The sequence below is a fragment of the Caballeronia udeis genome (genome assembly GCF_001544555.2).
GTDB classification, from domain to species: Bacteria; Pseudomonadota; Gammaproteobacteria; order Burkholderiales; family Burkholderiaceae; genus Caballeronia; species Caballeronia udeis.
On sequence record NZ_FCOK02000011.1, the window covers coordinates 1 to 111,854 of the forward strand.

The following is a 111,854-nucleotide window of genomic DNA, read 5'->3' on the forward strand; positions in this document are numbered from 1 at the left end:
TCGCGCTCGGCTTCGCTCAGATTCATCTTGTCCATGCACCGTTAGATCAGTGCAATTTCAATGGTTCAACTGACTAGTGGCGCCCGGCTCTCGCGGGACTCGTCGTTGCGAAGGGTTATCGAAGCGGTATGCGCATGTCTCCTCGAAGCGGAACCGGTCCTGACCGGGATGGATCAGCGCGTGGGCGATGGTGATCTAGGCATCAGCATGTCGCGCGCGGCGCGCAGCATTCTCAACGAGATAGATACCTATCCCTCGGAGAAAACGCCGGGGCCCGTGCTGCGGACCATGTCCGCCACCATAAGAAGAGTGGTTGGGGGCACATCGGGACCGCTCTACGCAGTCATGCTGTTGCGCGCGGCCGTAGTTATCGAACAGTCTGGCGAGTCCACCGCGAAGGATTGGTCGGCAGCGTTCACTGCGGCTGTTGATGGCGTGATGGCGCTGGGTGGCGCGCATCCCGGCGACCGGACCATGGTCGATGCGCTGCATCCAGCTGCCGTCGCACTGCAAGCCGCGCTCGCGAAATCAGGCGGTATCGATACGGACCAGGCGTTAAAAGCAGCCGTCGATGCAGCGACATCAGGCGCCACGCAAACGGCGTCGATGACCCCTCGGCTCGGGCGTTCCAGTTACGTGGGTGATCGTGCGTTAGGCTTTGCCGATCCCGGTGCGCATGCGGTCGGACTGTGGCTTGCCGCGATCCGCAACGCGCTGAACACTCAAGCTTGAGCAACTAAAAAGGAGACGAAAAAAATGGATCTGAATCTGCGCGGTAAGGTTGTCGTATTGACGGGCGCGAGCGTGGGCATCGGGCTCGCGGTAGCAGAAGCGTTCGCTGCGGAAGGCGCGAACCTGCTGCTCGCGGCGCGACAGGAAGAGCGGCTGACGGAAGCTGCTTCGCGTATCGCGCGGGAGTTCGGCGTGTCAGCGGTACCGGTTGCCTGCGACGTTGCCACCGTCGCGGGCGTCGACAAGATCGTCGCCGCTGCAAGCACGAATTTCGGCGGTGCCGACATCCTCTTCAACAACGCCGGCACGGGCAGCAACGAAACCATCATGGACGCGCCCGACGAGAAGTGGCAGTCCTATTGGGACCTTCATGTCATGGCCGCCGTGCGCCTCGCGCGTGGTCTCGTACCGTTGATGAAAGCGCGCGGCGGCGGCGCGATCCTGAACAACGCGTCGATCTGTGCGACGCAGCCGCTCGGCTACGAGCCCATCTATAACGTGACGAAAGCCGCGTTGATGATGCTGTCGAAGAATCTGGCGAACGAGCTAATCAAGGACAACATCCGCGTCAACACGATCAATCCGGGGCTTGTGCTGACACCCGACTGGATCAAGACGGCCAAGGAACTGACACGCGATTCGGGCGGCGACTGGGAAGCGCATCTGCAACATGTCGCCGACGAACACGCGCCCATCCGCCGCTTCGCCACGCCCGCCGAGTTGGCAAGCTTTATTGTCTTCCTGTGCTCGGAGCGGGCGAGCTATAGCGTGGGATCAACCTATTTCGTCGATGGCGGGATGCTGAAGACCGTGTGACGCGTGCTCATGCGCTCAATTGTTTTTACGGCTTACCGGCAAGTCGTTTGACCGCCGGATCTCGCGAATGAGCGGATGTTTGCACGCAAAGCTTTGGATAACTCCTGCATAACCCAGTGAAGCCCTGTGGGCGAAACCTTGATAACTCGGGTGCTGTGCATAAAGCGCCAGAAGTTATCCTTCGGCCAGCTGCCGGCTCCACACTTGGTACGCAAGTTACCTGTTCGCTAGAGCGTTGATCCAAAGCAGGATTGACCGCTTATCCACAGAAACGGTCGATGCTTGTTAACTATTACTATGTATACATATCAATCCATTAAAAACCATAAGGCATGGATGCCCACAGCGGATTGATGCTGCCTTCTTTATAAGCGCTGGGTCCGAATGCGATGACCGGCAGCCGGCGCGTCATCTCCTGACAACACGCTGAACCTCAGTAGTTAACATATGTTGTAATTTATTATGTTATGGCAACATATGGTTATCGGTGCTGCGAAGCGCTAACGATAACCAACGGAAAGACTGAGGAATGTCATGAACCGGACCACATTGTTCGCAGCCGCCGTGATGGCTGCTGTGTCCACGGGCGTCTTCGCACAGGAGGCTCAAACGACCTTGGCCAAGATCCAGGCATCCAATACGATTGCAATCGGGCATCGGGAGACGTCGGTCCCCTTTTCCTATATCGATGCAAACAATGAGGTCATCGGTTTCTCGCAAGATATCTGCAACAAGGTGATTGATGCGGTGAAGGCGAAGATCAGGAAACCTGATCTCAAGGTGCGGTTTATCCCGGTCACGTCGCAGAATCGGATTGCGTTGGTGCAAAACGGCACAGTCGATCTGGAATGCGGAGTCACGACGAACCTCAAAGCTCGTCAGGCTCAGGTCACGTTTTCCGACACGTTCTTTGTGGCGACGACTCGCCTGCTGACCCGAAAGGATTCGGGCATCAAGGACTTCCCCGACCTCGCCGGCAAGACCGTCGTCACGAATCAGGGCACCACGTCCGAGCGAATTCTCCGCAAGATGAACGAGGAGAAGAAGATGAACATGCAGATCATCAGCGCGAAGGACTATGGCGAAGGTCGTCTGACGCTGGAAACGGGCCGCGCAGTTGCATACATGATGGACGACGTGCTTCTGGCTGGAACGCGCTCGCTGACCGCCAATCCCTCCGACTATGTGCTCGTCGGCACGCCACAGTCTTCGGAAGCCTATGGCTTCATGCTGAGAAAAGACGATCCGGAGTTCAAGAAGCTGGTGGACGACACCATGAGTGAAATCATGAAGGGACCGGAGATCAAGACCACGTACGCCAAATGGTTCATGAAGCCGGTGCCGCCGAAGAACATCAGCTTTGATTTCCCGATGAGCGATTCCCTTCAAAAGCTGTACGCCAATCCGAACGACACCGCTTTCGAGTGAATACTCGCACCGCGTTAAAGAGCCACCTTCTTTCAGGAAGGTGGCTTTTTATCTGGAGCGCGTTATTCGGGGAACGGGAGTGTGGTCTGCCCTTCGGCGCGCATGCCGAACGTGTTCAGGGTCATGGCGACCAACGCGTAGTAACCGAGCAATCCGACCAGGTTGATGACAACCACGTGCCCGAAGCTTTTGACCGCTGCGTCGAACGTCTGGTCGGAGACTCGCCTGGTTTCGTATAGCTCGGTGGCGAATTCATAGATGAGCGCGTCGTCCGCGCTGTCGAATGCAGGACGCTCGCCTCGTTGAACGGCGTCGGCAACCGCCCTCGGAACGCCTGCATCCAACGCGATGGGATAGTGGATGAACCACTCCCCTTGCGATTGCCAACGCGCGGCCGTAACGAGAATAGCCAGTTCCGACAAGCGCAGTGACAAACCCGTCTTGTATCGACAAAACGCGCCCAGCCGTTGAGCATGGTCGGCCAGTTCCGGGCTATGAATCCATCCCAGGAACGGGCCGTTCAGGTTGCCGCGCGGGCCGCTCAAGATACTTTGAAGAACGGCCTTCTGCTCATCGGTAGCGTTGGCAATATCGAAATTCGGAAGGCGATGGGTCATGGGTTCTCCAGGGTTTGATTGTTGCTTAGCGAGCGCCTGCCGCACCGATTGCGGTCAATGCCCCGTCTATGGCGTCGGTCAGGCGCGCGCCGATTGTGTCGATCTGTCCGGCCGTGGCAATGAACGGGGGCGCCAGCAGCACATGGTCACCCGCGACGCCGTCTACCGTACCGCCCATCGGATAGACCATCAGGCCGCGCTTCATTGCTTCACTCTTGATCACCGCGTGTAACTTCTTGCTTGCGTCGAATGGTCTCTTCGATACCCGGTCCTGCACCAGTTCGACGCCGATAAACAAGCCCCGGCCACGCACGTCGCCGATAAACGGATGACTCGCATAATGCGCGCGAAGCAATCCGCGAAGCTGCTCGCCTCTTGCCTGCACGTTGTCCAGCAGCTTCTCGTCCGCGATAACCCGCTGGACTTCCAGCGCTGCAGCACAAGCCGTCGCGTGGCCGATGTAGGTGTGCCCATGCTGGAAGAAACCCGAGCCGTTGACAATGGTGTTGTAGATCTCGTCACTGACGAGCGTCGCTCCAATCGCCTGGTAACCGGCCCCCAGACCCTTCGCGATGGTCAGAAGGTCTGGAGCCACACCGTCCTCTGCGCAGGCGTACAGGTGGCCGGTACGCCCCATCCCGGACATGATTTCGTCCAGGATCAGCAATACGCCGTACTTGTTGCACACCGCGCGAATTTTCTTGAAATATTCGCGCACCGGCGGCACTGCGCCTGCAGTTGCCCCTACGACCGTTTCGGCGACGAAAGCCGCGACCGTGTCGCCGCCGAGCGCCAGGATTTTCGACTCGAGTTCGTCGGCCAGGCGTTGGGCGAAAGCTTCCTCGGTTTCATCGGCGCGCTGTTCGCGATACGCGTAGCACGGGCTCACATGATGGGCTTCAATGAGGATGGGAAGAAACGGCTCACGGCGCCACGCGTTTCCGCCAATGGCGAGCGCGCCGAGTGTATTGCCGTGATAACTCTGGCGGCGGGCGATGAAATGACGCCGCTGCCCCTGCCCCTTTTCGACGAAGTACTGCCGGGCAAGTTTGAGGGCAGCTTCTATGGCTTCGGAGCCGCCGGAGGTGAAGTACACGTGGTCCAGGCCGGCGGGAGCGTCCGCGACCAGACGGTCGGACAACTCCTCCGCGACGGCCGTCGTGAAAAACGATGTGTGAGCGTAGGGAAGCTGCTGGGCCTGCCGCTTGATGGCATCGATAACGCGTTGATTGCTGTGGCCCAGGCACGAAACCGCGGCACCGCCCGACGCGTCGATGTAGCGCTTACCTTCCGAGTCGACGATTTCGATTCCATCGCCGGCAACTGCAACAGGAAGTTTGGCTCGCGGGGCGCGATGAAAAACGGTTGTCATTCTGACCTCGACGTTGCTGACGATGCCCGGGCGCTCGTCACTTGGAGAATAAAGGTTCTGAGCACGCGTTCGCCTTGATTGACGACACCCTCCTCCGGCATGGAGGTCAGCTGGCGACAACTCAAGCGCTCAGTAACATGCGATGCTTCATTCTGCATCGTTACAACATATGTTGTCAACGCGGATATTGCCCGGCTTTGAAACGAGGCTTACGACGAGTAAGCGCCCTTCGCGTGGAGCGCGGATTCGGCTTCTTCCAGCAATTCGACGGCCGATCGCCCTTCGAGCGCAAGCAGATGGGCAACCAGCGACTCTGCTATTGCAGACGCGGCGACAAGCGACGGAAAGAAGGATGGGCTTTCGTGCGAAAAGATCAGGACATGGTCGGCGTTGAGGGCGAGGGGGGACACGGCGCTGTCGGTGATGGCGACGAGCTTGCAGCCCTGCTCCTTCGCTGCTTGCGCGACGCGCACGGCTTCGGCTGAATACGGGGCGAAGCTTGTTACCACGGCTGCGTGTCCTTTGGCCATGCCGCGTAGCTGCATTTCCAGCGTGCCGGCCTCGCCGTTGACCAGGCTCGCGGACGACCGGAATAGCCGATAACCATAGACCAGGGCGAACGCGACCGGATAACACGAGCGGAATCCCGCCACGTGGACATGCGGCGCCTTTCGCAGCATCTTCGCGACCTCGACAATCTTGGTGCCGTTCTGCGCGAACGTGACTTCGAGGTTGTGGCTTTGCGCGATAGCGAGTTCCTGGACTAATGATTCGCCTGAGCCGCCTTTGACTAGAGCGCGGGCTTTGGACGTTAGCGCTTCCGGTCGGGTACGGACGCGCGCGACGAATATCTCCCGCAGCTCGTTCCAGCCAGGGAAGCCCAGTTGCTGCGATAGCCGGACGAGGGCTGCGGGTTGGACGTTGGCTCGCTCAGCGACTTTCCGCATTGAAAGAACCGCGACCTCGTCGGGGAAATTCAGCAGGAAACCCGCGCCCGCCTGGAATTGCGGGCTGAGTTCGGGAAACTTCGCACGTATCGATGAAACCAGGTCTTCGAAATTGGACGACACGAAACAAGCCTCGTTAGGTTGACAACATTTGTAGTTTAACGAGGTTGTTGCGTCGACGGACTGTTGTCGTTGGCTGGAGGTCAGCAAATGCTGATAACTCTCGTTTCTCGGGAGGTGTCTCGTCGTGATCAGAAAATTCGAACACCCCTTCCTAAATCAGAGGGCATGTTCTGTGTGCCTCCAAACGTTCCCCATCAAATAATCATGGCAAATTGCGACAGGCGGTCAAGCGGGTTAGGGATAAATTGAAACAATAGTAGAAGTGATCTCCCTCCGTCAGGTTTGCAGGACATCTGCCTGTATGTGGGACCGGCCGACGCTTCCTGGGTTTGTTTTAAGAAATATAAAAAATAGAGAGCCGAGAGAATATGAAGATCAAGAGCAAATGGGGTAATGACGTTCGCGCAGGAAAAATCGTTTCAGTCGTGGATGGCAAGAGGATTTTCATCCATCTACGGTCTGCGTTTGAGACGCACTCCTTGAGCGATATTGCAGGCCGCCGAGGCCAAAGATTGCATACTGTTTCGATCGATAACGTTCAAAAAGCAGCAGATCAAATGAGTGAGCCATTTTTCCACGTGAAACCAGACGACGTTGTAGTCCTGCTTTGTGCAAGCGACGAGACTCGTACGGCAGCCTTGGCCGTGCTCGGTTTGGGTGAGGGCTGAGCAGACGAAGAGGTGCGAAAGCAAATTTCACTCTTTTTCAGGCCGTATCGGCTTCTGCTTCCGGCCATAGACGCGGGAACAGATATCGGAACGACTTGATTGACAACGCCAGTTCGATGGGACCTTTTGGCGTTCTCGAACGAACGATGCCCAGCTTGAAAAGATCCGCCAGCACACGATCCGCGGTTCGGCTTGCAAGCCCCATCATGGCTTTGAACCGGGCTCTGTCTATCGACTTGATTGTTGCCAGATAGGCGAGCGGTTGCGCCGCTTCAGTTCTCAGGAAGCGGGTGTCGCTCCTGGTCGCTTCGGCCGCCAGCATTTGGGCTAACCTCGCCTCGAATGCGGGTATTTGGAGCATACCTTCCATAAAGCCGATCTGATCGAGACAGAGGTTCATGCAGAAAGCGATAAATTCCACCAAACCGCTTTCACTCAAGACACCTCGCCCGTCGTAGTCGCCTTTGCGGCGTCGATCGGCAGCTATCAAATGCTCATAGTAAGCATCGTGGTCCCGAGCGAAACCGCGCATTGGCGACCATAGTCCTTGCGTCAGCCCTAACGCCGAAAGTCCGGTATGCGTATGCAGTCGCGCGGTACGTCCATTCCCGTCGAGAAACGGGTGAATCCACGCGAGCCGGTGGTGGGCTGCCATCAACGCGATAACTGCGGTTTCACCAGCCCGTGCATAGCGATAGCCGCGATGCCACTCCTCCATAAAGTCCGATAACGTCGCCGGGTCAGGAGGGATATGGGAGCCGACCTTGACACCTCTATTCCGCCATAAGCCCGGAGTGATTCTCTCCTCTTTGCCGTCATCGTCAATCTGAAGAAGATCTTCCGGCGACAACTGGTCATGCAGATGCCGATGAATGGCTTGAGGTACGGAAGCTTCGAAAAACACATTGGAGTCGAACGTGGGGAAGGTCTCTTCGCCCCAACGCTCGGTGACAATATGGGCGACCGCTATGCGTTGCTTGCGCGCTTCCGCGGGCTTGTTGGAAAAATCCTCTTGTAACGCACGCTCGATCAGCAGCGGTTCGGTATGTTGACCCTCTATCTTGTTCGTATAGTAGGAGTTCATTGGCCGTAGCGCCTCGCGGAGCAGATCACGCAGATGCGGCATGCCGTGAGCCGCAAGATCCTTGGCCCGCCCAATCACATCGGCGGCCAGCGGACGCAGGCTGTCCAGCTTCGGCTCTGAAGGCAGCAGCGGATGCATCTGGTGAACCGTGTGATACGGATATTTGGACTTGGCGGTGGTCATGGCGGCTAATTTGGCGGATCTTCGTTACGCGGATAATCTCATAAAATCCTTTATTTTACATATAGATATGAAAGGCATGGCGAGTCTTTTGGCGAATCATCTGGCGTGTATATCCGGGTGACGGACAGCGGAAGCATTCGTCACCTGGCACGGTGGGTGGCAAGCATGGGTTTCCCCCACATCCACCCGTCGTCTCCATCATTAATGCAGCAAGCCGAACACCGCAACGCCGTTCGTCGCCCCTACGTAGACCTTTCCCTCAGCGATCATCGGCGTGATGAATTTGTTGCCCGCGCCGAACTGGTCTCGCGTGCCAGCCTGATTGCTGTTGTACAACTCGTGCGCGAGATTGGCGGCGTCGTATGCATGAAGCGCGCCGACCGTGCCGTTTTCTGCCGCCCACACAATGCCGTTACTCGCGCCGTTCGCCGAGATGGCCGGTGTGGCGCCGGGGTAAGGAAATACCAGCGCGCTCTGCGAAGACGGTGTGGTGGCGAGTAGTGCATTGGTGATAGGCAGCGCCTTGAGCGTATCGGTCTGCCCTCCGTAATAGACGACGTGGTTGAAGTACGCCGGCGAACCCCAGATACCGCCGGCCAGAACACCGATCAGTTCTTGCCAGATGTTGTTGGACGTAGGACTGAACTTGCCCATATTGTCGCGATCGACGACGTAGATATTGGTGTCCTTGCCCGCTCCGAGAGCCAGGTGCTTGACCGTGCCGTTCGCCGTGGTCTGATCGGGCAGCAGCATCGCACCGCCCGAGCCGAAATCGCCATCCACATCGGATTCGGCCACCGTGTTGTACATGGCGAAGTAGTCGGTTACGACCGGCGTCGGGATGGCGGAGAGCTTGACGAACGTGTCGCCGAAATCGCCCGCGGCTGGAAATCCCTGCGCGTTGAGCGTCGTGTCGAAGGTGCCGTTGCCGTCGACGAAATAGATCGATGTCCCGTCCGACGCCATGCCCGAACCCGCCATCCAGATCGATCCCTTGCTGCCGTTCGGAGTAACGGGAAGCGCGCCGGTTTGCTTCAACGTATCCGCGCTATAAGACATCATCCAGCCGATGTAGTTGCCCGACATGCAGTGGGCGGTCCAGCCCATGTAAATGGAGCCGTTGACCAGCGTCAACGCGGAGCGCACGGTGTGCAGGGCGGGCGTGAAGGTAAGGATGCCGTTCGAACCTTCCGCACCGCTGCCCGGATAGTTCGCTGCGATTTCGGTCGGGCCGCCGAACAATTCGGCTCCTGTCGCAAGATCGATCGCGTGCAGGCGGTGATGAACGTTTCCGCTGGCGTCCGAGGTCATGGCGACGGCATACAGCGCGCCATTCGGGCCGCGCGAGCGGTCGATCACCGGCGTCGACGTGATACCAATTTCGGGCGTAATGTCCGTGCAACCGGGGTCCGGACTCGGTGTTTCGCCGGTAGGCGCCAGCGATATTTGCCACAACGCGGCACCGCTGCCGGCGTCGTAGGCGTAGATGCTGTCGTGCTCCGTCACAACATAGACGACGTTATGTACGGCTCCGCCCATTGTGAGATTCGTCACGAATAACGGCTGCCCGTCAACCTTGCCATCGGCCGGCAGAAAGCGCAGCAGCCCGAACGTCGACGAATTGACATTGGCCAGCGTAAGAGTCGTTTCCGCCAGCATCTGGCCGGTTCGAGCGAGGTCGTTGTGGTGCATCAGCACGTCTGTTGCGTAGCTTGGCACAGCGGTTGGCGTCGAGCCGCCAGTCGTTCCGGCAGGCGTGGTCGTGCCCGGCGTGGGGGGCGTAGCGGTCGGTGTGGTCGTGGACGGAGTAGGCGTCGTAGCAGGGGCAGTGGGGGCTGGCGTGGGCGTTGTGCTGGCAGGCGTGGTCGTGGACGGGGCCGACGCTGCAGACGGGCTTTCGGTCGTACCACTGGCTCCGCCCGCACTGGCGGTGGTGGTCGGGCTGTTGCTCGAACCGCCGCACGACCCGAGGCACACAGCCATCAGTAATCCTGTGCAAATTTTGAACAGATTACACCAGGAGGCCAGGCGAAAAGCGAATTTGAATTGCAGAGATTTCATGGCGGTTCTCCCGCGGCCGACAAGCGGCCCACCACAGGTCTACCCGGAACGTGCAAGCGCGGAACGTGCAAGCGCGAATCGCTCGCTGCAGCCCAGGGTAACAATCCGGCTTACAGCGTCCTGCATCAGCAAGAAGAGCGCCTGAGGAAGGGAACGTTTTCCTCACGCTCTTGCATCAAGGAGTTTTGGACTGAGTCGCTGACGCAGTGGTGATCACGGGGCGTGATGTCAGATGAATACCGAGCCCGAACAGGCCTGAACTTGCGAGGTCAAATATATGAACAATAGGGTCGAACAGGAACGTCGACCGATTCCCACCGATCGGGGCGTTTGCGACTGACTCACGAACGAATAACGGAAACTGGCGCGGCAATTTATCGGTAACTTTTGAATATTGTCACTTCCGCGCGCTCAACTCGCCCCCTCACTCCACCGTCACGCTCTTCGCCAAATTCCTGGGCTTATCCACATCCGTCCCTCTGGCACAAGCCGTGTGATAAGCCAGCAACTGCAGCGGCACGACGTGAAGAATGGGCGATAGCAATCCATAATGCTCAGGCATCCGAATCACATGAATACCGTCCTCGCTGACAATCCGGGTATCGGAATCAGCGAAGACATAAAGCTCGCCCCCTCGCGCCCTGACCTCTTGCATATTCGACTTCAGCTTCTCCAGCAGCGTGTCATTAGGCGCCACCGTCACGACCGGCATAGCCTCGGTCACCAACGCCAGCGGCCCATGCTTCAACTCCCCGGCCGGATAAGCTTCCGCATGAATATACGAGATCTCCTTAAGCTTCAACGCGCCTTCAAGCGCGATCGGATAATGCAGTCCACGCCCGAGAAACAGTGCATTCTCCTTGCGTGAAAACTCTTCCGACCAGGCGATAATCTGCGGCTCCAGCGCCAGCACGCTATTCAGCGCCGCAGGCAAATGCCGCAACCGCGTCAGATAATCGACCTCCTGCTTTTCGCTAACATGCCCGCGCAACGTCCCGAGCGTGACGGCCAGCACAAACATCCCGACCAGCTGCGTCGTAAATGCCTTGGTCGAAGCCACGCCAATCTCGGTCCCCGCATGCGTCAGAAACGCGAGCTTTGTCAGCCGGACCATCGCGCTGGAAGCTACATTGCAAACCGCCAGCGTGTGTTTATGCCCCAGCGCCTGCGCATGCTTCAACGCGGCCAATGTATCCGCCGTCTCGCCCGATTGCGAAATCACCACCACCAAAGCCCGTGGATTCGGCACCGATTCGCGATACCTATACTCACTCGCAATCTCAACTTGCGTGGGAATCTTCGCAACCGATTCAAGCCAGTACTTCGCCGTCATGCCCGCATACGAACTCGTACCGCACGCCAGGATAAGCACGCTGTCGATATCGGCGAAAACTTCTGCCGCGTCCGCCCCGAACAACTCGGCGGAGAATCGATCGGTTTGAGGAATCGTGTCGGTGATCGCGCGCGGCTGCTCGAAGATTTCCTTCTGCATGAAATGCCGATACGGCCCAAGCTCAACCGCCCCGCCATACGCCGCGACCACACGCACTTCGCGCTCCACGGGCATTCCTTCGCGATCGACAATCTTCACGCCGTCCAGCGTGATCTCGACCACATCGCCTTCATCGAGGAACGCAAAACGATCTGTGCTGCCGGCAAGCGCGAGCGCATCGGAGGCGAGGAAGTTCTCGCCATTGCCCACGCCCACCACCAGCGGCGAACCCTGCCGCGCGCCGACAACCGTATGCGGCTGATCCTTGTGGATCACGGCAATGGCGTACGCGCCATGCAATTCCTTCACGGCGTCGCGCACGGTCTGGAACAGATCGCCGCGATACTTGCTGTGGATCAAATGCGCGATGATTTCGGTATCGGTCTGCGAGACAAACTCGTAGCCCTGGCCCTTCAGCATGGTCCGCAAGGTCTCGTAGTTCTCGATGATCCCGTTATGCACCAGCGCCAGTTCGTTACGCGAGAAGATAGGATGCGCGTTGTCGGTGACGGGCGCGCCGTGGGTCGCCCAGCGCGTGTGCGCGATGCCGGTTGCGCCTTCCAGATGCGTATCGCGGACCTGATCGGCGAGATCGGCCACGCGCGCCACGCTGCGCGCGCGCTTCGGTTCGCCATCGACAATCACGGCTACGCCGCAGGAGTCATAGCCGCGATATTCCAGCCGTCGCAGACCTTCGACCAGCACCGATACGATGTTACGTTGCGCAACCGCGCCGACAATTCCGCACATGGCGTCGTCCTTTACAGATTGTTTTTGAATCGCTCGAAAACGCCGGGCGCTCGCCGCCAGGGCGCGCGCTCAAGCACAAGAGCCATGTCTATTATTCAAGCTTTCTTTTTGGTCGGACGTACGTAACCGCTCTTACTGACCTGAGTTTTTTCGTTCAGCACGAGCTGGTCTGCCGCGACGTCCTTCCAGACGGTCGTGCCGGCCGCGATGGAAGCACCACGCCCCACGCGCACCGGCGCAACCAGTTGCGTGTCCGAGCCGACGAACACGTCGTCCTCGATCACCGTGCGGAATTTGTTCGCACCGTCGTAATTACACGTAATCGTACCCGCCCCGATATTCACTCGCGCCCCAATATCCGAGTCGCCGATATAGCTCAAGTGGTTCGCCTTCGACCCACGCCCGAACACCGCGTTTTTCACTTCGACGAAATTGCCCACGTGTGCTTCGTCACCGAGCACAGCGCCCGGACGCAAGCGCGCATACGGTCCCAGCACGACATTCGCGCCGGTCGTGCCGCCCTCGATGTGCGTGAACGCATCAATCCGGGTGCCCGCACCAATAGTGGCATTGCGAATCACGCAATTCGGGCCGACGCTCACGTTATCGGCCAGCGTGACATCGCCTTCGAAGACGCAATTCACGTCGATAGACACATCGCGTCCACACGTCAGCGAGCCGCGCACATCAATACGCGCGGGGTCCAGCAGCGTGACACCGGCAACCAGCAATGCCTCGGCGACATTGCCCTGATGAATCCGCTCGAGCTCGGCGAGTTGCTGCTTACTGTTCACACCAAGCGTTTCCCACTCTTCTTCAGGCTGCGACGTGACGACTTCAATGCCGGCTTCGAGCGCACATTCGACGACATCGGTGAGATAAAACTCGCCCTGCACATTGTCGTTTTTAAGCGATGCGAGCCATTCACCAAGCTGCGCCGTCGGCGTAATGATGATGCCGGTATTGATCTCGGCGATCTTGAGTTGATCAGCGTTGGCGTCCTTCTGTTCGACAATGCGCTGCACCGCGCCCATTGGGTCACGGACGATGCGGCCATACCCGGTCGGATCGTCAAGCATGACCGTCAGGACGCCGTAGCGGCCGCCGGAAGCTGCATCGGCCAGGCTTTGCAGCGTGCTGACACGGGTAAGCGGCACGTCGCCGTAAAGAATGAGCGTAGGCACGGAAATGTCGAGCAGCGGCAGCGCTTGCTGAACCGCATGGCCGGTGCCCAGTTGCTGCTCCTGCACGGCAAACTGGACATCGGAGGCGCCGACTGCTTTCTGAACCAGTTCCGCTCCATGTCCGACCACGACGACAAGCCGTGTGGGCTTGAGCGCACGCGCAACGTCGAGCACATGGGAGAGTAGCGGCCGGCCAGCCAGGGGATGAAGGACTTTCGGCAAGGCGGAACGCATGCGCTTGCCCGTGCCTGCCGCCAAAATAACAATGTTCATGGCGTCAGCTTCGTTGAAGTGTTAGGAGCCGCCAATATAGCATGGGCGGATGGGCGGAAAAACCGGGTGCGGCCTTGCTGAGCAACGGTCCTGCGGGGTTCTTGCCCACCGTCAAAGATTGTCGCGAAATGTCAAATATCGTCGAACTGAACAATCGAAATGGTCTGCGACGGCGCTTCGGTCGAGCACGGGTCTTCATCGAACGCAATATCCCCGGCCGGATCCGCCACGCCCGTCGCGCGCAATCCGGCAAACGGAAACAGCCCGTGATCCATCAAATGCGACGGCACCACGTGCCCCAGCGCATTGAACATGTTCTCCACGCGGCCCGGGAAACGCTTCTCCCAATCGCGAATCATCGCCTTCATTTCCGCGCGCTTCAGGTTCGGCTGGCTGCCGCACAGGTTGCACGGAATGATCGGGAACTCGCGCAACTCCGCGAATTTCTCCAGATCCCGTTCCTTCACATACGCCAACGGCCGGATCACGATGTTCTTGCCATCATCGGATTGCAGTTTCGGGGGCATGCCCTTCAGCTTGCCGCCATAGAACATATTCAGCAGCAACGTCTGCAGGATGTCGTCGCGGTGATGCCCAAGCGCAATTTTCGTCGCCCCAAGTTCACCGGCCACACGATACAAAATCCCGCGCCGCAATCTCGAACACAGCGAACACGTGGTCTTGCCTTCGGGCACCAGCCGCTTGACGATGCTGTACGTATCCTGGTTTTCGATATGAAACGGGATATCCAGCTTGCTCAAATACTCAGGCAGCACATGCTCCGGAAACCCCGGCTGTTTCTGGTCGAGATTCACCGCCACGATGTCGAAGTTGATCGGTGCGCGCTCGCGCAGCCGCATCAGCAGTTCGAGCATGGCGTACGAATCCTTGCCGCCGGACAAGCAGACCATGACCTTGTCGCCGTCCTCGATCATGCTGTAATCCGTGACGGCCTCGCCCACTTGACGCGCCAGCCGCTTGAACAACTTGTTGTTCTCGTAGGCCTGCTTCTGCTCGCGGCGCGTCAGCGGTTCGCGCATTGCCGGGACGGATATCGTCTCCTGAACCACCGGCGCTTCCGTTTCCGTTAGCGAACTCATGCTGTCACCTCTTTGATGCGAAAGACTTCGACGCCCACGGCATCGCAGTCGGGATAAACGTCCGGCTTTTCCGTCGATACCGCCACCGCGCGCACATTCGGATGTTCCAGCAGCGCGGCAGCGACGTCGTCGCAGAGGGTTTCCTGCAAGTGGATATGCCCTCTCCCCACGCGCTTGGCGATGGTCGAGCGCATGAAATCGTAGTCGACGACTTCGCGCAGCTTGTCTTCAGTCGGCGTCGATAACGCCAGCGGCACGAACAATTCCACGTTGATCACCACGCGCTGCTCGCCCTGCTTTTCGAAATCGTGCACGCCAATATTGATGCGCACTTCGTAATTGCGCAGAAAAAGCCGCCGGCAATCGGCCAACCGGGGATGCGAAAGTGCGGCGAGCATGGTGGTGTCCTGATGATTCAGATTAACTTACTAAAATTGACGTACTAAACGCCGCCGCCTGGAGCGCGGCCTGTGGTCAAGAACATGATGTCGCGCGGCGACGGCACGAGATGCTGCCCGCCATCGACTACCAGCGTCGTACCCGTCACGCCCGCCGCGTCGGCCAGATAACAAGCGGCGGCAACCACATCGTCCACCCGCGAAGCCCGGCCCAGCGGCGTTACCTTGTGCGCTGCCTCGAATTCGCTGGCCGTCTGACCCGCGGATTGCAGCGTGAGCCCCGGCGCCAGCCCGACCACGCGCAACTTCGGCGCAAGCGCCTGGGCCAGCGCGACGGTGGCGTTTTCCAACGCCGCCTTGGTCAGCGTGTACGACAAATAATCCGGATTCATGTTGTACAGCTTCTGGTCCAGCACGTTGATGACGCAACCGCGCAGGGTTTCGTCGCCGGCGGCGGCATCGGGCGTGGCCTCGTACAGCGCACGCGCCAATGCCAGCGGCGCGCCGACGTTGATCGCCATCATCTCGAGCAGGCGCGGATAGCTGAAGTCGCGCGCCGTGTCCTCGACAAAACTCGACGCGTTGTTCACCACGCAATGCAGGCCACCCAATGCGTCGATACACGCCGGCACCAGCCGCGCCACGTCGCTTTCCACGCCAAGATCCGCGCGCAGTGCCACAGCGCGGCGGCCCAAGGCGCGTATTGACTGGACGACTTCCTGCGCTTGACCCTCGGAACCGCCGAAATGCACGGCGACATCCCAGCCGCGCGCGGCAAAACCAAGCGCCAGCCCGCGGCCGATGCGTTTCGCCGCGCCGGTAATCAGCACCACGCGGGCTTTCGGCGCGGAAGAATCTGGAGAAGTGGACGAAGAAACGCTCATTTACAATGCCGGAATGAATCCAAAAGCTCACGAATCCGACAGTTTACCTGCTCCCGGCCCCGACGCGCTCGCGCAGTCCGAGTTGCTGACAGAACGCATTCGCGCGGAAATCGCGTCGGCGGGCGGCTGGCTGCCGTTCAGCCGGTATATGGAACTTGCGCTTTACGCGCCCGGCCTCGGCTATTACAGCGGCGGCGCGATGAAATTCGGCAAACGCGGCGACGACGGCAGCGACTTTGTCACCGCCCCGGAAATGTCGCCGCTGTTCTCGGCCACGCTCGCGCGGCCCGTCGCTCAAGCCTTACGTGACAGCGGTACGCGCAATCTGATGGAATTCGGCGCGGGGACGGGCAAGCTCGCCGCCGGACTGCTGAGCGCGCTTCAAGCGCTGGACGTTCCCTTCGACAGCTACGCGATCGTGGATTTGTCGGGGGAATTGCAGGAACGCCAGCGGGCGACGATCGAAGCGGATGCCCCCGAGCTGGCATCGAAGGTGAAATGGCTTAGCGCTTTGCCCGTCCATTTCAAAGGCGTGGTGATCGGCAACGAAGTGCTAGATGCCATGCCCGTGCGCCTGGTCGTGCGCAAGCTGGGCGTGTGGCACGAACGCGGCGTGTCGTGGACGGACAACCGTTTCACGTTCGACGACAAACCCTTGCTGGCCGCGCTGGACGACCCGCTGCTGGCCGAAATTGATGCGACCATCGATGAAGTCAACGACGAGCCGTTCGTCGAATACCTGAGCGAAACGCACGAAGCGGCGCTAGCTTTCACGCGCACCATTTGCACGATGCTCACGCGCGGCGCGGCGTTTTTCATCGATTACGGCTTTCCGCGGCGCGAGTTTTATCACGCCCAGCGCGCGCAAGGCACGCTCATGTGCCATTACCGGCACAGGGCGCACGGCGATCCGTTCTTGTATCCCGGGCTGCAGGACATCACGGCGCACGTGGAGTTTTCGGGAATCGCGGAAGCGGGGACGGAGGCGGGCGCCGACCTGCTCGGCTTTACGTCGCAGGCGCGTTTCCTGATGAACGCCGGCATTACCGACGCGCTTTCCGACCTTGATCCGAGTGATGTCCGGCGCTTTCTGCCCGCGGCCAATGCGGTTCAGAAGCTGTTGTCGGAGGCGGAAATGGGTGAGTTGTTCAAGGTGATCGCATTTTCGCGGGGTATCGACGACACGCTGGCCGCGTTCTCGTCCGGCGACCGCTCACACACCTTATGAAATCATGATCCGCTGGGTACTCACCACGTTTATTGCGTTGTCGATTCTCTCGGCCTGTTTGCCGTGGATGAAAAAACTCGGCATTGGCAAGTTACCCGGCGATTTCACGCTGCGCCTGTTCGGACGGGAATATCCGTTCCCGTTCATGTCGACCATCTTGCTGTCGGTCGTGCTGTCGCTGCTGGCGCGGATGCTTTGATTTAAACCTGAAGCACCGCTTCCACCGCCGCCACGCGCGCTGCATGAACCGCGTCCTTGATCTTCCCCGGTTCGTTCGCGTACTGCTGCGCGACGGCGCCGGCATCGACTGAACGCGCCGCCACCAGCGCGTCGCGCAAGCGCTCAGCCTGCGGGTACGGTTGCTGGCTCAAACCGAGCCGGCCGCGGGCATCGGAGACACAGGCTTGCAGAGCTTCCGCAAACCGCGCGGGCTTACGCAGCGCGTCGCAACGCTCGAACAAACGCACCAGCGCCGCGGCCCCAAACTCCATCACCCGATGAATATTGCCGTGCTCACGCGCCACCAGCAGCGCGAGATCACGACATTCGTTCGGCACGCGCAAGCGCTCGCACAACGGCTTCAGCAGATCGACGCTGCGCATTTCATGGCCGATGTGACGCGGCAGGATATCGTCAGGCGTGGTCGCCTTGCCAAGATCGTGGGTCAACGCGGCAAAGCGGACAGGCAACGCAAACCCGCGCGCCGCTGCGTAATCCAGGACCATCATTACATGCACGCCGGTATCGACTTCCGGATGATAGTCGGCGCGTTGCGGCACGCCCCACAGCGAATCCACCTCCGGCAAAATCCGCACGAGCGCGCCGCATTCGCGCAGCACTTCGAACATCCGCGACGGCGTCTTCTCCATCAAGCCACGCGAGACTTCCTGCCACACGCGCTCGGGCACGAGCGCATCGACTTCGCCGTCGGCGACCATGCGTTTCATCAGCGCGAGCGTCTCCTCAGCGATAGTGAAATCAGCGAAACGCGCAGCAAACCGCGCGATGCGCAGAATCCGCACCGGATCTTCGATAAACGCTTCACCCACATGCCGGAACACACGCGCTTCCAGATCAGCGCGGCCATTGAACGGATCGATCACCGGCCCGGTCAACTCGCCGTCCGGCCGCACTTCGCGCGCCATGGCGTTCACGGTCAGATCGCGGCGCGCGAGATCTTCTTCCAGCGTGACGTCGGGCGCGTAGAAAAACTGAAAACCGTGATATCCCGCCGATGTCTTCCGCTCGGTCCGCGCGAGCGCATATTCCTCGTGCGTTTGCGGATGCAAAAACACCGGGAAATCCTTGCCCACCGGCTTGAAACCTTGCGCGGTCATCTGCTCGGGCGTGGCGCCGACCACGACGTAATCGCGGTCCTGAACCGGCAGGCCGAGCATGTCATCGCGGATCGCACCGCCCACGGCGTAGATGTTCATCGCTCGTTCCGTGCGCCTTCAATCCATTCCGCCACGATAGGCAGCGCCGTAATGCGGGCGGCGTAATCGAGCGCCGTTTCGCTCAGTTTCGGCGCGTAGGAATTGAAGCGCATGACGACAGGCGCGAACATCGCGTCGGCAATGCCGAATTCCTTGCCGAACAGGAACGGGCCACCGTGCGCGTCCAGGCAATTGCGCCAGATCAGGTCGATCCGTTTCACGTTCGCCAACGCGCCCGCTGTGAGTTCCAGACCGAACGCCTCGCGCTGGATATTCATCGACATCTGTTCGCGCAGATCCGCAAAACCCGCGTGCATTTCCGCGCTGATGCTGCGGGCGTGGGCACGCGCGGCGGCGTCGCGCGGCCACATGGCGTGCTGCGGGAACAACTCGGCCAGCGTCTCCATGATCGCAACCGATTCCCACACGGCGTCGCCGGCATCGGTCACGAGGCAAGGCACCTTTCCCGACGGTGAATGCGCGAGAATATTCGCCGACGAATCCGGGCGCGCGAGGCGGATCATGACCTCCTCGAACGGAATGCCAAAGTGCTTGAGCACGAGCCACGGCCGCATGGACCACGACGATACATTCTTGTCACCAATAATGAGCTTCATCGCAAATATCTAAGGTTAAGGCACTGCTTAAGGAACACCGCGTTCAACGTCCGGCAGACGCGCGAAACGTATTGAAGCGCGAACGCGACGACGAACCCGTGAGATACATCGGCGCAATGGCTTCAATGCTCGCTGGTTCAATACCCAGCTCCGGCGCCATCGGGCCGCTTGCCACCGCGGGCGTTTTCAGGGAATCGAGATTATCGCGCGACATCATGGGTTCACCGGGCGCAAGTTCAAGCGACATTGCCTGGAGGCGGCCAAGCATATCGGGCAAACGGATGATCCTCGCGTGCTTGCCGATCGCCGCACCGCTGAAGCGGACCAGCTCCTCCAGCGTGTACACCTTCGGTCCGGCAAGCTCATACACGCGGCCGGCGGCGGCATCCAGGTCGAGCACGGTGGCAATTGCCTTGGCTACATCGCCCACAAAAATCGGCTGGATCAATGCCTGCGAAGACGCCAGCGGAATCACCGGGAAGATCCGTTCGAGAAACGCGAACTGGTTCAGGAAGTTGTCTTCGGGACCGAACACCACGGATGGGCGAAAGATCGTGGTGGCGAGATTCGATTCGCGCACGGCTTTTTCGCCGTCGCCTTTAGAGCGCAGATACATGCTCGGCCCCTTCGGATCCGCGCCGAGCGCGCTCACATGGATCAAGCGCCGCACGCCCTTCGCCTGACATGCGGCCACGATCTTGTTAGGCAACTCGACGTGAGCCTTGGCGAACTGCGGGCCGTAAGGATCTCCGCGCTTGCCTTGCAGGATGCCGACCAGATTGATGACTGCGTCGGCTTGGGAGACGAAGGCCGCAAGCTGGACGGAATCGTAGGCATTGGTTTCGATCACATCCACGGGCAGCAGCGTCAGGTGCGCTGCGTTCTCGCGACGCCGCGTGGCGATGCGCACATTCTTGCCAAGCTCGACAAGCGCGTTCACCAGATGACTGCCGATAAACCCCGATCCGCCGATCAACGCAATGGTTTGATGTCGCATGTTCGCCTCTGTAAGTGGCGGTCCGCGAAAGCGTCAGGGCGGCGGCGCCGCGCGTGGCTTTCGACTGACTGTATCAACCGGAAAGCGAAACGCGCGGCGAGTCTTGTTGCAGGCCGCTTACGGCGCGATATAACCGAGCCGCGCTTTCAGCGATTGCGGACGGTCTTCGAACAGGGCCGCGTAATACACGGTGTTCGAGAGCACGTTCTTGACGTAATCGCGGGTTTCGTTGAACGGAATAGTTTCAGCAAAAATCGCGCCCTCTACCGGCGCGCTCAGCGTGGAGCGCCATTGCGTCGGGCGTCCCGGGCCGGCGTTGTAGCCGGCGGTGGCGAGGACGGCGGAGTCGTCGAACTGGTTATAGACCATGGCCAGATAATTCGTGCCGAGCAGGATGTTCGTGTCGAGGTCGTTCATCTGTGCACGCGATATGGGTCCTAGGCCGATCTTTTTCGCCACGAGTTGCGCGGTGCCGGGCATCAACTGCATCAGGCCGCCCGCGCCCACTTCCGACTGCGCGTTGATGATGAAACGCGATTCCTGGCGAATCAGGCCATACGCCCATTCGACGTCGAGTCCGGTGTTCTTCGACTCACGCTCGACCACATCACGATACGGCGAGAGATACCGCAACGAGAAATCGTGTTCGGTCCTGGTTTTGTCCGCGGTGTTCACCGCGCGGTCGAATAATTCGATCCGCTTTGCGTACTGCGCAGCCGCGATCAATTGCCGATCCGTCATGGTACGCAGCGGCCAGTTCCATTCGCGGTTGCCTTCGAGCCGGAGGTTCATTGCGTAGAACTTCTGCGACAGTGCGAAACCCGGCACCGTCGCAGCCTCGGCAATTTCCGCGTTGGTGACTTCCGTGCGCGGCGGCACCGTGATTTTCTGGCCGAGTTCTTCGGACGCCAACTGGCCGTAGAAGTTGAACTGATCCGCGATGCTCGTGAATTCCTGATTGGCGGTGGCGGTGTCGCCTGCTTGCTTCAGTGAGCGTGCGTGCCAGTAGATCCATGCAGGCTGGTTGCGCAGCGTGGGCGGCATTTGTTCGATCGACCAGCGCACCATGATCCAGTCGCCGGCGAGCAGCGCGCTGCGCGTGCGCCATTCATAGGCGGGATTCGACAACGGCGCATTCACCGAAAGCCGATACCAGTCCACCGCGCTCGGCATGCGCTTCGCGGCAGCCTGATACCCGATCGTGCCCCAGCCCACAGCGCGTTCCGTGGGCGTCAACGAAGGCGCGACCGCACTGAACGTTGCCGCTGCCATGGCCGGATCGTTGCGCGCCATGCGCGTGATGGCGACGAGCGCCAGCTGATGCGACGACGTGTCGCGACCTACGCCGCGTGCGAGATACAGCGGCGGGGTGCTGGCGGCGCTGTCGAAGACGCTTTGATCCGGGCGCTGCTGGCCGAGCGCGTCCGCGATCTTGCTGGCGGTATTCGTATAGTTCTGCTCGTAGGCGATGCGGATCTGCTGCCACACGTCGTCCGACGTGAATTGCTGCGAGACGGCCAACGCGTTGATCAGGTCGACGCAACCGTCGCCATACCATTTTGGCTCGACGAGCAGAGCGCGCGCGGCATCCGCGACATTTTCTCCGCGCGCTGCCCGCGCTTCGAGCGCGTAGCATTTCACCTGCGTGTCGTCGTTCAACACGAAGCGCGAGTATTGATCGAGGAAATTGCGCCAGTCGTGGCGTGCGCCGAGCACAGTCAGATAGTCGTTGCGCATGCGGTCGGCGATAGCCTGGCCGTCGTAGCGCTGCAGGAACGCGAGAACCGGTTCATCGGGTGCGTCTACGCGCGCGTGGCCTTGCGAGTCGAAGAGTTGTGGCTTGATGGTGAAGTAATCGACATAACCCGGTGCCGGATAGTTCGGAATTTGCGCCGCGAGTTGCACGGCGCGGCCGGCGTCATTCGTGCGCGCGGCTTCGCGTAACTGGATGAAGATGCGGTCGTCGGGCGAGAGCGAATAGTCAGCCGTCGGGCGCACGGCGGAAGCGGTGCTGCATCCGATCAGCGTGATCGCAGCGAGCGCGATTGAGGCTGCGAGATATACTCTTTTGAGACGTTTTGACATTGTTATTTCTGGAGCGCGAAGTGATGCAAAGCATAGCACGCAACCCTCTGCTGGAAACCAAAAGCGCGCTGCGTGCGAACCTCCTTGAAAGCCGCGAGGCGCAAGGCGTTCGGGCCGATCAGGGAGCGCGTGGCGAAGCGTTGGCGCGACGTTTGATGGAAGCGATCGCACACTTTTCCGAGGCATCGTGCATTGGCTTTTATTGGCCGGTGGCCGGGGAGTTCGATGCGCGTGATGCGCTGACTGTTTGGCTGGCGCTGGATGCATCGCGAAAGGCGGCGTTACCGGTGGTGGTCGCGCCGAGAGCGCCACTGGTTTTTCATGCGTGGTGGCCAGGCGTGGCGATGAAGAAGGGGCGATATGGCATTCCCGTGCCGGCGGAGGAGCGGGTGGTCGTGCCGGACTTGCTTGTCATCCCTTGCGTGGGTTTTGATGCTGACCGGTATCGGCTGGGATATGGCGGCGGCTATTACGATCGGACGCTGGCGAATTGGCCAGGGGGCGTGGCGCCGGCGACAATTGGAGTGGCTTTTGAATCCGCCAAGTGTGATGCCTTGCCGAGGGGGGAGTTTGATTTGCCTCTCGGGGCGATCGTGACGGAGTCCGCGGTTTATTGAACGTTCGCACCCGTGCAAACGCAAAACCTATAGCGAAGCGGCGGCCCTCGCCGCCGTATCGTAGAGACCGGAGGCATTTCGCAGCAATTGCGCTGCCTCGCCTATCTGCTCATTGGTCAGCCCGCTCTCCTTCAACGTGCTGATCAAACAACTCTCCCGCACCTCCCGATACTTCCCGCACAACTCGCGCCCCGCCGGCGTTGCGGAAAAGAACACCTCCTTGCCGACTTTTTCGCTCTTCACATATCCCCGCGCCATCAGCTTCTTAATGGCATAGCTGGCAACGTGCGTGTCCTCTATATTGAGAACAAAGCAGATATCGGCAATCTTTTTCTTCCGGTCACGATGGCTTACATGATGCAGCAGCGATACTTCCACCGCGGTCATGTCCTTCGCGCCCGCCGCCGACATGCATCGAACCATCCAGCGATTGAACGCATTGCTGGCCATGATCAGGCCGTACTCGAACTCGGACAGCTCGGCGCTCGTTTCAGAGACGAGATGCTCGGACGAAACGATCTTGGTCGGATGACGGGGCATGGATATCTAGACGGAACAATATGTCGGCGAGTGTAGCGTATCGAATGAAATTCACTGTTGCGCCGAAATTCTTATTGATAATTTGTTGATAAATTATTGACAATGTACATTCCCGAGCTAGCGTCGAGACGGCTTGCTTTTGCCTTTCGTTCAAGCGCGTGCTCGATTACCGGCAAAACCCAGCATGACACCACCCAAAATTCACCCACTTGGCGACACCGCGCTTGTCTGTGTTGCGCCGCCGCCCGCCACGCTCGAATGCCAGCGCCGAATGTGGGCGCTTGCCGACGTGGCGCGCCTGTGGCCGCATGTCGTGGAAGTCGTGCCTGGCATGAACAACCTCACGCTTGTCTTCGATCCCCTCCAGGCCGACTCCGCCGACCTCGCGCAACAAATGAAAACCGCGTGGGAAGAAGCGGCTGAAGTCGACGCGGGCAGCGCCGAAATCGAAATTCCGGTGCGCTACGGCGGCGCTGACGGCCCCGATCTCGTGTCGCTGGCGAAGCAGTTGGAGCTAAGCATCGATGAACTCGTGAAGCGCCACACTCAAGCCGATTACATCGTGTTTTTCCTCGGTTTTCAGCCGGGCTTTGCTTACCTCGGCGGCCTCGATCCCACGCTGCATGCGCCCCGCCATCCCGCACCGCGGCTGGAAGTGCCGGCCGGGTCGGTGGGTATCGGCGGGGAGCAGACGGGTATTTATCCGGCGGCGTCGCCGGGCGGCTGGCAACTGCTGGGACGCACGGATCTCAAGCTCTTCGATCCCGCCCGCAACCCGCCCACGCTCATGCAGCCCGGCGATCACGTGCGTTTTACCGCGCTGGAGGTGCTCGCATGATCGATGTTATTCGCGCCGGCATGCTCTCCTCCGTGCAGGATCTCGGCCGCACGGGGTACCGGCACCTGGGCGTCAGTTCAGGCGGCGCACTCGACGCGCTGTCGCTGGAAATCGGCAACCGGATCGTCGGGAACAAGCCGGACGCGGCCGGCATCGAACTGACGCTTGGACCTACCACGCTGCGCTTCACTCGCGCCACGCGCGTGGCGATCACGGGCACGGATTTCGCTGCAACGCTGGACGACAAACCCGTCTACTCGTGGTGGAGCCTGCCGGTCCAGGCGGGCCAGGAATTGACGCTGCGCGGCGCCCGGCACGGCATGCGCGGTTACGTCTGCGTGGCGGGCGGTATCGACGTCCTGCCCATGCTCGGTTCCCGCAGCACCGACTTCGGCGCATCGTTCGGCGGTCTCGGCGGCCGGGCGTTGCGCGACGGCGACCGTTTGGCTACAGGTGTGCCGCAGCCGAACAAGAGCGCGGTGTTTTCATCGGCGGGAACGGCCTTTGGCGTGAAAGCGCCCGCGTGGTGCAAGTTCGTGTATGTGGAAGAACCGGTGCGGCGCGGCAAGCACACGCCGGGTAATGCGTGGTCACTGCCCATCCGCGTACTGCGCGGTCCCGAATACGAGACCTTCACGCAGACGGCCCAGCGCGACTTCTGGAACGAAGAATGGACGATCACGCCGAACAGCAACCGCATGGGTTTCCGGCTGGCCGGCACCGTGCTGGAACGTGGCGATAAGGCCGATCTTTTGTCCCACGCCGTGTTGCCCGGCACGATTCAGGTTCCGCCGAACGGTCAGCCGATCGTGCTGATGGGCGATGCCCAGACGACGGGCGGATATCCAAAAATAGGCTCGGTGATCCGGGCCGACCTGTGGAAGCTCGCGCAAGCGCGGCTGAACAGTGGTGTGCGCTTTATCGAAACAACGGTGGAAGCCGCGCGTCATGCGCTGGCGGAAGAGCGCATGTATGTGAAACAGGTCGAATCGGCTATCGCGATGCACGCGGAACGCCTCGACCGGTAAGTGAACAAGGAACGAAGATGGAAATCGATCTGAACGCCGATCTTGGCGAGGGCTGCGGCTCTGACGAAGCACTGCTCGATCTGGTGAGCTCCGCAAATATTGCCTGCGGCTGGCATGCCGGCGGGGCGAGCGCCATGCGCGATTGCGTGCGCTGGGCTGTCGCGAAGGGTGTTGCCATAGGCGCGCATCCGAGCTTCAACGATCCCGAGAATTTCGGCCGCAAGGAAATGGATATTCCTGCGTCCGAGATTTACGCGGGCGTGTTGTATCAGCTTGGTGCGCTGGCCGCGATCGTGAAGGCCGAGGGCGGCCGCATGTCGCACGTGAAGCCGCACGGCGCGCTGTATAACCAGGCCGCGAAGAATCCGGAAATTGCAGAGGCGATCGTCGCCGCGATTCGCGACTTCGATCCGTCGTTGCTCGTGTTCGGGCTGGCGAACAGCAATCTCGTCGATGCCGCGCGCAAGGCGAACCTGGTGGCTATCGAAGAGGTGTTCGCGGACCGCGGATATCGGGCGGACGGGTCGCTGGTCCCGCGCAGGGACCCCGGCGCGTTGCTCGATGACGAGGAAGCCGTGCTCACCCGCACGCTGGCGATGGCAACCGAACACCGCGTCCAGGCGGTCAGCGGGGAATGGGTGCCGATCAATGCGCAGACCGTTTGTCTTCACGGCGACGGCGCGCATGCGCTCGCTTTCGCCAGGCGTATTCGCCGCGCGCTCGAAACGGCGGGCATTGAAGTTCGCGCTGCGCATGCGGCCGAGGTTTGATGACGGGTTGTCAGCGTTTTTAGCGTTGGCCGAATGGCCGGTGCATTCCCTGACTCGTTGCTTGCCCTATGTCACGCAGGGCACGTAGCTCATGTAACGAGTCAATCTGAAGCCTCAAGGAACCTGAATGCCTCGCTTAATAGCGGGGCGTTTTCGTAAGCGGCCATAGAGCCGTTTTATCAAGCCAACGGAACGGCCCGCTCGAAGAGAAGCGGTTCGTCCAGCGGCGGAAGAAGCCCTGACCGGGGCATTACCCGATCACCTGGAGATCTTATGGGAACCGCTGTCAACCTATGGCCACTGATAGGTGTGGCCGTCATCATCGTGGGATTCATCCTGCGCTTCAATCCGATGCTGATCGTGGCCGCCGCCGCCATCATCACCGGCCTGGCGGCGCACTTCCCTGTCGATCGCATCCTCACCGCGATCGGTACGGGCTTTCTCAAGACGCGCAACATCCCGCTCATCATCTTCCTGCCACTGGCGGTGGTCGGTTTGCTGGAACGGCACGGTCTGCGTGAACGCGCGCAAATCTGGATTTCGGGCATCAAGGCGGCGACGGTGGGACGTCTGCTGATCGTCTATTTGCTGATTCGCGAGTTGACGGCGGCAGTCGGGCTGACCGGCCTCGGCGGGCATCCGCAGATGGTCCGGCCGCTGCTCGCGCCCATGGCCGAAGGTGCGGCTGAAGCACGCTTTGGCAAGCTCTCCGATGAAACCCGCTTCAAGCTGCGCGCCTATTCCGCCGCGACCGATAACGTCGGCCTGTTCTTCGGCGAAGACATCTTTGTCGCGTTCGGTGCGATTGTGTTGATGACGACCTTCCTGAAGGAAGCGGGGATTGTGGTCGAACCGCTGCACGTTGCCGTCTGGGGTATTCCCACCGCGATCTGCGCGTTCCTGATTCACGGCTTCCGCTTGTGGCTGCTCGATCGACGGCTGAATCGCGAACTCGGCGCGCTGACTAAAAACGTTCGCGGAGAAACCGCATGACCGTCACGCTCAACTATCTGTTCTATTTGCTGGGCGTTGTGCTGGTGGTTGTCGCCGGCATGATCTACGTCGACAAGACGCATCCGCGCCGCCTCACCGCCGGGACGTTCTGGCTCGTGTATGCGTTGATTTTCTTGATCGGGGACTGGCTGCCGGCCAATGTGGTCGGCGTGCTGGTTGTCGTCATGGCGCTGATAGCGGGCTTTGGCGGCGTCACGGCAGGCAAGCCGAAAATGCTCTCCGACGAAGCTCGCCGCCAAAGCGCCATGCGTCTTGGCAACAAGCTGTTCGTGCCGGCGCTGACCATTCCCGTGGTGACGGTTGTCCTCACGCTGGGAGCCAGTTACCTGGTGTTCGGCGGCAAGCCGCTGCTTGATCCGAAGAACATCACGCTGATGGGTTTTGGCATTGGCTGTATCGTCGCGCTGGGCGTGGCTTGCGTGATGACACGCGATACCGTCGGGCAATCGATGAAAGAAACGCGCCGCCTGGTCGACGCGCTTTCATGGGCCGCCGTGCTTCCGCAAATGCTGGGCATGCTGGGTCTGGTGTTCTCGGACGCGGGCGTGGGCAAGGCAGTTGCACATATAACTACGGCCTACGTGAACCTGGATTACCGTTTGGTCGCGGTCGCCGTGTATTGCGTCGGCATGGCGCTCTTCACGATGGTCATGGGCAACGGCTTCGCGGCCTTCCCGGTAATGACGGGCGGCGTAGGCGTGCCGATCCTGGTCGGCGTGTTCCACGGCAACCCCGCCACGATGGTTGCGATCGGCATGTTCTGCGGTTACTGCGGCACGCTCATGACGCCAATGGCCGCGAACTTCAACATCGTGCCCGCCGCGCTGCTGGAATTACCGGATAAAAACGCGGTGATCAAAGTCCAGATTCCGACGGCGCTGTCGTTGCTGGTGGTGAATATCTTCTTGCTGAACTGGATGATGTTCCTGTGATGCGAGGGCGTGGGTTCAAGCCGGATCCACCACGAATCCACGCTTTCTAAGCAGCGCCAGCACCCCCCTGCTCCCGCCAAGATGCAATGCGCCGATAGCCATGAACACCGGCTTGTTCGGCGCGGCCATCGCCACCGCTCGCGCCGCGAACCGATAGTTACGGTCGACCACCAGGCGGTTGTCGACCTGCCTGGCAAGCTGCTTCGATCGCGCCAGTTTCTCCGTCTTGGCGTCGTCCCAGGCCTTGAGCGCATCGGCGTCGCCAATCCGCCATAAGCGGTGCAACTCCTTCACATCGGCGACATTCTCCGCCGGCGTCTGCACCAGATCCTGCCCGAGCATTTCCCGTTGCTGCGCCTGCGTGAGCCGCGTGAACGCTGAGATCTGCTCATTGAGCGTCTCCAGTCCGACCACCCGCCCGCGCGGCCGTAAATACACGTTCTGCAATTGCGTTTCCGTACCGAACTCGGTCTGGAATCCGGCCTTCAATGTATCGACGGTTTCGACCAGCATCGACGCCAGCCATGGCCGCGACCGGCTGATGTCGTCGAGCATGGCGGGGTTGCCGCGCATGCGTGTTTCCAGCTTTTTCCACAGCGCATCGGGCAGATACCGCGGCAGGCACGCCGTCCGGCATGCGCCGTTTTTGCTGACTTCATCGGCTGAAACCAGCAGGTCGTCGGGGGAGATTTCCAGCGCGAGAGTGGGCGATGCATCGAGTGCGCCGAGAATCGGCCTGCGGAACGGCTGGCTGGCGGGATAGTCGTCGGCATAACCCACGTGCAGCGTGCCAAGCACATAGATGGTGACTTGGCCTTTGGTCGCGACGTAGAACGGCATATGCGCCGGCTGCGCCTGCACCGGACCACTGGCGGTGGTCCCGTCGGAACGGTCTACATCGGGGGGGGTCGGACGCGCAGGCGGCACGCGCAAACCCGGCAATGAGCCCGGCAACGAAGCAGAGGATGTAGGCGGCGTCGCGGCGCCCGGCGGCGAGCGCGCGCCGGTCACAGCGAAAGCCAGACGCGGCGCGAGGCAAAAAACAGCCAGGATTGCCGCTGCTACAAGAGCCAAACCCGCAGCAAAACGGCGCGCAACCTGCCGCGCCGTCTGCGTTTCAGGCATCGATCTCCCCGACTTCCTCAGCGCGGTGACATGACACGTGCCGCCCATCGACGAAACGCAGCGCCGGTTCTTCCACGCGGCATTTATCGATTGCATACGGGCAGCGCTGATGAAATGTGCAACCTGATGGAGGGTTCAGCGGCGAAGGCATTTCACCCTGCAGCCGGATCTTGATGCGCCGGTCTTCTTCGAACAAGGCAGGCGTCGCCGACATCAGCGCGCGCGTGTACGGATGGCGCGGCCGTGCGTAGATCGTTGCCTTGTCGCCAAGTTCGGCCACACCGCCAAAATACATCACCATGACGTCATCGGCGATATGTTCCACCACAGACAAGTTGTGCGAGATGAACACATAGCTCGTCCCGAACTGCTGCTGCAGATCCATGAACAGGTTCAGGATCTGCGCCTGGATGGAAACATCCAGCGCGGACACGGGTTCATCGGCCACCAGGATCTGCGGATCCAGGATCATCGCACGCGCGATAGCAACCCGCTGGCGCTGCCCGCCCGAGAACATATGCGGATACCGAGCCGCGTGTTCAGGCCGAAGCCCGACCGTGCGCATCATGTGCGCGATACGCTCGGCGCGCTCGCCGGGCGACAGCTTCGTGTTGATCGCGAGCGGTTCGCCCAGCGTCTGCTCGACGGTCTTGCGCGGATTGAGCGACGCGAACGGGTTCTGGAACACCATCTGCACGCGCTGCCGCAAGTCGGCCACCTTCGCCCGGCTCGCGTTCGCCACGTCTTCACCGTCGATCAGCAAACGCCCGGACGTGGGGGCTTCGATCATGGTCAACTGACGCGCCAGCGTCGATTTGCCGCAGCCGGATTCACCCACCACGGCAAGCGTCTTGCCGCGTTCAAGCGAGAACGACACGCCGTTCAACGCCTTCACGGTGCCTTGCTGGAACATGCTGCGCTTGACGCTGTAGTACCTGGCCAGTTTATCGGCGACCAGGACGGTGTCTTTAGCGAAAGTCTCAGGAACGGCATTCATCGCGCGCCTCCGTGTTCTGCCACGAGTTCCATGTTCAGCGGCTTGATACAGCGTGCGCGCACTGCCGGGTCGTTCGGGGCGAGTTGAAAGAGCGCCGGCCGCGCCTTGCGGCAATCGTCGACGGCGTAGCTGCAGCGGGGGGCGAACAGACATCCGGCCGGACGGTCGTCGCGGCCCGGCACCATGCCCGGCAACGCCGCGAGACGCTCGGCGCCGCGGCTATGTTCGGGAATAGCCGCGAGCAACGCTTCCGTGTACGGATGATGCGGCTCGCTGAAGACAGTCGGCACGTGATTCGTTTCGATAATCTCGCCCGCGTACATCACGGCCACGCGCTGCGCGACTTCGGACACGACCGCGAGATCGTGCGAAATCAGCACGAGCGCCATGCCGCGTTCCTTCTGCAGCTTGACCAGCAGCTCCATGATCTGCGCCTGGATGGTGACGTCGAGCGCGGTGGTGGGTTCGTCGGCAATCAGCAGCTTCGGATTGCACGCCACCGCCATCGCGATCATCACGCGCTGGTTCATGCCGCCGGACATCTGGTGCGGGAAGGCGTCGATACGGCTCTTCGCGTCGGGAATCCCGACTTGATCGAGCAATTCCAGCGCCCGTTGCTGCAGCTTCGCGCCTCGCAGCCCTTCGTGAAGCTTGAGGACTTCCTTGATCTGATAGCCGACGGTGTAGCTCGGGTTCAGGCTGGACAACGCGTCCTGGAAGACCATGGCAATGTCCTTGCCGATAATCTTCCTGCGTTGCCGCGCCGACGCCTTCAGCAAGTCGACGCCGTTGAACGTGACCTGGTCGGCGGTGACAATGCCGGGTGCATCGATCAGGCCCATGAGCGCCATCATCGTGACGCTTTTGCCGGAACCCGATTCGCCGACAACGCCGACCACTTCGCCGGGTCTGACGGACATATCGATTCGATCAACCGCCGGGAGCCCGTTGAAGCTCACGGCGAGATTGCGGATGGTCAGAAGGTCGCTCATGTTCAGGCCATCCGTTTGAGTTTGGGATCGAGTGCATCACGCAGCCCGTCGCCGAGCAGGTTGATCACCAGGACCGAAATCAGAATGGAAAGCCCGGGCATGGTCACGATCCACCACGCACTTTCGATGTAATCACGCGCCGACGCGAGCATGGCGCCCCACTCCGCCGCAGGCGGTTGCACGCCGAGGCCGAGAAAACCGAGCGCGGCGGCATCCAGAATGGCCGATGAAAAGCCAAGCGTAGCCTGCACGATCAGCGGTGCGGCGCAGTTCGGCAGCACTTGCGAGAACATCAGGCGCACGGTGCCGGCTCCGGCCACGCGCGACGCCGTCACGTATTCGCGCTGCAGTTCACCGAGCGCCGCGGCGCGGGTCAGACGCACATAACCCGGCAACGCGACAATCGCGATGGCGAGCATGGTGTTCATCAGCCCCGGGCCGATGATCGCGACCACCGCGACCGCCAGCAGCAGCGAAGGCAGCGCGAGCAGCACGTCCATGATGCGCATGATCGGCGTGTCGAGCCATTTCTGGAAAAACGCCGCGATCAACCCGAGCACGATGCCCGGAATCAACGCCAGCACCACCGACACAAAGCCGATCCAGAACGACAGCCGCGCGCCGTACATCAGGCGGGAGAGGATGTCGCGGCCGGCTTCGTCGGTACCTAGAACGAAGCGCCAGTTGCCGCCGTCGAGCCACGCGGGCGGGATCTTGACGTTGTCGCGATATTGCTCGATCGGGCTATGCGGAGCGATCAACGGCGCAAAGATGGCGATAAACACCAGGATCAGCACGATCGCGCCGGCCACCACCGCGCCGCGATTGCGCGAGAAATTAGCCCAGAACTCGCGCGCGGCGAGGAATCGGCCACTCGGGACACGGGTCAATGTCTGGGGAATATTTGGGATATCGGCCATTGGCTTACCTCGTGTGGCGAATGCGCGGATTCAGCACGCCGTACAACAAGTCGACGACCAGATTCACAAGAATGACGAGCGTCGCGATCATCAAAATACCGCCCTGCACGACGGGATAATCGCGCCGGCTGATGGCGTCGATGAGCCATTTGCCCACGCCCGGCCACGAGAACAACGTCTCGGTGAGCACGGCGCCGGCGAGCAGCGTACCGACCTGCAAACCGATCACGGTCACCACCGGAATCAGCGCGTTACGCAGCGCATGCACGACCACCACGCGTCCCGGCGCAAGCCCTTTGGCGCGCGCGGTGCGGATGTAATCCTCGCGCAGCACTTCGAGCATGGACGAACGCGTCATCCGCGCGATCACGGCGAGCGGAATGGTGCCCAGCACAATGGTCGGCAAAATCAGGTGGCTGACGGCGGACTTGAACGCGCCTTCATCGTCGGAAAAGAGTGCGTCCCACAGCATGAAGCCGGTGCGGTGCGGAATGTCGTATTCCACCGCTATACGTCCGGAAACCGGCGTCCACCCCAGCTTCGCCGAGAAGAACATGATGAGGATCAAGCCCCACCAGAAGATCGGCATGGAGTAACCAGTGAGCGCGGTGCCCATCACGCCGTGATCGACTACCGTGCCGCGCTTCAACGCGGCGGCCACGCCGGCCGGCAATCCGATCACCAGCGCGAAGATCATCGCGCAGGTCGCGAGTTCGAGTGTGGCTGGAAAGCGCGCCATGAATTCGCCCATCACGCTGGTATTGGTGATGATCGACATGCCGAGATCGCCTTTCAGCGCGTGCCCGACATAGTGGAGATATTGAACGGGGAGCGGCAGGTCAAGCCCGAGCCGCTTCATTGCTTCGGCATGCATTGCCGGGTCCACGCCGCGCTCGCCCATCATGACTTCGATAGGATCGCCCGGGATCAGGTGGATTAACGCGAACGCCAGGATCGTGATGCCGATGAACGTCGGGATCACCATGCCTATGCGCCGCAGAACGAATCGGAACATGGTTCGTCTCTTTGGGGAGGAAAAATGCGACCGGCGACGCGGGCTTGTGACCCTTGTCGCCGGACCTTTTCGACTAATTTTAGTTTTAGTGCATGAAGCGTACTGCTACCAGCTTACTGCACGCCAACGCCGTCGAAACGCAGGTAACCCAGCGGCTCGATCTTCATGCCGATCACCTTCTTGCTCGTCGGCTGATACACCGTGGAGTGAGCGATCGGCGAGAACGGCAGTTGATCAGCGAAGATTTGCTGCGCTTGCATATAAGCCTGCGTGCGCTGCGCCTGGTCGGACGTATTGCGGCCCTTGATCACCAGGTCGTTGAACGGCTTGTAGCACCAGTGCGAGAAGTTGCTGCCGTTGACCGCTTCGCAACCCAGCAGCGTGCCGAGCCAGTTATCCGGATCGCCGTTGTCGCCCGTCCAGCCAATCAGCATGGCGTCGTGTTCGCCTGCGTGGCCGCGCTTGATGTACTCGCCCCACTCATACGACACGATATTCGCCTTCACGCCGATCTTCGCCCAGTCGGCCTGGATCATTTCGGCCATCAGACGTGCGTTCGGGTTGTACGGACGTTGTACCGGCATGGCCCACAGGTTCATTTCGAAACCGTTCGGGAAACCTGCCTTCGCGAGCAGCGCCTTGGCCGCGGCGGTGTCGTACGGCTGAATCTTCAGGTTCTTGTCGTAGGACCATTCGGTCGGCGGCATTGGGGCAATCGCGGCCTGACCTGCGCCTTGATACACCGACTCAATGATCGCCTTCTTGTTGATCGCCATGTCCAGCGCGCGGCGTACATCGACGTTTTCCACGTTCTTCTTCGTCGTGTTGTACGCCACGTAACCTTCGTTGAAGCCCGCTTGCGACGGCGTGTCGAGGTTCGTGTCGGCCTTCAGCGGTGCAATGTCAGCCGGGCGCGGATACGCCATCACCTGGCATTCGTTGTTCTTGAGCTTCTGCACGCGTACGGCGGCATCCGGGGTGATCGAGAAGATCAGCTTCGAGATCTTGACTGCGTTCGGCTTCCAGTAATCAGGATTGCCGTCGAAACGGATGGTCGCGTCTTTCGTGTAGCTGCGGAAAATAAACGGACCCGTGCCGACCGGCTGCTGGTTGATGTCCGACGCCTTGCCCGCTTTCAACAGTTGCTGGGCGTATTCATCCGACTGGATGGATGCATATTCCATCGCCATGTTCTGGATAAACGGTGCGTTGACTTCCTTCAGCGTGAACTTCACCGTGTACGGGTCGACTGCTTCGACCTTCGTGATCAGCTTGTCCAGGCCCATGTCCGTGAAGTACGGAAACGACGCCGGGTAAGCCTTGCGGAACGGCTGGTTCGGGTCGAGCATGCGGTTGAACGTGAAGAGCACGTCGTCGGCGTTGAAATCGCGCGTCGGCTTGAAGAACGACGTGGTCTGGAACTTCACGCCATGGCGCAGGTGGAACGTGTAGGTCAGGCCATCCGGCGATACATCCCACTTTTCCGCGAGACCGGGTTCTACTTTCGTGCTGCCGCGCTCGAATTCCACAAGGCGGTTGTAGACCGTGAAGGTGTTTGCAGTGAAATCGGTGCCCGTCGTGTATTGAGCGGGATCGAAACCGGCCGGGCTGCCTTCCGAGCAGTAAACGAGCGTTTTGTTGGGAATGGGTGCTGCATGAGCGACGCTCGCGGTTACGAGCGATGCCGCGATGGCGGCGCTTAATGCCATCGATAGACGAGCGGCTCGTAACAGGCCAATTTTCTTCATGTTTCCTCCAGGATCGGTGCCGGCTAAAACCAGCGTAGCGCGATATTACTGAGCTTTGCCGGGGGGAACAAGGCGACGAAATTCCCTATGGGAAATAGCGCCTGCACGTGTGTCCGGCAAGCCAGGCCACAAAGTTGAAAAGGTCGTGTTTTCGCTTAACTTCTTCGAGTTATCGGGGTTTTTGATCGATTCAGCGCGTTTTTCATCGATTCACGCTTTGTCGGAAAACCCACGCACCACGGCGAATTCGGGCGCTACCGTAGCACGAAAGAAATGTAAATATAAGTTAATGGCTCGGATTGTTGCGCGCCGAAAACACGAGTCCATCATGTTTCGTTATGCACAATGTTTCAAGGTGATTAAACACTGAGAGGGGAAACACGAAAAACGGGAGGAGAACCGCGCGGCGAATGCCGCGCGGGGAATACATAAACATCAGGCTTTAGGCAAAACCAAGCGCTCGCAAATCGTCTTGCTCGCGGCCGCGCCGTTCAGCGTATAAAAATGCAGCCCCGGCGCGCCTTCCTTCACCAGCCGTTCGCACAAACCGGTCACCACATCCAGTCCGAACGCGCGAATAGCTTCTTTGTCGTCGCCATAGCTTTCCAGGCGGCGGGCAATCCACTTCGGCACTTCCGCACCGCACATCTCGGAGAAACGCATCAGCTGCGAGAAGTTCGTGATGGGCATGATGCCCGGCACGATCGGAACGTCGACACCGAGCTTGCGGGCGTCATCGACGAAACGGAAATACGCGTCCGCGTTGAAGAAGTACTGCGTGATCGCCGAGTTCGCGCCGGCCTGCACCTTGCGCACGAAGTTTTCCAGATCGGACTTGGGCGAACGCGCCTGCGGGTGATATTCGGGATACGCCGCGACCTCAATGTTGAACCAGTCGCCGTGCTCGGCCCGGATGAAGCCAACCAGTTCCGACGCGTACCGCAACTCGCCGACTTCGCCCATGCCCGAAGGCAAGTCGCCACGCAACGCGACAATGTGACGAATGCCATGCTCGCGATACGCGCCGAGAATGGCCCGCAGACTCTCCTTCGACGACCCGATGCACGACAAATGCGGCGCCGCTTCGAGTCCCTGCTTCATCATCTCGACGACGGTATCGAGCGTGCCTTGCTGCGTGGAACCGCCCGCGCCGAACGTCACGGAGACGAACTTCGGGTTGAGCATCTTGAGCTGCGCGCCGGTTGCGCGCAATTTCTCGATTCCTTCCTGCGTTTTCGGCGGGAAAAACTCGAATGAGAGTTCGATCGGTTTCATGGGAAGAGTGGAACGCGCGCGCAAGGCACTCGCGTTCTTAGAAGTTGCGCTGACCGAGAATCAGCGCCGACAGCAGCCAGGACACGATGCTGTACAGAATCGAGCCGAAGAAAGCCGACCAGAAACCCGATACCTCGAAGCCTTTCAGCAACGAAGCGCACAGCCAGAAACACAGCGCATTCACCACGAGGATGAACAACCCGAGCGTGAGAATGGTCACCGGCAGCGTAAGCAGCACCAGCAACGGACGCAGGAACGTATTGATCAGCCCGAGCACGATCGCGACGATCAGCGCGGTGCCGAAACTGCGAATGTGAATCGACGGCACGAGGTAAGTGATGATCAGCAGCGCAAGCGCGTTGATCAGCCAGGTCAGCAGCACGGACATCGATAGTCTCCTGGTACTTGGGGAAAGGTCGCGTGCGCGGGTTTGATCAAACCCACGCACGCCTTGAGACTAAACCGCGATCAATAACGGTAGTGGTTCGGCTTGAACGGACCCATCTTGTCCACGCTGATATAGCTGGCCTGATAGTCGGACAGCACGGTCAGTTCAGCACCAATACGCCCCAGATGCAGACGCGCGACCTTTTCATCAAGGTGCTTGGGCAACACGTACACCTTGTTTTCGTACTTGTCGCCGTGCACGAACAGTTCGATCTGCGCGATCGTCTGGTTGGTGAACGAAGCCGACATCACAAACGACGGGTGGCCCGTCGCGCAACCCAGGTTCACCAGGCGGCCTTCAGCCAGCAGGATGATGCGCTTGCCGTCGGGGAAAATGATGTGATCGACTTGCGGCTTGATGTTTTCCCACGTGTACTGGCGCGTGGAGGCAACGTCGATTTCCGAGTCGAAGTGACCGATATTGCAGACGATAGCGTTGTTGCGCATCGCCTTCATATGGTCATGGCCGATCACGTGGAAATTGCCCGTCGCGGTCACGAAAATGTCGGCCTTGTCGGCGGCATATTCCATGGTGACCACCCGGTAACCTTCCATTGCTGCCTGCAGCGCGCAGATCGGGTCGATTTCCGTGACCCACACCGTTGCGCCCAGACCGCGCAGCGATTGCGCGCAGCCCTTGCCCACATCGCCATAACCGGCCACGACCGCGATCTTGCCCGCGATCATGACGTCGGTGGCGCGCTTGATGCCGTCCACCAGCGATTCACGGCAGCCGTACAGGTTGTCGAACTTCGACTTCGTGACCGAGTCGTTCACGTTGATGGCCGGGAACGGCAGGCGCCCTTCCTTTTCCATCTGATACAGACGATGCACGCCGGTGGTGGTCTCTTCCGTCACGCCCTGGATGTGCGCGAGGCGCTTGGAGTACCACGCCGGGTCGATGTCGAGGTGAGCGGCGATCGACTTGTACAGCGCGATTTCTTCTTCGTTTTCCGGCTTTGCAATGACCGAGCGGTCCTTTTCAGCCTTCGAGCCGAGGATCAGCAGCAACGTGGCGTCGCCGCCGTCGTCGAGGATCATGTTGGCGAATTCGCCGTTCGGCCATTCGAAAATGCGGTGGGAGAATTCCCAGTATTCGTCGAGCGATTCGCCCTTGAATGCGAACACCGGCACGCCGCCCTGTGCAATAGCCGAAGCAGCGTGATCCTGCGTCGAGAAGATGTTGCACGATGCCCAGCGGACGTCCGCGCCAAGTGCGGTCAGCGTTTCAATCAGCACGCCGGTCTGGATGGTCATGTGCAGCGAACCCGCGATACGCGCGCCCTTCAGCGGCTGCGATACCTTGTATTCCTCACGCGTTTGCATGAGGCCGGGCATTTCCGTTTCAGCAATATTCAGTTCCTTGCGGCCCCAGGCAGCAAGAGACATATCGGCGACAACGAAATCTTTGTTGGTGTTTGAATCGAGAACTGCGGCGTTCATCACGCCCTCCTTTCTAATGGAAATATAGAAATTTGACGTGAGCGCCGTTCGATGCGGTGGTTCAACAAGCGCTTACTGGTCTGAAAGCGCCGGTCACTCCGTCCGATTGAATGCTTCGAGCCTGGCGGCCTTCGTAGATGAAAGCCGTCGCAACGCTCCTCGAAGCGAGTTGGGATTGTAGCAAATTGGGATGAAGGGAGCGCGTTTGAGTGCGGGCTTTGTTTTACCCGCGCCCGCAGCAAAATCCCCAGGCGCCGACGAAATTCCGCACGCCTTAGAATGGCAAAAATGCCAATGCCGGCGCCAGTAACACCATGACCACGCCGGCAATCATCATCGTCAGGCTGGCGACTACACCTTCCTCACTGCCGAGTTCGCGCGCTTTCGCCGTGCCCACGCCATGCGCCGCCGCGCCAAACAACGCACCGCGGGCGAGGCGGGATCTCAAGGGCACGAACGCCAGCACGATTTCACCAAACAGCATGCCGACCACGCCCGTCGCGATCACGAACAACGCGGTGAGATCCTTCGGCGCATGAAGCTTGTCGGAGACGGCGAGCGCAAAGGGTGTCGATACCGATCGGGTGGCAAGGCTCCGCTGCAATTCCGGCGACAAATGCAGCAATTTCGCCAGTACCAGCGAACCGCCGACAGCCACCAGAATCCCGACCGTCACACCCACCGATAGCGACAACCAATGCTTTCTCAGCAATTGCCGGTATTCAAAAATCGGCACGGCGAACGCAACCGTAGCGGGCCCGAGCAGCCACATGAGCCAGCGGGTATCGGCGAAATAAACGGGGTACGGAATGCGCGCGCACAGCACCATCGCGACCAGCGCGACCGGAACGGTCAGCAGCGGCGTGAGCCACGGGAGCGGGAAACGCGCGTAAAGGCGCTTCGACGCGAAATACAACACCACCGTCAGCACGAAACAACTCGCCGCGATCGGACGCGCGGCGGCATCGGCGAATAGGAAGTCGTAGAGAGGGGTCATCGCTATAGCGGCAAAAGTCAGGCGCGGGCGGCGTGGCGCGCAGCCGTTATGCGGCGCAATTCCAGCCGGCGTTCGAGCCTCGAAGCCTGTTCCACGGCAAACGCCACGGCCACCATCACCATCAGCGTGCCGAACACCACGACCAGCGCCAGCCTCCAGCCGTCTTCCCGGAACAAACCACCGTATTGGACGGCCGCAACCGCGGCGGGGATAAAGAACAGCAGCATGTCGGAGAGCAGCCAGTCCGCGCCCGCCTTGACCCAGCGCGGCGCAACGCCACCGCAGAACAGCAGCGCGAGCAAGATCAGCAATCCGACTACACCGCCCGGCACAGGCAGGTGGAAAGCGCGCACAGCGAAATCAGCAAGCAGCCAGATCGCAGCAAGCCCGGCGCTCTGCAGCGCAATACGCACAAACCGCCCGAACGCGCCACTTGATGCACTTGACGCAGCGGCGGCGCAAGCCTCGGCCGGAAGTGCCGATAAGCGCAAAACCTTGGCGGGAAGGGACATGGCACACCTTTCTGCTAATTAATAAGGGTTAACCTGCAGGCGAATATAGCGCGCGACTCAGCATAATAAAAATGACTTAAACTTATCAAATGCATTCCAATCTGGAATTCAAGGGGTATGTATGGAATTACGATCGCTGCGGTATTTCGTCGAGGTCGTGAAGCAGAAAAGCTTCACCGCTGCGGCAGAGAAAATGTTCGTCACGCAGCCGACCATCAGCAAGATGGTGAAGTCGCTCGAGGACGAAATCGGTTCGCCGCTGCTGCTGCGCGAAAGCCGCCAGATGGTGCTCACCGACGCCGGCCAGATCGTCTATCAGCGCGGGCTGGAAGTACTCGCGGCGCACGCGCAACTCGAAGCCGAACTCAACGATCTCGGCAAACTCGGGCGCGGCACGCTGACTATCGGTATTCCGCCAATGGGCGGATCGCTGTTCACGCCGGCCATTGCCACATTCAAGAAGCGCTATCCGAAAGTGGAGCTGAAGCTGTTCGAGCGCGGCTCGAAGGCGATCGAGGCGGCGCTGATCGACGGCGAACTGGAACTCGGCGGCGTGCTGCAACCAGTCGATCTCGCCACGTTCGACGTGCTGCCGATCAGCCGCCAGTTGCTCTGGCTCGTCGCGCCAAAAGGCTCGCGCTGGGACGCCGCGGCTGACGTGCGGCTCGCCGATCTGGCACCGGAGCCGTTCGTGTTCTACGGCGAAAGCCTGGCGTTGTCCGATCTCGTGCTGACCGCCTGCCGCGAAGCGGGGTTCACACCGACTATTGTCGGGCGCAGCGGCCACTGGGATTTCATGGCGGCGCTGGTGCAGGCGGGCGTCGGTATTGCATTGCTGCCCGCGCCGTATTGCCGGCGGCTCGATGTCAACGCGTTCACCTGCCGACCGGTCGTCGCGCCGGAAATTCATTGGGATATGGCCGTGGGCTGGCGGCGTAACGGTTACCTGTCCAATGCGGCGCGCGCGTGGCTCGAGGTCGTTCGACAAACCTTGCCGGCCAATCTCGGCGATGACTTCCTGCAAGGCCCGGCCGAGCGATTTCCGGCACGCGTGCGCAACGCCGCGCCGAGATAGCAACGCAGTAATAGTAAGCGCCACGCCATGAACTAAAACCCCCTGTCCCGCTCGCGCGGGACAGGGGGTTTTAGTTTTTAGTTACTACGCCGATGTCGACCCTCGGCGGCGTCCGGTCAGCCGATCATTCCTGCACGGCAAAGTCGATCCGGCGGTTCGCGAAACGTCCGCTGGCCGTCGAGTTGTCCGCGATCGGGTGCTCATCGCCGAAACCTTGCGCCGTCAGCGAATCAGCCGATACGCCATGCTTCACGAGGAATGCGCGCACTGCTTCAGCCCGCTTCTTCGACAACGCCAGATTCGTGCTCGCCTGGCCGACATTGTCGGAGTAACCACCCACGTTCAGCTTGACTGGCTTGCCGTTCGTCTCGCACGCCTTCAGCACTTGTGCCGATTTCGCCAATGCCAGTTGCGCGTCTTGCGGCGGCACGTCGGAACCCGTGCGGAAATTGATGACTTGCAGGTTCAGCACCTTGGCGACATCGGCTGCGGAACAATCGTCGCTCAGCGACGAGAACGCGCTCATGAACGATTCCTTCGCGCTTTCAACCGCTTGCTTGACGTCGAAGGTGCCGATGGTAAAACCAGCGCCGAACAAGGACTTCAGCTTGTCCATCCAGCCGTTGCGCACGTCTGCAGCCGACCCGCTCAACTCGATCTTCTCGCCCGACAACCTGGCTTCCGCGCCCGGCAGTTGCATCAGCGGCAACAGGCCGTCGAGCTTGTCGAGCCAGCTGGCCGGCTTGGTGTCGGGATCGACGGCGATGGTCGCATTCAGATGATCCGCGCCGAACTTCGCCGTCAGTGCGGCGAGCAGCGTGGCCTTCTCTTCTTCGCTGCCGACCGTTGCGCGAATAGCGGGTGCGCCGAGCTTGTCGACGGTGAATGTCAGCAGTGCGTCCTTGGTCGGTGCGGGTGCGGCAGCGGGTGCCGAAGCCGGAGCAGGTTCCGAAGCCGCTTCAGCAGCAACCACCGGAGTCGATGTCACCACCGGCGCTGCGGCGGAGGCTGCAGCAGGAGCCGCAGCGGGTGCCGGTGCGAGCGGCGTCTGGTTGCCGCAGCTACGGCCGAACAGCAACGCCAGCAAAGCAAGTGCGGCAGCTACAGCCAGCCACCACCATTTCTTCGATCCAGCCTTCTGTTCCATCACGATCCGGTCGAGCGAAGAGTTGACGGCAGCCGATGCGCCGACCGTCGACGGGTGTTCAAGATGCGACGACACCGCTTTCATCTGCGCGGCAACGCCGGACAGGAAACTGGTCGCGCCGCCCAGGCCCAGCGCGCCGGCGATGTCTTCCGTCATGCTTGCCTTCACCATCGGCAACTGATGGCCGAGCAGCGTGGGCAACTGGCCAACGTTGCCGTCGGACTTCGAGAAATAATGCTTTAGCATGCCGAACAGTGCCGTTGTGACGATGCCACCCAACGCATGCGTGGCGCCAACCGATACACCAGTCTTCGCTGCCACCGCGTTGCTCAGCGCGTTCACACGCTCTTCGGACGCCACGCCGCTCGCGAGCCGCATACCCGACGCGAGCAACGATTGCAGGCCGTCGCCGTGGACGAGTTGCGGCAGCATCTCGACAATATTGGCGTTCGAATCCGGCGACATGATGGAAGTGAACAAACTGCGCGCGCCTTCAGGCGATGCGGCTTTGTTCATCAACGACCCGACCAGCGCGGGGGCGATCATGCCGACCACACGCTTCGCTGCTTCGGGGGCGACGCCCAGTTTTGTAGCGAGTTGTTGCAACACGCTTTCGGTCAAAGCGCCCTGTACCAGCTGAATAACATTGATGCTCATTGAATTGCCTTTTCCTTACTTGCGTGATTGCGCGTTCCGCCCTCATAGGGCGGCGCCGATTATAGGTTCGGCATCGAGTAAATAAGGACTTCGGACTAAAAATCGGAAATACCTCAAAGGGCGCGGCGATTTTGCCCGTGGGAAGGTTTTTTGCTCGTCATTGGAGACAGGCCCGGGTTTTATCGGCACGAGTGAAAACCACCCTGACGCGTCGCATAATCGAGGAGCAAACTTCGGGAAAACAACGCCGTTCATCACTAACCGATACTCTTTTCGGGATTAACCTCGGGCATAGAAATAATCCGGAGCATTGAAGCGGACGGGAAAACGAATGTGAAGCGGCAAGCCATCAAGGAGGCAACCGATGAACTCACCCACCTACGGCCAGACACACGAAGTCACCAACCAGGCCCCGCCGCTCGAGCGTTACAACGCGCTCTCGAGCGACCCGGCGCTGGTCGGCGCCATCCAGCGCGAAGGCGCGGCGTGGCACCTCGACACTCTCACCCGCGACGGTCTGGCGCTCACCCATCCCGATATTGTTGCGCTCGCCGACCTGGCCAACCGGCATACGCCGGAGCATCACCCGTTCAGCGCGCGCGGTGAGCGTATCGATGCAATCGAATTTCATCCCGCGTGGCACACGCTGCTTTCCATGCTGCGCGAGCAAGGCCTTCACTCACTGCCGTTCGAAACTGCCGCGCCGAAACCCGGCTCCATGGCCGCGCGTGCCGCCGGGTATTTTCTCCACGCACAACTGGAAAGCGGTTCGTTGTGCCCGCTGACCATGACCTTCGCCAGCATTCCCGTGCTGCAGCAGGAGCCCGCGTTGTACGCGACCCTGCAGGCGCAATTGCTCTCCCGTCAGCATGATCCGCGCGATATCCCGCTCGGCGCCGGCAAGCAGTCGATGATGGTCGGCATGGGCATGACCGAGAAACAGGGTGGCTCGGACGTGCGCAGCAACAGGACCCGCGCGGTTGCGACAAGCGCAGGCGGACGGGGCGGTGAATATCGGCTGATCGGCCATAAGTGGTTCTTTTCCGCACCCCAATGCGACGCCCATCTCGTTCTGGCGCGCACGGACGGCACGGACGATAACGCCCAGGAAAACGGCCCGGTTTCCTGCTTCTACGTGCCGCGTTTCGCACCGGACGGATCGAAGAATGCCGTGCAGGTCCAGCAGCTCAAGGACAAGCTCGGCAACCGTTCGAACGTCAGCAGCGAAGTCGAATTCCTCGATGCCTACGGTGTCATGATCGGTGACGAAGGACGCGGCGTACCGACGATCATCGAAATGGCGAACTTCACGCGTCTCGATTGCGTGATCGGCAGCGCCGCGTTGATGCGTGCCGCGCTGATCCACGCGATTCATCACGCGCGGCATCGGCGCGTGTTCGGCGCAAAACTCATCGACCAGCCGCTGATGCGCAATGTCCTCGCCGACCTCGCGCTGGAATCCGAGGCGGCCACCGTGCTGTTCATGCGGCTCGCGGGCGCATTCGAGAATTCAGGCAGGCCGGAAGAACGCGCGTGGCGCCGCATCGTAACGCCGGCGGCCAAGTTCTGGGTCTGCAAGCGCGCGCTGGAATTCACGGGCGAAGCCATGGAAGTCTGGGGAGGAAACGGTTATGTCGAAACGGGGCCGATGGCGCGGTTTTATCGCGAGGCACCGGTGAATTCGATCTGGGAAGGATCGGGGAATGTGATGTGCCTCGACGTGCTCAGGGCGTTCGAGCGCGAACCCGATGCCGCCCGCGCGCTGCTCGATTCATGGCAGGCGGTGGCGGGCGAACATCGCGTGCTTGGCGCGGCGCTCAACACGCTGCTCGCGATGCTGCGCGGCGACCCGGCTACGCGCGAAGCGTCGGCGCGGGGAATTGCTCAGCAACTGGTGCTCACCGCGCAAGGGGTCCTGCTCGCGCAGCACGCGCCGGCCGGCGTAGCGGCGGCGTTCATGGAAACCCGTCTCGGCGATGCCCGCGCAACGGCGAATCGCGTGTACGGAACGCTGCCGGCAACGTTCGATTTCAACGCGGTGATCGAGCGTGCATTCGCGGGGTAGGTTCGGGGTCATCCCGGGGATTGTTTCCGGATAGCACGGCAATACAACGCTTGATGAATCAAGCCGCGCGTCTACGCCCCTTGCGCACTGGAATTGCCGGGTCCACTTCGGGCGGCGGCCCCGCCTCCACCCCGTTCTCCAGCCTATACAACCACGCGAGCAACTCCGCCACCGCCTGATAAAGCGCAGGCGGAATGCGTGAGTCCAGGTCCACCTGCATCAGCAGCGAGACCATCTCCGGCGATTCATGCACATACAGCCCCGCATCCTTTGCGCGCTGCACGATCATTTCCGCGACCAGCCCATAGCCCTTCGCGACCACGCGCGGCGCGGCGTCGGCGTTCTTCGTGTCGTAGGTGAGCGCGGTGGCCTGCTTGCGCGAATCGTTGCGCATGCTCACGTGTCGCTCCCGGCCGATGGCGATGGCGATGGCGATGGTGATGGCACAGCGCTCGCGGTATCGGCGAAATGGGGGGGCGCCGGATCAGCGGCCAGCGCCGCCAGCGCGTCTCGTGCGTGCACCGTCAACCCGGCAAGCTGAAGACCCGCGGCGTCGAGTTGCTGCCGGAAATGATCGCCATCGGCGGCAAGACGTGCGGCGCCGCCCTCGCTCGCATTCAAGCGCACTACGAGTTGCTGGCCGGTGAGCACCAGGTCCGCGTCCACGTTGCCGAGCGTCGGCAATGTCAGCGTGACCCGTGTGTGCCACGCGCGATCGATACCGGTCGAACCCGCTCCCGCGCCGCTCTCCTGGAACACGTCACGCTCATGGGGAGCGCGGTTCTGCGGCTGGATTTCCCACTCGAACTTCGCACCCGGCCACGCTTCACCAGACCAGCGAAACTGATCGGTGGCGAGCACGTCGAGCTGTTGGCGGACCAGCGGAAGGGTCGACGGATGAATGCCGGAAGCGACGGCCGCCTGCACGGCCGAATCCTGGAGATGCGAGGCTGAAGGCGCCGCGCCCGCTGCCGCGGTCCCCGAACCCTGCGCGGTCGATGAAAACAGGCTCGACGGCATCTCGCGCACCGATGCCGCCAGCGCCGCCGCCTGCTGCGGCGTTTGAGGCGTCGGCACGAGACGCATGGGAGTGAGCGTGTCGGGGGTATCGGCGGCGGTGAACGTCGGCGGAAGCAGCGTTTCGTCGATCCACACTTCGGGCTGCTCGTCGGCCGACGCCGGGAAAGAATCGGACGGCAATGCGCTTCCCAACTTGTCCACGCGAGCCTGAGGCTCGTTTCGCATCGACGCCAGCGAACGCTGTCCGCCCAGCCACAGCGCGATATGGTTTTCGTAGAAAAGGCCGCTGTCGACGACGGTCCTGGCGAGCATCGCGGCGAGCACGGTCGTGGGCAGCGGCGGCGCGGGCGGGTTGACCGCGCTCGCTGCATTCGCCGAACTGGAGGAAAACAACGACCCGGTCAGGCTCTCGAACGCGCTGGCGGCCACGATCAGGCGCGGCGCGGTGGGCCACAGGGGCGTGCTGCCAAGCAAGGCGGGCGTCTCGCTGCCGCCGAACCGCGAGATGATGTAGAGCGTGCGTGCAATGTCGCTCAACGCGGTCTGCGTCGACGGCCCAGCCGCCGTATACGCGCTGATGGCGGCCGCGGGCGTGGCAACCCGCGGGGTATCGACTGAGAGTTGCGAGGTATTGGCTTGAGGCGCAGTCGAACTGGTCTGCGTATTGAGCGCGGACAACAGCATGTCAGTGCGGCTGGCAAGCAGCGCAGCGACGGCGGAGTCCAGTCCAGTCATGCCAGTATCCTAGGGTCTACAGTCCAGTTGCACGGCCGGCAACCGGTTTCAACGAACCGCAAACGCGTCAAAACGCGTCTAGCGGAACCCGATCATCTTTTTCAAAACTCGCACCGGCCTGTTCACCGTGAACAATGCGGCGGACAAACGCGCGAGGCTGGGGGCGCTGAGATCACGAATGGCGGCGTCGTCGGCAAGAATCCGGCGCACCAGTTCAAACTTGCGGGCACGCGCGCTGTCATCCAGTGCGGAATTGGGATCGACCTCTCTCAAGCCGTCGATCAACTCGCGGTACGTGCTTTGCATCGCCTTCAGCTCACCCCATTCTCCGCTGCGTGCTGCGACCAGCATGCACGCAGAAAGTGCGGCAATCGCTTCATAATGAGCGAAATATTCTTGTGTGGTTTTCATTATGTGCAAGCATGTTTCGCGGCTTCACGCCGCAGCCATTTTTGCTGCATCGGGTGCAATCGCCATCCAGGCTTCCTCCAGGGTCGCCAGCAGGCCATCGATCTCCACCAGCACTTCTTCGCTCTGACGCACATTCGCTTCCAGCAACCGGTGCGCCATGTAGGTGTACAACGCGTCCAGGCGCGCCGCGATATCTCCGCCGGCGTCCCTGTTGAGCGCCGGCTGCAAGCCGCTTTCAATGATGTTGATCGCTCTCGTGATCGCCGCGCCGCGCGCCGCGATATTGCGCTGCTGCAGGTGCATCCGCGCCTGGGCGATTGCCTGTCGCGCACCTTGATACAGCATGGCGACCAGCCTGTGCGGGCTCGCGCCCATCACCCCTGTCTGGACGCCGACGCGTGCATAGGCGCTAGCTCCACCGTGTCCCTGGGAAAACATCCGACCCTCTCCTTATGTCGACCAGAGTTGGCGCTTTAGCGCTTACTCTGGTCCCATGCCGTTTTTCGCGGTCGACCAGAGTTGGTGCAAAGCTCCTGCTCTGGTCCCGTTTTCCGTCGTTTCATGGGCGCTGCACGCTAGCGCACTTATTGACGGAAACCGTGATGAACCGATGCCGATGAACTGATCAGGATCCCGCTATTTGTCTGACCGTTTATCGTGCTGCTATCCGGGTTATCGGAGAAAGTGGCAAAAGCTTTAGGCGTGCTTTGCGTCACAACGGATTCCAGGGAGGGAAATAGTCGGCAGGTCGATGGCGCAGAACCAGGCGGCGTTGCGTTCAGACCGAGATGTTCATGATGTCGTTGTAGGCGGACACAAGCTTGTTACGGACTTGCAAACCGAACTGGAACCCTACGTTCGCCTTCTGCATGTCGACCATCACGTCGTTCAGCGAAACGTTTGGCGCGCCCACTTCGAACGCGTGCGCCTCGTTGAGCGCGCTGGTCTGGCTGCTGCTGATGTTGTCGAGAGACGACTTCAGCGCGTCGGCGAAACTGCCGGCGCTCGCTGCACCTGATTCGGGCACGACGCTGCCGCTCGCGACGTTGCCGGCTCCGCCCGCCGCTTGCGTCGCCATGGTCTGCATTTGCTTGAGCGCAGAACTCAGCGGGCTGATGGAAGTATCCATGAAGTCTCCATAAGGAACGGGAAGGAACTGAAAATCGGCAGCAACATGTGGACTGCGGCACTTCTGGGACAATTCGAACCGGGGCCTGTCCCGGGCCTCAGGCCCACGTCTGCGTGTAAGCCTGGGCGGTTCGCCACATGGTCTGACCGATTAGGAAAAAGTCTAGCAGCAGCGCCATTTCGCAAAGCGGGGAAAGGGGACCAAAACTCGCGTCTGTTCGCTGAATCGACTTACCTCTCCTTACGGATAATTCCTCTCATGAAAGTGTCTGCAGTGCGCGCGGCCGTCGCCGGTGCACTCCGCAGAAAACGCAAGACTCGGAGAGTTTCGAAGCATGGATTCCACAACCAACCTGATCAACCCGGAGGCCCGCATGGGTCTGACTGGCACGCAGCCAGGCGCCGCCGGGTCGATCGCCGCAGGTACGGGCGGAGCCGGCTATTCGGGCGGCGCGGACTTTGGCGGCGCCGGCTTCGGCCCGCGCATGGCGACGCTCAACCAGTTCCGCAACAACCCGCGCATGCCGCTGATCATCGCGGTGGCTATCCTGGCGGTAGTGGTGGCGGGCCTCGTGATGTGGTCGCGCCAGCCGGATTACCGGGTGTTGTTCAGCAACCTCTCCGACCGCGATGGCGGCGCGATCATCGCTGCGCTGCAGCAAGGCAATATCCCCTACAAGATTGCTGAATCGGGCGGCGCGATCCTGGTTCCGAACGACGCGGTGCACGAAACCCGTCTGCGCCTGGCGTCCCAGGGTTTGCCGAAGAACGGCTCCGTCGGCTTCGAATTGATGGACAACCAGAAGTTCGGCATCAGCCAGTTCGCCGAACAGGTCAACTATCAGCGGGCGCTTGAAGGCGAGCTGGAAAAAACCATCGCATCGATCTCCTCGGTGCGTGAAGCCCGCGTCCATCTCGCCATTCCGAAGCCCACCGTGTTTGTGCGTGAAAAGGAACTGCCGACCGCGTCCGTCATGCTGAATCTCTATCCCGGCCGTGCGCTGGACGAGGGTCAGATCCTCGCGATCCAGCATATGGTGTCCTCCAGCGTGGCGGACCTGCCGGTGAAGGGCGTGACCATCGTCGATCAGGACGGCAACCTGCTCACGCAGCAAAGCTCGGCGAACGGCCTGGACGCGTCGCAGCTCAAATATGTGCAGCAGATCGAGCGTAATACCCAGGGACGCATCGACGCCATCCTCGCGCCGCTGTTCGGTGCAGGCAACGCGCACTCGCAGGTGAGCGCGGATATCGACTTCTCGAAGCTCGAGCAAACCGCCGAAAGCTATGGTCCGAACGCCAACCCGCAAAACACGGCGATCCGCAGTCAGCAGTCGAGTGTTTCGAATGACAGCGGGGGCGCAGCCGCGGGCGGCGTGCCGGGCGCGCTGTCGAACCAGCCGCCGGCTGCAGCGTCCGCGCCTATCGACGCAGCCGCCAGCGGCGTCGACGGGAAAACCGCGCCGGTCAGCATGCGCAAGGACACCACGACCAACTACGAAGTCGACCGCACCGTGCGCCACTACGAGCAGCCCATGGGCGGCATCAAGCGCCTGTCCGTCGCGGTGGTGGTGAACTACCAGAAGCAAGTCGATGCCAAGGGCCTGGTGAGCATGCAGCCGCTCTCCGCCGACAAGCTCGCGCAGGTCCAGCAACTGGTGAAAGACGCGATGGGCTACGACGAAAAGCGTGGCGATTCGGTGAACGTGGTCAACAGCACCTTCCTGGTGGATTCGACCGTGATTCCCGACGTGCCGTGGTGGCGCACCCCGGACATGATCGCGCGCGCGATTCAGCTCGCGAAGTACGCGGGGATTGGTGCGGTGGCGTTGTTCCTGTATTTCAGCATGGTCAAGCCGGCGATGCGCCGCGCGTTCCCGCCGCCCGCACCGCCGCCCGCGCTCGGCGCACCGGACGACATGTCGATGCTCGACGGCCCGTCCATGCCGAAATCGCAGATTGAAGAAGAAAAGGATGCCGAGGTGAGTTTGCTCGGTCACGAAAGCAACAAGGCCAAGTTCGAACGCAATCTCGATTACGCGCGCATGGTCGCGCGCCAGGATCCGAGAATCGTCGCGACGGTCGTCAAGAACTGGGTGTCCGATGAACGCTGAAGGCCTCAATAAAGCCGCGCTCCTGCTGATGTCGATCGGTGAATCGGAAGCGGCGGAAGTGTTCAAGTACCTTGGACCGCGCGAGGTGCAGAAGATCGGCGCGACCATGGCGACGTTGAAAAACGTCACGCGCGAGCAGCTCGACAATGTGATGACCGAGTTCGTCCAGGAAGCCGAGCAGCACACCGCGCTGTCGCTCGATTCGAGCGAATATATCCGGGCGGTGCTGACCAAGGCGCTGGGCGAAAACAAGGCGGGCGCGCTGATCGACCGGATCCTGCAGGGCAGCGATACCAGCGGCATCGAAGGCCTGAAGTGGATGGATTCGGCCGCTGTCGCCGAGCTGATCAAGAACGAGCATCCGCAGATCATTGCGACGATCCTGGTTCACCTGGACCGCGACCAGGCGTCCGAGATCGTGGCGCTGATGACCGAACGTTTGCGCAATGACGTGCTGCTGCGCATTGCCACGCTCGACGGCATCCAGCCGGCCGCGCTGCGCGAACTCGATGACGTGCTGACCACCCTGCTCTCCGGCAGCGACAACCTGAAGCGCGCGCCGATGGGCGGCATCCGCACGGCGGCGGAAATCCTCAACTTCATGTCGACGGCGCACGAAGAATCCGTGATCGAAAACGTCAAGGAATTCGATGCGGAACTGGCGCAGAAGATCATCGATCAAATGTTTGTGTTCGAGAATCTCCTGGAACTGGACGACCGCGCAATCCAGTTGCTGCTGAAAGAAGTGGAATCCGAAACGCTGATCGTCTCGCTGAAAGGCGCCCAACCGCCGCTGCGGCAGAAGTTCCTCGCGAACATGTCGCAGCGCGCCGCCGAACTGCTGGCCGAAGATCTCGACTCGCGCGGCCCGGTGCGGCTCTCGGAAGTCGAGGCGCAGCAGCGCAGGATCCTGCAGGTCGTGCGCAACCTGGCCGAATCGGGTCAGATCCAGTTAGGCGGCAAGGCCGAGGACGCGTATGTCTGATGCTGCCGAAGCCGCCAAGAAAGCTCGCATGACCGCTTATCAGCGCTGGGAGATGGCGTCGTTCGATCCGGTTCCGGCCGATCGCAGCGCCGCCGATCAAGCCGCGCTCGAAAAGCACTTGCGCCGTGTTCGCGACGAAGCGCACGCGCAAGGACTGGCATCGGGCCATGTGGCGGGTCAGGCAATGGGCTACAAGGCCGGTTATGACCAGGGTTACGAACAGGGCCTGGAAGAAGGCCGCCGCGAGTCGCGGGCAGAAGCCGCGCGGCTGGCGCAGATGGCCGATACCTTCAAGACCGCGCTGCAAGCCGCCGACGCCGTTGTTGCCGAAGCGCTGACGGCGCTGGCGCTGGACATCGCGCAGCAAGTGGTGTCGCAGCATCTGACACTTGATCCGACCGCTGTGCTGGCGGTCGCGCGCTCGGTGATCGCGGCCGAGCCGGCGCTGGCCGGCGCGCCGTATCTGACGGTGAATCCGGCGGATTTGCCGATTGTCGAAGCCTATTTGCTGGAAGAGCTCCAGGCGGCGGGATGGGCGGTCAGGACCGACCCGGATATTGAGCGCGGCGGTTGCCGGGCGCAGGCGGCAAGCGGTGAAGTCGATGCAACCAACAAGACGCGCTGGGAGCGTGTGGCGGCGGCGCTCGGGAGGTCACAACCATGGTGAACTCAGCCCATGTCAATGTGAGCGCTGCGCGCCGCGTCACGCAGGAAGGGTTGAGCGAGCTCGAACAGGAATTGGCGCGGGCGTCGTTCGGGCCACTCGCCGTGGACGATGACGCCGAACCGACAGCCGAAGAAATCGCGGCGCAGACTATCGTCGATCTCGCCGATATGGCGAACAACCCGTATCTGGATGGCTGGCGCGCGCAGCTCGAAGCAAGCAAGGCGCGTAGCCAGATTTCGAAACCGCTGCGCGCATGCGGGCGTCTCACGCGTGCAGCCGGGCTGGTGCTGGAAGCGGTGGGATTGAAGCTGGGCGTGGGGTCGGAATGCATGATCGAGTTGCCTGCCGGCAGTTCGATCCCGATGGCCGAAGCCGAAGTCGTTGGTTTCTCCGGCGACAAGCTGTTCCTCATGCCGACCACCGAAGTCTCCGGCCTGTTGCCGGGGGCGCGCGTGTATCCGCTGGAAAGCGCGCCGATCAACGACCCGATGGCCGGCGCCAAGCGTTTGCCGGTTGGTTGGGAGATGCTCGGCCGCGTGGTCGACGCGTCGGGCAAGCCGCTTGATGGGCTTGGGCCCCTTGGCTCGAAGGTCGATGCGCCGCTGACCGCGCCGACCATCAACCCGCTGAATCGCGAGCCTATTCACAAGGTGCTCGACGTCGGCGTGCGCGCGATCAACGCGTTGCTGACCGTGGGACGCGGCCAGCGCATGGGCCTGTTCGCGGGCTCGGGCGTGGGCAAGTCCGTGCTGCTCGGCACCATGGCGCGCTACACGAGCGCCGAAGTGATCGTGATCGGGCTGATTGGTGAACGGGGCCGCGAGGTGAAGGAGTTCATCGAGCAGATTCTTGGCGAAGACGGGCTCGCGCGCTCGGTCGTGGTGGCGGCGCCGGCGGATGTGTCGCCCATTTTGCGGATGCAGGGTGCGACCTACGCGACCTCATTGGCGGAATATTTTCGGGATCAGGGCAAACACGTACTGCTGCTGATGGATTCACTCACGCGCTATGCGATGGCGCAGCGGGAGATTGCGCTCGCGATCGGCGAACCGCCCGCCACCAAAGGGTATCCGCCCTCCGTGTTCGCGAAACTGCCGGCGCTGGTTGAGCGAACCGGGAACGGCCGGGAGGGTGCCGGATCGATCACGGCTTTTTATACGGTCTTGACTGAAGGGGACGATCAGCAAGATCCTATCGCCGATTCAGCGCGCGCGATTCTCGACGGCCACATTGTGCTGTCGCGTTCATTGGCCGAAGCGGGGCATTACCCGGCCATCGACATTGAAGCGTCCATCAGCCGGGCGATGACGGCGCTGATCGACGACAAGCATCTGGACCGGGTGCGTTTGTTCAAGCAGATGTTGTCGCGCTACCAGCGCAACCGCGATTTGATCAATGTAGGCGCGTATTCCACGGGGCGGGATGCGTTACTCGATCGGGCGATTGCGTTGTATCCGCGGATCGAAGCGTTTTTGCAGCAAGGATTTCGTGAGCAAGCCATGTTTGAACCGAGCCTGGCCCAACTCGATGCGTTGTTCGAATAAAGATAATTTAGGAACCTGACTTCCATGTCCAAGCATCTGCCGATCAAGACCCTGATCAACCTCGCGGAAGAAGAACTGGAGGCTGCCACGAAAAAGCTTGGCAAGCTCCAGCAAGAACGTGACGAGGTGGAGACGCAGTTGAACTCGCTGGTTACGTATCGCGACGAGTATCACGCGCGTTTTACGGCGTCGGCGCAGGAAGGCACGACCGCGCAGACGCTGCGCAACTTCCAGGCATTCGTCGATACCCTCGACTCGGCCATCAGCCAGCAGCGTGTGCTGCTCGCGGGCGCGAACCAGCGGCTGGAAGCGGCCAAGCCCGAATGGCAGCAGCGCAAGCAGAAGCTGGGCTCGTACGAAGTGCTGGCTGCGCGCGGCGAGTTGGTGAAGGCGAAGCAGGAGGCACGCATCGAACAGCGGGACTCCGATGAGCATGCTTCCAAGATGTTGCGGATGCGCGCCGAAAAGGCATGAAGTTGGCTTGAATATTTTAGCGATTTTTATCGTGGATACGATACAAGGGGCCCAGTATGTCGACCGTTAATTCTGCCAGCACGATGCTTGGCCTGAGCGCTGCCCAATCGCGGAACGCGGCGGCAACGTCGGCGAGCGATAACGCGGCGGCATCGTTTGTATCGACGCTGCATAACATAACCGCCAAGGCGAACGAGGAAGCGGCCGCTCAGGCGCGCGTGCAGGCGCAAGCGCAGGCGGCGAAAGCCGCGACGGCGGCATCGGCCGCGCGCGGCAGCGTCCACGACGCGCCCAAGCCCGACGACGCTTCAACTGCACAAGCTAAAGCGGCGGCAGACCAGGCCGATAGCGCGGATCAGGCTGCGGCTGCAGATCAGACGCAGGCGGCGGGCTCAACTTCGGCGGCGGCGACGGCTTCGTCCGCGTCATCGGCTTCATCGGCTTCATCCACGGCCAATCAGGCACAGGGATCGACTAGCTCGACGGCGACGGCATCCACGACGGCGGCTGACGCAAGCGCAGCCGACGCGGCCGCTCAGGCGGATGCGGCGAAGGCGCAACCGGAAGCTGTTGCCGCAGCGGCAGCAGCGACTGCGGCGGCGACCGCAGCGGCAATGTTGAAAGCGCGCGGGGCGGCGGCCGCGGATCCGGCCACGGCTTCGACCGACCCGGCGACTGCCGCGATGGCTGCGGAAGCGATGAGCGCGACGTCTTCCACGCAATCGAAAGACAAGTCGAGCGACGCCAAGGCCGCGGATGATGCCGCGGTTCAGGCTGCCCTTGCGCAGTTGGCGAATACACAGGGTGCCGCGACGCCATCGCCCGATGCTGCGGCAGCGGCGGCCGCTGCTTTGGCGAATGGTGCGAATGCGGCGAACGCGGCCAACGCTGCAAATGCCAACGCGGGTGGAAAGGCGGGTGGTTCGAGGCAGTCGGGTCGGGCGGTATCGATGACAGCGTCTGCGGGTGATTCCACGAGCCGTGCATCGGTGACGCAGCAAACCGGCACGGCATCGGCTTCGCAACAAGCCGATGCAACGGCGCTGGCGACCGCGACACCGGCCGATGACGGCAGCGCCGCGTACAAGGCGACTGCTGACGCTGCAGCGCATTCGGCTTCGATGCAGGCAGCGTCGGCGACGGCGGGAAGCGCTCCAGTCCAGAGTGCGGCAGCGGCAGCCGGCAGTGCAGCCATTGCACCGCATGTCGGGTCGAGTGGATGGGACGAGGCGTTCAGCCAGAAGGTGGTGTTTCTGTCGAATGGTCACCAGCAGAGTGCTGAATTGACGTTGAATCCGAAGGATCTGGGACCGTTGCAAGTGGTATTGCAGGTCACCGACAACCATGCGCACGCGTTGTTCGTTTCGACACATGCGCAGGTCCGGGCGGCTGTCGAGGCAGCGTTACCGACTTTGCGTGAAGCGATGCAGGCGAGCGGAATTGGTTTGGGCAGCGCAAGCGTCAGCAATGGTTTCGCAGGTCAGCAGTCGGGCCAGCAGGGTGGTGGAGCGTCGTCGGGAGCGGGCGGCCGAGGCTCGGGTGGAATGAGCGGCACGGATGACGCGGGAAGCGTGGATGCACTGAGCGCGATCAGCATGCCGGTGCGTAAGCAGGTGGGGCTGGTCGACACATTTGCTTGAAGCGGGGCGAGCGCAACGCTCGCGAGTGAGCTTATAACCAGAGCCGGGCCGGGCGTCATTGGGTGAAGACGACGTGCCATAAAGACGGCGAGAGCCGTACAAAATCCTTGAGCTCTGGTGCTTGCCCGACACTCGTGGCCAAGCGTGTTCATGTTGGAATCCGCGGGGCCACAGACCCTTAAAACAGCGACTCCGACCGCTAACGCAGAAACCCTGCAATCAGGCATAGCCCCCGCTACGCCCTCCGAAAGCCCTCGCTCAAATCCCCCCGCGCTTAAGCAAAATCCACTCGTCGATCCGCACCAACAAAACCCAAACTCACGAGTTAGCCCTAATAACCCCTTCTGTTCGGGCCATCGCAGAGACTCACTTTCGCCAACAATTCAGGCTACAGAAAGAGGTCCGCAATCATGGCAAGCACCACCGCAACTCAACAACCTATTGTCAACGTGAAGAGCGGCAGGATGAAGCGCATCTTGCTGATCGTATTGGGTCTTATCGTTTTGCTGGGCGCTGGTGCTGCTGGTGCTTACTACTACTTCCAGCACAAGCCTGAATCCGGGGCGGCGGCGAAGCTGGCGCCCGCAGCACCCCCGGTGTTCTTCCCTCTGGAGTCCATGACGGTCAATCTCCAGTCCGACGACACCATGCACTACTTGCGGATCGGCTTGACGCTGAAGCTGCCGGACCAGAAGGCACAAACCGCGCTGACCGAGCGCATGCCGGAAGTACGCAGCCACATTCTGATGTTGCTGTCGGCGAAGCGTCCGGACGATCTGGCGGGGATCGACGGCAAGCGTGAGCTTGCGAAGGAACTGCTGGAGACGGTCCAGAAGACGGGGGGCACGCCGGACAGTCCGGCACGCGTCCAGGAAGTGTTGTTCACGGAATTCGTCGTTCAATAATCCGCGCAACCACCCTCGCCTTCAACCGCTTCAGCACAAGCAAAAGCAACCGCGCACAGGAACCAAGGAACACTCATGGGCCACGAAGAGTTCATGTCGCAGGAGGAGGTGGATGCCCTGCTCAAGGGCGTCACCGGGGAAGTCGACACTGTTGCCGACGAAACGCGCCACCATGGCGTACGCCCCTACAACCTCGCGACGCAGGAACGCATCGTCCGGGGCCGGATGCCCGGCCTGGAAATCATCAACGACCGCTTCGCGCGTCTCCTGCGCGTGGGCATCTTCAACTTCATGCGGCGTTCGGCGGAAATCTCGGTCGGTCCGGTGAAGGTGCAGAAGTACAGCGAATTCACCCGCAACCTGCCGATCCCGACGAACCTGAACCTCGTCCACGTCAAGCCGTTGCGCGGCACGTCGCTGTTCGTGTTCGATCCGAACCTGGTGTTCTTTGTCGTCGATAACCTCTTCGGCGGCGACGGCCGTTTCCACACGCGCGTGGAAGGCCGCGAATTCACGCAGACCGAACAACGCATCATCAGCAAGTTGCTGAACCTCGTATTCGAACACTACGCGGCATCGTGGAAATCGGTGCGAACGCTTAACTTCGAATACGTGCGCTCGGAAATGCACACGCAGTTCGCGAACGTGGCCACGCCGAACGAGATCGTGATCGTCACGCAGTTCTCCATTGAATTCGGCACGACCGGCGGCACGCTGCACATCTGCATGCCGTATTCGATGATCGAACCGATCCGCGACATCCTCTCCTCACCCATCCAGGGCGAAGCGCTCGAAGTGGATCGCCGCTGGATCCGCGTGTTGTCGCAGCAAGTGCAGGCGGCCGAAGTGGAACTCACGGTGGATCTGGCGGAGATCGGCACGACCTTCGAAAAGATTCTCAACATGCGGGCAGGCGACGTCCTGCCGATCAATGTGCCCGAAGTGGTCACGGCAAAAGTGGACGGCGTGCCGGTCATGGAATGCGGCTACGGAATTTTCAATGGTCAATACGCGTTGCGCGTCCAGAAGATGATCAGCGCAACCGACACGATGAAGGAAGGTGGATATGAGTGACGTAACTGAACCGGGCACGCTGCCGTCCGATCCGCTCAAGGGCGAGGACTTCGGCATGGACGACTGGGCAAGCGCGCTGGCTGAACAGAACGGCAATGAAACGCCGGCAACGGCTTCGTCAGCGGGAGTGTTCCAGCCTTTGTCGAAAGTCGAGGCGCCCTCGACACGCAATGACATCGACATGATTCTCGATATCCCCGTGCAGATGACGGTGGAACTCGGGCGGACCAAGATCGCGATCCGCAACCTGCTGCAACTGGCGCAGGGGTCGGTGGTGGAACTCGACGGCCTGGCCGGCGAACCGATGGACGTGCTGGTCAACGGCTGCCTGATCGCGCAGGGCGAAGTCGTGGTGGTCAACGACAAGTTCGGTATCCGTCTCACCGACATCATCACGCCGTCCGAACGCATCAGGAAGTTGAATCGATGAAACGCTTTGCCGCCGCGCTTGCCGCATGGTCAGCACTTGCCATGACGCTTGTCGCCCACACGGCTCACGCCGCCGACATGAACGCCGTCAATCACGCGGCGCAGATTGCATCGGGCGTCGGCGCGGGCACGGCCGTGCCGTCGCTCGGAGTGGGCGCGGTGCTGCAGACGCTGCTCGGACTGGCAATCGTGATTGCATTCGTGTTCGGCTGCGCATGGCTCGCGCGCAAATTCGGCGTAGCGGGCAGCCAGCGCACGGGTCTCGTGAAGGTGATTGGCGGGGCGTCGCTGGGCAACAAGGAGCGCGTCTCGGTGGTGGAGATCGGCGATACATGGCTCGTGCTCGGCGCGGCGCCCGGCAATGTGCGGTTGCTGCACACCATGCCGGCGGGGTCGGTGGCCCTTAACGGCACGGAAGCAGGCGCCCCCCCCGAGGGCCAACCGCTGCAAGGCAGTTTCGGTCAACGTTTTCGCGATGCCCTCGCTGGTGAAGCGACCAAGCGTCTGCAAAAGTTCGCGGGCGGGAGCAAGTAATGCAGGCTCGTTTTCCAGCACGATGCGTGAGACTGGCGAGGCTGTTGCTGCCCGTCGTCATGCTGGCCCTCCCCTATACCGCTTTCGCGCAAAGCACCGCAGGACTTCCCGCGTTCAACACCAGCGCTGGCCCGAACGGCGGCACGACGTATTCGCTCAGCGTCCAGACGATGCTGCTGCTCACGATGCTGTCGTTCCTGCCGGCCATGCTGCTGATGATGACGAGCTTCACGCGCATCATCATTGTTCTGTCGCTGTTGCGGCAGGCGCTGGGCACGACCAGCACGCCGCCTAACCAGGTGCTCGTCGGACTCGCGCTGTTTCTCACGCTGTTCGTGATGTCGCCGGTCCTCGACCGCGCTTACGCCGACGCCTACAAGCCGTTCTCCGACGGCACGATCACGATGGACCAGGCCATGACGCGCGGCGTCGCGCCGTTCAAGCAATTCATGCTGCGCCAGACCCGCGAAGCCGATCTCGCGCTGTTCGCCAGGATTGCCAAGGCGCCGCCCATGAACGGTCCCGAGGACGTGCCGCTCTCGCTGCTGGTGCCGTCGTTCGTGACCAGCGAGCTCAAGACCGGCTTCCAGATTGGCTTCACCATCTTCATTCCGTTCCTGATCATCGACATGGTGGTGGCGAGCGTGCTGATGTCGATGGGGATGATGATGGTGTCGCCCACCACCATTTCGTTGCCGTTCAAGCTGATGTTGTTCGTGCTGGTGGACGGTTGGCAGTTGCTGATCGGCTCGCTTGCGCAGAGCTTCGTATCGTAGAGCAGAGAAAGACACCAGGACCGAGACTCACACGATGACACCCGAATCCGTCATGTCGATCGCGCATCAGGCCATGTACGTGGCGCTGTTGCTCGCCGCTCCGTTGTTGCTGGTCGCGCTGGTGGTCGGCCTGGTCGTGAGCCTGTTCCAGGCCGCGACCCAGATCAACGAAAGCACGCTCTCGTTCATTCCGAAATTGCTCGCGGTGGCGCTCACGCTCGTGATCGCCGGTCCGTGGATGCTGGAAACGCTGCTCGACTACATGCGCCACGTTTTCACCATCACGCCCGCCATCACCGGCTGACGATGTTCTCCGTCACTTACGCGCAGCTCAATCTCTGGCTGACGTCCTTCCTCTGGCCGTTCACGCGCATTCTCGCGCTGATCGCAACCGCCCCGCTGCTCAGCCAGCAGGCCATTCCGATTCGCGTCAAGGTCGCGGTGGCCGCGTTCCTCGCGCTGATCGTGGCGCCCACTATTGGCGCGTTGCCCCAAGTGACCGTGTTTTCCGCCGATGGCGTGATGATCATCGTCAATCAGTTCCTGGTCGGCGCGGCGCTCGGCATGACGATGCAGATTGCGTTCGCTGCCATCGATGCCGCCGGCGAGTTTATCGGCATGCAAATGGGCCTCGGTTTCGCGATGCTCTACGACCCGCGTGAGGGCGGGAATTCGGTGGTGATATCGCGGTATCTGAACACCATCGCCATGCTGGCGTTCCTCGTGGTCGACGGCCATCTGCAAATGATCAGCGCCCTTGTGCAGACGTTTCAAAGCGTGCCGGTGAGCGCGAACGTGCTGGGTTCGGCCGTCTATGCGCGCGGCTGGCAGACGCTTGCCACGTACGGCGTGAGCGTATTTTCCACGGGCTTGTTGCTGTCATTGCCGGTGGTCACCGCGTTGCTGATCGCCAATCTGGCGCTGGGCATCCTGAATCGCGCGGCGCCCCAGATCGGAATTTTCCAGGTGGGCTTTCCGGTCACCATGCTGGTCGGATTCCTGCTGATCCAGTTGATGATCCCCAACATGATCCCGTTCTTTCAACGCATTTTCGAGAGTGGCATCGACCAGATGGGGCGCGTCGCGGCTGCGCTTTAGCACGCCGCTCAAGTGGCAGCAGTCAATCAACCAGCTCGTACGCCGTGCTGCGCCCGCCTGACATCGATCTCCGCAGCACCCCCAATGCCATCAATTCGCCGATGTCACGCAACGCTGTATCCGGCGAACACTTCGCTATGGCGGCCCACTTGCTGCTGGTCAGCTTGCCGTCGAAACCATCCAGCAGCCGCTTCAGCAGCTTGATCTGCCGCTCGTTGAATGGAGCGGCAGCCCAGCGCTGCCAGAAACGCGTCTTGACCAGCACTGTGTCCACGGTGTGCTGGGCGTTGTCCACTGCGCGATGCAACGTGTCCAGGAACCATGTGAGCCACGCGGTTACGTCGAGCGATCCGCGCTGCGTCTGCTCGAGGATGTCGTAATAAGCGCTGCGCTCGGACTGGATCTGCGCGGACAAGCTGTAGAAGCGCTGCGGACTGCCGTCGGCGCGGGCGAGCAGCAAGTCGCCTATTGCCCGGGCAATGCGGCCGTTGCCGTCGTCGAAAGGATGCAGCGTGACAAACCACAAATGCGCCAGCCCGGCCTTGATCACCGGAGCCACTTCGGAGTCGCGATTGAGCCAGTCGAGGAAACGCGTAGTCTCGGCCTCGAGGCGATTAGCCGGCGGCGCCTCGAAATGAACCTGCTGGCGGCCGATGGGTCCAGAGACAACCTGCATGGCGCCGTTTTCGTCGTTGCGCCATGCGCCGATCTGGATCCGGGACAACGCGCTGAAGCCGGTGGGAAACAACGCCGCATGCCATGCAAACAAGCGCTCGCGAGTCAGCGGCGCGTTGCAACGGGCGGTCGCGTCGAGCACCATTTCGACCACGCCTTCCACGTGCCGGTCGACGGGTGCAAGCGCGCCGATATCCACCCCAAGCCGGCGGGCGATAGACGATCGGACAGAGTCCGCATTCAGCCTTTCCCCTTCGATCTCGCTGGTCTTGAGCACGTCCTCCGTCAGCGCGATCAGGCTCGCCTGGTTGCGCAGGGTCAAACCGACATCGGCGAGCCGGCCGAGCAGCAGACCTTGGGCGCGACTGACCGCAGCCAGCGGCGCGGCGATCACCGACAGATCGTAGCGCCAGGCCGGCCAGTCAGGATCCTCCCAGATAAAAGTCCATTCTCCGCGTTTCATGCGGTGATTATGAGGCGTAATCACCGCAAAGGGTGATTTATTCTCCGCATTAAATGCGGATAATAAGCTCTCTATTCACCGCACGCATTTGGCTGCAAGGGTTCCAGGCGTTCCAGACGCATCGGCGCCGCCCAAACGCCGCCCATACGCCGCCCGATAAAAAGGGCCGCCCTTCAAACCGGCGGCCCAAAACACATCCCACTGCCCACATCAATTCCTTCCCTGCTCGCCCCCGGCGCTTAGCCGGTCAAGTAGTTGAACAGCGACATCTTCTGGATCTGCGCAAACGCCTGCTGCGCGGCCTGCAATGAGGTCTGCGTCATTTCGTACTGGCTGATCGCTGCGGGCAGATTGACGCTGACCAGGTCTGACAGATTGCTGGCGGTTTGCGTCGAGGTTGTCTGCATCGCGGTCTGCGTCGCCGTGACTTCCTGCTCGCGGCCACCTACCGCTGTCTGCGTCGTCAGCACGTTGTTGAACGTGTTGCTGATTTTCGTACCCGCCGTGGTCAGCGCGTTTTGCAGCGTCGCCTGCGCGGAGGTCGAATCGGCAGGCTGCTTCAGCGCATTCACCAGCGAATCGAGCGTCGAGAAAATGTCCGTATCGCTGACGTTGCCTGTGTTCGCCGGCGCCACGGTGAATGTATCGCCCGATGCCGGCGTCCCGGAAATAGCGACGGTCTGCGAACCGAGCGTGATGTTGCCGCCGGCCGTGTAAGGGGTCGGCGGGGTCACGGTCGTTGTCGTGCCCGTCGCCGGATCCAGAGCCGTGACCGAGTACGAGCTGACGGTCGAGGTCGTGGGCGGCGTCCCGGTGGTCGTGGTGCCGAAAGTGATGGTGTAGGTCGACGAGTTGGCAGGATCGCTGCTGTTGGTCACGCTGACCGGACTGATCGTGCCCGACCCGGTGTTAGCGGCCGATCCCGACGAAACCGGCGCGCTTTCGTTCGACGAAACGCTTTGGAAGATTGCCGAACCCGGATCCGCGACGTTGATCGTGCGGGTGTCGGAAATCTGCACCTGCCGCTGCCCGGGGCCGCCCGCGTAGGTCGCGCCAACGCCGGAGGGGTTGTCGTTGAATGGCTTCGAGCCGCCCTGGAAGCCGGCAAAGATGTAGTTGCCGTTGGCGTCGGTGGTGTTGGCGAGCGTCATCAGCGTACTGCGATAACCCTGGAGCTGGGTCGCGAGCGCGCTGCGGTCGGTGTCGTTGAGCGTGCCGTTGCCGGCATTCACCACCAGCGACTGGATGCTCTGCATCACGTTCGTCACACTCGTGAGCGTGGAGTCTTCCTGCTGCAACGAGGTCAGCGCAGACGACTGGTTGGTCGAGTATTGCGCGAGGTTGGCCGCCTGCGCGGTCAACGCCACGGCTTGCGCGGCGCCGAGCGGATTGTCCGCCGCGGTCTGCAAGCTTTTGCCCGATGAGATCTGCGCATACAGGTTGGAGAGCGATGCCTGCTGATTGTTCATCGTCGAGACGCCCGACGTGAAGTACTCGAAGGTGGAGATGCGCATCGTGAAAACCTCAGTTGAAAATGCCGAGCAGCGTTGTGAACAGCGTGGAGGCGGTCTGGATGACCTTGCTGTTGGCCTGGTACAACTGCTGGTACTGAATCAGGTTGGCGGCCTCTTCATTCAGGTTCACGCCCGACACTGACTGCTGCGCCGACGTCGCCTGCGTGAGCACCGCGGTCGCCGACGTACTGGAACTCTGCAGATTGTTGGTCTCGTTGCCGATCTGGTTGACGTAGTTCGCGTACGCGCTCGTCAACGAGTCCGTGCCGCCGTTCAGCGACTTCGCCGACCCGAGATTCGCCATCGCGAGTGCGTTGCTGCCGTCGCTGCTGCCGCCCTTGTTCGCCGCGATGGTGAAGGTATCGCCATTTGCCGGCGTGCCGCTGATCGTTGCGCTGACACCCGTACCGTTCGATAGGGTGAGACCCTGCGCGGGGTTGTAGGCGATCGGCAAACCCGGCGCAACGGTCGTGCCGTTCGGCAACGTGACCTGCACGTTCGACGTAAATTGCTGCGCCGTCGAGTTGTACGTCAGCGTCATGCTGCTCGGGATCGAATATCCGGCTGTCACGGTCGCCGCCGAGATGTTCGCGGTGCCTGCGTTGCTCGCTCCCGCCGATGCCACCGCCGGAGACGCTGCAGCGATTGCGGTCGGGTTCGTGGTCACCAGCGTGAAGGCGGCGAGCGCGCCGCTCGTTGGCTGGATGTTGAACGAATCGCCGGCCTTCATGATGCCGCTCGTCACCGAGATATTCAGGCCCGCGATCGTGCCGGTGACCGCGCCGGTTGCGGTTGAAGTGGGCGCGAGGGTGCCGAGGACCGCGCCGCTCGCGCTGTCGGTGAGCGTGTAGTTGGTGCCGTTGTAGGACAGCGTGTAGTTGCCGTTGGTCGGCTGGGTCGGATTCGCAATCGATACGCTTAGCGGAGCAGTGCCCGTATTGCGCGAATTCGCATAGATGGTCGGGCTGCCGGTCGAGAACAGCGCGGTGCCGGGGTTGCCGTTCAGGTCCACGCCCAGCGCGTTTTGCTGGTTCAGCTGCGCGGCGAAACTGGTCGCGAGCGAGCCAAGCTGGGCCTGCGCCGGATCGAGCGACTGGCTGCGGAACGCAAGCAATCCGCCTACCGTACCGCCGCCGAACGTGGAGTCCGGCAGATATTGCGTTTGCGCGGGCGTCTGCGGCGAGCCGGTCGGCGATGCATACGCGATCGACAACTCGCTCGGGTCCGACGTCGACGTCACCGCCTGCAGTTGATACCCCGTGGTACCCGAAACCAGCGGCTGGCCCGTGCCGATCGACACGTTGTACATGCCGTTGACCGTGGTGACCTGCACGTTCGTCAACTGGCTGAGGTTCGATACCGCCTGATCCCGCGCATCGAGCAACTGGTTCGGCGGCTGGCCCTGCGCGCTCGCGGTCACAATCTGGCCGTTCAGCGTGGCGATCTGGTTGGTGTAGCTGTTGATCTGCGTGACCGCGTTGGTAAGCGACTGGTTGACGCCGGAGCGAAGCTGGTTGTAGTTCGCAGCCGCAGCATTCATCTGGTCGACAAGCGATTGCCCGCTGCTCATCAGCGACTGCCGCGTCGACGTCGTGGCGGGGCTGTTCGCCACCGACTGCAAGCTCGTGAAATAGCTCGTCATGCCGGCGCCAACACCCGTTGTCGGATCGCCCACGATGTTGTTCAACTGCGACAACATCGAATAGTAGGTGTTCAGCGAACTGCTGTTGGACTGCGCGGCATTGAGCTGCGTGGTCAGGAACGAACTGTATGAGCGCTGGACAGTCGCCGTCGTCACCCCGGAGCCCAGATAACCCGACGTCGTATATTGCCCCGACGCTTCCTGGTACACCGGCTTTTCCTGGGTGTAGCCAGGGGTCGCGGCGTTGCTGATGTTCTGTCCGGTAGTCGTCAAACCCCATTGGGCCGCATTGAGACCACTGACGCCGATATCGAATAGGGACATGCAAGGAATCCTGGTAAAGGCCCAAAACCCGGGCCGCCGCTGTCTGACGGTAACTGGTGTATATCGGCCGATTGCAGAAAAAGTTGAATCCCGGCGCGGTGGTTCGGGGCGCGCGTGGTTTGAGCGCCGCCCGGCTCAGGCTCAGGCTCCGGCGAAACCCGCACGCGCACTGCGCCATGACGGATTATTCATCGGCATTGAGCGGGGCAATCGATGAAGCAACGGGGGGATTGGGCGTCAGTTCGCCGGATGGAACGGGGTGGGTGTTACGCGGGAAAGGCGTTGGGTGCTCGAACGTGAGCGGACATGAGCGAAGCGAGCACGGAGCTCGCCGCCGCATCAATCGCATCAAGCTTAGCGCGCCAGCGACCGGCGCTTCATCTCGAGTTGCGTAATCAGGCGCTGCAGCGTGTTTTCCGCCGAGCCCGGCAAGCTCATGAACTTGAAGCCGAGCGTATAGCGCGGCTCGCCCTTCGTATTCTCCGTCTGCCGGTTCGACATCAGTTGCAGGTCGAGCACCACCTTGCCCGGGTTGCTGAAGTGCAGTTCCACGGAATGCAGGATCAGGCCGACCTCCATGGATGCAACCCGCTCGTCCATGGTCCGCAGCGCCACGCCGCCCAGCGACAGGTCGTTCACTTCAAAGCGGAAACGCTCGCCGTTCGGCAGTTCGCCGCTGCAGATATAGGGATCGAGCACGGGCGCTTCCACGCGGAAATACTCACGCCGCTGCATGTAGAACAGCACTGGCGGAAAATCCGCTTCGAACGCCGGGCGGCCTTCGAAGACGACTTCGCGCGGCGTGCCGGTCGCGAATTCCACGCGGATTCCGTCGGGGCTCGCGTGAAACATCAGGTTTTCCGTGCGCAGCATGGCCTCGTTCTGCTCGGGAATGCCGCCCCAGTCGAAGACGAAGGTATGCGCCGCCGGATTCACGTCGAGCAGGCGGGTAACGATCTGCCCCCTGCCGTGATCGACAGTCAGGAAATCGGCCCGGTGAACGAGGTTGCGCAGGGAGACACCGATTTCCAGCGGATTACGCCGGCCGAAATCGTGAGTGTCGGACTCGTCGTCTGCGATGCCGGAACCGTTTGGCGGATTCATGTTCATGGAGCTTGCCGTGTTCGTTTGCTCGCTCGCGTCCCGTTTCCCGGGACTGTTTGAGCGTCCAACCGGACCCTGCGGGTCCGGCACTTCGATATGTCATTTAGCGGCAACGGAGACTGAATATTTAGGGTTGGTTGTAAAAAAACTTCCCTAATCTCGTCCCGGACGACCGAAAACATTCGCAAAGTGCGCAAATCGAAACGAACCAGCACGTTCTCTCCATTTCGATGCGTCCCGGCCGGCTGCCTTCCAGGCGCACCATGCGCCCGTTCCTCGCCGTCAGCCTGCATCGTCTTTTATCGCGACTTTAGCCCCGTCGCTTTTGATACCTTACTCGTAATACCTTTTGTTTACCTATATTAACTGCAGCAAAAGGTGCGCCAGCTCGCATTCCGTCAAGCGATGTGCCGCATGATCGAAATCAACTTTTTAGCGTATTGCGGGTCCGTTGCGTAGCCCGCCTTCTGCATTCCGTGCGCAAAACCAGCGGCATCGCGCGAGGCTTGCACGACCGGCGCGTAGCGCGGATTGCTCTTGAGCACGCTGGCGTAGTCGGTGAGGGCGTCTTCGTACGAGTCGTACGAGCGGAATTTCTCCACCACTTTCTGCGGTTTGCCGTTGACGTATTCCGTGGTCACCGCGTTCGTGGTCTTGCCGGTCCAGTCGCTGCTCGCCTTGATGCCGAACACGTTGTGACTCGAGCTGCCGTCGGTGTTCTTGATCTCGCGCTTGCCCCAGCCCGACTCCAGCGCCGCCTGGCCAATGATGAATCGCGCCGGAATCCCGGTCGCCGAACTGGCCGCCTGTGCCGGCGCGGCCAGGCGATCGACAAACGCGGCGACCTTGTCCGAGCCCACGCCGCGTGTGGGCGGCGTCAGCGCGCTGTCGGCGCTGTAACCGTTGCCGGAGAGCGATGCCTTCGCGGACCCCGGCGCGTTTGCGTACGCCTTTGCCATCGCGTTCATGGCGGCAAGATTGCCGGCGTTCGCGCTGCTGTCGCCGCTCGCGTCCGCGCCTGCCCCCGCGCCCGCACCGTTTGCGGAAGACGTGGCCCCGGCGTTGCGCATCAGTTGCTTGAGCATCATGTCGGCTACGCCAATGCCCTTCGCGCCCATGTTCTGCGAAAGCTGCTGGTCGAGCATCGACGTGAAGGTCTTGCTGTCGTTCGAATCGAAAGGGCTATCCGACGGTGTGGCCTCCCGCATGCTCTTCAACATCATCTGTGTGAAAACGGAGTCGAATTGCTTGGCCGCCGCCTTTAAACCCTGCTGCGGGTTGGCGTTGGCCTGGGCCCGCATGGCGTCGAAGCCCTGCACGTCGAGCGCAAACCGGTTCGACAACGAACCCAGGCCGCTGCTCGTGTCCGTCGTACTCAGTGATGCGAGCGCGTTGCTTGTCGTACCGGTCCCGTTCGCGTTCATGACCTGTCGCCTTTAAATAATTTCAAGATCGGCGCGCAACGCACCCGCCGCTTTCATCGATTGCAAAATCGAAATCAAATCCGCCGGCGTTGCGCCGAGCGCATTCAACGCCTTGACCACGTCCGCGAGCGTCGCGCTTGCCGCCACCTGCTTCAGCGCGCCCGTGTCCTGCTTCAACTGGATGTTCGACTGCCGCGCGGTCACGGTTTGTCCGTTGGAGAACGCGCCCGGCTGGCTCACGGCGGTCGTCGTGTTGATCACCACCGACAAATTGCCATGTGCAACCGCGCAGTTCTGCAGCGTGACCATCTGGTTCATCACGATAGAACCCGTACGCGCATTGACGATTACCTTCGCCGCAGCTTGCGACGGCCTGACATCGATATTCTCGAGCTGCGCCATGAACGACACCACCTGGGACGGATCGGTCGGGGCGCGCAACTGGATCGTGCGGCCGTCGAGCGCGATCGCCGTGCCCATGCCGAAGTCGTTGTTCACCGCCGCAACAATCTTCTGCGTGGTGTCGAAGTCGAGCGTGTTCAGCTCCATCGTCATCACGCCGCCGGCTTGCGTCACCGCTGCGGGCACGGCGCGCTCGACCAGCGCTCCGCCCGGAATGCGGCCGACCGCGAGCTGGTTGACCTGGACCTTGCTGCCGTTCGCGCTGGCGCCCGCGCCGCCGACCGCGAGATTGCCCTGCGCCATGGCGTAGACCTGGCCGTCGGCGCCTTTGAGCGGCGCCATCAGCAGCGTGCCGCCGCGCAGGCTCTTGGCATTACCGAGAGACGACACTGTCACGTCGATCGCTTCGCCCGGCCGCGAGAACGGCGGCAGCACGGCTGTCACCATCACGGCGGCGACGTTCTTCAACTGCATGTTCTGGGTGGTCGCGGCATTGAGCGTGATGCCGAGGTTGCCGAGCATGTTGACCAGGCTCTGCGTGGTGAATGGCGTCTGGGTGGTCTGGTCGCCCGTGCCGTCGAGGCCGACCACGAGGCCATAGCCGATCAGCGGATTGTCACGCACGCCCTGGAACGAGACCAGGTCCTTGAGGCGTTCCGCCTGCGCGGGCGGTGGTAATGCGCAGCCAAGCGCCAGCGCAACGAGAAAGAAGCGAAGAAAGAGTTTCATGATCAGAAGGGCGCCACGTTGAGAAAGAAGCGCTGGAGCCAGCCCATCTGCTGCGATTCATCTATATAGCCCTTCGCCGAATACTCGATCTTCGCGTCCGCCACCTGGGTGGAAAACACCGTGTTGGTGCCGGAGATGGTCGTCGGATTGACGACGCCGGAGAAGCGCACGAATTCGTTGCCCTGGTTGATGAGCATCTGCTTTTCGCCGCTCACTTCCAGGTTGCCGTTGGGCAGGACACCCGTGACGGTGACCGTCAGCGTGCCGTTGAAGGTATTGGCCGCGCTCGCGCCGCCTGCGCCGTTGAAGCCGTTGGAACCGCTGGCGTTCAGGTTGGTGTTGTGGAACAGCCCGCCGAAAATACCCGGTGCGGTCGGCACGGCGAACGCCTCGCTGGCGTTGCGCGCCGCATTCGCCGCCGACGACTTCGTCGCGTTGACGTTTTCTGCAATCACGATGGTGATGATGTCGCCGGTGTTGCGCGGACGCTGGTCCTCGAACAGCGGCCGTCCCGCGTAGCCCGCGTTGTAGATCGCGCCGGGCGATGCCGAATTGAGCGGCGGCGCCGGCGGGCGGGCGGTCATCGGCTGCTGGGTGATCGGCTCTTTGGGCACGAGCGCGCAGGCCGCCAGGGCGACCAGCACCAGCACCGATACGCTGCGGATGCGTGGAAAGCGTGAGAATTGTGATGACATCTTCGTGGTCCTTCGGAATGACGCTGCCGATGCGGTTGATGCAACTTAAACCTGCATCTGGCTCAGCGTCTGCAGCATCTGGTCCGACGTGGTCACGGCCTTGCTGTTGATTTCATAGGCGCGCTGGGTCTGGATCATGTTCACCAGTTCCTGGACCACGTTTACATTCGACGCCTCCACATACCCCTGTTGCAATTGGCCCGCACCGTTCAAACCCGGCGTCACGACGTTCGCCGTACCGGACGAAGCCGTTTCCGCGAACAGGTTTTCACCGCGCGCGTCGAGGCCGGCCGGGTTGACGAAGGTCGCGAGCTGCAACTGGCCGACGGTCGTGTTGGCCGAGCTGCCCTGCGCCGTGGTCGTGACCGTGCCGTCCGAGCCGATCGTTATGCTGGTCGCAGTCGTCGGGATCGTGATTGCCGGGGTTACCTGATAACCGCTCGACGTGACGAGCTGGCCTTGCGCGTTGGTCTGGAACGAGCCGTCGCGGGTGTAAGCGGTCGTGCCGTCGGGCATCGTCACCTGGAAAAAGCCGTTGCCGTTGATGGCGACGTCCTTCGAGTTGCCGGTCTGCGACAGGTTGCCCTGTGTGTAGAGGCGTTCGGTCGCGACCTGTTGCACGCCGGTGCCGATCTGGCTGCCCGACGGCAGTTCGGTCTGCTGCGTGGAGCTCGCGCCCGGCTGGCGGACGGTCTGGTACAGCAAGTCCTCGAACACCGCGCGCGAGCCCTTGAAGCCGTTCGTGCTGACGTTGGCGAGATTGTTCGAAATCACGTCCATCTGCGACTGTTGCGCGTTCATGCCGGTTGCGGCGATGTAAAGAGAGCGGTTCATGTTTTTTATCCTGGTACTGCGGATTAACTGAAGTCGAGCAGCTTGTCAGCCGACTGATCGTTCGCGTTGGCCGAATCGAGCAACTTGGTCTGCATCTGGAACTGGCGGGCGTTGGTGATCATGTCGACCATCGCGGACACCGCATTCACGTTGCTGCCTTCCAGCGACGCGGGCGCCACCGTCACCGTCGGATCGGCGTCGGCGGGCTGGTTGTCGGCGGTGCGAAACAAACCGTCGTCGCCGCGCGTCAAGGTGCCCGGATCGGGATTGACGAGCTTCAACTGGTCGACTGTCGCAATCGATGTCGGCGGGTCGCCCGGCATCAGCGCGGTCACCGTCCCGTCCTTGCCGATAGTGACTTCCGCGCCCGGCGGGATCGACATGGGACCGGCATTGCCGAGCACCGGCAGGTTGTTTGCCGTGACCAGCTGGCCATTGGCGTCAACATGAAGATTGCCGGCGCGCGTGTACGCCTCGCCGCCGTCTGCCGTCTGCACGGAAAGCCAGCCCGGACCCTGGACAGCGACGTCCAGGGGATTGCCGGTCTGCTGGATCGGACCCGGCGTGTAGTCGGCGGTCGGCGTGGACGACAGCACGAAGGTGCGCGTGGTCGGGTCGCCGGACGCATTGTTCTCGAAGTTCATCGGCACCTGTCGAAACGCTGAAAGCTGCGCACGAAAGCCTGTCGTCGACGCATTGGCGAGGTTGTTCGCCGTGACGCTCTGCTGCTCGAGCGCCTGCGCGGCGCCGCTCATCGCGGTATAGATCAGACGGTCCATTTATGACTCTCTCGTGCGCGGCTTGGCTGCGGCTCTTACAGGTTGATGAGCGTCTGGTCGACGGTTTGCTGCGTCTTGATCGTCTGCGCGTTCGCCTGGTAATTGCGCTGCGCCGTGATCAGGTCCACCAGCGAGCTGGTCAGGTCGACGTTCGAGTTTTCCACCGCGCCGCCTTGCAGCGAGCCGTGGTTGGTCGACCCCGGCACCGACACCTGCGCGAGGCCCGACGCCGCGGTCTGCTGGTAGTTGTTGCCGCCAAGGTCCTGCAAGCCGTTCTGGTTGGCGAACGTCGCGAGCGCGATCTGACCGAGCGATTGCGTCTTGCCGTTCGTGTACGTGCCGGTCAGCGTGCCGTCCGTACCGACCGAAAAGCCCGCCAGTTCGCTTGATGTATAGCCGTCCTGGCTGCTGCTCACGAGGCCGGTCGTCGCGCCGAACTGGGTCGTGCCGGCGAATGACATCGACATGGTTTGCACCGCGCCGGCGGTGTTGGACGCGGCATCCGGAATCGAAAAGGAGAACGGCGTAATGGCGGTGGCGGGCGGCGTCGGGATCAGGTTGCCCGACTGGTCGAACGAGACCAGGCCCAGATCGCCGGGCGTACCGGTCGACGTTCCCGTGACGGGCGTGTTGGCCGTGCCGCTGGTCGCGAACGCTTCCCATGAACCCGTTGCCTGCTTGACGAAAAACACGTTCACCGCATGCGTGCCGCCAAGCGAGTCGTTGACGTTGATCTGGCTGGTGGCGCTATAAGTATTCGCGTTGGTCGGGTCGAACGGCGTCTGGGTGGGGAGCGCAGCCTGCGAATTCAGGTTGAACTGAAAACTCACGTTCTTGGTGGCCGCCGGCGGCAGGTTCGAGTTCGGCACAACGAGCGGCACGGTCGACGAGCTGTTGATCACACCCTGCGAATTGGCTGCATAACCCATCAGCGTCTGGCCTGCGGCATTGACGATCGTGCCGTTCGCCGCCAGGTTGAACACGCCGTTGCGCGAGTACACGTTCGCGCCGTTGCTCGACATCTGGAAAAAACCATTGCCGTTGATCGCGACATCCAGCGCCTGGCTGGTCGTGGTGATCGTGCCCTGGCCGAACTGCTGCTGCACTTCCGACATCTGCGAGCCAATGCCGATCTGGTTGTTCACGGCGGTGGCGACCGAGTTCGCGTACATATCGGCGAATTGCGCCTGGCCTTGCTTGAAGCCGACGGTGTTCGCGTTGGCAATGTTGTTGCCGATCACGTCGAGGTCGTTCGACGCGCCGGACAAACCAGATAAACCTTGTTGGTAACCCATGACGGTCTCCGCTTCTAGAAGAATGAGCTAATGAATAACGGCTTAGAGAATCGATGCGATGCTGGTCAGCGGAACCGTCTTGCCAGTCGACAACATGACGCCCGTCGTGCCGTCGGCCTGCTGCACCACGCTCTGCACCTGCGAGGAGGACAGCGCGGTAGCGGTCGCCGCGGCGCCGTTGATCGTGCCAGCCGCCGAAATGGTGTAGGTGCCGTCGGGCAGCGTGGCGCCGGTCTTGTCCGTGGGCGTCCAGCCCGAGATTGGCACCGTGCCCGCAGCCTGCGGCCCGAGGTCGATCGTATTCACCACCTGGCCGGCGCTGTTCGTGACGCTCACCGTCATGTCGCCGAGCGCGTTGGCCGACTGCACGCCGAAGCTGCTGGCCTTGCCGCCGCTCACGGTCATCGTGCTTCCAGGCGCGAGCACGGTTGCACCGATCAGCGAAGCTGCCTGCGCCGACTGCCCGGCCGACAACTGCGTGGCGAGCGAGCTCAGCGACGTGTTCAACTGGCCGATGCCCGACACCGTGCTGATCTGCGCGAGTTGCGAAGTCATCTGCGAGCTGTCGGTCGGGTTGGTCGGGTCCTGGTTCTGGAGCTGCGTGACGAGCAGCGTCAGGAAGGTGTTCTGCAGGTCCGCCGGCGACTGCGTGCCGGTCGCGCTCGAGCTGGACGACGCACTGCCCGACGTGCCGGATGTGCTCGACGTGCCGTTCATGGTGTTCAGCAGCGTCTGCGACATCGTCGCGCCGTTGTTGCCGATCGTGGTGTTGGTTGTCACGGGGTTGTCCTCAGGTTCCGATCGTCAGGGTCTTAAGCATCAGCTGCTTGGCGGTATTGAGCGTTTCCACATTCGCCTGATACGAACGAGACGCCGAAATCATGTTGACCATTTCCTGCACCGGATCGACGTTCGGCAAGGTCACGTAGCCGTCCGGGTTTGCTGCGGGATTGCTTGGGTCGTAGCTGGTCTTCATCGGCGTCGGGTCGTCAATCACCCCCGTCACCTGCACCCCGCCCACCTGCTGGCCGGACGCCGTGCGCGCGCCGCCGAGCGGATCGACGGCGAACACCACCTGCTTCGCCTTGTACGGCTGGCCATCCGGGCCCGTCGTGCTGTCCGCGTTCGCCAGGTTCGAGGCGGTCACGTTCAGGCGCTGCGCCTGCGCGGACATCGCCGAACCGGCAACGCTGAAGATGTTCATCAGAGGGGGCATTGCTTCTCCTCGTTAGCTTGGCTTTCAGTTCGACGTGATCGCGGAAAGCATCGTCTTGATCTGCGACGACACCACCGTCATGCCGGCTTCAAAATGCAGCGCGTTGTCCGCGAACTGGACGCGCTCCGAATCCATGTCGACCGTGTTGCCGTCAAGCGCCGGCTGGCTCGGAATCCGGTACGCGAGACGGCCGTAGTCGTCGGTGCTGCCGCCGCTGGCGGTAAGCGTCGTCGTGCCGGACATATGTCCCGCCGATGTCGTCGCGAGCGCCGCGCCAGCCGACACGCTCACCGGCTGCGCCATCTGCAGCGTCGCAGTGCCGGAAGCCGTGGTGTCCGCCGCCGTGCCGGTCTTTTTCAGCGCGCCCGCGAGGGCGCTGGAGAAATCGACGTCGCGCGCCTTGTAGCCCGGGGTATCGGCGTTCGCAATATTCGACGACAACAGTTCCTGCCGGTATGCGCGCACATCCAGCGCTTCACGGCCAAAGGCAAATTCCTGGTCGAGCTTGTCCAGCATGGCGGTCCTCCTTCAGCTTCAGATCTGGTCTGCGGTGCTTCGCGTGCTTTTGCGTGCTTTTGCGTGCTTTTGCGTGCTTTTGCGTGCTTTTGCGTGTCTCGTGATCAATGACGCCGGGCAATCAAGCAAGCGCCGGGACGCCATTGGCTATCGAAGACTTTTGCATGAGACGAATCTTAGGAGCGAGACGCAAGATGCAATCAGACGAATAACAGGGAAAGCCGGCCTCTATTCGACGCTTGCCTTTAGCCGCCGAAATCTAGAATTCGTCTCGTGGGTCAATCTTTTAGGGAATTCACGGACTTTGGACGCGGGGCTTTTCGTTTTTGGTTTGGGAGAAACACAATGCACAGCTTCACTGCGCCTGCTCGTAAGCCGGCGGTTCATCGCCTGGCCGCGAACGGCCTGGTGAAGGCCCGCGCTCACCTGGCTGACCTGGCTCGCCGTGTTGCGCCGCGTGGTCCGGCTGCGCTTTGCCTGCTTGCGTTCGCTTTCATGACGGCCGGTGTGACAACGGCAAGCGCGCAGGAGAGTGGCGGCGGCGGCACGATCATGATTGCCGGCCCTGCCGAAACCAATCCGGCGGCTGTCGTGGCAATGGCGAAAAACGCCGGGATGACGGTGGACGCGAACGCAAGCCAGCCGGCGAGCCCGGCTCAGCCGGTTAAACCCCAACCGGCGCGCCCCTTGGGTTACGCCGCAGCGGCCCATGCAGCCGATGCCGCCATGCGTGCCGCCGCGCTCGCACTCGATGCCCACGCCGACGCCGCCGATGCGTCCTCCTCTTCCGCCGATACCAGCGGCCTGATCGTGATCCCGGGGCCGGGTGAATCGAAGACGGCGAAGCCCGTGGCTGCGGCTGCGGCTGTGGCGCCCAGGCTGGCGATGTCGCCGAGCGGGACCGGTGCATCGAACAATGCCCCCGATGCCGGCGGAATGATCGAGATCCCCGGGAATGGCGAGCCGAAAGCGCCTGCTACTACTATTAGTAATGCGGCAGCCAATGGCCGGGCTCCGGCCACCGATCCCCTTCCCCGCGTTACCACCTCCTCAGGCGACGTAATGCCCGTGGTCGTTGCCACGGACGGCAGCGCGTCGGTCCAGAACATTCCACGCGTGGCCTCGCGAGGGTTCCAGGCGAGGCCGATCGCCGCGGCGCCTGCCACGCCGGTCGCCGGCATGATGCCCGTTTCGATGCGCTCCCCCGCGCCCATCCGCGCGCCGCTTCAACCCGCCCCCGCCATGGCCGGTGCGCCCAACCAGCTCACGCAGGACGGCGACTCGGTACGCGCCGCTGCGCTCATCTTCCTGACACAGCAGGCGGCCGGTTTGCCCGGCAAGGCCGACATCACCGTCACGCCGGTCTTCCCGCGTGGCCTCGCTGCCTGCTCCACGCTCGAGCCGTTCCTGCCGGCGGGTTCACGTCTCTGGGGCCGCACCACTGTCGGCGTGCGTTGCTCCGGCGACCGGCCGTGGACGCTCTATCTGCAGGCGCGCGTCTCGGTGATGGCGACCTATTACCTCGCCGCCCGCGCCGTCGCGCCCGGCGAAGTGCTCACTGCCGCCGACCTGATTCCCCGTGACGGGGACCTCACCGCCATGCCGCAAGCCGTTGTCACGGATCCGTCACAAGCCGTTGGCGCGGTGACGCTGTCGCGGATCGCAGCGGGCCTGCCGCTACGCACCGACATGCTGCGCGGCGCCGGTGCCGTCGTGATCGGCCAGACCGTGCGCGTGGTGACCGGCGGCGCAGGCTTCTCGATATCGGCGGAAGGCAGCGTCATGAATAACGCTGCGCCCGGTCAGCAAGTTCGCGTCAAAACTGCCGGGGGACAGATCATTTCGGGCATTGTGAAAGACGGCTCGACGGTGGAAATCCAGCTTTGAAGAATGGTCCGCAGTTGCCCTATGTGGGTTATCCCTCACTTGTTTCAATTTGTTGCAATTCCTTATCGGGCTTATCCGATAAGGCTGAGCGGGAGATAGAGCGGACTGGCACGTGGTCCGGGCGGCGGGAAGGTTAAAGTTTTTGCGTCGGTCCGCCGATAAAGGAATCACATCGTCAGGGAAGACCATCGTGAAAATCGATTCCAGCAACACCAGCCAGATCGCAGCTTTGCAGGAAGCTGCACAACAACGTACGGCGCAAGCCGACGCGCAAGCCACCAGCACGACCGGCGGCACCACGACCAGCAGCGGCTCGAATTCGACCGTGAGCTTGTCGGCGTTGTCGACGGATTTGCGTACATCGGGCTCGTCGTCCGACATCGATACGGCGAAAGTCGCGTCGATCAAGGCCTCGCTGAACGACGGCAGCTACAAGGTCGATTCGGGCAAGGTTGCCGACGGCATGCTGAGCAGCGCGCGTGAACTGATGCAAACGAACACCCCGCCGGCCGGCGGCTGAGCATAGCGGCTACGTGTTGCAGGCAACGCCCAGAGCGAGCCCGCGGCACATGGACAATAAGCTTCAGATAAACGCATCGTTTCCACGATGCAGCGCCGGGCGGCTTTTTTTGACCTTGGCACCGCCATGAATGCGGTGCCGGAGTTTTTAGCGAGTCGCCCATGAAAGACGCCCTGCTTGCCACTGTTATCGACGAAACCGCTGCTGTCCACGCGTTCGAGTCGCTGCTTGCCCACGAAGAGAAAGCGCTCATTGCGGCCTCGCCGCTCGATACGCTGCCTTCGATCATCGAAAAGAAAACCGCCTTGACCGAGCAGATTGCCGCGCTGGAACGCCGGCGTGACGAGCAGCTCGGCGCGCTCGGGCTGCCGAAGGGTTTTGTCGGCATGGAGCAAGCCGTTACCGGCCATGAAGCGTTGACCTCGCACTGGCGGGAATTGCTCGCGGCGGCGGGACGCGCGCGGCGTGGCAACAACACGATCGGCGTGCTGATCCGCTCGCGCATGGAGTACACCCGCAACGCGCTTGCCGCGCTGACGCTGGCTCCGCCCAAGTCGTCGTTCTATGGTCCCGATGGCCGCGTGCCCGGGATCTACGGGGTGTAGGGTCATCGATTCAATGCACTGCAACACGCGCCGCTTCTCTCCGGGGACCGGCGCGTTTTTCATGACGCCTTGCCTCATGCCTTCGCGCCATGTCTTCGCCGCATGCCGGTCGCGCCGGTTCCATCGCCCGAATTGCCCCCGTTTGTCCGCCCTGATCAAGCGATGGCCGCTTGCTGCTTTTCGCAATAATCGCTCCACTGGATCAACACGTTAACGGCTTCGTCGAAGCCCGGCGAGACTGGAGTGCAGCGAAGTGGCAGAAGAGAGCGACGTCGAAAAGACCGAATCAGCCACTCCCAAGCGCATTGAAAAGGCGCGGGAGGAAGGTCAGGTCGCGCGCTCGCGGGAACTCACGTCGTTCGCGCTGCTGGCGGCGGGGTTCTTCGGCATCTGGGGCCTGTCCGGTCCTCTCAGCCAGCACATGCAGGCCATCTTGCGCGGCGCGTTCACGTTCAATCACAAGACCGTCCTCGACACCAACCAGATGCTGATCGGCGCAACCGCCGCCGGCAAGGAAGGTTTCATGGCCCTGGCTCCGGTGCTCGCGCTGACGGGCCTGGCCGCGCTTGGCGCGCCCCTGGCGCTCGGCGGCTGGCTGCTCAGCACCAAAGCCATGGCGCCCAATTTCAGCCGGCTGAACCCGATCAGCGGACTCGGCAAGATCTTCTCGTCGCAAGGACCGATTGCGCTCGGCATGTCGATCCTGAAGACCCTGGTGGTCGGCGGACTCGCCGGCTGGGCGATGTGGACCCGCAAGGACGAAGTGCTCGGCCTCGTCACCAAACCGCTGGACCTCGCACTCGCCGACACCATGCATCTGCTCGTGGTGTGCTGCGGCATGGCGATCGCCGGACTGTTCCTCGTTGCCGCAGTCGATGTCCCTTACCAGCTCTGGACGCACGCGAAGAAGCTGCGCATGAGCAAGGAAGAAGTGAAGCGCGAGCATCGTGAAAGCGATGGCGACCCGGCGGTCAAGGCCCGCATTCGCGCGCAGCAACGTGCCGCTGCGCGCCGCCGGATGATGACCGCGGTGCCCACCGCCGACGTGATCGTCACCAACCCGACCCACTTCGCCGTCGCGCTGAAATATGCCGATGGCCAGATGCGCGCGCCGAAGGTCGTCGCGAAAGGCGTGAACCTCGTGGCCACGCGCATTCGTGAAATGGCGATCGAACACAACGTGCCGCTGCTCGAAGCACCGCCGCTTGCCCGGGCGCTGTATCACAACGTCGAGATCGACCGCGAGATTCCGGGTGCGCTGTACGGCGCCGTCGCGCAAGTGCTGGCGTGGGTATACCAGTTGCGCAAGTTCAAGGAAGACGGCGGCACGAAGCCGGACAAACCCGAGAATCTCGAGGTTCCTCCCGAACTCGACAAAGGCGGCGTTCCCGAATCAGAAGCCGACCAGGAAGCCGCCGAAGCATTCGCGGCAGACGCCGCAGCTAATGGCCCAAACGGCCCGAATGACCCGATGAAAGGAAGCAGAGCATGAACGCGCGCGCCGGATTTTTCTCGAAGCGCCCTGACGCATTGGGATCGCAGAACTTGCGGGCCTTAGCCGGCCCGGTGCTGATCTGCATGATCCTCGGCATGATGATCCTGCCGTTGCCGGCCTTTTTGCTCGACTTGCTGTTCACGTTCAACATCGCGCTGTCGGTGATGGTGCTGCTGGTCAGCATGTACACGCAAAAGCCGCTCGACTTTGCTGCATTCCCGAGCGTGCTGCTGTTCTCCACGCTGCTGCGTTTGTCGCTGAACGTGGCGTCCACGCGGATCGTGCTGCTCGAAGGCCATACCGGTCCCGATGCCGCCGGCCAGGTGATCGAATCGTTTGGCCACTTCCTGGTGGGCGGGAATTTCGCGGTCGGTATTGTCGTGTTCGTGATCCTGATGATCATCAACTTCATGGTGATCACGAAGGGCGCGGGGCGGATTGCCGAAGTGGGCGCACGCTTCACCCTGGACGCCATGCCGGGTAAGCAGATGGCCATTGATGCCGACTTGAATGCCGGCCTCATCAACGAAGACCAGGCGCGCAAGCGCCGTTTGCAAGTCGCGCAGGAAGCCGAGTTCTACGGTTCCATGGATGGTGCGAGCAAGTTCGTGCGCGGCGATGCGATCGCGGGCTTGATGATCATGATCATCAATATCGTGGGCGGCTTGATTGTCGGGATGGTCCAGCACGACATGGACTTCGCGCACGCGGCCACGAACTACACGCTGCTGACCATTGGCGATGGCCTCGTCGCGCAGATCCCCTCGCTGATCATTTCGACGGCGGCGGGCGTGATCGTGTCGCGGGTGGCGACTGAAGAAGACATTGGCACGCAGTTGACGGGGCAGCTGTTCAACAACCCGCGCGTGTTGATGATTACCGGCGTGATCATCGGGATCATGGGCCTGATTCCCGGCATGCCGCATTTCGCGTTCTTGCTGCTGGGCGGCGGTCTGGTGTATGCCGCGCGTTCGATGAACCAGCGCATCCAGGCAAAGAAGAAAACGTCGCTGGTAACGGATGTCGTGCCTGCCGCCGCTGCACCGCTCGAAAACACGGAAGCGAGCTGGGACGACGTCGCGATGATCGATCCGCTCGGGCTCGAAGTGGGGTATCGGCTGATACCGCTGGTCGACCGGAACGCGGATGGCGAGTTGTTGAAACGGATCAAGGGTATCCGCAAGAAGTTCGCGCAGGAAATCGGCTTCCTGCCGCCGGTGATCCATATCCGCGACAACCTGGAGTTGCGTCCGAATGGTTACCGCATTGCGCTGAAGGGCGTGGAAGTGGGCGTAGGCGAAGCATTCCCGGGTCAGTGGCTCGCGATCAACCCGGGTCAGGTTTCGGCAACGTTGCCGGGGAATCCGACGCAAGATCCGGCATTTGGTTTGCCGGCGGTGTGGATCGATACGAACTTGCGTGAGCAGGCGCAGGTGTATGGCTACACCGTGGTCGATGCCAGCACGGTCGTGGCCACCCACCTCAACCATCTGGTCGTGACGCACGCCGCGGAATTGCTGGGCCGTCAGGAAGTGCAGGCGTTGCTGGAGCGTATAGGCAAGGACACGCCTTCGTTGACCGACGATCTGGTGCCGAAGACGCTGGCGCTGACGACCTTGCAGAAGGTGCTGCAGAACTTGCTGGACGAAGGCGTTCCTATCCGCGATATGCGCACGATCCTGGACGCATTGCAGGAACATGCGCCGAAGGTATCCGACGCGTACGACCTGACTGCCGCGGTGCGTCTGGCGCTGGGCCGCGCGATCACACAGCAGTGGTATCCGGGCAGCGGCGAGTTGCAGGTGATGGGACTCGACCCGGCGCTGGAGCGCGTGCTGTCGCAGGCGTTGGCGACGGGGGCGAATCCGGGACTGGAACCGGGCCTGGCGCAGACGTTGTTGAACTCGACGCAAAACGCGATTCTGCGCCAGCAGAACATGGGGCTGCCGCCGGTGCTTCTGGTGCAGCATTCGCTGCGCGCCATGCTTGCTCGTTTCCTGAGAAGAAGCCTGCCGCAGTTGAAGGTGCTGTCGTATGCGGAAGTGCCGGATACCAGGAACATCAAGGTGATGAACCTGATCGGGCCGCAGGGGTAAAACGTCCGCCGCATCGCGTGGCGGACGGATGTTAATGAGCCGGTTAAAGGTCGGTTGTTAAAGCTCGGAAGCAACACTCCGCAGGCGGGTGACCCTGCTGAAAATCGTGTAGCAAATGCAAGCGACAATAATCGAATCGAGTGAAGGGATGCTGGTGAAGGAAAACACGCCCTTCACGGTCATGAACCCGACCAGCGACCCGATGATCCACGCAACGAACGTAAGCATCTTCACTTGCGGGTCGCTTGCGAGCAGGCGCTCGTCATACCCGCCTCGCCGATACAGTAGAAAGTCTGCTATATAAATCCCGGCCACAGGCGGCGTCGCAATGCCCAGGAAAAGCAGAAACGGAATAAACCACGCCATGATGTCCATGCTGCCGACAATCACCGCGAGCACGCCCAGCGCCACGGTAATTTGCCACTTGGGAAATCGCGTGAACAAGGTGGAAACAACCAGCGTGCCTTGAAACATATTCCCGGCATTGCCCGTTACGGTCGCGAAAATGAGCAGTAAAGCGGCCGGCAGCACGGCCCCGAACACGGCCATGGCGCCGAGCAAGGAAGCTTTCCCCGAGATCCCGCTCGGCGTGGCGCCCGCCCAATACAACAACGGATAGGCGATCAGGAACGTCAGCACCGCGCCAATCAACGCGTGCTTGCGATCGTGAACGAAGCTGCCGAAATCAGGCAGCGTGGCGACCAGCACAATGATCGTCCCGACCACGGTGGAAACGGCCACGCCGGTGTTCATATCGGTGAACCCGGCTGGTACCGGGACTATTCCGTGAGCCGCGACATACACGCAATAACAGAGCATCAACGCGATGACGGGTATGGCGAACTGAGCCACCTTCCCGAGCAGTTCGAAGCCAAAAGCCGTAGCCGCGACAAAAATCACGCAACCCACCGCAACCAGCACCGGCACTGGTATTTCGAGGCCCTGCTGCGCGAGCAGATCGTGGACCGAATGCCCGAACATGTTGGCGGTCACGGCAATCCACCCGAACAAACTGACCGCAAGCAGGATGTTGATGGCGACCGCCCCTTTTTCGCCGAACGGATATTTGACGATACCGTAGGTTGGCAGGCGCGCCTTCTCGCCGACGCAAATGGTGATGCCCGAAAGAATGGTCAGGATGATGCCGCCGATCACCACCACCTTGATCAACGCCAGGCTCGATAGCTGACTGCCGAGACTGGAGGAGGAGAGTAAAACCGGCGTGATCGCAATGCCCAATAAAATCATGGCAATGCGATACCCGGGCGCCGTATGCGGGCGTTCGTCAGTGTTGCGCATACAAATGTTCCTCGGAAATTCCGCGCAGTCAGGCGGAATGGAAATGGCCGGTGTAGGCGCGCCAGCTTCCGTGCGCGGTGATGTCCTTCTGGTTTTCGACCAGCCAGGGTTCGGCGAGCACGCCCAATAGCTGGCTGCCGTTGCGAAGCGTCACCTTGCCTATCGCCAGCCCCGCCGGTTCGCTCAACAGCAACGCGGCGAACGACGCAAGCGGCAACTCCCAGACCTCGAGCGCGATCGACGTTCCGCCTGTTGTCACGCGAATCATTCCCGGATGGCGATCGCCAATGCTCCAGAGCAGGTAGTGCGGATCGGTTTGATCTTCACGCACGAACACGCCGCCAGCCGCCGTCATGTTGCCGTTCAGTTCGAGTCCGCGCATGAGCGTGCCGTTGACGGCCAGCAACGTAGTCTTGTTCATCTGTCTGCCTTCGTTCTTCAATAAAAACTGGTATTGCTAAATAAAATGCCAACGGCTTGAACCACTATTGCGTGATCCACGTCCCGGTCTTGTGATCAAGTGCACGCTTGATCGCTTCGGGGCTGGTAATCAAGCCCTTTCCGTGCCCGCCATTCGACCGGCTATGGGTAACGAATCGCATGATGGCTTCCACTTTGGGCAACATGCTTCCCGCGCCGAACTGGTTTTGCGTGATCAATTCGTGCGCTTCGGCCAGGCTCAACGTGTCCAGCCAGCGCTGATCCGGTTTGCCGAAATTGATGGCCACCTGTTCCACGCCTGTCGGAATCAGCAGGAGATCAGCGCCCAGTTGCTCGGCGAGCAGGGCCGACGCCAGATCCTTGTCGATGACCGCTTCCACGCCCGAGATCTGCTGGTGCTCATCGACCAGAACGGGAATGCCTCCGCCGCCGCACGCAATTACCGCACCCCTGCGCAAGCAACGTCGCGATCACCTCGCGCTCCATGATCTCCAGCGGCTGAGGCGAAGCCACTGTGCGGCGCCAGCCCCGCCCGGCGTCTTCCATCAGCGTCCATCCGAGTGACTGTTGCCGCTGCCGCGCGGTGGCTTCATCGAGGAAAGCGCCTATTGGTTTGCCGGGATTGAGGAACGCCGGATCGTTCGGGCTGACACGCGTCTGGGTCACAACGGTGACCACTTGCCGATGAATCCCGCGACGCCGCAGCGCATTGCTCAACGCCTTTTGAAACATATAGCCAATAGCGCCCTGCGTATCCCCGACGGCATAGTCCAGCGGTACCGGCCGGACTTCATCGGCGGCGAGTTCGGAGCGGCGGAGGATAAAACCGACTTGCGGTCCGTTGCCGTGTGTCAGCACCAGGTCCCACCCGGCCTCGATCATGTCGGCAATGTGCCGGGCACTTTCGACGACCGCGTCGTATTGATCAGGAATACTATTGTGTTGATCGTCGCGGATCAGCGCGTTGCCGCCGACCGCGACAATAGCCAGAGGCTTGGTCATGATGCGTGTCCCGTGTGGTTTAAACGTATTCGGCGAGCGCGCGAATCGCTTCGATGAAACCCGGCATAGGCGCAGCGGTAATGCCCGCGCCGATCTGCCCGACGCCAGCCTCCTTGTGCGCAATCCCGGTATTGATGATCGGCAGGATGCCGCGATCGACCACCTTGCGGGCGTCAATACCCGCAGCGGTCGGCGCGAAATTCAGTGCGGGGAGCGTGAACGCGGGATTGCCGCCCAGCGTGATGGCCTGCATGCGGCGGCTGTTGCTGGTGGCGTCCGCCGGCGTGCCGCCCACGAACTTGACAATAGCCGGCGACGACGCCATGGCGAAACCGCCCACGCCTGCGGTCTCGGTGATGGCGCTGTCGCCGAGATCCGCGGCGGCGTCTTCCACGCCATAGCCCGGGAAGAACAATCCTTCCACCGGATTGGCGGGCGCCTGGAACCATCGGTCGCCCGTGCCGGACATGCGAATGCCGAAGTTCACGCCGTTACGCGCCATGACCGTGATCATGGAGCTGAAGGGCACGTTGTGGGCCGCATCGGTCATCGCCTTGCACGCGGCCATGGAGAGATTGAGGAAGAAGTGATCGTTGCCGACAATGAATTCCGTCACGCGCTGAATCCGTTCGATCGGCAATCCAGTCGACAGCAACGCGGGAATCAGGCGTTTGATCAGGAGGCCGGTGGCGGCCGCGTTGCGGTTATGGACCTCGTCGCCCATGTGCAACGCCTGCGCCATCAGCGGCTTCAACTCCACTTCGCCCAGCACCTTCAACGCGGCCTTCAATGCCGGCGCGAGCTCCTGGGCCATCCAGTGCAGGCGGTCCAGCACTTCGCCGTTGTTGGCCCCGAAACGGAGCACCTTGCCGAGCCCTTCGTTGAAGTTGCTGAAAGCCCGCCGGCCATTGGTCTTGTTCTCGATCACCCAGAGCGGCATGGACGGACTGATGATGCCGGCCATTGGACCGACCGCCTGATAGTGATGACACGGCTCGAAATCGATCGCGCCGTCCGCCGCCAGACGCTCGGCGGCTTCGTGGGTCGTCGCCCATCCTTCGAACAGGATCGCGCCGACAATCGCGCCCTTTACCGGTCCGCACATATCGGCCCAGTCGATGGGCGGTCCCGCGTGCAGGATCAGCTTGCGATGCGCCATTGCGCCGATCGCGTGCGATGCGCTCATGACATCGACGAGAACTGGCTGGGCGGCGAGATACTGCTGGAACGCCTGGTCGTTGGCCTGCTCGACCAGCGGATGGCGAATCAGCGATGCCAGCGCCAGCCCCGCGTCCACGTCGCCGAGAGCGGGCGGCTGCCAGCGCAAATCAGTGACGTTGCCGCCGGCGAGGGCGAGGTTTTCGGCGAAACTGCTCAGGCCTGCGTTCACCACGGTCAGTGGCTGATTAAATAGCGTGTTCATCATGGTCCCGTTATTTTTGCGCCTGAAGATGGGCGACATGGCTCGCCCAGAGCGCCGCCTGCGCGTTGCATCCGGCGACCAAAACACCGGCTTCGCGCAAGGTATCGACCTGACGGCTCCGGACTTGTGGATCGGCTTCGGTGCCGCAAACGTGGGAGATCAGGACCGGCAAGTCGCGGCCGGCCGCTTGCAGGCGCGCGTGTTCGATCAGCGTCAGCAACTCGCTGGCGGGTTCCGTCGATGCGCCATAACCCAGCACGAGATCGAACAGCACGACGGCGACTTGCGGGTCGTTCAGTTCCGCGAGGATTCGCTGGTTGCGCAGCGTGGGATCGATCATGGGATGCGGACGGCCGCGCGTGAAGTCGTCGTCGCCCATGTCCACGAGCGTGTGGCCGGTGCTGCGCCAGATATCCTCGAGCTTGCTGTTGGATGCAACCGGCGTATTCGACGACGCGGCGAAACCGCGTTCCCGGCATAACAACTGGCTCTCGTAGCAAAACGTGCCGCCCGCGAACACACCGCGGATAAAGCGCCGCATGGGCCGCAACGTACGGCTGTAATCGTGGAGACGGCCGGCGTCCGGCGTGCTGATCCCGGCTACCGTTGGCGGCAGTTCAGCGCCCGACAACAACGCGACGGCAAAGCCGGCGGCATCGGCCAGGGTGTAGGCCGGAGTGATTCCCGGCACGTTCATGTCTTCGGCTCGCGCACCCAGGAAGTTGACAACCACCGGCTTGCCTGCGGCGCGCGCCCGCGCGAGGATTTGTTCCGCGACCGCCGGAGCCGGCGGTTTGGAGATCAGCACGATCACCTGGGTGTCGGGATCCGCGCTCAGCGCATCGAGACCGTGCAGCATGGAAATCCCGCCGATCGATTCGTCCAGGTCATGACCGCCCGTGCCGAGCGCCTGCGAAATCCCGGCGCCCAACTGGTCGATGCGGCATGTCACTTCCTGCAGTCCCGTGCCCGACGCCGCCACCACGCCGATCGCTCCGCGCCTGACCACGTTGGCGAAACCCAGCGGCATCCCGTTGACAATGGCCGTCCCGCAATCGGGGCCCATTACCAGCAGGTTTTTCTCAGCCGCGAGCGTCTTGATGGCGCGCTCGTGGGCGAGGCTGACGTTGTCGCTGAACAGCATCACCGAAAGCCCCAGGTGCAGCGCCTTGATCGCTTCGGCGGCGGCGTAATCGCCAGGAACCGAAATAAGCGCCAGATTCGATGCCGCCTGCTGCTCCACTGCCATTTCGGGGCTGGCAAGTGGCGGCGGACGCACGCCGTCGCCGCTCGACTCCTCCGGCTTGCTGCTCAAACGCTCTTCCGCGATACCGAGCGCGACGTCACATGCGGCGATCTCGCCCCTCACCGCGATCACGAGATCGTTGGGGCCCGCCTTGCAGCCGTCGTCCAAACCCGCGTCTCGCAGTTGCGCCAGATTGGTGCCGGTTCCCATCACTACCGACGCTTGCTCGATGCCGTCGAGCCTGGAAATGTGCGCGGAGATCTGCATCAGGGAGACGGAGTCCTGATACATGTTCTGGAAGACCTTGGTTCTTATACTCATTTCAAATATTCCGGTAATCGGTACGCCTGCTTCTCCGGATTTGGCCGAATCCCGGCCTGGCGAATCAGGCGCTGTGCGCGCTCGATGCCATCAATCCTGCTCACTCGACAATGTCGATAGTCGTGTCCGCCGATTCGTTTTAAGAATCAGCTCATTTCTTCTTGCGTCACTTTTCCCAACGTTCTTATTCCGTGCAGGAAACCGGCAAGGCAATCCGCGCCGGATGAAGAGCCGAATTGCATGACATCGATTGCTGCGCGCTTTATGTCCAGCGGCGGCCTTCCACGAATCAGAACGGTTGATAAATGGTCAATGGGTTGTGAATAGTGTCCCTGCAACGCCAGTCCCAGATAATGCCGGCTGATACTGGTCGTCCGGTGAAGCTGATGCTTGATTACCGGACGCAATAGTTTCAAATGCGCGGATATGGCATCGAGATGTTGCCAAGACCATAACAACGCCAGATAACCGAGGAGGTAGTCGTCGCCGTCGGGCGTCAGCCCCGCCCCGTATCCAATCAGTTCCGAGACGCTGCTCTCCAGCGCGGCCGTTGAGTCACCAGGATTCAGGCTGGGCACACGTCCGCCCGATGACCAGGTTGGCAGCAACTGCAAGCTGCTGCGCACCTCGCGTTGCAGGCAATACTGCGACAGCTGGCTTGCCAGCGCCGGATAAGCCGCCAGCAGCGCTTCCGGCGAACAGCCGCGATCCAGGCGCCCTGTTTCGGGCCGCCAGCAAGGCGCCCGGTCCAGGTTTGCGCGCCAGAGCGCGCCGCGCAACTCGTTGTTCTCGAGCGTGATGGGCTGCTGTGAATGCACCTGATGGCGCCAATCCCACCCGGGCGGCGTCAGGAGCCTGATCGCCGTGGGCAGGTTCTGGTAACGCGGACCGAGCAAGGTCAGCAACTCGCCGCTCGACGACGAGATATTCAACGCATGGTGGAAGCAGCTATGGACCCAGAACCGCAGCGTCTCGCGCGGCCCATGCTCCGCCAGATAACCCACCGAGCACACCGGGAACGTGAGGAGCGCCATGGCCAGCCCCGGTGGCGTCAGCCGCGCAAGCCGTCGACAATGGCGGCGGCGTCGCTGACCCAACCGAATATTGCGCCCTGGGCCTTGATCATCTCCAGCGCCGACTTCTGGAATTCGGGGAAATACGAACCCACGCAATCCGCCGCGACAATGCACTCGTAGCCGCGGTCGTTGGCTTCGCGCACGGTGGTGGTTACGCAAACTTCAGTGGTCACCCCGCACACGATAAGCGTCTTGATAGCGTGGTTCTGCAGGATCAACTGCAGGTCGGTTTCATAGAACGCGCCCTTGCCGGGCTTGTCGATGATCGGTTCGCCCAGCGCCGGGTACAGCTCGGGGATGATGTCGTGACCTGCTTCGCCGCGTACCAGAATGCGGCCCATTGGACCGTCGGTGCCAATGAAGGTCTTGCCGCCCCGGGTCAGTTTCGCGGGTGGGCAATCGGCCAGGTCGGCGCGATGGCCCTCACGCGTGTGGATGACCAGCAACTTCGAATCACGCGCTGCCTTCAACACTTTCCCTCACGGGACGATCGCGCTGCGCACCAGGGAAACGTCATTTCCCAATGCTTCGCCAAATCCCCCCGGTTCAACAAAATCGCGCTGCATGTCGATCATGACCAATGCAGTGGTTTTTGAATCGAACGATAGTGGAAATGGGTTTGCGCGAAATAGTTTCTGAAGCATTTCGATATTCCTTGATTAATGTCAGGACGTGAAACTCTTGCCCTGTCATTGCGAATTCATTAAATTGTCCTTCGATTTATTATAGGTAGATTCGCTTTGACGCACGATAGATATTTCACTGACTTAACCATTGTTCATTGATTTTCAGGCTTGATTAAAGTCGTTTCAAAAACTTAATAAAATCATTATCACGAACTCGCCGGCACTGTGTTGCGCAATAATAAAACGGAAGATGAAATAATCGTTTGAACGCTAATGCCGGACGACACACCAGGTAATGAAACGATTGCTGAAGTTTGCCGTCGCGGCCGCCGAATTCATGCAATCAATTGTCTGATGTTTGATCCGGCATGCATCTCCCCGATGCAGTCCACGCGCCGGCCCCGCCGCCGATCTCCCGAATTACCCCGCTTTCCCGGCTCTTATCAGCCGATGGTCCGCCAGCCGCCCTTGCAATAATTCATTCACAGGAAAACGGTACGTCGCTCAAAACGTGGCTCGGCCGGTCAACCGCAACAGATCAACGTGAGTGCGAGCTCATCGGGGGGTAAATGAACATCCGCAAATTTATCGGTGCTACGAGTCGCGACGCGTTTCGGCTTGTCCGTGAAGCACTGGGCCCCGATGCGGTCGTGTTGTCGAACCGGGTAACCGAAGACGGCAGCATAGAAATTGTCGCTGTGGCGGACGGCGACCTCGCGAAGATTTCCCCGAAAGCAGCCGCCCAGCATCGCGAGATGAAACTGAGGGCGTCGGCCGAAAGCCCGTCGCACGCGCAGTCGCATTTGCAGCCTCATTCGCAACCTCATTCGAATTTGAGCGCGGGCTCGAACCCTTATGCGAGCGGCGATGTCTTTTCGTCGGTGTTCGGCGCCAATCCGGAACCGCTGGACGATCACCAGCCCGAAGCGCAGCCGGTAGACGCGTCGCGCACGATGGCCGAATCGAATCCCTGGCTGATCGAGCATGCGCGCCGGGTCGCGCAATCGGCGCACTCGGCGGCTGAAAGTGCGCCGCAACGCGCGCTAAGCGCATCGACGGCAATTGCGAAGGGACTGGGCGCTCCCGTGACTGTCACGCCGGAGGAAGCAGCCCAAGCCCCGGGGTGGACACGCGAAGCGGCGCAACTCGCCGCTCGCCGCGCGGAACAAAAGACCGCGCAACTGCACGCCCAGACCCAAACCTATATGTCCGCGGCGCAAACCGCCAGTTCGATGCAGGAAGGCGCCTTCGCGGGCCTGCCGGCATCGGCCGCTGCCGCGGTTACCGAAGCCGTCCGCACGCGCGTGGAGCAAGTCATGAAGGACACCGTCATGAATGAGCTTTCGTCCATGCGCGGCATGATGGAAGAGCACTTCGCCGGCTTGCTGTGGGGTGATCGCCAGCGCCGCAGCCCGAATCACGCCGCGTTGACCAAGCGCCTGTTTGCCGCCGGTTTCTCCGCGCAACTGGTCCGTTTGATGGTCGACAACATGCCGGAGATCGAAGCGGCCGAAGCGTCCATGCAATGGGTTCAGCAAGTGCTCGAAAACAACCTGCCCGTCATGGACAGCGAAGAATCGATGATGAACCGCGGCGGCGTTTTCGCGCTGATGGGCCCGACGGGCGTGGGCAAGACCACGACCACCGCGAAGCTCGCCGCGCGCTGCGTGATGCGCTTTGGCGCCAGCAAGGTCGCGCTGCTCACCACGGACAGCTACCGGATCGGCGCACACGAACAACTGCGTATTTTCGGCAAGATCCTCGGGGTGTCGGTGCATGCGGTGAAAGACGCGAGCGACCTGCAACTCGCGCTCTCCGAACTGCGCAACAAGCACATTGTGCTGATCGACACGATCGGCATGAGTCAGCGTGACCGTACCGTCGCCGACCATATCGCCATGCTGTGCGGCGCCGGCCACCCGGTGCAGCGCCTGCTGCTGCTGAACGCAACCAGCCACGGCGACACGTTGAACGAAGTCGTGCAGGCCTACCAGAGCACGCCGGACCAGCCGCCGCTCGCGGGCTGCATCCTGACCAAGCTCGACGAAGCCACGAACCTGGGTGGCGTGCTCGACACCGTGATCCGTTACAAGCTGCCCGTGCATTACGTATCGACGGGTCAGAAGGTGCCGGAAAACCTGTACGTCGCGACCAAGCGATTCCTGATCAAGAGCGCCTTCTGCATCCCGCGCGACGGCTCACCGTTCGTGCCGCAAGACGACGACGTGCCGCCGCTCCTGTCCGCGCTCTCCGCGCGCGCTTCCACAGAACTCCATGAGGTCCATTTTGGATAAGTTCGTGTCCGATCAGGCTGAAGGCTTGCGCCGTCTGCTGACGCGCAGCGGCTCTCGGGTCGTGGCGGTGTGCGGCGCCCCGGCAGGTGGATTGGGGGGGACCGGCAATACCTCGACGGTCGTCAACCTCGCCTCCGCCCTCGCCGCGCAAGGCAAGGACGTGCTGGTGATCGACGAGCGCCAGAACGCGTTGTCGGTGAACCGGCTGGCGAAGGTGGTGCCCAACGGCGCGCTGGGCGCTGTCTTGTCCGGCAAGCGTTTTTTAGAGGATGCCGTCACGCACACGCCGTTCGGTTTTTCCGTGATCGCCGCGCCGCGCGACGAACGGATCAGCCAGGACGCCGCGCATTGCCGGGTGCTCCTCGACGGACCCGCCGATGTCGTACTGATCGATACCCAGCTCGATCGCAGCGGCGCGCTCTCCAGTCTGGCCGTGCAAGCGCACGACTTCGTGATCGTGACGCGCGTAGCGCCTGCCGCGATCACCGAGGCGTATGCCTGCATCAAGCGCTTGCACTACGCGCATGCCATCAGCCGCTTCCGGATCGTGGTGAATCACGTGAAGAACGCCGCGGACGCGCAACTCGCCTTCGACAACCTCGCGAGCGTTGCGGACCGCTATCTCGCGGTGCAACTCATGCCGGCGGGTTGCGTGGCCGAGGATCCGCACGTGGCACGGGCGCACGAGCTGTCGCGCTGCGCGGTGGAAGCTTTTCCGGCGACGGCCGCCGCCCGGGATTATCGGCAGATTGCCGCTGAATTGCAGTACTGGCCGATGCCGCAAGCGTCGCAGTTTGAATGGCCCGTGCAGACCATGCGAGCGGAAACGCAGCATGAGTTGGGGCGCTCGATCAACTCCGGCGCGGTACGCCGCACCGAAACGCCATTGATGCAGCTTGCGATGAGCAGCCCCGCATCCGTGTGATGCCGCAAGAGAAGGAACAAGGTGAATGCGATGTATAACGCCCAGGGAAAACTGTCACAGTCCGAAGTCCTGACCCGCTACGCGCCGCTGGTGCGCCGGCTCGGACTGCAGCTCGTGGCCAAAATGCCGGCCAGCGTCGATCTGGACGACCTGATCCAGGCCGGCATGATCGGCTTGCTGGACGCGGCCAGCCGCTATAAGGAGGATCAGGGCGCTCAGTTCGAGACCTACGCCAGCCAGCGGATTCGCGGTGCGATGCTCGACGAGTTGCGCGCCAACGACTGGCTGCCGCGCAGCATGCGCAAGACCTCGCGCGAAGTCGAATCTGCGGTGCACAAGGTCGAGCAGCATCTTGGGCGCTCGGCGAGCGAACAGGAAGTGGCCGAGCACCTGAACATGCCGCTCATCGAATACCAGGCCATGCTGCAGGATCTGCATGGCAGCCAGTTGATCTATTACGAAGACTTCGACCGGTCTTCGGATGACGAGCCGTTTCTCGACCGTTATTGCGTCGATAAAGCCGATCCGCTCTCCGCGCTGCTCGACGGCAACTTGCGCTCCGCGCTCGTGGACGCAATCGATAAACTGCCTGAGCGCGAAAAGCTGCTGATGAGCCTGTATTACGAGAAGGGCTTGAATCTGCGCGAGATTGGCGCCGTGATGGAAGTCAGTGAATCGCGCGTGTGCCAGTTGCACAGCCAGGCCGTCGCGCGGCTACGGGCGAAGTTGCGGGAACAGGCATGGTCGGGTGTGGAGGCCTGAGGCCGGGCGGCTGAAGGCCGATGGAAGCGGATCAGGTTTCGAAATCCGCGCTTTCGGCGAATACGGTCTGGCCTTTGCCCAGCGCCTTGGCGCGATACATTGCGCGATCGGCTGCGCGCATCAGTGCGGCAATATCCCTGTAGCCGGGGCTGAGCTCCGGCGAAATCAGGCACGCGCCAATACTCGCCGATACATTCACCATCCGGTCCTGCACCGACCTCATTTCCGCCAGCACCGCGTGCACGCCGTTTGCCACCGTCTGCACCGCGTGAGTGCCGGTTACGTGCCGGGCGAGCACGACGAATTCGTCGCCGCCGAGGCGCGCGACCGTATCGGTGGTCCTCACCCTTCTTACCAGCAACGCCGCGAAGGTTTGCAGCACGGCGTCGCCGACTTCGTGGCCGTAGGTATCGTTGACTTCCTTGAAGCCGTCGAGATCGATCAGCAGCAGCGCAGTCGCGCCTTCCTGCCCCGTCGATATCGCCATCACCGCCCGGCCGATGGTCTGCTCCAGCATGTAGCGGTTGCTCAGGCCCGTGAGCGGGTCGGTGCCGGCCTTGAGGGCGAGGTCGCGATTCGCGCTGCCGAGCCGGCCAATCAGTACAGCGAGATAGATGGATGCCCCGAGCACGCTCAAGCCAATTCCGAGCGCGGCTGAACGATTGATCATCCACCACGGCTGCAAGACGGACAGCGCGACCAATCCCACCAGCGCCGTTGCGCACGACAACGCCAGCGTGCGCTTGCCGTGACGCCCGCCCGCGCCGATCAGAAAGAGAAAAACGGCCCACAGCATGGGCAGCGTGAGCGCTCCGCCCGCGCCGAGGATCACGGCAAGCAGCACTTGATCGGTCAGCGTCGTGAACGCGAGGCGCAGATTCGATTGCCGCTGCATTCTGCTGATGATTAGCCACGTCGCCACGCCGTAGATCAGATAGAGCGTGAGCGCATGGAAGCTGGCAACGGCGGCATGCGTTGGGGAGGACCACGCCAGCGCGCCATACACGGACGTCGCGAGGCCGCCCAGTATGACTCGGAGCATTGCCTGCTCTTTTTCCGGATCGAGATGTGCCGACCACACGTAACCACGCTGCCGGTGGAAGGGGTCATTCGGCTGCCCCATTCTGAGTCTCCTTGATGTCAATCCCGAGGCGCTTCCCGAAGTGCTGATCGATGCCGCTTTTTCCACAGTGATTGCATACTGCAGAATTGCAATCGTACTGCGTAGTGGAAAAGTGACCGGAAATTGCGGGATTCGGCTGGAATCGCGGCCGATTGATGTCGGCTTCTTCTGGTCGATTTCGAACGGAGCAGCACACGTTCGGTACGCCTGGATGTTTTGGCGGCTTGCGTTTCTACGCGGCTTGTTTTCGAATCGTTGTTCACGTTGCTATTTGAATTGTTATCTACTACGTAGGTTTTTCGACGCCCCAATGCAACCCTTTGAACCTGCTTCTTCCTCTGCTCCCTCTGGCGACATGAGTACTGCCGGTGACGCCCGCACCTCGCTCGATGCCGCATTACTCGGCGAATGGCTGCCGGTATGTAATAGCCCCGACGTGCCCGCCGGGGAGTCGCGTGGGTTTGTGGTGGCGGGCGAGCGACTGGTTGTCTGGCGCAACGCACCGGCGGCTGGCGGTCCGGCAGCGCAGCCCGATATTTCCACCGATGCCCACGTCTGGCGCGATGTCTGTCCGCATCGCGGGGCGCAGTTGTCCTTGGGCACGGTGACGGGCGGCGTACTTGCATGCCCGTATCACGGCTGGCGCTACGACGCGGACGGCCAATGCATCCACATTCCCGCCAATCCGTCGATACGCCCCGCGAAGCGCGCTTGCACGCGGACTTATCGCGTGGAGGAGAGATACGGCGTGGTATGGACATGTCTCGGCGAGCCCTCGCGTCCGCTCGATTTCTTTCCGGAGTACGACGCGCCCGGTGCGCGCCGGATCAATCTCGCGGCGCAGACGGTGCGTTCATCGGCGCCGCGCGTGGTCGAGAATTTCCTCGATATGGCGCACTTCCCGTTCGTGCATACAGGCATTCTCGGGGACGCGTCGCATGCGGAAGTGAAGGATTACGAAGTGATTGAAACTGAGGACGGGCTTGAAGCACGGCAGTGCCGCTTCTGGCAACCGGCGGGTTTGCCGGGACAGGAGGGGGTGGATATTGAATATATGTATCGCGTGAAACGACCGCTGGTGGCGACCTTGTCGAAGGTGGCGCAGCATGGTTCGGGCGCGTTGCATCTGCTGCTGGTGGCATCGCCGGTGAGTGAAACGGAGACGCGGGCGTGGCTGGTGTCAGTGTTCGAGGACGAGGCCACACACTCGGATCAGGAGCTGTATGACTTCAATATGCGGATATTGATGCAGGACACGCCGGTAGTGGAATCGCAATGGCCGAAACGGCTACCGCTCGATCCGCAGGCTGAACTGCATCAGGTGTGCGACAGGTTGTCGGTGGGGTACAGGAGATATTTGAGGGAACGGGGGTGGGGGTATGGGACGGAGTGATGGGGGGTGCCTTGCGGGGTGCGTCATATCGCTATTCGCTCGTAGCGGATAGCAGCTTCGACCGCGGCGACCGGGATGTCGAACAGCGACGCGACTCTCTTCTTGTTCTTTTCAGTCTTGAAGGCCCCGGCGACAATTTCCGTTCTGACGCCATAGTCCGTCAGTACAGGCTTGCCAAATGCGATTTCCGGATCGAGCACGATCGCCTTGCTGCGTTTGAGTGGAAACCAACGCGTTGCCTGGCCGTCGCTTGCAAATTCGATCCCGGCGTACAACGCGGGCCGTACGATTCGTTCAAGTGCCAAGCGGCGCTTGGCAAGATCGGGCATTTCAGCGTCACCATGCTCTTGCAATGCTTTGGCAAAAATCGATTTTCCGTCGATCAAGAACCGATGTGCAGTGAAGGGATACTCGATTCCGAAGGTCGTCTTCGCGCCGTCGATAGCAGCACGAATCACCCGGAGCGGAAAGCTGTGATCGCGGAAAACCTTAACGATGCGCAACTGCATCAGGTCGCGAAAGCCAATTACCTTCTCATCGAGACCGGCAAATTGGGGCGTCCATAGTGGAGCGCCAACACCACCCTTGAACGTGTAGCCGAATAGCCAGCGGCTCACCTCGCGCGCTTGCGCGCCGGTGAGCTGTTCCGCTTCCTGAAGTGTGTATAGGCCAACGCCAGTGAGTTCCATACGCGCATTCTACGGTGTGCGTGACAGCGGCTTCGAACTAGTTGATGCGGTGGATGGATACAGCACGGCGAGCACTCCTTACGCCTTACTAATAGTTAGAAATATCGCGTAATGAGCGCCCGAGTGAATCATCAAAAGATCTCTAATACGAGGCCGTTAACGACGGTAGCAGCTATTACACTCACTCGTCGTTCCAGCAGGAATTCACGCTAACCACTCGGAGCAATGCATGTCCATTTCAGCACTGACAGGATCGGCTGCTAGCGCCGAGCCGGGTGCGGTTAACCGCACCCGCGCAAGCCAGCAAGACGGGAATAGCGCCGACTCTTCGTCGACCACATCGACGGGAAGTGCCAACAGTACCAATCCGCTGGCGCAGGCTATTGCCGCGACGTTGTCCCAACTTGGATTGACGCCATCAAGCGACACGTCTTCAACGAGTTCAAGCACAAGTTCGACACCCACGACCGATGCAACCTCCAGCACCTCGTCGTCGGCGACATCGGTAGCCGCAGCTCTGCAGCAATTTCTCGGCGCGCTGTTCCAGGCGGCTGGGCAGCAGGGAAGCTCGGTCCCGACATCGACATCGACATCGACGAGCACCACCGAGAGTGACACCGCCACCGGTGCTATTGCGGCAACCAGCGCAACGAGTACCGGTTCATCAACCGCGACCGCGGCGACCAGCACGGCCGCGACAACCGCTCCCACTACGACCAATGGCACAACGCCGGCGCATCACGGGCATCATCGGCACGGCGGTGGTGGCGGCGGTGATCTTGCGTCCCAAATCTCCGACCTGGCTGATTCGTTGACCTCCAGTTCAAGCAGCACCACGTCGACCACCAGCACGACCAGTTCATCGACCGATTCGAGTAGCGTCGGTGGTTTGACGTCGGACTTCCAGAATCTGCTGTCGGCGTTGGGCACAACCTCCGGCAGCTCGTCGAGCAGCACGGGTACCCAGTTGCAGACGTTCCTGCAAAGTCTTTCGAGCAACCTTCAGCAACAAGGTGCATCCGGTGCCAGCGGGATGTTCGTCAACACAGCGGCTTGAGGTAGAGACCGGGCGAGGTGCGGCTGACGTTCGGTCGTGACTTCGCTCGCGTTCAGAGATGACAGCGCTGGTGACTAAACTGCAACTCGCAGTGGTTTAGGTACCGTTTTAAAGGCAATTTAGATGTGATGGGATCGTGGCGGGACCGCGTGTGCGTCCGCTACCCCGCTGATGTCGCTTATGGGCGAACGTCCATGATTACGTTCTGCAATCTGCTACCAGACGTGGTTAGAGTGCATCGTGACAAAGCGCCATCATCCTCTGCACCATTGTGCTTGAACCGTTGAGTTCCATTTCATCGGTGAAGAGTGCCGATACACTTGACAGCCGAACCGCGACTCCGGCCTCCAGCAAATCCTTACTGGCAATCTTCAGCGCAAGTTGGCCCATTTGGACCCGATCGAGCCAGTGCATCTTCAGTTGGTTCTTCCTTAGCCACCGGCGACAACATTCGACGACATGGTCCACACGCCATTCTTCCGTCAGGGCGTACGATGCCGCCGCAATCGCGACCAGGAAACATAGCAAGTCGGCGCGCGCGCTCTCTTGTTCGGTGAGTTCAGCTTTAGTCATGCTTTATCGTCCTGCCTACGCTCGTTTATCAACATCACCACATGTGGGCGTGAGTACGAGAATCAATATTGGTGAACCGCTGCCCCTCGCCCCAACCGGTTGATTTCCACAGGGAACCAGACTTCTCCGGTAACGATCGCGCTGCGAGCAATCGCCGGATTTTATGCCCGTGGTCCGGACTCGTCCACCGCAATGGATTTCTACTTCGAAGATAAGCGCCCGGTTCCGCTGCCGTCCGACGCAAAACGCGGCGAGACGCTGATCGAACTACGCGCCAGCGTTGCGGCAAAGGTGCTGCTGCTTAATGCAATGCTTGCCCAACACGTCACGCCCGCCGAGTTGGCGCGGCGGATGCACACACGTCCGCAGGAAGTGAATCGCGTCATTGATCTCGGGCATGCAACGAAAATCGACACGATCGCCTCGGCGCTGGCCGCGCTCGGCATGCGTTTGGAGTTGAAAGTGATCCCGGTATAAGGGCGGACCAGAGATTGGGGATTTTCGCGCGCTTCGATGAGGTGAGCGCCGCTACGGACGGCGGACAAATCGGCCTGTGGAATCTGACACGGCCAGACCATCTATTGCACTGGAGAGCGCCAAAACAATCGCTTCGGAGTTAGGGCCGCATGCTGAGCACGCATCCGCGTAACTCGACGAGGGGCAGCCAAAACTGAAATCGGCAGCAATTCGGATGTAGCCACCCCTTACCAGATCGGAGGAACTATAGCGGTGACGTAACTTGCATTTCCAGTCATTCTGCGGACTGCAGAAGTGGGTGTATTCTTACCAAATACATATCGATCCATATGAGGTAAGGCAATGACCGCCACCGCAACGCTATCCAGCAAATTTCAGATCTCCATTCCCAAAGCGGTTCGTGAAGAGCAGCACTGGGAAGCCGGGCAAGAGTTCGTGTTCATTCCAAAGGGCAAAGGCGTGCTAGTCATGCCGGTACCCGAATTGGAGCAACTTTCCGGGATCGCGAAGGGCGCTAAGAAAGACGACTACCGCGACCGCAAGGACCGTTATTAATGGCGAGATCAATGCGCGTGATTGATACGTCGGCCTGGATCGAGTGGTTGGTCGGCAGTGCGCTAGGCAAGAAGCTGAGCAAGGAATTTCCAGAAAAATCTCGCTGTATCGTGCCGACGATCGTACAGCTCGAGTTGTCGAAATGGCTGGTGCGTGAGGTCGGTGAAGAACAAGCCGACCAAGTCATTTCCTACACGCAGAAGTGTGTGGTCGTACCACTGGACACTGCCATTGCATTGCTGGCCGCCGAACTGCATCGGGAACACAAATTGGCGACCGCCGATGCGATCGTTTACGCGACAGCACGGCAACGGAGAGCGGATCTGCTCACGTGTGACGCGCATTTCAATGGACTATCGGACACCGTGTTTTTCCCGAAGCCGACCCGCTCGTGAAACCCTGCGCGGGCGCCGGCATCTCCGATCCGCCCGTCTGCACTCTCCAGACCAACGTCGCCCAACAAGATGTGCATGGTGTTGACCAAGTCGAAACGGGGAGCATCACGGAAACAGACCAGCGCCGTTCGCGCCGTTCGCGCTGTTTTCGCTTGGCCCGAACTTCGGTAATAGTTATCCGCGCGCAGATGGTTCCGTTCTTGCCGACCAGACACCACCATTCAATCCGTCGAGCCTCAGGAGCGCTGAATCTGGCCACGGTGTGCTCTCTCTACGCTTGTCGACAAATAGACAGAATTTGTACCAACCGGCACAGGCTCGGCGAGCACAACTATTGATTCTAAAGAATAATTTGGTGCGCCCGGCTGGGATCGAACCAGCAACCCCTGCCTTCGGAGTTTTACCAGCGCACCACGATCCCTTATAAATCAATGCCTTACGCAACTCGCAAACTGCAAAACCAAGGCTAAACAAGGTCATTCAAGGCCATCCAAGCTCACCCTGACTGTATTTTCACTGTACAGCCGGCAGACCCCGCCTCAATCCCGCTGCGGAGGTACAGCACGCCAAGCAGCTGATTTGTAACCATCAGGTGGTGGGTTCGAGTTTGCGCTGCACAATGGAGCGATTTCAGAAACCTCCTGTGTGGGTTCCGTTGCGGTCGATGCTTAGTCGGGCCACGGAGCAGGTCTAACGCGCCCGTCCGGCGCAGAGTTCGAACAATCGACAATGAGCAACTTCCAGTTTTCCTTTCCTAAACAATGGGCGTTTGTCCTCAACCCAGTAGTTTTGCCTGGTATCGACTCATACGAGCTTGCCCCTAACCTGACCTTGCGGAAAGCAAAGCAGCATGAGGTCGTCGCGATCAAGCAAACCTTGGCGTGCTGCGTTGGCTCACCCTTCAATGTGCCGCGTGAGTTGAACTACGAGACGGACAGGCATGAAACGCCAATCGGGCCGAACAGCAAAAACATCAACGCGATTCCGCTCGCCGTGGGCGATTGGCGCTATCACATCGTCACCAATGAAGGAGATCAAAACGGGCTCTATCGGTCGCATTTGGCTATCAATGCAACAGCCGCACCTTTAGAGATTTCCGCCCTGACATTCGTCGGGCAGGGGTTAAGCGGTTGGCGTGGAGACTCCGCTTCGCGGTACTTTCGCGATTTCATGCCACTCCCGGCCTCGCATTTGAGCATCGCTGACCTGGACGAAGCTCGCGAGACGATCACCGGATTTGAGCCGTTCTTCGGTGGTGGCGCGCTTTACGAGCAACACCCGGAAGTCCAGCGCGCTTTCCTCATGTATGACTCCCTTAGCATGTTGCCTGCGAATTCCGAATTTCAAGTAATTGGACTGTTCGCGATCATCGAAATGATGATTACGCATAACGCCAAGCTGGAAGATCGGGGGGACTCGATCACCCACCAGATGCAAACGAAGCTACCGCTTCTGATGCGCAGATTCCGTAGACCAATATCGACGAACCAGCACTTTGGTGACGTTAATGCAAAAAAGGTTTGGTCCGCGCTCTACTCGTATCGGAGCGCCTTGGCGCACGGGGGAGTGGCGAATTTCGCTTCCGGCCCATTGCAGGCGATTAAGTCGGCGGAGGCTGCGGCCGAGTACCTTCGTTCAGTCGTGAAGGGACTGCTGAGGCATGTTCTCCTAGAGCCTCTACTCGTTCTTGACCTGAAGAATTGCTGAAAGCTCCTAACCGGCATTTCGAAAACCTGATTCACCGTGGCGAGCGCCTCACGCCGAGCCACCCCGTTTGCGACGGCATGCAACCTCAGAACCGAAGCGTGCACGCTGCATCAATGTGCATCAACAAGTTTGCGTTTAATTTGTTGCAAGCCCCAAGGTGGAAGGGGCTCACGGGCGGGGTGCAGCTTGCATCAAAGGACGCCTCCCAAGAGGGCGGGCAGGCGGGGAGGGGACTGCGACAGAACAAAGGCGGAGTCATCTCGCGCGCGGCGCGGAAGATTTTTGGAATCCATTGACGTCTCAGAGAATTGCGTGAAGGCGAGGTGCGGTCGGCAACGAGAGTTCGTCGCCAGGTCTACCCCGCTTAGTGGGATAAAATGCACGCTGGTCGAGTAAGCTGGCCTTGTTTGGACAGACCATTCGGCGGCGAGTCTCACCTTATGCGGTGGAAATTCCCTCTAATACTAAGTTGGACTCCGCATGACCGACCCTATCCCGCTCACAGTCTCAGTCTTGGCCCTTGCCGTCTCTGCGATCACGGCGTGGTTGACATTGTTTCGCCGCGGCACAGTGCGAATGACTCAGCCAACGGTCATATATTTCGGCCCCGACACGCCACGTCCAGGCGGCCGCGACGGAAATCCAAAGATCTATCTGCGGACATTGCTCTTTGCCACCTCGAAGCGCGGGCGAATCATTGAGAGTATGCATATCTCGCTTTCGCGATCCGAAACCCACCAGAACTTCAATATCTGGGTGCATGGCGAGACCAACAAACTCGTTAGAGGTAGTGGCCTCTTCGTCGGCGAGACTGGCGTTGCTGCCAATCATCATTTCCTCATGCCGGAAGACGGAAGCCACTTTAAGTGGTTGGCGGGACATTATCAGCTTGGCGTGCACACTCGCCTCGTGGGTGACAAGGCGCATAAGCTGCTTTTCTCTCAGCCACTCGAAGTCACGTCGGACCTTGCCGCCCAACTGGATAGACCTGGTGTGGGGTTGTACTTCGACTGGGGACCAGACTCATCGCGCTACTTACCACACATCGAACAACGTCCGCCCTTGCACGACCCAGAGCAATTCATCGAAACGCTAGGTCTAACGCCTCATGTCGAACGTTAATGGACGTCTTGCGTTGTCCCTCGTCCTATCGCGATCGTCGCGAATCAGCTGCAAGTGGACTTCGGCTCAAGCAAATCGAGCGTCTCAACGCTCAACTGCACCGAACATCGTTAAGCCACTGCCAGTCACGTTAGCTCGCCGATTGGCGCTCGGACACTATTGGCTCTCTTGACTAAAAAGATCATCGACAATTCGCCGCGCAGCGCTGTAACCGCCCATCAAGGCGTCTGCTTCTGTCGCAAACGGGCGACCGCCGGCCTCCCCGAAACGCAGCGGTGAAAATACCGCGATGGCATTACCTGCCTGGAAGATTCTGACTATTGCCACGTAGCCCACACGCGCCGGAGTTCCGCCAGCCTGCCCCCAGCTTAAGTCGGATTCGACGGCCACAACCAGGGTATAGCCGTGATATTCGTATGTACGCGTCATGGCCTACTCCGCTTTTAACTGCCATTCCGGCATTCACGGACACCCGACATTGCTGCCAGCCGTGTACGGATCGTCGCGAACTCGCTGTCTGTCGCGCGTGATAGCCCGACCTGCACCTCGTCGAGTTCAGGGGCGTCGTCAGATTGCTGGACGATGAACTGCTTCACTCGAACACTTCCCGTACCCAGAGCGTTATGAATACTGTCGAGTGAGACGCTGCCGCGTTCGACCACCAGGGTTATATTGCGCTGCTGTTTGACCGAAATGAAGCGACGCTCGAGCGGCTTCACCCCGGCAAGAATGATAAAGATGATGACCGTCGCTCCGATGGCTGCGGTGTACATGCCACCGCCGACCGCCAGACCGATTCCTGCGACCGACCAGAGGCTGGCGGCGGTCGTCAACCCGCGCACGATTTCGCCACGCATCAGGATCGACCCCGCGCCGAGGAAACCAATGCCCGACACGACTTGGGCAGCGACCCGGGAAGGATCGAGCACGACGTTCTTCGTTCCCAACACATCGGCAAATCCGAACGCAGAGACGAGCATCATCAACGCCGCACCGACACATACAAGCATGTGCGTACGCAAGCCTGCTGCCCAGTTCATTCTTTCGCGCTCGAAGCCGATGACGCTACCGAGTAGAGCCGCCAGGACGAGGCGAGATAGAAGCTCGATATTGCCGATCACGAACTACCCCTTGATATTTTGGTGTTAAATCGGCTGTGAAGCCGTGTCGGCGACGGGGGTGTGGGTCTGGCCCGTCCCGTTTCCGGGACCGTCCGGTTTATCGATGACCACCGACGGCGTTTCGCCGCGATTCTCGTGCGTAAGGAAGAGATCCACGATTTCCCGGGTCGGTATGCTTGTGACGAGCGTCGATATTTTGGTCGGGCTGAACCACCTGCACTTCGAGATTTCGTTACACGGTTCGGGGGACGCGTCCTGAGGAAGATCGACGAAAAAAACGAGATGTCGTTTGCTGAGGCCGCCAAACTGGAACAGGTAGGTGACCTCCGCACCAACAAGCGAAGTCTCTTCTTGCAGTTCGCGCCGGGCTGCGTCCAGCGGCGACTCGGAACGTTTTATGGTGCCGCCGGGTAACGACCACCGCGACCGCTCGCGCGCGACCAAAAGCACTTTGCCGTCCCGGATGCATATGATGGTCGCCCTAGCTTTCATTCTCTCCCCTATAGGACACGCGGCGGCTGCTTTAAAGGCGGATTATGGACCATCCGCGAGCGTCCGTTTTGCCGAAGTGGCCGGAAGGACACGATGACGCGCTGTGGAGGCACCTCGCTGGCACAACGACGTTGATCGATCTGGTCCTTCTATTTTTGCACAGTGGAGTAAGCTAAAAGTCAGTCCACCGTTGACGGGGAGAACAGGCAATGAAAACGCGTTCGGCACTTGAGATCTGTTTGCCGCTTGCCCTGTTCATCGCGGCGTGCGCCTTGTCGCTTCCAACTCTGATGATCGCTGTCGCCTGGATGACGATTGGCGTTATGTCGCTGGGGCACCGCACACTCGAAAGCTTCCCGATTGACGGGATCAGTCGGAAGTGGCTCCGGGGGTATCGGGGAGCATGCCTGTTGTTCTACCACCTTGCCTGGTGGCCCTGGTACATGCGGACTCCTCTGCGAGACGGCGCTGATCGAATCGGAAGACGGCTGTTCACAAGGAAAAAATCGCCGCATCGCGAGTCGGAGAATCCGCAGGACAACCTGCCGACCGGCGAGCGTGAGGAGAATAGCAAGAGCGACGCAGGTCAAGGGCGGCGAGATTGACTGGGCCGAAACCGACATGATCGTCGAGCTATCGGAAAAAGGGGGCTGACCGTGCCGCCTATGTCGGCACGTTTGCAGCCAAGGCGAAAAACCTGGCATCGACTGTCACGATCTCACCCTGCCCTGGAAGCGACCATCCGCTGATTCGACGCGACCGGCGCTTGCTGGTCGATCAGAGATACTCTGACCATATACGTTGTGGCGCGCTTGGCGCTGACAATTGCCGTTCTTGGCGCGCCGCTTTGGGATGAATCCCTGGTCGCCTACGCGATGGAGTTCGACGTCTTGATCGAATAGGGATTGAAGCGCACAACCTCATCGCCAAGCCACTCATTGAGCTGCGCAAATCGCCTTTGCAGGGGTTCGATTTCGTTCGCGCCGAACACTTGCGCGGCCGTGTCGGCCGCACCGAAACCGCCGGTATTGCTCGGCACGATTCCCATAAGCTGCGGCGGTACGCGGTGAGCTGCGAGCAAGTCGTCGCGCGTCACGTTCTTGATGTTGAAAAACTCATCCTTCGCCGTGACTTCCGAAACGGGTATGAGCTGGATGCCGTCTTTCTTTCCGTTCGGCGCGTACATGAACAGGTTTCGGAAATTGCCCGGTCCCTTGCTGTTCTTCAAAGCCTCGCGCATGTTGTCAACATCGGTTTGACTTTGCGCCGCATCGGTCATGTACAGGATGAAACCCGCGTGCGAACCGTTCTCGTAATACCGCCGGCGAAAGAGCGTCGCCGACTCGTTCAACCAGGCCGCGTGTAGGGCGCCGAGATATTCAGGCAAGCCATACACTTCCTGGTTAATGTCCGGCTCCATCAAATGATGGATCGAGCCGACCTCGAACTCGTGTTGCTGTTGCCACCCGTTGACCTGGTAAAACTTCTGCAAGTCTGTCGACCGGCGCAAGTATTTCGACGGTGCGCGTTTGAGCGCGAGGGTTCCGCCAAGCCTCGACCGTTGCCGCTCAATGTATCCATTGCCAAACACCAGGAAATCGAGCGACCACTTATCGAATTCCTCGCGCGTGAGCAACTTGTGCGGAATGAACGTGGCCGAAAGCACGTTGCGTTTAAAGTAAATCGCCGAGCTGTGATGCACACCAGCTCGAAACGATTTCGCCAGGCCGGCGAGCGACACCGGCGGCTCGAACCACTGACCGGCGGCCCACGTTTCGACGTAGTCAAGTATTTCGGCGCGGTCCATCACTGGCATGGCGTCGCCGAACGTGAAGGCCTCGGCCTTGGGCGGGGTTGAAGGTGCGGCCGGCGGTGCGGCGTGCGTGTGCTGTCTGCGCTTACTCAATTTGAGAACTCCATAAAGCCGGTATTGTTTGCGGTGATGCCTTCTAACGGCTCGTTTCCGAGCGCGTGCAGGCACGCCCACGCTAAGTCTGCGTGGCCTGTTTCCTCGTTCCTGCTGGCCTCATACGTGACTTTCTTGCCGCTCGCCGTCATCGTCTTTCGAATCGCCATAAACGATTGAGCTAAATCGGTCCAACCGGCATCGAATTCGAGCCGGCCCTTGCCGATCACGTTTAGGCCTTTGAGCACCAGGCGGCCTTTCACTTCAGGCGAGTAATTGAGTGCGACCGCGTGCGGGTAGAACTGGCGCACGAGCTGATAAACGCCCTGGCCGATGCCTGTCGTATCGATCGCCATATACGTCACGTTGTATTGCTGTGTGACCTGGCGAATTGCCTCGGCCTGTGCCTCGAAATCCATGCCGCGCCATTGGCACTTATGCAGCACGCGAAACTTGCCACCAGGCACGGCCGGCGGTGCGAGCACGATTAGGCCGGCGGAATCGCCCGATAGGGCAGGGTCATAACCTACCCAAACCGGGCGATATCCGAACGGCCGGCCGGCGAACGGTTTGAAGTCGTCGGCCCATTCATCCCAGGAATCGACCATGCAGCGTTGCAAGTCGGCGAGCGGGAAAATCGACGCGGTATCGTCGATAAACTGGCACATCAACAGGTTCGCGTATTCCTCGGCGCTGTATTCAAGGCGCAGCTCGTCGATATCGAATAAGTCGCAACCGCCGAACACGGCATCCTCGACCGTCACAATCTGACGCCATTGCCTGTCCTCGCAAAGACGCCCGCCGGCGAGCGCCTTGTGCGTTACGTCCATATGCAAGTGATCGACCTTTGCGCGGCCCCTGTTGTAATGCTCGCCGCTCCAAAACGTATAGGCGCCGTGTCCTATGCTCGATGGCGTTGAAAAATACGTCTTTCTCCATTGCTTGTGCATCGCCATGCCCGAGGCGACTTTGTTGAGCTGTTGGAATCCGCCGACCCAAAAATATTCATCGAAATAAAAATTGCCGTGGTAGCTCTGCGCGGTGCGCGCGTTCGTGCCGAGGAAATAGAGAATCGCCTCATTCGGCAAAACGATCGGCTCGCCGGTCAATTCAACGTCTGCGGCCTCGCGGGCGAACTGGCATATGTACTGCCTGAAAACGTGCGCCTGTGCCTTGCTGGCCGACAAGAAAATTTGATTACGGCCCGTGTTGATCGCGTCGTCTAAGGCCTCGCGTGCGAAATACCAGGTAGCGCCTATCTGGCGCGACTTGAGGATGTTGCGGGTTCGCTGATGGCCTTGCCGATACCAAACCTTTTGATAGTCGAATAACGAATCGAGAAAGGCCTCGCGAATCTGCTGCGCCTGATCGTCGCTGATCGCGTTACGTGTTGCCTTCTCCTTTCGGGGCGCCGTGTTGCGCGCCTCGATATTTGGGTTCAAGTCGCTTTCTTTCCCCGTCTCGCCGTATTTGCGCACGCGCGCCGTGCGCTCGATCTGGCGCATGAGCAAGTCGACCTCTTTGAAGTCGCGGCCGTCTTTCTGGTCCTTCGCAATGAGCACCATGAGGCGCGTTTCGATCGCCGTCTCGATGCGCTCGGCATGCGAGGCATCGGCCCACTTGTCGCGCTGTTTCCACGCCTCGACCGTAGGGCGTTTTTCTCCAATGTGTTTCGCGATCGACGAGACGCGCCAACCCTGCCAGTAGAGCGCGCGGGCTATACGGCGAGGGTCGGCGTTGTTTTCCAGAACGGGGGCAATGTCGGCAGTTTCGAGCATGCGGTAAGCGTACCCGCGACGCGCGCGCGCAAGGAGCCTAAGTGTTTGTATCCAAAGCGAAAACACTCGCCGCTCATTGAGACATTGCGCCCTCGAACGCAATATGTGAACTCACGTTGAACCCTTAAACGACCCCTGTAATAACCCTGTTGGAGACCTAACGATGCAATCTCGCAAGCTGTCGCTTATGTCGTTCGCCGTTGCGGCGATCGCGTTCGCTTTCACGATGGACGCACACGCGGCGACGCTCGCCGTGAGCACCGTACTTGCACCAATCGATTTCGCTGCGCATGGCCTGGGCGCCCTGGGTATCGGTTCCGTTGCACTGGCCGGCGCGAACGCCGACACGGTGAAGCATGCGGCAACGAAGTTTTTCCGCATTGCTGTCGAAGGCGCGACCACGGACGGCCGCAACATCTCGCGCGAATGGCTCACGCAAATGGCGAAGAACTACAGCCCCGAGCTGTACGGCGCACGTCTGAATCTCGAACACTATCGCGGCATCATTCCCGATGGTCCGTTCAAGGCATACGGCGACGTTCTCGCGCTCGAAACCCGCGACGAAACGGGCGTGCTCGCTGGAAAGCTCGGCCTCTATGCGCAAATTGCCCCGACGCCCGAACTCGTCGCGCTGACGAAGGCCAAGCAAAAAATCTATACCTCGTGCGAAGTCGACCCGTCTTTCGCCGACACCAAGCAAGCCTATTTGATCGGCCTGGCCGTGACCGATAGCCCGGCGAGCCTCGGAACTGAAATCCTTTCTTTCGCAGCTCAAAACCCGGCGGCCTCGCCGTTCGCGAGTCGCAAGGTAAGCCCGACGAACCTCTTTACGGTCGCCGACGAAACGGTGATCGAGCTGGAAGCGGAACCGGCGCCGGCTGCGCCCTCACTGTTCGCTCGCGTTGCCGAGCTGCTCGGCCTGGCGAAAGAGAAGGGCGCCAAAGACGACACGCGATTCGCTGACGTAACGCAAGCGGTCGAAGCGATCGCCACGCACGGCAACGACCAGGCCGCGACATTGGCCGCCCTGCAAGCGACCGTCGCCGAGCTGACGGCCGCCGGCGAGCGCGATCGCCAAGCGTTCGCGGAGCTGCAAACGCAGCTCTCGACAACCGGCAACGGCCAACCCCTGCGGCCGGCGGCAACCGGCGCCAACGCCGAAATCAAAACCGACTGCTAAACCGACCCCCTCGGCACTTCCTCGACCCTTGGAGTAACACACAACATGCAGAACAAAACCCGCCTCGCTTTCAATGCCTACCTGGAAGCAATCGCGCAACTCAACGGCGTGCCGAGCGCGGCCGCTAAGTTTGCGGTCGACCCGAGCGTGCAACAAAAGCTTGAAACGCGCATGCAGGAATCGAGCACGTTCCTGTCGAAAATCAACGTGATGCCCGTTTCGGAACAACAGGGCGAAAAGCTCGGCCTCGGCATCGGCGGCCCGATCGCGAGCACGACCGACACGAAGGTGAAAGACCGCGAAACGACCGACCCGACCGATATCGACTCGCACAAGTATTTCGCCTCGCAAACGAACTTCGATTCGCATGTGCCGTATGCGAAGCTCGACGCCTGGGCGAAATTCGCGGACTTTCAAACCCGCTTGCGTGACGCGATCGTGCAACGCATGGCGCTCGATCGCATCACGATCGGTTTCAACGGCAAGACGCGCGCGGCAACGTCCAATCGCGGTACAAACCCGTTGCTGCAAGACGTGAATATCGGATGGCTGCAAGCGTATCGCGATCAAGCTGCGGCTCGCGTGATGGCCGAGGGCAAGGCCGCCGGTAAGGTGCAAGTCGGCGCCGGCGGTGATTACGCCAACCTTGACGCCCTGGTGTATGACGCGGTGAACAGCCTGGTGGACGCATGGCACCGCGAGGATACGGCGCTCGTCGTGATCTGCGGCCGCGAGCTGCTGCACGATAAGTATTTCCCGATTCTGAACCAGGACAACAAGCCGACCGAGCAAGCGGCGGCCGACATGATCGTGAGTCAGAAGCGCATCGGCGGTTTGCCGGCCGTGTCCGTTCCTTACTTCCCGGCCAACGCCATGATGGTTCAACGGCTCGATAACTTGTCGATCTACTGGCAAGAGGGCGCACGCCGTCGCACGATCGTCGACAACGCCAAGCGCGACCGTATCGAGAACTTCGAATCGAGCAACGATGCGTATGTCGTCGAAGATTTCGGCGCCGGCTGCATGGTCGAAAACATCACGGCGGTCTAATGATGAAAAGCCCCGCCCAACGCCATTTTGAACGCGTGTCGGCCGAACAAGCTGCGGCCTCGGCCGCGCCTGGCGAATCCCTCGCCGGCGCAAACGCCTATGAGCTGATGCTTGTAAAGCTGTCGACCGATCGGCGCCGCTTGAAGTCGATTGCCTCGATTGAACAAAAGATCAAGGTAAAGCGCGACGAGCTGTTACCCGAATACGTCGACTACGTGACCGGCTCGTTAAGTGGCGGGCGGGGCGCCCAGGATGACGTTTTAACCACGGTGATGATCTGGCGCATCGATGCGGGCGACTATGCCGGCGCGCTCGATATCGCCCGGTACGCGATCAAGCACCGCATGACCTTGCCCGATCAATACGACCGGCCGCTCGCGACCGCGATCGCGGAGGAATTCGCCGAGGCGGCACTCGCGGATTTCAAAAAGGGCATTGCGATCGATTTCCTGCAGCTCGGCGAAGTCGCGGAACTCACCGCGCCGGCCGACATGCACGACCAGGTGCGCGCCAAGATGCACAAGGCGATCGGCTACGCCGTGCAAAGCACCGATAGCGCGCTCGCCCTCCAACACCTACGCCGTGCGCTCGAACTCGATTCGCGCGTCGGCGTAAAGCAAGACATTGCTCGTATTGAAAAAGCGAGCAATGCGGCCGGCTGATACCGCCGACCGCACGTAACTAGCCCCCCCGGCTGGGTGGCGCCGGCCGACGAAATGCAACGCCTGACGGTTACGCATTTCCGACGCCGGCCCACCGCCCACATTTTCCGAGCTGAAGCCATGACGAGTTTTAACGCGATCGCCGCGCCGAGCATTACCCCCGAACCGACCCCGCCGGCCGCGTCGCTGATTGTCGAAAACATCGATTGGTTTCCGCCTATTGACCTGGCCGCCATGCGCGAAGCGGTGCGGCTCGACGGCACCGTGACACATGCCCGCTTGCGTGATGCGGTGATCGCCGCAATCGACGAAGTAAATCGCGAGCTGTCGACCTGGCGAGCTGCGCACCAGGCCGCGAACGTCGCAAGCCTGGCCGAGCTGCCGTCCGACAAAATCGGCGGTGAGAGCGTGCAGCTCGCGCGATATCGCCGCGCTGTCTATTTCCTCGCCCGTGCGGACCTGACCGAAAAATATCGCGACTTCGATAGCACGAAGTCGGGCGCCGCTGATGCCGACGAGCTGGTGACAACGATCGACGCCGATCGCCGCAACGCGCGCCACGCGATCAACGATATGCGCGGCCTCTCGCGCACAACGATAGAGCTGATCTGATGCGCGTTTATGCACAACAGGGCGATACCGTCGATTCCCTTTGCTATCGCCACTACGGCCGCACGCGTGGCGTCGTGGAGGCAACGCTCGAATTGAATGCGGGGCTTGCCGACCTCGGCCCGATATTGCCGCACGGCCAAGCCGTCGACCTGCCAGAAGCACCGAACGATCAACCAACCATCTCAACCGTAAAACTTTGGGATTAACCAGGAGTGCGCCGCTATGGCCGAACCTAGTACCGCGCTCGCCGTCGCATCGGCCAGCATCGGCATTGCCAGCTTGTTTCCTGGCGTCGACGGAAATGCACTGATCGGCGCATTCACCGGCGCCGCGCTCGTCGTCGTGACCTCGAAAGACCTATCGATCGGCAAGCGTTTCGCCTACCTGGTGATTTCAACAATTGCTGGATATCTGGCCGCGTCTGATGTCGTGCAGTGGACGCCGATAAAGAGCACGGGCGTTGCTGCTTTCTTCGCGGCCGCGCTGGCGATCACGGTGACGCTGCAACTGATCGAGCGAGTGAAAACGTTCGACCTGTTGGCGTTGTTCAAAAGGGGCTGACCTATGCACAACCCTCTCGCATTGATCGCGCTGATCGCCTACACCTTCGCGGCGTTTCGCATCCTCACTTATCGCCGAGACGGGGCGCGCTATCGGCATCACGTCGCCTGGTTTGCATGGCTCTTGCTCGTGGTCCTGGGCGGCTCTGCGATCGAGCTGGCGATCCACGCAAAAGCTATCGGCGTATTCGAAGCCGTGCGGGCGATCCTTTTTACGATTCTCGTTTTTGGCGTGCGGGGCAACGTCGCGCGCCTGCTTAGGAGCGAATAACAATGATTCTGAGATACGGCGATATAGGCGACGATGTTGCTTTGCTGCAAAAGCGCCTCACGCGTGCGGGCTTTCCCGTCAATGAGACGCACATTTTCGACCACGCAACCGAATCCGCGGTGATGGCGCTGCAACGCGCTCGCGGCCTGGTGATCGATGGCATTGTCGGCCCGAAAACGCTTATCGCTTTGCCAGGCCTGGCGCTGCCTTCACACCTGAAAGATTCCGACCTGGTGAAAGCGGCCGGCACCCTGGGCGTGTCGGTCGCGTGTGTGCGCGCCGTGAATGAAGTCGAATCACGCGGACAAGGTTTCTTGCCTGACGGCCGGCCAAAGATCCTTTTCGAGCGCCACAAGTTTTATAAAGCCCTGGCCGATCGCAAGATCGACCCGGCGCCGCTCGCCGTGAAATATCCGAACATCGTATCGAGCACCGCCGGCGGATACCTGGGCGGGGCGGCCGAATATTCGCGCCTTGCCCTGGCCGAACGCATTCACTCGGACGCCGCGCAAGAGTCGACGAGCTGGGGCGCGTTCCAAGTCATGGGCTTTAACTGGAAGCGCTTGGAGTATTCGAGCATTACCGATTTCGTCGCACGCATGCAGCAAAGCGAAGGCGATCACCTGGACTCGTTTGTGCGCTTTATCGCGGCCGACACGGCCTTGCTGGCCGCGTTGAAGGGTAAGAAGTGGGCGGCCTTCGCCAAGGGCTACAACGGGGCGGATTACGCCCGCAACATGTACGACACGAAGCTCGCCCAGGCGTATGCGAAGTATGCCGAGCGCGAAAAGGCGGCGGCATGAATGCGATGGCCGCTCGCCTGGTTGCGTGCCTCGTGGCGGCCCTGGCGCTCGTCGGCGCCTGGTTCTATGTCCAAGCCCTACGCGGCGACCTGGCGGCCGCCCAGGACACCGCACGCACGGCACAAGAGACGGTCGACCGGCGCGACGCCACGATCGCGCAGTTACAGAAAACCGAGCGCGAGCACGCCCGCCAGCTCGCGCAGCTCGAACGCACCCGCCAGGGCGTCGCGGCCGACCTGGCCGCTCGTGAAACCGAACTAGAGGCTTTGAAGCATGAAAGCGAAACCGTGCGCGCCTGGGCTGATGGCGCTATCCCTGATGACGTTGTGCGCCTGTACACAAGCCCCGCGCTCACCGGAACCGCCGACCTCCTTTCAACAATGCGCGCCGGTAACGGCATGCACGATGCCGGCAATGTCGCCGCGCCGTAACGGCGACCTGGCGCACGCGCTCGACGTGGCGCGCGCTGCCTGGGGCGATTGTGCGGCCCGCGTCGATATGGTTGTCGCTTGCCAGGCGAACGACCTGGCCGGCG

At 61.2% G+C, this 111,854-nt stretch carries 112 protein-coding genes, 2 pseudogenes and 1 riboswitch (1 of these 115 running past the window's edge); of the genes and pseudogenes, 53 read left to right on the top strand and 61 right to left on the bottom strand.

Annotated elements, in window-relative coordinates; genetic code table 11:
- The first annotated feature begins 60 nt into the window (after positions 1–60).
- From dhaL to AWB69_RS10420, 3 genes are all read left to right on the top strand, one after another.
- Positions 61–732: a dihydroxyacetone kinase subunit DhaL gene (gene dhaL / locus AWB69_RS10410; protein ID WP_082913346.1), complete on the top strand. Its 672-nt coding sequence runs from the start codon at positions 61–63 to the stop codon at positions 730–732.
- Positions 733–756: 24 nt separating this feature from the next.
- Entirely contained in the window at positions 757–1,548 is a 792-nt protein-coding gene (locus AWB69_RS10415; protein WP_062084824.1) for an SDR family NAD(P)-dependent oxidoreductase, read from the top strand.
- A gap of 534 nt (positions 1,549–2,082) precedes the next feature.
- Positions 2,083–2,976 (top strand): glutamate/aspartate ABC transporter substrate-binding protein, encoded by an 894-nt coding sequence (locus tag AWB69_RS10420; protein WP_062084825.1) that lies wholly within the window; start codon positions 2,083–2,085, stop codon positions 2,974–2,976.
- Positions 2,977–3,038: 62 nt separating this feature from the next.
- On the opposite strand, the gene AWB69_RS10425 is transcribed toward AWB69_RS10420, so the two are convergent.
- From AWB69_RS10425 to AWB69_RS10435, 3 genes are all read right to left on the bottom strand, one after another.
- A complete protein-coding gene (locus tag AWB69_RS10425) occupies positions 3,039–3,593 on the bottom strand; it encodes a carboxymuconolactone decarboxylase family protein (RefSeq protein WP_062084826.1) in 555 nt (184 codons plus the stop codon).
- Positions 3,594–3,618: 25 nt separating this feature from the next.
- Positions 3,619–4,965 carry an aspartate aminotransferase family protein gene (locus tag AWB69_RS10430; protein WP_062084827.1) on the bottom strand — a complete coding sequence of 449 codons (1,347 nt, stop codon included), beginning with the start codon at positions 4,963–4,965 and terminating at the stop codon, positions 3,619–3,621.
- Between the two features lie 209 nt (positions 4,966–5,174).
- Entirely contained in the window at positions 5,175–6,035 is an 861-nt protein-coding gene (locus tag AWB69_RS10435; RefSeq protein WP_062084828.1) for a MurR/RpiR family transcriptional regulator, read from the bottom strand.
- Between the two features lie 368 nt (positions 6,036–6,403).
- On the opposite strand from AWB69_RS10435, the gene AWB69_RS10440 reads away from it, so the two are divergent.
- Entirely contained in the window at positions 6,404–6,703 is a 300-nt protein-coding gene (locus AWB69_RS10440) for a hypothetical protein (RefSeq protein ID WP_062084829.1), read from the top strand.
- A 37-nt stretch (positions 6,704–6,740) separates the two neighbouring features.
- Here AWB69_RS10440 and AWB69_RS10445 read toward each other — a convergent pair whose 3' ends face one another.
- The 7 genes from AWB69_RS10445 to AWB69_RS10475 all read right to left on the bottom strand — a co-directional run bounded on the left by AWB69_RS10445 (position 6,741) and on the right by AWB69_RS10475 (position 16,112).
- Positions 6,741–7,970 carry a Fic family protein gene (locus AWB69_RS10445; protein ID WP_062084830.1) on the bottom strand — a complete coding sequence of 410 codons (1,230 nt, stop codon included), beginning with the start codon at positions 7,968–7,970 and terminating at the stop codon, positions 6,741–6,743.
- Between the two features lie 201 nt (positions 7,971–8,171).
- A complete protein-coding gene (locus AWB69_RS10450; RefSeq protein WP_063977783.1) occupies positions 8,172–9,953 on the bottom strand; it encodes a PQQ-binding-like beta-propeller repeat protein in 1,782 nt (593 codons plus the stop codon).
- Positions 9,954–10,455: 502 nt separating this feature from the next.
- Positions 10,456–12,273 carry a glutamine--fructose-6-phosphate transaminase (isomerizing) gene (gene glmS / locus AWB69_RS10455; protein WP_062084832.1) on the bottom strand — a complete coding sequence of 606 codons (1,818 nt, stop codon included), beginning with the start codon at positions 12,271–12,273 and terminating at the stop codon, positions 10,456–10,458.
- Between the two features lie 95 nt (positions 12,274–12,368).
- The gene (glmU, locus tag AWB69_RS10460) at positions 12,369–13,730 is read right to left on the bottom strand and encodes a bifunctional UDP-N-acetylglucosamine diphosphorylase/glucosamine-1-phosphate N-acetyltransferase GlmU (RefSeq protein ID WP_062084833.1); all 1,362 of its coding nucleotides are present in this window, start codon (positions 13,728–13,730) and stop codon (positions 12,369–12,371) included.
- A gap of 131 nt (positions 13,731–13,861) precedes the next feature.
- The gene (gene ttcA, locus AWB69_RS10465; protein WP_197500210.1) at positions 13,862–14,770 is read right to left on the bottom strand and encodes a tRNA 2-thiocytidine(32) synthetase TtcA; all 909 of its coding nucleotides are present in this window, start codon (positions 14,768–14,770) and stop codon (positions 13,862–13,864) included.
- 56 nt (positions 14,771–14,826) lie between these two features.
- On the bottom strand, positions 14,827–15,228 hold the full coding sequence (locus AWB69_RS10470; protein WP_062084835.1) for a dihydroneopterin aldolase: 402 nt from the start codon (positions 15,226–15,228) through the stop codon (positions 14,827–14,829).
- A gap of 44 nt (positions 15,229–15,272) precedes the next feature.
- Positions 15,273–16,112 carry an SDR family oxidoreductase gene (locus AWB69_RS10475; RefSeq protein WP_062084836.1) on the bottom strand — a complete coding sequence of 280 codons (840 nt, stop codon included), beginning with the start codon at positions 16,110–16,112 and terminating at the stop codon, positions 15,273–15,275.
- 13 nt (positions 16,113–16,125) lie between these two features.
- Here AWB69_RS10475 and AWB69_RS10480 point away from each other — a divergent pair, with 13 nt between their 5' ends.
- Both AWB69_RS10480 and AWB69_RS10485 read left to right on the top strand, forming a co-directional pair.
- Positions 16,126–17,340, top strand: coding sequence for a class I SAM-dependent methyltransferase (locus AWB69_RS10480; protein ID WP_062084837.1), 1,215 nt, complete (start codon positions 16,126–16,128; stop codon positions 17,338–17,340).
- Positions 17,341–17,344: 4 nt separating this feature from the next.
- Positions 17,345–17,539 carry a DUF2905 domain-containing protein gene (locus AWB69_RS10485; protein ID WP_062084838.1) on the top strand — a complete coding sequence of 65 codons (195 nt, stop codon included), beginning with the start codon at positions 17,345–17,347 and terminating at the stop codon, positions 17,537–17,539.
- A 1-nt stretch (position 17,540) separates the two neighbouring features.
- Here the strand turns inward: AWB69_RS10485 and AWB69_RS10490 are convergent, their stop codons facing one another.
- From AWB69_RS10490 to AWB69_RS10505, 4 genes are all read right to left on the bottom strand, one after another.
- On the bottom strand, positions 17,541–18,776 hold the full coding sequence (locus AWB69_RS10490) for a multifunctional CCA addition/repair protein (protein ID WP_062084839.1): 1,236 nt from the start codon (positions 18,774–18,776) through the stop codon (positions 17,541–17,543).
- Positions 18,773–19,393 (bottom strand): glutathione S-transferase family protein, encoded by a 621-nt coding sequence (locus tag AWB69_RS10495; protein WP_062084840.1) that lies wholly within the window; start codon positions 19,391–19,393, stop codon positions 18,773–18,775. The genes AWB69_RS10490 and AWB69_RS10495 overlap by 4 nt, the downstream gene beginning before the upstream one ends.
- A gap of 43 nt (positions 19,394–19,436) precedes the next feature.
- Positions 19,437–20,390 carry a complex I NDUFA9 subunit family protein gene (locus AWB69_RS10500; protein WP_062084841.1) on the bottom strand — a complete coding sequence of 318 codons (954 nt, stop codon included), beginning with the start codon at positions 20,388–20,390 and terminating at the stop codon, positions 19,437–19,439.
- Positions 20,391–20,507: 117 nt separating this feature from the next.
- The gene (locus tag AWB69_RS10505; RefSeq protein ID WP_062084842.1) at positions 20,508–22,475 is read right to left on the bottom strand and encodes a lytic transglycosylase domain-containing protein; all 1,968 of its coding nucleotides are present in this window, start codon (positions 22,473–22,475) and stop codon (positions 20,508–20,510) included.
- A gap of 23 nt (positions 22,476–22,498) precedes the next feature.
- On the opposite strand from AWB69_RS10505, the gene AWB69_RS10510 reads away from it, so the two are divergent.
- A complete protein-coding gene (locus AWB69_RS10510; RefSeq protein WP_062084843.1) occupies positions 22,499–23,092 on the top strand; it encodes a 5-formyltetrahydrofolate cyclo-ligase in 594 nt (197 codons plus the stop codon).
- 27 nt (positions 23,093–23,119) lie between these two features.
- Here the strand turns inward: AWB69_RS10510 and AWB69_RS10515 are convergent, their stop codons facing one another.
- Positions 23,120–23,632: a winged helix DNA-binding protein gene (locus tag AWB69_RS10515; protein ID WP_062084844.1), complete on the bottom strand. Its 513-nt coding sequence runs from the start codon at positions 23,630–23,632 to the stop codon at positions 23,120–23,122.
- Positions 23,633–23,816: 184 nt separating this feature from the next.
- Between AWB69_RS10515 and pxpB the strand changes: the two genes are divergently transcribed.
- The 5 genes from pxpB to AWB69_RS10540 all read left to right on the top strand — a co-directional run bounded on the left by pxpB (position 23,817) and on the right by AWB69_RS10540 (position 28,214).
- Positions 23,817–24,470: a 5-oxoprolinase subunit PxpB gene (gene pxpB / locus AWB69_RS10520; RefSeq protein ID WP_062084845.1), complete on the top strand. Its 654-nt coding sequence runs from the start codon at positions 23,817–23,819 to the stop codon at positions 24,468–24,470.
- A complete protein-coding gene (locus tag AWB69_RS10525) occupies positions 24,467–25,498 on the top strand; it encodes a 5-oxoprolinase subunit C family protein (protein ID WP_062084846.1) in 1,032 nt (343 codons plus the stop codon). Before pxpB ends, AWB69_RS10525 begins: the two co-directional genes overlap by 4 nt.
- 17 nt (positions 25,499–25,515) lie before the next feature.
- The gene (gene pxpA, locus AWB69_RS10530) at positions 25,516–26,268 is read left to right on the top strand and encodes a 5-oxoprolinase subunit PxpA (protein WP_062084847.1); all 753 of its coding nucleotides are present in this window, start codon (positions 25,516–25,518) and stop codon (positions 26,266–26,268) included.
- 273 nt (positions 26,269–26,541) lie between these two features.
- A complete protein-coding gene (locus AWB69_RS10535) occupies positions 26,542–27,261 on the top strand; it encodes a DUF969 domain-containing protein (RefSeq protein ID WP_062084848.1) in 720 nt (239 codons plus the stop codon).
- Positions 27,258–28,214, top strand: coding sequence for a DUF979 domain-containing protein (locus tag AWB69_RS10540; protein WP_062084849.1), 957 nt, complete (start codon positions 27,258–27,260; stop codon positions 28,212–28,214). Before AWB69_RS10535 ends, AWB69_RS10540 begins: the two co-directional genes overlap by 4 nt.
- Before the next feature lie 15 nt (positions 28,215–28,229).
- Here AWB69_RS10540 and AWB69_RS10545 read toward each other — a convergent pair whose 3' ends face one another.
- From AWB69_RS10545 to AWB69_RS10595, 11 genes are all read right to left on the bottom strand, one after another.
- The gene (locus AWB69_RS10545) at positions 28,230–29,339 is read right to left on the bottom strand and encodes a TraB/GumN family protein (protein ID WP_062084850.1); all 1,110 of its coding nucleotides are present in this window, start codon (positions 29,337–29,339) and stop codon (positions 28,230–28,232) included.
- Positions 29,332–30,336 (bottom strand): peptide ABC transporter ATP-binding protein, encoded by a 1,005-nt coding sequence (locus AWB69_RS10550; RefSeq protein ID WP_062084851.1) that lies wholly within the window; start codon positions 30,334–30,336, stop codon positions 29,332–29,334. Before AWB69_RS10550 ends, AWB69_RS10545 begins: the two co-directional genes overlap by 8 nt.
- On the bottom strand, positions 30,333–31,328 hold the full coding sequence (locus AWB69_RS10555) for an ABC transporter ATP-binding protein (protein ID WP_062084852.1): 996 nt from the start codon (positions 31,326–31,328) through the stop codon (positions 30,333–30,335). Before AWB69_RS10555 ends, AWB69_RS10550 begins: the two co-directional genes overlap by 4 nt.
- Before the next feature lie 2 nt (positions 31,329–31,330).
- Positions 31,331–32,248 carry an ABC transporter permease subunit gene (locus tag AWB69_RS10560; protein ID WP_062084853.1) on the bottom strand — a complete coding sequence of 306 codons (918 nt, stop codon included), beginning with the start codon at positions 32,246–32,248 and terminating at the stop codon, positions 31,331–31,333.
- Between the two features lie 4 nt (positions 32,249–32,252).
- On the bottom strand, positions 32,253–33,263 hold the full coding sequence (locus AWB69_RS10565) for an ABC transporter permease subunit (protein WP_062084854.1): 1,011 nt from the start codon (positions 33,261–33,263) through the stop codon (positions 32,253–32,255).
- A gap of 113 nt (positions 33,264–33,376) precedes the next feature.
- The gene (locus tag AWB69_RS10570; protein ID WP_062084855.1) at positions 33,377–35,011 is read right to left on the bottom strand and encodes an ABC transporter substrate-binding protein; all 1,635 of its coding nucleotides are present in this window, start codon (positions 35,009–35,011) and stop codon (positions 33,377–33,379) included.
- Positions 35,012–35,446: 435 nt separating this feature from the next.
- Positions 35,447–36,286 carry a methylenetetrahydrofolate reductase [NAD(P)H] gene (metF, locus tag AWB69_RS10575; RefSeq protein ID WP_062084856.1) on the bottom strand — a complete coding sequence of 280 codons (840 nt, stop codon included), beginning with the start codon at positions 36,284–36,286 and terminating at the stop codon, positions 35,447–35,449.
- A 37-nt stretch (positions 36,287–36,323) separates the two neighbouring features.
- Positions 36,324–36,674, bottom strand: a complete 351-nt coding sequence (locus tag AWB69_RS10580; protein WP_031364155.1) for a phage holin family protein — start codon at positions 36,672–36,674, stop codon at positions 36,324–36,326.
- Positions 36,675–36,754: 80 nt separating this feature from the next.
- Positions 36,755–38,176: an adenosylhomocysteinase gene (gene ahcY, locus AWB69_RS10585; protein ID WP_062084857.1), complete on the bottom strand. Its 1,422-nt coding sequence runs from the start codon at positions 38,174–38,176 to the stop codon at positions 36,755–36,757.
- A gap of 32 nt (positions 38,177–38,208) precedes the next feature.
- Positions 38,209–38,343: riboswitch (S-adenosyl-L-homocysteine riboswitch) on the bottom strand.
- A 107-nt stretch (positions 38,344–38,450) separates the two neighbouring features.
- Positions 38,451–39,173, bottom strand: coding sequence for an LrgB family protein (locus AWB69_RS10590; protein WP_062084858.1), 723 nt, complete (start codon positions 39,171–39,173; stop codon positions 38,451–38,453).
- Between the two features lie 17 nt (positions 39,174–39,190).
- Complete coding sequence (locus tag AWB69_RS10595; RefSeq protein WP_062084859.1) at positions 39,191–39,685, bottom strand: CidA/LrgA family protein; 495 nt, start codon at positions 39,683–39,685, stop codon at positions 39,191–39,193.
- 121 nt (positions 39,686–39,806) lie between these two features.
- Here AWB69_RS10595 and AWB69_RS10600 point away from each other — a divergent pair, with 121 nt between their 5' ends.
- The gene (locus AWB69_RS10600) at positions 39,807–40,760 is read left to right on the top strand and encodes a LysR family transcriptional regulator (protein ID WP_062084860.1); all 954 of its coding nucleotides are present in this window, start codon (positions 39,807–39,809) and stop codon (positions 40,758–40,760) included.
- A 124-nt stretch (positions 40,761–40,884) separates the two neighbouring features.
- On the opposite strand, the gene AWB69_RS10605 is transcribed toward AWB69_RS10600, so the two are convergent.
- A complete protein-coding gene (locus AWB69_RS10605) occupies positions 40,885–42,564 on the bottom strand; it encodes an OmpA family protein (RefSeq protein ID WP_062084861.1) in 1,680 nt (559 codons plus the stop codon).
- A 364-nt stretch (positions 42,565–42,928) separates the two neighbouring features.
- Between AWB69_RS10605 and AWB69_RS10610 the strand changes: the two genes are divergently transcribed.
- Positions 42,929–44,629 carry an isovaleryl-CoA dehydrogenase gene (locus AWB69_RS10610; RefSeq protein ID WP_062084862.1) on the top strand — a complete coding sequence of 567 codons (1,701 nt, stop codon included), beginning with the start codon at positions 42,929–42,931 and terminating at the stop codon, positions 44,627–44,629.
- A 58-nt stretch (positions 44,630–44,687) separates the two neighbouring features.
- Here the strand turns inward: AWB69_RS10610 and AWB69_RS10615 are convergent, their stop codons facing one another.
- From AWB69_RS10615 to fliE, 5 genes are all read right to left on the bottom strand, one after another.
- Positions 44,688–45,023, bottom strand: a complete 336-nt coding sequence (locus tag AWB69_RS10615) for an EscU/YscU/HrcU family type III secretion system export apparatus switch protein (RefSeq protein WP_062084863.1) — start codon at positions 45,021–45,023, stop codon at positions 44,688–44,690.
- A 2-nt stretch (positions 45,024–45,025) separates the two neighbouring features.
- Positions 45,026–46,384 carry a flagellar hook-length control protein FliK gene (gene fliK / locus AWB69_RS10620; RefSeq protein ID WP_063977784.1) on the bottom strand — a complete coding sequence of 453 codons (1,359 nt, stop codon included), beginning with the start codon at positions 46,382–46,384 and terminating at the stop codon, positions 45,026–45,028.
- A 78-nt stretch (positions 46,385–46,462) separates the two neighbouring features.
- On the bottom strand, positions 46,463–46,795 hold the full coding sequence (locus tag AWB69_RS10625) for a flagellar protein FliT (RefSeq protein WP_062084864.1): 333 nt from the start codon (positions 46,793–46,795) through the stop codon (positions 46,463–46,465).
- 24 nt (positions 46,796–46,819) lie between these two features.
- A complete protein-coding gene (fliS, locus tag AWB69_RS10630) occupies positions 46,820–47,233 on the bottom strand; it encodes a flagellar export chaperone FliS (protein ID WP_062084865.1) in 414 nt (137 codons plus the stop codon).
- 340 nt (positions 47,234–47,573) lie between these two features.
- Positions 47,574–47,924, bottom strand: coding sequence for a flagellar hook-basal body complex protein FliE (gene fliE, locus AWB69_RS10635; RefSeq protein WP_062084866.1), 351 nt, complete (start codon positions 47,922–47,924; stop codon positions 47,574–47,576).
- 334 nt (positions 47,925–48,258) lie between these two features.
- Between fliE and fliF the strand changes: the two genes are divergently transcribed.
- The 13 genes from fliF to fliR all read left to right on the top strand — a co-directional run bounded on the left by fliF (position 48,259) and on the right by fliR (position 60,163).
- On the top strand, positions 48,259–50,037 hold the full coding sequence (gene fliF / locus AWB69_RS10640; protein WP_062084867.1) for a flagellar basal-body MS-ring/collar protein FliF: 1,779 nt from the start codon (positions 48,259–48,261) through the stop codon (positions 50,035–50,037).
- Complete coding sequence (fliG, locus tag AWB69_RS10645) at positions 50,027–51,022, top strand: flagellar motor switch protein FliG (RefSeq protein WP_062084868.1); 996 nt, start codon at positions 50,027–50,029, stop codon at positions 51,020–51,022. Before fliF ends, fliG begins: the two co-directional genes overlap by 11 nt.
- The gene (fliH, locus tag AWB69_RS10650) at positions 51,015–51,689 is read left to right on the top strand and encodes a flagellar assembly protein FliH (RefSeq protein ID WP_062084869.1); all 675 of its coding nucleotides are present in this window, start codon (positions 51,015–51,017) and stop codon (positions 51,687–51,689) included. Before fliG ends, fliH begins: the two co-directional genes overlap by 8 nt.
- A complete protein-coding gene (gene fliI, locus AWB69_RS10655) occupies positions 51,683–53,233 on the top strand; it encodes a flagellar protein export ATPase FliI (protein WP_062084870.1) in 1,551 nt (516 codons plus the stop codon). The genes fliH and fliI overlap by 7 nt, the downstream gene beginning before the upstream one ends.
- A 24-nt stretch (positions 53,234–53,257) precedes the next feature.
- On the top strand, positions 53,258–53,707 hold the full coding sequence (fliJ, locus tag AWB69_RS10660; protein WP_062084871.1) for a flagellar export protein FliJ: 450 nt from the start codon (positions 53,258–53,260) through the stop codon (positions 53,705–53,707).
- Between the two features lie 56 nt (positions 53,708–53,763).
- The gene (locus AWB69_RS10665) at positions 53,764–55,347 is read left to right on the top strand and encodes a flagellar hook-length control protein FliK (protein ID WP_062084872.1); all 1,584 of its coding nucleotides are present in this window, start codon (positions 53,764–53,766) and stop codon (positions 55,345–55,347) included.
- A 410-nt stretch (positions 55,348–55,757) separates the two neighbouring features.
- Positions 55,758–56,252: a flagellar basal body-associated protein FliL gene (fliL, locus tag AWB69_RS10670; RefSeq protein WP_062084873.1), complete on the top strand. Its 495-nt coding sequence runs from the start codon at positions 55,758–55,760 to the stop codon at positions 56,250–56,252.
- 75 nt (positions 56,253–56,327) lie between these two features.
- Positions 56,328–57,326 (top strand): flagellar motor switch protein FliM, encoded by a 999-nt coding sequence (fliM, locus tag AWB69_RS10675; RefSeq protein WP_062084874.1) that lies wholly within the window; start codon positions 56,328–56,330, stop codon positions 57,324–57,326.
- 55 nt (positions 57,327–57,381) lie between these two features.
- On the top strand, positions 57,382–57,756 hold the full coding sequence (gene fliN / locus AWB69_RS10680; protein ID WP_404606477.1) for a flagellar motor switch protein FliN: 375 nt from the start codon (positions 57,382–57,384) through the stop codon (positions 57,754–57,756).
- The gene (fliO, locus tag AWB69_RS10685; RefSeq protein ID WP_062084876.1) at positions 57,753–58,289 is read left to right on the top strand and encodes a flagellar biosynthetic protein FliO; all 537 of its coding nucleotides are present in this window, start codon (positions 57,753–57,755) and stop codon (positions 58,287–58,289) included. The genes fliN and fliO overlap by 4 nt, the downstream gene beginning before the upstream one ends.
- Positions 58,289–59,065: a flagellar type III secretion system pore protein FliP gene (gene fliP / locus AWB69_RS10690; RefSeq protein WP_062084877.1), complete on the top strand. Its 777-nt coding sequence runs from the start codon at positions 58,289–58,291 to the stop codon at positions 59,063–59,065. Before fliO ends, fliP begins: the two co-directional genes overlap by 1 nt.
- 34 nt (positions 59,066–59,099) lie before the next feature.
- Positions 59,100–59,369, top strand: a complete 270-nt coding sequence (fliQ, locus tag AWB69_RS10695) for a flagellar biosynthesis protein FliQ (RefSeq protein WP_062084878.1) — start codon at positions 59,100–59,102, stop codon at positions 59,367–59,369.
- A gap of 2 nt (positions 59,370–59,371) precedes the next feature.
- Positions 59,372–60,163, top strand: coding sequence for a flagellar biosynthetic protein FliR (fliR, locus tag AWB69_RS10700; RefSeq protein ID WP_062084879.1), 792 nt, complete (start codon positions 59,372–59,374; stop codon positions 60,161–60,163).
- A 22-nt stretch (positions 60,164–60,185) separates the two neighbouring features.
- Here fliR and AWB69_RS10705 read toward each other — a convergent pair whose 3' ends face one another.
- The 13 genes from AWB69_RS10705 to flgB form a co-directional block, all read right to left on the bottom strand.
- On the bottom strand, positions 60,186–61,301 hold the full coding sequence (locus tag AWB69_RS10705; protein WP_062084880.1) for a Fic family protein: 1,116 nt from the start codon (positions 61,299–61,301) through the stop codon (positions 60,186–60,188).
- A 239-nt stretch (positions 61,302–61,540) separates the two neighbouring features.
- Positions 61,541–62,815 carry a flagellar hook-associated protein FlgL gene (gene flgL, locus AWB69_RS10710; protein ID WP_062084881.1) on the bottom strand — a complete coding sequence of 425 codons (1,275 nt, stop codon included), beginning with the start codon at positions 62,813–62,815 and terminating at the stop codon, positions 61,541–61,543.
- 10 nt (positions 62,816–62,825) lie between these two features.
- Entirely contained in the window at positions 62,826–64,781 is a 1,956-nt protein-coding gene (flgK, locus tag AWB69_RS10715; protein ID WP_062084882.1) for a flagellar hook-associated protein FlgK, read from the bottom strand.
- A 354-nt stretch (positions 64,782–65,135) separates the two neighbouring features.
- A complete protein-coding gene (locus AWB69_RS10720) occupies positions 65,136–65,885 on the bottom strand; it encodes a flagellar brake protein (protein WP_062084967.1) in 750 nt (249 codons plus the stop codon).
- 398 nt (positions 65,886–66,283) lie between these two features.
- The gene (flgJ, locus tag AWB69_RS10725) at positions 66,284–67,309 is read right to left on the bottom strand and encodes a flagellar assembly peptidoglycan hydrolase FlgJ (protein WP_156528803.1); all 1,026 of its coding nucleotides are present in this window, start codon (positions 67,307–67,309) and stop codon (positions 66,284–66,286) included.
- Positions 67,310–67,321: 12 nt separating this feature from the next.
- Positions 67,322–68,440 carry a flagellar basal body P-ring protein FlgI gene (locus AWB69_RS10730; RefSeq protein ID WP_062084883.1) on the bottom strand — a complete coding sequence of 373 codons (1,119 nt, stop codon included), beginning with the start codon at positions 68,438–68,440 and terminating at the stop codon, positions 67,322–67,324.
- Positions 68,441–68,442: 2 nt separating this feature from the next.
- The gene (locus AWB69_RS10735) at positions 68,443–69,135 is read right to left on the bottom strand and encodes a flagellar basal body L-ring protein FlgH (RefSeq protein WP_062084884.1); all 693 of its coding nucleotides are present in this window, start codon (positions 69,133–69,135) and stop codon (positions 68,443–68,445) included.
- A 45-nt stretch (positions 69,136–69,180) separates the two neighbouring features.
- Positions 69,181–69,969 (bottom strand): flagellar basal-body rod protein FlgG, encoded by a 789-nt coding sequence (flgG, locus tag AWB69_RS10740; protein ID WP_062084885.1) that lies wholly within the window; start codon positions 69,967–69,969, stop codon positions 69,181–69,183.
- A gap of 23 nt (positions 69,970–69,992) precedes the next feature.
- On the bottom strand, positions 69,993–70,748 hold the full coding sequence (flgF, locus tag AWB69_RS10745; RefSeq protein ID WP_062084886.1) for a flagellar basal-body rod protein FlgF: 756 nt from the start codon (positions 70,746–70,748) through the stop codon (positions 69,993–69,995).
- A gap of 35 nt (positions 70,749–70,783) precedes the next feature.
- Positions 70,784–72,043 (bottom strand): flagellar hook protein FlgE, encoded by a 1,260-nt coding sequence (gene flgE, locus AWB69_RS10750; RefSeq protein ID WP_062084887.1) that lies wholly within the window; start codon positions 72,041–72,043, stop codon positions 70,784–70,786.
- 42 nt (positions 72,044–72,085) lie between these two features.
- A complete protein-coding gene (locus AWB69_RS10755; protein WP_062084888.1) occupies positions 72,086–72,823 on the bottom strand; it encodes a flagellar hook assembly protein FlgD in 738 nt (245 codons plus the stop codon).
- A 10-nt stretch (positions 72,824–72,833) separates the two neighbouring features.
- Positions 72,834–73,259 (bottom strand): flagellar basal body rod protein FlgC, encoded by a 426-nt coding sequence (gene flgC, locus AWB69_RS10760; RefSeq protein WP_062084889.1) that lies wholly within the window; start codon positions 73,257–73,259, stop codon positions 72,834–72,836.
- A 24-nt stretch (positions 73,260–73,283) separates the two neighbouring features.
- On the bottom strand, positions 73,284–73,775 hold the full coding sequence (gene flgB, locus AWB69_RS10765) for a flagellar basal body rod protein FlgB (RefSeq protein ID WP_062084890.1): 492 nt from the start codon (positions 73,773–73,775) through the stop codon (positions 73,284–73,286).
- 345 nt (positions 73,776–74,120) lie between these two features.
- Here flgB and flgA point away from each other — a divergent pair, with 345 nt between their 5' ends.
- The 5 genes from flgA (at position 74,121) to flhA (ending at position 80,378) form a co-directional block, all read left to right on the top strand.
- Positions 74,121–75,662, top strand: a complete 1,542-nt coding sequence (flgA, locus tag AWB69_RS10770; protein WP_062084891.1) for a flagellar basal body P-ring formation chaperone FlgA — start codon at positions 74,121–74,123, stop codon at positions 75,660–75,662.
- A 190-nt stretch (positions 75,663–75,852) separates the two neighbouring features.
- Positions 75,853–76,182, top strand: a complete 330-nt coding sequence (gene flgM, locus AWB69_RS10775; RefSeq protein ID WP_062084892.1) for a flagellar biosynthesis anti-sigma factor FlgM — start codon at positions 75,853–75,855, stop codon at positions 76,180–76,182.
- A 161-nt stretch (positions 76,183–76,343) separates the two neighbouring features.
- Positions 76,344–76,787, top strand: coding sequence for a flagella synthesis protein FlgN (locus AWB69_RS10780; protein ID WP_062084893.1), 444 nt, complete (start codon positions 76,344–76,346; stop codon positions 76,785–76,787).
- Between the two features lie 253 nt (positions 76,788–77,040).
- A complete protein-coding gene (gene flhB, locus AWB69_RS10785; protein ID WP_062084894.1) occupies positions 77,041–78,279 on the top strand; it encodes a flagellar biosynthesis protein FlhB in 1,239 nt (412 codons plus the stop codon).
- On the top strand, positions 78,276–80,378 hold the full coding sequence (gene flhA / locus AWB69_RS10790) for a flagellar biosynthesis protein FlhA (protein WP_062084895.1): 2,103 nt from the start codon (positions 78,276–78,278) through the stop codon (positions 80,376–80,378). The genes flhB and flhA overlap by 4 nt, the downstream gene beginning before the upstream one ends.
- Positions 80,379–80,435: 57 nt before the next feature.
- Here flhA and AWB69_RS10795 read toward each other — a convergent pair whose 3' ends face one another.
- The 8 genes and pseudogenes from AWB69_RS10795 to AWB69_RS10825 form a co-directional block, all read right to left on the bottom strand.
- A complete protein-coding gene (locus tag AWB69_RS10795; protein ID WP_062084896.1) occupies positions 80,436–81,677 on the bottom strand; it encodes a cytosine permease in 1,242 nt (413 codons plus the stop codon).
- A gap of 28 nt (positions 81,678–81,705) precedes the next feature.
- The gene (locus AWB69_RS10800; protein WP_062084897.1) at positions 81,706–82,098 is read right to left on the bottom strand and encodes an allophanate hydrolase-related protein; all 393 of its coding nucleotides are present in this window, start codon (positions 82,096–82,098) and stop codon (positions 81,706–81,708) included.
- Between the two features lie 64 nt (positions 82,099–82,162).
- Positions 82,163–82,576, bottom strand: a complete 414-nt coding sequence (locus tag AWB69_RS48615; protein WP_197500207.1) for an amino acid kinase family protein — start codon at positions 82,574–82,576, stop codon at positions 82,163–82,165.
- Complete coding sequence (locus tag AWB69_RS48620; protein WP_197500208.1) at positions 82,518–83,120, bottom strand: amino acid kinase family protein; 603 nt, start codon at positions 83,118–83,120, stop codon at positions 82,518–82,520. Before AWB69_RS48620 ends, AWB69_RS48615 begins: the two co-directional genes overlap by 59 nt.
- 19 nt (positions 83,121–83,139) lie before the next feature.
- Positions 83,140–84,543, bottom strand: coding sequence for a YlbE family protein (locus tag AWB69_RS10810; RefSeq protein ID WP_062084969.1), 1,404 nt, complete (start codon positions 84,541–84,543; stop codon positions 83,140–83,142).
- Positions 84,544–84,553: 10 nt separating this feature from the next.
- Positions 84,554–86,110 (bottom strand): acyl-CoA synthetase FdrA, encoded by a 1,557-nt coding sequence (fdrA, locus tag AWB69_RS10815; RefSeq protein ID WP_062084898.1) that lies wholly within the window; start codon positions 86,108–86,110, stop codon positions 84,554–84,556.
- 146 nt (positions 86,111–86,256) lie between these two features.
- A complete protein-coding gene (locus AWB69_RS48625) occupies positions 86,257–87,144 on the bottom strand; it encodes a DUF2877 domain-containing protein (RefSeq protein ID WP_062084899.1) in 888 nt (295 codons plus the stop codon).
- A 17-nt stretch (positions 87,145–87,161) separates the two neighbouring features.
- Positions 87,162–87,830: pseudogene (locus AWB69_RS10825) on the bottom strand (cysteine hydrolase family protein).
- 551 nt (positions 87,831–88,381) lie between these two features.
- Between AWB69_RS10825 and flhF the strand changes: the two are divergent.
- Genes flhF through AWB69_RS10840 form a run of 3 tightly spaced genes read left to right on the top strand, consistent with a single transcriptional unit; the run spans position 88,382 to position 91,793 of the window.
- The gene (flhF, locus tag AWB69_RS10830; RefSeq protein WP_062084900.1) at positions 88,382–90,106 is read left to right on the top strand and encodes a flagellar biosynthesis protein FlhF; all 1,725 of its coding nucleotides are present in this window, start codon (positions 88,382–88,384) and stop codon (positions 90,104–90,106) included.
- Positions 90,099–91,031, top strand: a complete 933-nt coding sequence (locus AWB69_RS10835; protein WP_082913347.1) for a nucleotide-binding protein — start codon at positions 90,099–90,101, stop codon at positions 91,029–91,031. Before flhF ends, AWB69_RS10835 begins: the two co-directional genes overlap by 8 nt.
- A gap of 30 nt (positions 91,032–91,061) precedes the next feature.
- On the top strand, positions 91,062–91,793 hold the full coding sequence (locus AWB69_RS10840; protein ID WP_062084901.1) for an RNA polymerase sigma factor FliA: 732 nt from the start codon (positions 91,062–91,064) through the stop codon (positions 91,791–91,793).
- Positions 91,794–91,824: 31 nt separating this feature from the next.
- On the opposite strand, the gene AWB69_RS10845 is transcribed toward AWB69_RS10840, so the two are convergent.
- Complete coding sequence (locus tag AWB69_RS10845) at positions 91,825–92,916, bottom strand: GGDEF domain-containing protein (protein WP_062084902.1); 1,092 nt, start codon at positions 92,914–92,916, stop codon at positions 91,825–91,827.
- Between the two features lie 355 nt (positions 92,917–93,271).
- On the opposite strand from AWB69_RS10845, the gene AWB69_RS10850 reads away from it, so the two are divergent.
- Positions 93,272–94,309 carry an aromatic ring-hydroxylating oxygenase subunit alpha gene (locus tag AWB69_RS10850; protein WP_062084903.1) on the top strand — a complete coding sequence of 346 codons (1,038 nt, stop codon included), beginning with the start codon at positions 93,272–93,274 and terminating at the stop codon, positions 94,307–94,309.
- A gap of 23 nt (positions 94,310–94,332) precedes the next feature.
- Here the strand turns inward: AWB69_RS10850 and AWB69_RS10855 are convergent, their stop codons facing one another.
- Positions 94,333–94,818: a DUF433 domain-containing protein gene (locus AWB69_RS10855; protein WP_231937055.1), complete on the bottom strand. Its 486-nt coding sequence runs from the start codon at positions 94,816–94,818 to the stop codon at positions 94,333–94,335.
- Between the two features lie 409 nt (positions 94,819–95,227).
- Between AWB69_RS10855 and AWB69_RS47580 the strand changes: the two genes are divergently transcribed.
- Complete coding sequence (locus tag AWB69_RS47580; RefSeq protein WP_156528804.1) at positions 95,228–96,055, top strand: hypothetical protein; 828 nt, start codon at positions 95,228–95,230, stop codon at positions 96,053–96,055.
- 228 nt (positions 96,056–96,283) lie between these two features.
- Here AWB69_RS47580 and AWB69_RS10870 read toward each other — a convergent pair whose 3' ends face one another.
- The gene (locus AWB69_RS10870; RefSeq protein WP_062084907.1) at positions 96,284–96,628 is read right to left on the bottom strand and encodes a hypothetical protein; all 345 of its coding nucleotides are present in this window, start codon (positions 96,626–96,628) and stop codon (positions 96,284–96,286) included.
- A gap of 183 nt (positions 96,629–96,811) precedes the next feature.
- Here AWB69_RS10870 and AWB69_RS10875 point away from each other — a divergent pair.
- The 5 genes and pseudogenes from AWB69_RS10875 to AWB69_RS10900 form a co-directional block, all read left to right on the top strand.
- A pseudogene (locus AWB69_RS10875) lies at positions 96,812–97,105 on the top strand (type II toxin-antitoxin system HicB family antitoxin); the annotation flags it as partial.
- A gap of 342 nt (positions 97,106–97,447) precedes the next feature.
- Positions 97,448–97,660 carry an AbrB/MazE/SpoVT family DNA-binding domain-containing protein gene (locus tag AWB69_RS10880; RefSeq protein WP_062084908.1) on the top strand — a complete coding sequence of 71 codons (213 nt, stop codon included), beginning with the start codon at positions 97,448–97,450 and terminating at the stop codon, positions 97,658–97,660.
- On the top strand, positions 97,660–98,055 hold the full coding sequence (locus AWB69_RS10885) for a type II toxin-antitoxin system VapC family toxin (RefSeq protein WP_062084909.1): 396 nt from the start codon (positions 97,660–97,662) through the stop codon (positions 98,053–98,055). Before AWB69_RS10880 ends, AWB69_RS10885 begins: the two co-directional genes overlap by 1 nt.
- Positions 98,056–98,784: 729 nt before the next feature.
- Positions 98,785–99,762 (top strand): HEPN domain-containing protein, encoded by a 978-nt coding sequence (locus AWB69_RS10890; RefSeq protein WP_062084910.1) that lies wholly within the window; start codon positions 98,785–98,787, stop codon positions 99,760–99,762.
- Between the two features lie 480 nt (positions 99,763–100,242).
- Entirely contained in the window at positions 100,243–100,884 is a 642-nt protein-coding gene (locus AWB69_RS10900; RefSeq protein ID WP_062084912.1) for a hypothetical protein, read from the top strand.
- 156 nt (positions 100,885–101,040) lie between these two features.
- Here AWB69_RS10900 and AWB69_RS10905 read toward each other — a convergent pair whose 3' ends face one another.
- From AWB69_RS10905 to AWB69_RS10915, 3 genes are read right to left on the bottom strand one after another with little or no spacing between them, the layout of a single operon-like run.
- Positions 101,041–101,313, bottom strand: coding sequence for a hypothetical protein (locus tag AWB69_RS10905; protein WP_062084913.1), 273 nt, complete (start codon positions 101,311–101,313; stop codon positions 101,041–101,043).
- Between the two features lie 14 nt (positions 101,314–101,327).
- Positions 101,328–102,005: an MgtC/SapB family protein gene (locus AWB69_RS10910; RefSeq protein WP_062084914.1), complete on the bottom strand. Its 678-nt coding sequence runs from the start codon at positions 102,003–102,005 to the stop codon at positions 101,328–101,330.
- Positions 102,006–102,029: 24 nt separating this feature from the next.
- The gene (locus tag AWB69_RS10915) at positions 102,030–102,497 is read right to left on the bottom strand and encodes an NUDIX hydrolase (protein WP_063977785.1); all 468 of its coding nucleotides are present in this window, start codon (positions 102,495–102,497) and stop codon (positions 102,030–102,032) included.
- Between the two features lie 209 nt (positions 102,498–102,706).
- Between AWB69_RS10915 and AWB69_RS10920 the strand changes: the two genes are divergently transcribed.
- The gene (locus AWB69_RS10920) at positions 102,707–103,102 is read left to right on the top strand and encodes a hypothetical protein (RefSeq protein ID WP_062084915.1); all 396 of its coding nucleotides are present in this window, start codon (positions 102,707–102,709) and stop codon (positions 103,100–103,102) included.
- A gap of 263 nt (positions 103,103–103,365) precedes the next feature.
- Here the strand turns inward: AWB69_RS10920 and AWB69_RS10925 are convergent, their stop codons facing one another.
- Together AWB69_RS10925 and AWB69_RS10930 are read right to left on the bottom strand one after the other, a co-directional pair.
- A complete protein-coding gene (locus tag AWB69_RS10925; protein ID WP_062084916.1) occupies positions 103,366–104,403 on the bottom strand; it encodes a phage portal protein in 1,038 nt (345 codons plus the stop codon).
- On the bottom strand, positions 104,400–106,181 hold the full coding sequence (locus AWB69_RS10930; RefSeq protein WP_062084917.1) for a terminase ATPase subunit family protein: 1,782 nt from the start codon (positions 106,179–106,181) through the stop codon (positions 104,400–104,402). The genes AWB69_RS10925 and AWB69_RS10930 overlap by 4 nt, the downstream gene beginning before the upstream one ends.
- 163 nt (positions 106,182–106,344) lie before the next feature.
- Between AWB69_RS10930 and AWB69_RS10935 the strand changes: the two genes are divergently transcribed.
- The 10 genes in view from AWB69_RS10935 to lysC are tightly spaced (at most 45 nt apart) and all read left to right on the top strand, a layout consistent with a single transcriptional unit that may run on beyond the window.
- Positions 106,345–107,361, top strand: a complete 1,017-nt coding sequence (locus AWB69_RS10935; protein ID WP_082913348.1) for a GPO family capsid scaffolding protein — start codon at positions 106,345–106,347, stop codon at positions 107,359–107,361.
- 45 nt (positions 107,362–107,406) lie between these two features.
- A complete protein-coding gene (locus AWB69_RS10940; RefSeq protein ID WP_062084918.1) occupies positions 107,407–108,411 on the top strand; it encodes a phage major capsid protein, P2 family in 1,005 nt (334 codons plus the stop codon).
- A 2-nt stretch (positions 108,412–108,413) separates the two neighbouring features.
- Complete coding sequence (gene gpM, locus AWB69_RS10945; RefSeq protein WP_062084971.1) at positions 108,414–109,073, top strand: phage terminase small subunit; 660 nt, start codon at positions 108,414–108,416, stop codon at positions 109,071–109,073.
- 36 nt (positions 109,074–109,109) lie between these two features.
- Entirely contained in the window at positions 109,110–109,685 is a 576-nt protein-coding gene (locus AWB69_RS10950) for a head completion/stabilization protein (protein WP_231937057.1), read from the top strand.
- A complete protein-coding gene (locus tag AWB69_RS10955; RefSeq protein WP_062084920.1) occupies positions 109,685–109,891 on the top strand; it encodes a tail protein X in 207 nt (68 codons plus the stop codon). The genes AWB69_RS10950 and AWB69_RS10955 overlap by 1 nt, the downstream gene beginning before the upstream one ends.
- A 16-nt stretch (positions 109,892–109,907) precedes the next feature.
- Complete coding sequence (locus tag AWB69_RS10960) at positions 109,908–110,246, top strand: putative holin (protein WP_062084921.1); 339 nt, start codon at positions 109,908–109,910, stop codon at positions 110,244–110,246.
- A 3-nt stretch (positions 110,247–110,249) separates the two neighbouring features.
- On the top strand, positions 110,250–110,516 hold the full coding sequence (locus AWB69_RS10965; RefSeq protein WP_062084922.1) for a phage holin family protein: 267 nt from the start codon (positions 110,250–110,252) through the stop codon (positions 110,514–110,516).
- Between the two features lie 2 nt (positions 110,517–110,518).
- Entirely contained in the window at positions 110,519–111,319 is an 801-nt protein-coding gene (locus AWB69_RS10970) for an N-acetylmuramidase domain-containing protein (protein ID WP_062084923.1), read from the top strand.
- On the top strand, positions 111,316–111,750 hold the full coding sequence (gene lysB, locus AWB69_RS10975) for an Rz-like lysis system protein LysB (RefSeq protein WP_063977786.1): 435 nt from the start codon (positions 111,316–111,318) through the stop codon (positions 111,748–111,750). The genes AWB69_RS10970 and lysB overlap by 4 nt, the downstream gene beginning before the upstream one ends.
- On the top strand, positions 111,638–111,854 hold the 5' portion of the coding sequence (lysC, locus tag AWB69_RS49260) for an Rz1-like lysis system protein LysC (RefSeq protein ID WP_231937058.1). Its footprint extends 23 nt past the window's final position; the window shows 217 of its 240 coding nt (coding positions 1–217); its start codon is at positions 111,638–111,640; its stop codon lies beyond the right edge, outside the window. The genes lysB and lysC overlap by 113 nt, the downstream gene beginning before the upstream one ends.

What these genes read in the sequence shown, in the direction of transcription:
- AWB69_RS10870 (WP_062084907.1), bottom strand. Translation starts at nt 96,628, where the DNA reads ATGACTAAAGCTGAACTCACCGAACAAGAGAGCGCGCGCGCCGACTTG.
- AWB69_RS10550 (WP_062084851.1), bottom strand. Translation starts at nt 30,336, where the DNA reads ATGAATGCCGTTCCTGAGACTTTCGCTAAAGACACCGTCCTGGTCGCC.
- AWB69_RS10420 (WP_062084825.1), top strand. Translation starts at nt 2,083, where the DNA reads ATGAACCGGACCACATTGTTCGCAGCCGCCGTGATGGCTGCTGTGTCC.
- flgB (WP_062084890.1), bottom strand. Translation starts at nt 73,775, where the DNA reads ATGCTGGACAAGCTCGACCAGGAATTTGCCTTTGGCCGTGAAGCGCTG.
- lysB (WP_063977786.1), top strand. Translation starts at nt 111,316, where the DNA reads ATGAATGCGATGGCCGCTCGCCTGGTTGCGTGCCTCGTGGCGGCCCTG.
- fliN (WP_404606477.1), top strand. Translation starts at nt 57,382, where the DNA reads ATGGACGACTGGGCAAGCGCGCTGGCTGAACAGAACGGCAATGAAACG.
- fliS (WP_062084865.1), bottom strand. Translation starts at nt 47,233, where the DNA reads ATGTTTTCCCAGGGACACGGTGGAGCTAGCGCCTATGCACGCGTCGGC.
- flgE (WP_062084887.1), bottom strand. Translation starts at nt 72,043, where the DNA reads ATGGGTTACCAACAAGGTTTATCTGGTTTGTCCGGCGCGTCGAACGAC.
- AWB69_RS10605 (WP_062084861.1), bottom strand. Translation starts at nt 42,564, where the DNA reads ATGAGCATCAATGTTATTCAGCTGGTACAGGGCGCTTTGACCGAAAGC.
- AWB69_RS10850 (WP_062084903.1), top strand. Translation starts at nt 93,272, where the DNA reads ATGAGTACTGCCGGTGACGCCCGCACCTCGCTCGATGCCGCATTACTC.
- AWB69_RS10505 (WP_062084842.1), bottom strand. Translation starts at nt 22,475, where the DNA reads ATGTCAAAACGTCTCAAAAGAGTATATCTCGCAGCCTCAATCGCGCTC.
- AWB69_RS10470 (WP_062084835.1), bottom strand. Translation starts at nt 15,228, where the DNA reads ATGCTCGCCGCACTTTCGCATCCCCGGTTGGCCGATTGCCGGCGGCTT.
- fliH (WP_062084869.1), top strand. Translation starts at nt 51,015, where the DNA reads ATGTCTGATGCTGCCGAAGCCGCCAAGAAAGCTCGCATGACCGCTTAT.
- AWB69_RS10855 (WP_231937055.1), bottom strand. Translation starts at nt 94,818, where the DNA reads ATGCAGTTGCGCATCGTTAAGGTTTTCCGCGATCACAGCTTTCCGCTC.
- AWB69_RS10495 (WP_062084840.1), bottom strand. Translation starts at nt 19,393, where the DNA reads ATGAAGCTCATTATTGGTGACAAGAATGTATCGTCGTGGTCCATGCGG.
- metF (WP_062084856.1), bottom strand. Translation starts at nt 36,286, where the DNA reads ATGAAACCGATCGAACTCTCATTCGAGTTTTTCCCGCCGAAAACGCAG.
- AWB69_RS10475 (WP_062084836.1), bottom strand. Translation starts at nt 16,112, where the DNA reads ATGAGCGTTTCTTCGTCCACTTCTCCAGATTCTTCCGCGCCGAAAGCC.
- AWB69_RS10485 (WP_062084838.1), top strand. Translation starts at nt 17,345, where the DNA reads ATGATCCGCTGGGTACTCACCACGTTTATTGCGTTGTCGATTCTCTCG.
- fdrA (WP_062084898.1), bottom strand. Translation starts at nt 86,110, where the DNA reads ATGAGTATAAGAACCAAGGTCTTCCAGAACATGTATCAGGACTCCGTC.
- AWB69_RS10445 (WP_062084830.1), bottom strand. Translation starts at nt 7,970, where the DNA reads ATGACCACCGCCAAGTCCAAATATCCGTATCACACGGTTCACCAGATG.
- gpM (WP_062084971.1), top strand. Translation starts at nt 108,414, where the DNA reads ATGAAAAGCCCCGCCCAACGCCATTTTGAACGCGTGTCGGCCGAACAA.
- pxpB (WP_062084845.1), top strand. Translation starts at nt 23,817, where the DNA reads ATGACACCACCCAAAATTCACCCACTTGGCGACACCGCGCTTGTCTGT.
- ahcY (WP_062084857.1), bottom strand. Translation starts at nt 38,176, where the DNA reads ATGAACGCCGCAGTTCTCGATTCAAACACCAACAAAGATTTCGTTGTC.
- AWB69_RS10955 (WP_062084920.1), top strand. Translation starts at nt 109,685, where the DNA reads ATGCGCGTTTATGCACAACAGGGCGATACCGTCGATTCCCTTTGCTAT.
- AWB69_RS10490 (WP_062084839.1), bottom strand. Translation starts at nt 18,776, where the DNA reads ATGAACATCTACGCCGTGGGCGGTGCGATCCGCGATGACATGCTCGGC.
- AWB69_RS10450 (WP_063977783.1), bottom strand. Translation starts at nt 9,953, where the DNA reads ATGGCTGTGTGCCTCGGGTCGTGCGGCGGTTCGAGCAACAGCCCGACC.
- AWB69_RS10845 (WP_062084902.1), bottom strand. Translation starts at nt 92,916, where the DNA reads ATGGGGCAGCCGAATGACCCCTTCCACCGGCAGCGTGGTTACGTGTGG.
- AWB69_RS10705 (WP_062084880.1), bottom strand. Translation starts at nt 61,301, where the DNA reads ATGAAACGCGGAGAATGGACTTTTATCTGGGAGGATCCTGACTGGCCG.
- fliE (WP_062084866.1), bottom strand. Translation starts at nt 47,924, where the DNA reads ATGGATACTTCCATCAGCCCGCTGAGTTCTGCGCTCAAGCAAATGCAG.
- AWB69_RS10570 (WP_062084855.1), bottom strand. Translation starts at nt 35,011, where the DNA reads ATGAAGAAAATTGGCCTGTTACGAGCCGCTCGTCTATCGATGGCATTA.
- AWB69_RS10840 (WP_062084901.1), top strand. Translation starts at nt 91,062, where the DNA reads ATGTATAACGCCCAGGGAAAACTGTCACAGTCCGAAGTCCTGACCCGC.
- glmS (WP_062084832.1), bottom strand. Translation starts at nt 12,273, where the DNA reads ATGTGCGGAATTGTCGGCGCGGTTGCGCAACGTAACATCGTATCGGTG.
- AWB69_RS10940 (WP_062084918.1), top strand. Translation starts at nt 107,407, where the DNA reads ATGCAGAACAAAACCCGCCTCGCTTTCAATGCCTACCTGGAAGCAATC.
- flgF (WP_062084886.1), bottom strand. Translation starts at nt 70,748, where the DNA reads ATGGACCGTCTGATCTATACCGCGATGAGCGGCGCCGCGCAGGCGCTC.
- AWB69_RS10500 (WP_062084841.1), bottom strand. Translation starts at nt 20,390, where the DNA reads ATGCGACATCAAACCATTGCGTTGATCGGCGGATCGGGGTTTATCGGC.
- fliF (WP_062084867.1), top strand. Translation starts at nt 48,259, where the DNA reads ATGGATTCCACAACCAACCTGATCAACCCGGAGGCCCGCATGGGTCTG.
- AWB69_RS10430 (WP_062084827.1), bottom strand. Translation starts at nt 4,965, where the DNA reads ATGACAACCGTTTTTCATCGCGCCCCGCGAGCCAAACTTCCTGTTGCA.
- pxpA (WP_062084847.1), top strand. Translation starts at nt 25,516, where the DNA reads ATGGAAATCGATCTGAACGCCGATCTTGGCGAGGGCTGCGGCTCTGAC.
- AWB69_RS10515 (WP_062084844.1), bottom strand. Translation starts at nt 23,632, where the DNA reads ATGCCCCGTCATCCGACCAAGATCGTTTCGTCCGAGCATCTCGTCTCT.
- AWB69_RS10890 (WP_062084910.1), top strand. Translation starts at nt 98,785, where the DNA reads ATGAGCAACTTCCAGTTTTCCTTTCCTAAACAATGGGCGTTTGTCCTC.
- AWB69_RS10535 (WP_062084848.1), top strand. Translation starts at nt 26,542, where the DNA reads ATGGGAACCGCTGTCAACCTATGGCCACTGATAGGTGTGGCCGTCATC.
- AWB69_RS10810 (WP_062084969.1), bottom strand. Translation starts at nt 84,543, where the DNA reads ATGAACACGCTATTTAATCAGCCACTGACCGTGGTGAACGCAGGCCTG.
- AWB69_RS47580 (WP_156528804.1), top strand. Translation starts at nt 95,228, where the DNA reads ATGTCCATTTCAGCACTGACAGGATCGGCTGCTAGCGCCGAGCCGGGT.
- AWB69_RS10560 (WP_062084853.1), bottom strand. Translation starts at nt 32,248, where the DNA reads ATGGCCGATATCCCAAATATTCCCCAGACATTGACCCGTGTCCCGAGT.
- ttcA (WP_197500210.1), bottom strand. Translation starts at nt 14,770, where the DNA reads ATGCGCGAACCGCTGACGCGCCGCGAGCAGAAGCAGGCCTACGAGAAC.
- AWB69_RS10595 (WP_062084859.1), bottom strand. Translation starts at nt 39,685, where the DNA reads ATGTCCCTTCCCGCCAAGGTTTTGCGCTTATCGGCACTTCCGGCCGAG.
- fliM (WP_062084874.1), top strand. Translation starts at nt 56,328, where the DNA reads ATGGGCCACGAAGAGTTCATGTCGCAGGAGGAGGTGGATGCCCTGCTC.
- AWB69_RS10905 (WP_062084913.1), bottom strand. Translation starts at nt 101,313, where the DNA reads ATGACGCGTACATACGAATATCACGGCTATACCCTGGTTGTGGCCGTC.
- AWB69_RS10625 (WP_062084864.1), bottom strand. Translation starts at nt 46,795, where the DNA reads ATGAAAACCACACAAGAATATTTCGCTCATTATGAAGCGATTGCCGCA.
- fliL (WP_062084873.1), top strand. Translation starts at nt 55,758, where the DNA reads ATGGCAAGCACCACCGCAACTCAACAACCTATTGTCAACGTGAAGAGC.
- AWB69_RS10900 (WP_062084912.1), top strand. Translation starts at nt 100,243, where the DNA reads ATGACCGACCCTATCCCGCTCACAGTCTCAGTCTTGGCCCTTGCCGTC.
- AWB69_RS10730 (WP_062084883.1), bottom strand. Translation starts at nt 68,440, where the DNA reads ATGAAACTCTTTCTTCGCTTCTTTCTCGTTGCGCTGGCGCTTGGCTGC.
- AWB69_RS10425 (WP_062084826.1), bottom strand. Translation starts at nt 3,593, where the DNA reads ATGACCCATCGCCTTCCGAATTTCGATATTGCCAACGCTACCGATGAG.
- AWB69_RS10735 (WP_062084884.1), bottom strand. Translation starts at nt 69,135, where the DNA reads ATGTCATCACAATTCTCACGCTTTCCACGCATCCGCAGCGTATCGGTG.
- AWB69_RS10880 (WP_062084908.1), top strand. Translation starts at nt 97,448, where the DNA reads ATGACCGCCACCGCAACGCTATCCAGCAAATTTCAGATCTCCATTCCC.
- AWB69_RS10960 (WP_062084921.1), top strand. Translation starts at nt 109,908, where the DNA reads ATGGCCGAACCTAGTACCGCGCTCGCCGTCGCATCGGCCAGCATCGGC.
- AWB69_RS10525 (WP_062084846.1), top strand. Translation starts at nt 24,467, where the DNA reads ATGATCGATGTTATTCGCGCCGGCATGCTCTCCTCCGTGCAGGATCTC.
- flgJ (WP_156528803.1), bottom strand. Translation starts at nt 67,309, where the DNA reads ATGAACGCGAACGGGACCGGTACGACAAGCAACGCGCTCGCATCACTG.
- AWB69_RS10565 (WP_062084854.1), bottom strand. Translation starts at nt 33,263, where the DNA reads ATGTTCCGATTCGTTCTGCGGCGCATAGGCATGGTGATCCCGACGTTC.
- AWB69_RS10600 (WP_062084860.1), top strand. Translation starts at nt 39,807, where the DNA reads ATGGAATTACGATCGCTGCGGTATTTCGTCGAGGTCGTGAAGCAGAAA.
- AWB69_RS48620 (WP_197500208.1), bottom strand. Translation starts at nt 83,120, where the DNA reads ATGACCAAGCCTCTGGCTATTGTCGCGGTCGGCGGCAACGCGCTGATC.
- flgL (WP_062084881.1), bottom strand. Translation starts at nt 62,815, where the DNA reads ATGCGCATCTCCACCTTCGAGTACTTCACGTCGGGCGTCTCGACGATG.
- AWB69_RS48625 (WP_062084899.1), bottom strand. Translation starts at nt 87,144, where the DNA reads ATGGCGCTCCTCACGTTCCCGGTGTGCTCGGTGGGTTATCTGGCGGAG.
- AWB69_RS10590 (WP_062084858.1), bottom strand. Translation starts at nt 39,173, where the DNA reads ATGACCCCTCTCTACGACTTCCTATTCGCCGATGCCGCCGCGCGTCCG.
- AWB69_RS10970 (WP_062084923.1), top strand. Translation starts at nt 110,519, where the DNA reads ATGATTCTGAGATACGGCGATATAGGCGACGATGTTGCTTTGCTGCAA.
- AWB69_RS10540 (WP_062084849.1), top strand. Translation starts at nt 27,258, where the DNA reads ATGACCGTCACGCTCAACTATCTGTTCTATTTGCTGGGCGTTGTGCTG.
- fliO (WP_062084876.1), top strand. Translation starts at nt 57,753, where the DNA reads ATGAAACGCTTTGCCGCCGCGCTTGCCGCATGGTCAGCACTTGCCATG.
- flgA (WP_062084891.1), top strand. Translation starts at nt 74,121, where the DNA reads ATGCACAGCTTCACTGCGCCTGCTCGTAAGCCGGCGGTTCATCGCCTG.
- AWB69_RS10440 (WP_062084829.1), top strand. Translation starts at nt 6,404, where the DNA reads ATGAAGATCAAGAGCAAATGGGGTAATGACGTTCGCGCAGGAAAAATC.
- fliK (WP_063977784.1), bottom strand. Translation starts at nt 46,384, where the DNA reads ATGACTGGACTGGACTCCGCCGTCGCTGCGCTGCTTGCCAGCCGCACT.
- AWB69_RS10415 (WP_062084824.1), top strand. Translation starts at nt 757, where the DNA reads ATGGATCTGAATCTGCGCGGTAAGGTTGTCGTATTGACGGGCGCGAGC.
- AWB69_RS10780 (WP_062084893.1), top strand. Translation starts at nt 76,344, where the DNA reads ATGAAAGACGCCCTGCTTGCCACTGTTATCGACGAAACCGCTGCTGTC.
- AWB69_RS10920 (WP_062084915.1), top strand. Translation starts at nt 102,707, where the DNA reads ATGAAAACGCGTTCGGCACTTGAGATCTGTTTGCCGCTTGCCCTGTTC.
- AWB69_RS10480 (WP_062084837.1), top strand. Translation starts at nt 16,126, where the DNA reads ATGAATCCAAAAGCTCACGAATCCGACAGTTTACCTGCTCCCGGCCCC.
- fliR (WP_062084879.1), top strand. Translation starts at nt 59,372, where the DNA reads ATGTTCTCCGTCACTTACGCGCAGCTCAATCTCTGGCTGACGTCCTTC.
- AWB69_RS10935 (WP_082913348.1), top strand. Translation starts at nt 106,345, where the DNA reads ATGCAATCTCGCAAGCTGTCGCTTATGTCGTTCGCCGTTGCGGCGATC.
- AWB69_RS10610 (WP_062084862.1), top strand. Translation starts at nt 42,929, where the DNA reads ATGAACTCACCCACCTACGGCCAGACACACGAAGTCACCAACCAGGCC.
- AWB69_RS10555 (WP_062084852.1), bottom strand. Translation starts at nt 31,328, where the DNA reads ATGAGCGACCTTCTGACCATCCGCAATCTCGCCGTGAGCTTCAACGGG.
- AWB69_RS10580 (WP_031364155.1), bottom strand. Translation starts at nt 36,674, where the DNA reads ATGTCCGTGCTGCTGACCTGGCTGATCAACGCGCTTGCGCTGCTGATC.
- AWB69_RS10915 (WP_063977785.1), bottom strand. Translation starts at nt 102,497, where the DNA reads ATGAAAGCTAGGGCGACCATCATATGCATCCGGGACGGCAAAGTGCTT.
- fliQ (WP_062084878.1), top strand. Translation starts at nt 59,100, where the DNA reads ATGACACCCGAATCCGTCATGTCGATCGCGCATCAGGCCATGTACGTG.
- AWB69_RS10795 (WP_062084896.1), bottom strand. Translation starts at nt 81,677, where the DNA reads ATGCGCAACACTGACGAACGCCCGCATACGGCGCCCGGGTATCGCATT.
- AWB69_RS10545 (WP_062084850.1), bottom strand. Translation starts at nt 29,339, where the DNA reads ATGCCTGAAACGCAGACGGCGCGGCAGGTTGCGCGCCGTTTTGCTGCG.
- fliP (WP_062084877.1), top strand. Translation starts at nt 58,289, where the DNA reads ATGCAGGCTCGTTTTCCAGCACGATGCGTGAGACTGGCGAGGCTGTTG.
- AWB69_RS10615 (WP_062084863.1), bottom strand. Translation starts at nt 45,023, where the DNA reads ATGCGCAACGATTCGCGCAAGCAGGCCACCGCGCTCACCTACGACACG.
- fliG (WP_062084868.1), top strand. Translation starts at nt 50,027, where the DNA reads ATGAACGCTGAAGGCCTCAATAAAGCCGCGCTCCTGCTGATGTCGATC.
- flgC (WP_062084889.1), bottom strand. Translation starts at nt 73,259, where the DNA reads ATGCCCCCTCTGATGAACATCTTCAGCGTTGCCGGTTCGGCGATGTCC.
- AWB69_RS10665 (WP_062084872.1), top strand. Translation starts at nt 53,764, where the DNA reads ATGTCGACCGTTAATTCTGCCAGCACGATGCTTGGCCTGAGCGCTGCC.
- AWB69_RS10930 (WP_062084917.1), bottom strand. Translation starts at nt 106,181, where the DNA reads ATGCTCGAAACTGCCGACATTGCCCCCGTTCTGGAAAACAACGCCGAC.
- glmU (WP_062084833.1), bottom strand. Translation starts at nt 13,730, where the DNA reads ATGAACATTGTTATTTTGGCGGCAGGCACGGGCAAGCGCATGCGTTCC.
- flgG (WP_062084885.1), bottom strand. Translation starts at nt 69,969, where the DNA reads ATGAACCGCTCTCTTTACATCGCCGCAACCGGCATGAACGCGCAACAG.
- dhaL (WP_082913346.1), top strand. Translation starts at nt 61, where the DNA reads ATGGTTCAACTGACTAGTGGCGCCCGGCTCTCGCGGGACTCGTCGTTG.
- flgK (WP_062084882.1), bottom strand. Translation starts at nt 64,781, where the DNA reads ATGTCCCTATTCGATATCGGCGTCAGTGGTCTCAATGCGGCCCAATGG.
- fliI (WP_062084870.1), top strand. Translation starts at nt 51,683, where the DNA reads ATGGTGAACTCAGCCCATGTCAATGTGAGCGCTGCGCGCCGCGTCACG.
- AWB69_RS10800 (WP_062084897.1), bottom strand. Translation starts at nt 82,098, where the DNA reads ATGAACAAGACTACGTTGCTGGCCGTCAACGGCACGCTCATGCGCGGA.
- fliJ (WP_062084871.1), top strand. Translation starts at nt 53,258, where the DNA reads ATGTCCAAGCATCTGCCGATCAAGACCCTGATCAACCTCGCGGAAGAA.
- flhA (WP_062084895.1), top strand. Translation starts at nt 78,276, where the DNA reads ATGAACGCGCGCGCCGGATTTTTCTCGAAGCGCCCTGACGCATTGGGA.
- flhF (WP_062084900.1), top strand. Translation starts at nt 88,382, where the DNA reads ATGAACATCCGCAAATTTATCGGTGCTACGAGTCGCGACGCGTTTCGG.
- AWB69_RS10885 (WP_062084909.1), top strand. Translation starts at nt 97,660, where the DNA reads ATGGCGAGATCAATGCGCGTGATTGATACGTCGGCCTGGATCGAGTGG.
- AWB69_RS10965 (WP_062084922.1), top strand. Translation starts at nt 110,250, where the DNA reads ATGCACAACCCTCTCGCATTGATCGCGCTGATCGCCTACACCTTCGCG.
- AWB69_RS10510 (WP_062084843.1), top strand. Translation starts at nt 22,499, where the DNA reads ATGCAAAGCATAGCACGCAACCCTCTGCTGGAAACCAAAAGCGCGCTG.
- AWB69_RS10720 (WP_062084967.1), bottom strand. Translation starts at nt 65,885, where the DNA reads ATGAATCCGCCAAACGGTTCCGGCATCGCAGACGACGAGTCCGACACT.